The following is a 112,606-nucleotide window of genomic DNA, read 5'->3' on the forward strand; positions in this document are numbered from 1 at the left end:
GTTGCCACCGAAGTGGGCATTCTCCACCGGCTGCAAAAAGAGGCCCCCGATAAGACCTTTATCCCCGTCAAGGCGGACGCCGTCTGCGAGTATATGAAAAAAATTACCCTGGAGAAGATCTACCGCTCCCTAGTGGAGATGCGCTACGTGATCCAGGTGCCGGAGGCGGTGGCCGAAAAAGCCCGCAAGTCCATCCTGGCCATGCTGTCAGTGCCTGCTGGAGCCTAGAGGGAGCACCCTTGGCGAGGGTCTGTTTTGTCCAGTGTTGTCTACGTCTTTCCTAGCGGAAACAGACCTCTTGATCCTGGGGGCAGGGGTGGCAGGGATCTATGCAGCCCTGTGGGCGGAAGCAGAGGGAGCCAGAACCCTGGTGGTAAGCAAGGATCCCTTGCCTTCTGGATCCACTCCTTGGGCGCAGGGGGGGATAGCTTTTCCACTGGATGCAGCAGATGTGGAAGCCCACCTCCAGGACACCCTGCAGGCAGGCCGGGGCCTGGTGGAGACCGAAGTGGCCCGCTCCATTCTGTGGGAAGCGCCCTTTCATCTGGAGAAGCTTTTGTCCTGGGATCTGCCCTTCCACCCTGAGCCAGTGCGGGAAGGGGGCCATTCGCGGGCGCGGGTACGCCATCTGGGAGGGGATCGAAGTGGGCTATGGCTTCTCAGAGGCCTGCTGGCTCGCCTGAGCAAGCCGCCTTTGGAGGGCTACACAGCCCTCAGCCTTTTGATGGCAGGGGAGAGAGTGGGAGGAGCCCTGCTCCTCGGGCCGGAGGGCTTTCTTCAGGTAAGGGCGGGGGCGGTTCTCCTGGCTACAGGCGGGTTTGGCAGCCTCTTCCCCCTCTCTACGGCGCCGCCGGGAGCTAGCGGCGATGGCATGGCCTTGGCCTGGCGGGCAGGGGCCATCCTAAGGGATCTGGAGTTTGTGCAGTTTCACCCCACCGTCCTGCCCAATGGAGCCCTGGTCAGTGAAGCTGCCCGAGGGGCAGGGGCCGTGCTCCTCAATGCCTGGGGGGAGCGCTTTATGCCTCGTTATGCGGAGCTGGAAGAGCTGGCGCCGCGGGATGTGGTGGCCCAGGCGGTGTTCTGGGAGCGGCAGCGGACGGGGGGAGTTTACCTTGACCTCCGGGCTGTGCCCCATCTGGAAGAGCGCTTTCCCACCGTGGTTGCCTCTGCCCGCGCTTTGAGGCTGGATCCCGGCAAGGATCCCCTACCGGTTGCTCCTGCTGCTCACTACGTCATGGGGGGGGTGCGAACAGATGCTTTTGGCCGCACTGGCCTGCCGGGCCTCTATGCTGCCGGGGAGGTGGCCTCCACAGGGTTGCACGGGGCAAACCGTTTGGCTTCCAACAGCCTTTTGGAAGGGCTGGTCATGGGAAAGCGAGCTGCTCTGGCTGCCCTGCGGGACCTCCAGGAGCCCCCCCTTCAGGTGCAGGCTCTACCTGTGCTGACAGCGCCGCCCTCTCTACTTCCCCAGCTCAGGCAGCAAGCAGAAGAAGCCCTGGGGGTGGTGCGGGAGGGAGAGCGGCTGCGGGCTTTTCTGGCTTTTGCGGAAGCCCTGCCCCTGGAGGAGAAGCCGTGGGCCAGTCGGGAAGAGGTCGAGGCCGGGAGTTTGCTGTTGCTGGCTCGCTGGGTAGCCCAGGGGGCTTTGCTGCGGGAGGAAAGCCGGGGATGCCATTTCCGCAGGGATTTCCCCCAAGAAAGGGAGCCTTTCCACACCGAAGTCTGGGGCTCTACGTTTAAGCAAGCGCCGCTGGATCTGGCGGCTGCCCCAGGGCGGGGCCCTGCCTAGGCGTTCCAGGCGTGGTGGAAAACCCCCGGCCTGTCGATGCGCTCAAAGGTGTGGGCGCCGAAGAAATCCCGCTGGGCCTGGGTGAGGTTCTGGGGCAGCTCGGCGGTGCGGTAGCTGTCGTAGTAGGCCAGGGAGGCGCTGATGGCCGGGATCGGGATCCCCAAGGCTGCTGCAGTGGCCACCACTCGCCGCCAGGATCCCTGCCGTTCCTGGATGGCCCGCTTAAACTCCTCATCCAAAAGGAGGTTGACTAGCTCCGGATCCCTTTGGTAGGCCGACTGGATTTTGCCCAGGAGGCGGGCGCGGATGATACAGCCCCCCTTCCAAATGCGAGGGATCTCGCTGAAGGTGTACACATAGCCGTGGGCAACGGTGGCTTGCCTGAGCAGGGCCATCCCCTGGGCATAGGAGCAGATCTTGGAACAGTAGAGGGCGGCGCGCAGATCCTGAAGGAAGCTGTCGGGATCCCCTTCCAAGGTTGTTCCTGGCCCTGGCAACTGCTGGGAGGCGGCCACCCGTTCCTCTTTCATCGACGAGAGGATGCGAGCCTGCACTGCCGCCTCAATGGTGGGCACCGGCACCCCAAGATCCAGGGCGTCCTTGACCGTCCACAGGCCCGTGCCCTTCTGCCCCGCCTTGTCCAAAATGAGATCCACCAGCGGCTTGCCCGTCTCCGGATCCAGCGTCCCCAAGATCTTGGCGGTAATCTCAATCAAAAACGACTCCAGCTCCGTCTCGTTCCAGGCCTGGAAGATCTCCTGCATCTGGGGGGCTGACAGCTTCAGCCCCCTGCGCATGAGGTCGTAGGCCTCGGCAATCAGTTGCATGTCGCCGTATTCGATGCCGTTGTGCACCATCTTCACGTAGTGCCCACCCCCTTTAGGCCCCAGGTAGGTGACGCAGGGGCCATCGGGCACTTGAGCGGCAATTTTGGTGAGGATGGGCTCCAGTTGCCGATAGGCTTCCAAGCTGCCGCCGGGCATGAGGCTGGGGCCGTTGAGGGCACCTTCTTCCCCGCCGCTCACCCCCATGCCGACAAAGTGGATCCCGCTGGCTTCTAGGACCTCGGCGCGCCGGTCGGTGTCGCTGTAGAGGGAGTTGCCGCCATCGATGAGGATGTCGCCTGGCTCCAGCAGGGGCTTAAGCTCGTCGATGATGGCATCCACCGGCGGGCCTGCCTTAACCATGATCAAGATTTTGCGGGGCCGCTCCATCAGTTGCACCAATTCCGGCAAGCTGTAGGCGGGGGTAATCTGCTTGCCTTGGGCCCTCCCTTGGATAAACTGCTCGGTTTTGGCGCGAGTTCGGTTGTAGACGACAACCGGAAAGCCATTGCGCTCGACGTTGAGGGCCAGGTTTTCCCCCATTACCGCTAGGCCAATGACCGCGAAGCTGGGCTTGCTCATGGTGGGGCAGGGTAACACCTCCCCCAATCTAAGGGGCGATCCGGCCAAGAGGGTTCAGGGATCCTGTTTTCTTCACCTTTTTTTGCCGGCTTTCAAGGACAGCCCAGACTCGCGCGGGTGGAAACCCCGGTTATGGGATGGGATCCCTCTGCTCGCTGGCACAGTTGCCGCAGGGCTGCCCGATCCACGTAGGCGTCGCTAAAGTCGGCGCCGGCAATCTGCGCCCCATCCCAAACGGCCCGCGCGGCGATTGCCCCCCTGAGGTTGGCCCCCCTGAGATCGGCGCCCGCTAGGTTGGCCAGATCCAGCAGGCTGTTGCTGAGATCTGCCCCCGCCAGGTTGGCTCCTGCCAGGTTGGCCTTGGTGAAGGCCACGCCGGCCAGGTTGGCCCCCTGCAAGTCGGCGCCCTGCAGGTTGGCGCTGACAAAGCTACTGCCCCGCCAGTCCTGACCCGACAGATCCTGCCCCTGCAGATCGGCGTTGCTGAAGTTGAGACGGGTCTGGCCACCCGCCGGGGATCCCCACAGGCCCCACAGCAGCAGCGTTGCCCCCAGCAGGATCCCTAGAAGGATGCAAAGTGTTGACGGCATCTGGGATCCCCCCTTTAGTACCTCAGGACGCTTCAAAGGGCTCAACTCCTTCCGCAAGTTCTTATCATGCTTTGGTATGAAAGTAGCTTACTTTGACTGCGCGGCGGGCATTGCCGGCGACATGTGTCTGGGGGCGCTGCTGGATTGCGGGCTGCCCCTAGAGTATCTCAACCAGCAGCTCCAGGCGCTGGGCCTCGAAGGAGAATACAGCCTACAAGTATGCCGGGTGCAGCGGTGCGGCCAGCCGGCTCTGCAAGCGGTGGTGGAGGTGTTGGACGAGTCCCCGCCCGCCCGCCCCTGGAGGGAGATCCAGGCTTTGATTGCCGGATCCCGGCTGGCCCCCGCAGTCAAGGCCCGCAGCCTCAAGGTTTTCGAGAAGCTGGCCCAGGCAGAGGCAAAAGTTCATCAGGTGCCCCTGGAAACAGTGCATTTCCACGAGGTGGGGGCCGTCGATGCCCTGGTGGATATCGTCGGCACCTGTGTTGGTCTCGATTGGCTGCAGGTGGAGCGGGTGATCTCTTCTCCCCACCCCATTGGCGGCGGCTGGGTGGACACTGAGCACGGCAAGCTGGCCGTGCCCGTGCCGGCGGTGATTGAGCTGTGGGAAATGGGGCGTGTGCCAGTGTTCAGCAACGGCGTGGAAGCCGAGCTGGTTACCCCCACCGGGGCAGCCTTGGCGGTGGCGCTGGCAGAAGCGTTTGGGCCCTGTCCGCCGCTGCGGTTGGAAAAAGTGGGGCGTGGGGCCGGCAGCCGCGAGCTGCCCATTCCCAACATCTTTCGTCTCTGGATTGGCCAGTCCCAGGGGGAAGAGCCGACCGAGATCGTCTCGGTGTTGCAAACTCAGATTGACGACCTCAACCCTCAAGTGATTGCCTATACCTGCGAGCAGTTGCTGGCCCTAGGTGCCTGGGACGTGTTTACCCAGCCCATCACCATGAAGCAAGGGCGGCCGGGAGTGTTACTGACGGTGATCTGCCCGCCGGAGCGGGTGCCGGAGTGCCAAGATTTCATCTTCCGGGAAACCACCACCCTGGGCATCCGCCACTCCCAGCAGCAGCGCACCGTCCTGGAGCGAAGGATCGAGCGGGTGGAAACCCCCTACGGCCTGGTGGACATCAAGGTGGCCTGCCGCCACGGCCACATCGTCAACGCCCAGCCGGAGTTTCGCGACTGTGTGGCCCGCGCCCAAGAGTTCCGCGTGCCGGTCCAGACGGTGTGGCTGGCAGCCCAAGCGGCCTGGCAAAAGCGGCTGCAGGGGGATCCCGCCTAAGAAGGTTGGGCCTTGGACAAGCGCATGCTCGTGCATAAGATCTGGCTGGATATAAGGATTTATGGAGCCAGATCGGAAATGTTCCAGAGTAGGCAACGGGGCTCTTCCTCAGATTCCCGATGGATTGGCTCCTGTTGGACAGAGATGCGGATCCCTGACCTGCTAGCCTGAAAAATATCAATACCCCGCGCTCTTGCCGACAACCGCAACCATGGAATCCCAAGCCGCCCAATTTAACTTCGACCGCCAACTCTGGGATCGCTTTATCAGCGTAGCGCAACCCTACTTCTACCCGCGGGTGCGCTACGGGGGCTGGATCTTCTTCGGCTTGCTAGCAGCATCCATGGTGTTTGTGGTTGCCCTCATGTTTTTTGTCGAGATTGGGGTAACCCTGGTTGGACAGGCTCTTTTTCCAGAGTTCTTCCGCACCCTAGCAGCAGGCTTGGTCGAGCAAACAGAGAGGAATTTAGCCTCGCCGGTGCTATGGGTGGCCGCAGCCAGTTTGGCCCTGAGCAGCCTGGCCTTTGGGCTGGTGTGGCGCCAGATTTGCCGCCGTTGGCTGCAATGGGTGCTGCTGACCTTTTTGCTGTTCCTGTCGCTAACGGTAAACCGGCTGAACGTGATGATCAGCTTTATCTTCCGGTTTATCGACACGGCTCTGCAGCAAAAAGAAGAGAGCACCTTCTGGCAATTTTTGATCATCTATGGCGTGCTGATCATCTCCGCCATCCCCATTTTGGTTATTTACCGATATACACGGCTAAAGCTGGCCCTGTTTTGGCGGGAATGGCTGACCGACTACTTTCTGGATCGCTACTTTGATCGGCGGGCCTACTACGAGCTGGATTCCAACGCCGCTAACACAGAGATCGATAACCCTGACCAGCGCATCTCGGAAGATGTACGCTCCTTTACCGGCACCACTCTTTCTTTTTTGTTGGATATTCTTGACTCCATCCTCACCCTCTACGCCTTTACTGGGATTCTCTACAGCATTTCCCGCCCCCTAGCGGTGGGGCTGGTTATCTATGCTACCATCGGCACCGGGATCGCCATTTTGGCCGGCCGCAAGCTGATTAAAATTAACTTCGATCAACTGCGCTACGAGGCCGACTTCCGCTACAGCCTAGTCCACGTGCGGGACAACGCCGAGTCCATTGCTTTTTACCAAGGGGAAGACCTGGAGCTGAGACAGATCTTGAACCGCTTTGCTGCCGCCTTGCGCAACTTTAATTTGCTGATCATCTGGCAGGCCATTATCGACATTTTTCAGTACGCCTATAACTATTTCACTCGCATTGTGCCCTACGTAATTGTGGCCCCCCTTTACTTTAGCGGCGTGCGCGATTTCGGCACCATTACCCAGGCTACCATCGCCTTTAGCCAGGTGCTGAGCGCCCTTTCGATTGTGGCCAACCAGATCCAGAGCATCTCCAGCTTTGCCGCCGGGATCAACCGCCTGGGATCCTTTTACGAAGCTTTGGAGAATCCTGCCCTGCGCCAGCTGCGCCCTCGAGAAAGTACCATCCAAACCCGCATTGCTCCCCAACTGGCCCTGCAGCAGGTGACTTTGCTAACGCCTAATTCGGAACGAACCCTGGTGCGGGATTTGTCCTTGACTTTAGAGGCGGGCCAACGGCTGCTGATTGTGGGAGCCAGCGGCAGCGGCAAGAGCTCCCTCCTGCGGGCCATTGCCGGCCTGTGGAACAACGGCCAGGGATCCATTGCCCGCCCCGATACCACCGAGATGCTCTTCCTGCCGCAAAAGCCCTACATGCTGCTGGGATCCCTGCGGGATCAACTGCTCTACCCGGGCCGCCGCCGGGATCTTAGCGACGCAGATCTCCTCCGGGTTTTGGCCCAGGTGAACCTGGCCGATTTGCCGGAGCGGGTGGGCGGCTTCGACGTGGAGAAAGATTGGGCTAGCACCCTCTCTTTGGGCGAACAGCAGCGCTTGGCCTTTGCCCGCATTTTGATTACTCAGCCCCGCTACGCCATTTTGGACGAGGCCACCAGCGCCCTGGATGTGGCCAACGAAAAGCTGCTCTACCTGCAACTGCAGCACCTCAACACCACCTACGTCAGTGTCGGCCACCGACCCACTCTCCTGGCCTACCACGATCTGGTCTTGGAGCTGCAGGGCAACGCTGCTTGGAAGCTCTGGTCGGCGGCAGACTACGGCGCCCGCCTGGCGCTGGCCGGCTAGAGCTTTGGGGCCGGCTGCAAGCGCTACAGCAGGCTGTAAAGAAGCCAACTGGACGTTGCTGGCAAGAGGTGATACCCTATTTCACAGGTATTCCGACCGGATTACTGGGGAATTAGATGACCTCCTCTGCCACCTCCGAAGCCAGGCGCTCCAAAGTAGAGCACATCAAGGCTGAAAGCAACTTTCTGCGGGATCCCTTGCAGCAGGAGTTGGCCCAAGACACCACCCACTTCAGCGAAGCGGCGGTGCAGGTGCTCAAGTTCCACGGTGTCTACCAGCAGGACGACCGGGATCTGCGGCAGCAGCGAAAGCAGGAGGGACTGGAGCGGGCCTACCAGATGATGCTGCGCACCCGCATTCCGGGGGGGCATGTGCCGCCACAGTTCTATTTGACCCTGGATCGGCTGGCCGATGAGTACGGCAACGGCACCTTGCGCGCCACCACCCGACAAACCTTGCAATTACACGGGATCCTGAAGAAAAATCTCAAGGCCACAGTGGCCAGCATTATTCGGCAGATGGGATCCACCCTGGCTGCCTGTGGAGATGTCAACCGCAACATCACGGCGCCGGCTGCCCCCTACAAGAACCGGCCTGCCTACCGCTATGCCCAGGAGTATGCGCGCAAACTGGCAGATCTCCTGGCGCCGAAGACTTCTGCCTACTACGAGCTGTGGGTGGATGGGGAGGCGGTTCCCATCCCGCCGGTGGATGCGGAAGTCCGGGAAGCGGAGCAGTTTGTCGGCAACGGGGTGAGGCTGGAGGGGCCAGAACCTCTGTATGGCCCGGTCTATTTGCCCCGCAAGTTCAAGACGGCCATCGCCGTAGCTGGGGAGAACACCGTCGATGTGTACTCCCAAGACCTGGGTTTGATCGTGCTCACCGACCGCAAGGGCAACCTCAAGGGCTTCAACATCGTGGTGGGCGGCGGCATGGGGCGCACCCACGGCAAGGAGGAGACCCAACCCCTTTTGGCCCAGAAACTCTGCTTTGCCCCGCCGGAAGCGGTGTACCGGATTTGCCAGGCGGTTTTGGCGGTGCAGCGGGATCACGGCAACCGCTACGACCGCAAGCAGGCGCGGCTGAAGTATCTGGTGCGCGACTGGGGGATCCGCAAGTTTCGCCGCGTGGTCGAGCAGTACCTGGGGGAAAAGCTATTGCCCTTCCGACGGATGCCCAAGTTTGTCCCCAATAGCGACGACTACCTGGGCTGGCACGAGCAGGGGGATGGCCGTTGGTTTTTGGGCCTCTCCATTGAAAATGGCCGCATCCAGGATACGCCGGAGCGGCAGCTGAAAACGGCCCTGCGCAAGATTGTGGAGGAATTTTCCCTGCACCTGCGGCTTACCCCCACGCAGGACGTGATCTTCATCGACATCGAGGAGGGCCAGCGAGAGGCCATTAACCAGATCCTCAAGTCCCACGGGGTGCTCTCCAAAGAGGAGATCCCGGAGCTGGTGCGGCTTTCCATGGCCTGTCCGGCGCTGCCCACCTGTGGCTTGGCCATTACCGAGTCGGAGCGGGCCCTGCCCACCCTGATCCGCCAGTTGGATCAGGTGTTGCGGGAGCTAGATCTGCAGGATTCGCCCTTTTTGGTGCGCATGACCGGCTGTCCCAATGGCTGTGCCCGCCCCTACTTGGCAGAGCTGGGACTGGTGGGATCCGCTCCCGATCACTACCAGATTTGGCTGGGGGCCAGCCCGCAAGGGGATCGCCTGGCTCAGCCGTTTCAGGATCGGGTGCACATCAGCCAAATTGTGCCTTTGATGAGGATTCTCCTGCAGCTCTACAAACAGGAGCGCCACCCCCAAGAGCGCTTTGGCGACTACTGCCACCGGGTGGGGATCCCCTACCTACAGGCCCAGGTGCAGCGGCTCCAGCAGGTTCAAAGCTAAGGGGACTGCCCCTCCCTTCCTCACTGAGGGCAAAGTGGGTCACTGGTTCAGGAGGCTGCTAGGCTTCCAGGGGAGCGAATGATAGAGTACAAAGAGGTTTTGTGCGAGCCCCTTCATGCCTCAGTCCAAACCTGACGAACCTTTCGTCCGCAAGGTCTTCAAAGCGCTGGTGCTGGTGGTCGGCGCAGCGATGTTCCTAAGCTTCTCCTTTGGCCCCATCCTCCAGGCGCTGGGGCCTTCGGACTCGCAAGACACCGCCAACTTGGTTACTGAGCAACTGCGGGCCCAGGCGGACGGCTACCGGGCTGTGCTGGAACGGGAGCCGGATAACCCCATCGCCCTGCGGGGGTTGATCGACACGCAACTGCAGCTCAACGAGCCGCAAGGGGCCATCGAGCCGCTGAAGAAGCTGGTGGAACTGGAGCCGGAAAATCGGCAACTGCGAGCTTTTTTGGCCCAGATTCAGCAAGATACAGGGGATCTGGAAGGGGCATTAGAGCAGCTCCAGATCCTTCACGAGAAGGATCCCAAAGATAGCCAAGTCCTGCAGGAGCTGGCCGACGTTCAACTAGCGCTGGGCCGCCCTTCTCAAGCCATTGAACTACTGGAGAACTATCTGAAGGAAGTCCCGGAAGATAACGATGTCCGTCTGCGCTTGGCCTTTATCTACGTCCGCAATAACCAGACGGAAAAGGCTGTCGCCCTCTACGACGAGATGATTGCGGCAGATCCCAGCGACTTTGCGCCCGTGTTGGGCAAAGCAATAGCCCTTACCTCCGCCACCGATGAAAACCTACGGGCAAAAGCCCCGGAGCTATTTGAGCAAGCAGCCCGCCTGGCCCCACCCAAGGTGCGGGAGGAAATCCGGCAACAGGCCAAGCTGTATGCCCAAAGAAACCAGCCTTAGGCTGTAGAGAGTCAGGGGACTGCTGCCTGAGGATGTAGGTAGCAGAACTTGCAACTAGCCATCCCCCTCAGGCGTCAGAGAGATCCTTGAGGGCCGCTTCCACCGACGGATAAGTCTTGAAAAGAGAGTCCAGACGGGTAACCTTGAGAACTGTCTTGGCTTTCTCTCCTAAACCGCAGAGCTTGAGATGACAGTCGGCGGCGGCGCAGGCGCGTCTTGCCCACACCAAAGCCGAAACCCCCCTGCTGTCGATCTGCGTGACCTGGCTCAGATCCAGTAAGAGGTGCTTGGGTTTCTTGGCGAGAATCTGACTCAGCTCTTTCTGCACCAAAGCACGCTCCAGCTGTCCTGCAGGAAGCTTGACGAGGGCGACAAGGGATCCCTTGGGGCTGAGCCGGGTGGAAACATTCACAAAAGGCTGAGAAAGTCAAGGGCGGGAGCCACATTGATTCTGAACCAAAGCCACCGGGTTGGGTTCCGCCGGGCAACTTTTATTTGAGATGTGGGAAGGTAGCTCTAATGGATACGCACGGGATCCCGGATTGGTTGGGGGATGCGGCTGCCCTGGGTTTGTTGGCCCTGCAGATGCCGATGGCGGCGGTGTTGCTGGCGCGGCTGCTGCCCTCTTTGTGGCGCCCTTCCCCTCTGCCCCCTGGCCAAGCGGGGATCCCCTTCCCGACGGGCCTGGTCAGCGTCTTGCTGCCCACCCTCAACGAGGCCGAGCGCCTGGATCCCTGTCTGGAAGGGCTGCACCGCCAGGGAGCGGTTGTGCGCGAAGTTCTGGTGGTGGATAGCCGCTCCCAGGATGGCACCCGCGAAAAAGTGCTGCAAATGGCCGCGCGGGATCCCCGCTTTCGCCTCGTTACCGACGATCCCCTGCCCAGCGGCTGGGTCGGTCGCCCTTGGGCGTTGCACTATGGATTTCTCCAGTCGGATCCCGCCTCTGAGTGGATCTTGGGCATTGATGCCGACACCCGCCCCCAGCCGGGCCTGGTGGAGCGGCTGCTGGAAACTGCCCAGGCCAAAAAGCTGGATCTCATCACCCTGGCGCCGCAGTTTATCCTGCAGCACTGGGGGGAAGGCTGGCTGCAGCCAGCTCTTTTGACAACCCTGATCTACCGCTATGGGGCGGCAGGGGAGACTCCCCACTTGCCGGAGCGGACGATGGCCAATGGGCAGTGTATGTTGGTGCGCCGCTCGGTGCTGGAAGCCATGAACGGCTATACCCTGGCGCGGGCCTCCTTTTGCGACGATGTCACCTTGGTGCGGCAGATCGCGGCAGCCGGCTTTAAAGTAGCTTTTTGCGACGGTCGGCACCTGCTCAAGGTGCGCATGTACACCTCTTTGGCCGAAACTTGGCGGGAGTGGGGCCGATCCCTGGATTTGAAAGACGCCACCCCCAGGGCCCAACTGTGGGGGGATATGGCCCTGCTGGTGCTTACCCAAGGGATCCCACTCTTGGCAGTGGGGGGGCTGGGGATCAAGGCCGGGCTGGGGTTCCCCTTTTCCCTAACAGAGCAAGTGTTGTTGGGGCTCAACCTGGGCTTGCTGGCCCTGCGACTGGGGGTGCTGATGGGCATTCGCGGCTCTTATCAGGATCCCCCCTGGACGTTTTGGGCTTCGCCGCTGGCGGATCCCTTGGCTGTCCTGCGGGTGATCTTGTCAGCCCTCAGCCGCCCCCGCTCTTGGCGCGGGCGCACCTACTAGTCGACTGCCTCAGGATCTCACCTGCCCCGCGAAGCGCAGCGGAGTGACAGCAGGCGCAAGCGAGTGTTGGGTGGCCCTCAAATAAGGCAACCCCTGATCGAGTAAGCCTAGCTGCACCGCTCTTTCAACAGGGTAGTTTGTGATCACTAGCTCCGTGATTTTGCCTCGTTTTGTCCCCTTGCAGTTGATAGCCCGGTTTGCTTGAACTTCATCAATAGCAAAGAAGGGCATAGCGTACAAAGAGCGAATGATTGCGGTGTCAGAATTAGAAAGCATGATGTACACCTTATTCTTGCTTAAGTCAATGCAAATGTCTCGTAATCGCTCTTGATCCTCTAGGCCGAAGCCACTGGCATGATAGGAGGTAAAGTTTGATGTTTGCGAGACAGGAACGTAAGGCGGGTCGAAATACACCCAGTCGCCTGGCTTGGCCCTCTCAACAACCGTATCAAATGGCACGCACAAAATTTCAACATTTTGTAGAGCAAGGGATGCAGCTAAAAGATTGTCCTTGTCTAGATACTTTGGAGCTTTATATCGCCCAAAAGGAACATTGAACTTTCCTTGCCGATTGACGCGATACAAACCATTATAGCCTGTCTTGTTCAGGTAAATCATGCGCGCTGCTCGTCCTACAAGACCCATTGACCAAGGATCTTTCTCTCGAATCTGGTAATAAAAACTTTCATTGTGTGGAAATTCGGAGAGTAGTTGAATAACTTCCCAAACATGATCGCGAATAGCCAGGTAAGTATCTATCAGCTCAGCGTTGATATCGGAAAGGATCGCCTGTTTGATTTTGCATTCTCTATACAGGCGAAAGAAAAGCGCGCCACTCCCAACAAAAGGCTCGTGGTAAGTTCTGAAATAGACCGGCATCCGCTCTAATAGGGCGTCTGTCAGTTGTGTCTTGCCACCGGCCCATTTTAGAAAAGGTCGCGGAAGAAGCAAATCGCTCATGTTACAATCCAAAATACAAACGTAACCAATCTTCTAAATCGCTGAACCAAACCACTTTCTCAGTAGACATCGGTTATCCTTGCATGTTCTTTGAAAACCCTTCGCCGTCAATTACCTCGATCCCTGGAATAGGCCAGTGCTCCATATCTTGAATGGTTGCAGGGATCTTCTCTTCCGCTGTGCCTGACGTCGCCTGAAACTTACACTCCACTCCCAGTCGCTTGCCGCTTTTTTCATCGCTAATGACCACATCAATATACCGCTGTTGCCCCCACAGCCTTCGTGCTGGTCTTCAATCCAAGAGATTGTGCCAGAGCAACAACTCGCTGCTTTAATTCGTCACCACTTTTAGGCGCTGTTCTTTTTCCTGACATAGAGAAAACTCCTCACAGACAATCAGCTTCGTTTGTTTTCACCACCCCTGCGCTCTCCCATCGCCACCCAACTCCCGAAGCTTTGCGGCTAGGCGCTGCTGTTCCTGACGGACTTGGGCGAGGGCTGCTACTGCCGCTCCTGCCCTACTTGTTCAATTCCCCCAGAAGCAAATTCCCGTCGGCAGTCCACCACTGCAAGTAGGTGGCTGTGGTTTCTACTTTTTGTCGGTGCCACACCCTCAAGAACCAGCCGATCTCCGGAGTCCAGTAGCAGTGGTTTTCATCTGCTGTTGCAGAAGCACATAGCAACCTTAATACAGATTAGTGATCGGGGGCAAGATGGATTTAATGCAGGGGCTCGTGGATTTCGTAGACAGCAACCCCGATCTCCGAGAGCTGGGGCAAGCCTTAGCTGTCAAAACAACACTCCAAGGCCATACTCACCCCTAGGTCTGTGACGTGTTGCAAGTGTCATCAAGCTTTATCAGCAACCGGAACTTATACTCCCAAACCAAGGAGCTGCTGGACTTGCTCTAGCTTATCGAGGCTCAAAGCCCTATCTCTCTCCCGAATAAAAAGCTGCTGCTATTGCGATGAGCTGAAGGAAAGTTTAGAAGAGGCAGTCCCAGAAGAATGAGGAAGCAGTTGCTCAAAAAAAGAGATACGGCATAAGGCAAAAAAGTAGAAGCTCCTGATGGACAAGGGGGAGCTAACAGTGTTTATGGTAGATGAGCGTCACCCGCTATGAGGTTACCTTTGTGGATAGAGGTGGGGGGTAAAGGAGAACAGATTGCGGCCGATATTAAGAATATCAGGGGGAGGCGAAGTTACTTTGGGGCATTAGATTATGACAAGAGAGAGTTTCTGTTGCAAGTATATAATAAGGCAGATTCTCAAAGCATGAGAGCGTTTATAGAGTACTTAAGACTTGAGAAAAAAGAACAAAGGATAGCGATTTTTTGGGATGGGGCGGACTATCGTTGCTGTAAATAGGTTAGGGCGTATTTAGAAGAAGTGAGCCAGAGGTTAAGAGAAGAGGAGTGGCCAGTCAGGTGCATTCTTTTTGTTCCTTATACAACCGGAACAGAATTTTGATTTTCCTATCATGAATATCTTAGGAATGCTACGATCAGCAGGGAAGTTACAGGAGCTATGCTATGCTGGGGTGTTAGTCATCGAAATCAGCATGCGTGTCCATTACTTACAACATGTGCCCTTTGAAGGTCTGGGCTATATAGAGTCCTGGCTCAAAGCCAAGGAATACCCTGTAACGGGCACAAGGTTTTTTGAATCGACGAGATTGCCGAGCCTAGATGAATTTGACATGCTCATCGTCATGGGTGGCCCCATGAGTGCCAATGACGAAAGTGCATTTCCTTGGCTAGGTCAGGAGAAGGAGTTTATCCGCAATGCCATCGAGGCCGGCAAGTCCATTTTGGGCATCTGTCTGGGGGCGCAACTGATTGCCAGCGCAATGGGTAGCCGAGTGTTTCCAAATCGTGTTAAGGAAATAGGCTGGTGGCCGGTACGAGGGGTACAGCCCCCTGATGAGCTAACCTTTCGCTTCCCGCCCTCGATTGAGGTTTTTCACTGGCACGGGGAAACTTTCGAGCTGCCGCCCAGTGCAATTCACCTTGCCAAAAGCGAAGGCTGTGAGAATCAGGCCTTTCAGCTTGGACGCTCAGTGATCGGCCTCCAGTTTCACTTGGAAACCACGCCAGAATTGGTGCAAGGGCTTGTCTCCCACTGCCGCAACGAACTGTTGCCATCTACCTATGTGCAGTCGGAAGCAGAGATCCTCTCAGCCTCCCCTGAGAAGTACCAAGCCATAAACCGTCTAATGGGCGAGGTTCTCTCCTTTCTCTGTCGCTCCGATCCCTAGGCCCCGCGCTGCGCTCTAGAGAGCGGCCAAAGCCGTAAGATGCAGATCTGCAAGCCAAAGTTCCAAGAGGATAGACGTGGGCCATCAGGTTTTGGGACTGGGGATCGCGGGTTGGTCGGCTGCACGGCTGCTGCGGGCCCAGGGAAAAGAGGTGTGGGTCTGGGACGAGCAGGATTCGGAGCTCTTGCGGCAACGGCAGGCGGAGCTGGAACGGGAAGGGATCCCTGTCCACTTGGGCCAGCCTTTTCAACTGCTGCCGGGAGTGAAGCAGGTGGTGGTCAGCCCGGGCATTGCCTGGGATCACCCGCTGCTGCAAGAGGCGCGGCGGCAAGGGATCGAGGTGGTGGGAGAGGCGGAGCTGGCCTGGCCGTTTCTTGAGCACCTGCCTTGGGTGGGGATCACGGGCACCAACGGCAAAAGCACCACCACGGCCCTGGTGGCGGAGATGTTCAAGGTGGCAGGGCTCGAAGGGATCCCCTGCGGCAACATCGGCTTACCTCTGTCGCAAGTGGCTCTAGAAACCTGGCAAGGGCGGCGGCAGCCGGCTTGGATCGTGGCAGAGCTGAGCAGCTACCAACTAGAAGCCAGCCGCCACCTGATGCAGAGCTCCCCCGGCAGCCCGCCCCGCATTGGGGTGTGGACAACTTTCACCCCCGATCACCTAGAGCGGCACGGCACCCTGGAGCGCTACGCCGGCTTTAAGGCGCGGCTGCTGCAGCGGGCCCAGTGGCGGGTGGTCAACGGCGAGGATCCCTACCTCTTTCGCCGCCGGCAGGACTGGGAAAACACCTACTGGGTTTCGCTGCAAGATCCGCAAGCGGATGTTTTCCTGCGGGGGAGCACTCTTTACATCCAGGGAGAAGCGGTAGCCGAGCTGGAGGATTTTGCCGAGCGCTGCCCAGGCTCGCACAACTTGCAGAACCTGCTCCTAGCGGCAGCGGCTGCTCATCTGGCCGGGATCCCCAACACTGCCATTCAAGGAGCCATCCGCTCTTTTGCCGGCATGCCCCATCGCCTGGAGCGGGTAGCCCAAATCCAGGTGGGATCCACCCCCATCCGCTTTGTCAACGACAGCAAAGCCACCAACTACGAGGCCGGCTGGGTGGCCCTCAACGCCCTCTCCCCGCCCATCATCCTCATTGCCGGTGGAAGGGCCAAACAGGGGGACCCCTCAGCCTGGCTGCGGCTTATTCAGGCTAAGGTGGCCCGCGTGTTGCTCATTGGGGAGGCTGCCCCTGCCCTGGCCCAGGCCCTCCAGGAGATCCGCTATACTGACCTCGAGATCCTGCCAACGCTAGATGTGGCGGTGGAAAGGGCTTTTGTAGCTGCTTGCTCCCTAGCGCAAGCCCTGGACAATCCGGCCCAGCCCATCACCGTCTTGCTCTCGCCTGCTTGTGCCAGCTTTGACCAGTACTCCAGCTTTGAGCACCGTGGCCACCACTTCCGCGCCTGCTGCCAAGCCCTTGTGGGATCCCTGGAATGCTGAAGCCCGCTGGCTGCGCTGGCTGACGCTGGTCTGGTTGGGGATGGGACTAGCGATGCTGTTTTCCGCCTCCTACCCGGTGGCGCAGCAGACTACCGGCGATGGCCTCTACTTTTTTAAGCGCCAGGTGCTCTGGTCAGGGCTGGGGCTGGTCTGCTTCACCATCCTAGTGCGCATCCCCTTGCAGCGCTGGTTCCCCTGGGCGGGGATCCTCTGCCTGCTGGGCATTGGCTTGGTCTGGGCCACCCACGTGCCAGGTCTGGGGGTTTCCCGCCTGGATGCCAGCCGCTGGCTGGATCTAAAGGTGATCCCGATTATTCAGCCTGCGGAATTGCTCAAGCCCCTGTTGGTGCTGCAGGGATCCTGGGTGTTTGGCCGTTGGTTTTACCATCCCCTCTGGTTTCGCGGCGTCTGGGTCGGGCTCTTTGCTTTGGCGCTGCTGGGGATCCTCATCCAGCCCAACTTGGGTACCACCGCCATCTGCGGCCTTACCCTCTGGGTCATGGCCTGGACGGCTGGGCTCCCCCTTTTTACCCTCTTGGCTACCGCGGGACTGGGGATCTTGGCGGCTGGGGTGAGCATTCTCAGCAAAGACTACCAGCGGCGGCGCATCTTAGCCTTTTTGGATCCCTGGGGGAATGCTCAGGGGGACGGCTACCAGTTGGTGCAGAGCCTTTTGGCTATTGGCTCAGGTGGCTGGTGGGGCAAAGGCTATGGTCTTTCCCTACAAAAGCTGTTCTACCTGCCCATCCAGTACACGGACTTCATCTTTGCTGTGTATGCAGAAGAGTTTGGCCTGGTGGGATCCCTTTTCTTCCTGGGGCTATTGAGCGCCTACACCTGGGTCAGCTTGCGGGTTATGCGGCGCTGTCTCGACCTGCCTGCCCGGCTGGTGGTCTGCGGCTGTCTGATGTTTTTGGTAGGGCAGGCACTGCTGAATATCGGCGTGGTCAGCGGCCTACTTCCGACTACAGGGGTGCCCTTGCCCCTGTTTAGCTACGGCGGCAGCTCGATCCTGGCGGGGCTGATCATGGCGGGGCTGTTGGTCCGGGCCGCCCGCGAGGTGGGCTAAGGCCTGTAAGCTTCTCACTCGGTAGCCAGTAGATAAAGACTTGGGGGTTCAGAGGGGATCAATCGGTAGGGATCCGCCTGGTTAAGCTCTCGACAGAGGTGAGCAAAAGACTGGAGACCTTCGAGGCGCTCCGTGAGCTCGCTGAGGATATCCAAGTATTCGGCCAGGGCAGCTTGGGCAAGATACCAAGATTTGTCCAGCTCTTGGAAATAGGTCATCTGGAACTCGACGGAGAGGTTCTTTTCTCTGAGGAAGCGCTGCTCCGGCGTAAGGGCTCGGTCGAAGGGAGAAAGACGAGCAATGCGCTGGATGCGCTCGCTAGAGATGCGGCCAGCAAAGCCGGGAGCTTTGTACGTGTAGGCCGTCCGGAGCTGAGGCCGATCCGCTGGCAAGAGAGCTGCACACCACCTTTCGCTTAGCTCCCGGAAGCGAGGAACCTCGAAGTCCAGGACATCAACAGCATCTTGAAGGTACCCATGTTTAAGCAGAAGCTGGGATTCCGCCGCTAGGGAAACCGCCCAACCCTTGAGAGCAATATCGCTGAGCAATAGGCAGTGGACCTGGCGCTCAACAGGGATCTGATGGGCTTGGTCAGAGAAAAAAATTCGGATATTTCCTGTCCTTCCTCGATGCTGTTCTCGAGGTTAAGTAGCCACGACCTCAGCTCCTTATCACCTCTCGTAGAGGCTTTAATGAAGTTATAGCAGTCTTTAAAAAGAGAGCTGACCATCCACCGCCTGGTACTGGGATCTACATCCGACGCTTCAGAAGAGTTAGCTCCCCAGGCACATTGAGCATAAAAGAGTGCAATAGCAGAAAGAGGAACGATGCAAGGCGGCTCTGGAAGAGCCAGAATCTCCTGAATTTCCTCCCTCAGCTCCTCGATCCTTTGCTCTAGAGGGTTGTCGGTTTGATTCCGCATGTCAACCCTGTTGAGCAAGAAGACCATCAAACTGGTTTGACCTCTGAGAAACTCTACGACATCCTTTAGCTCTCTCAAGAGAGTTTCCCGTCCTTGCCAATCTGTCTGAGAGTAATCCAGTGCAACAAAGCTAAAGCACTTGCTGACATGCTCTTGGATAATCCTAAGGCTTGTTTATCTTGAATTGAGTTTAGGCCAGGCAAGTCATAAATCTCGACCTGTAAGCCCTCAGGCAGGCCTAACAGAAAAGGATTTCTGACCGGCAGCAGCGGACACTCAACGTCTACCTGAGGGATGCCCACCTCCGCTTCATCCCTCTTCTTCCTCTTCTTTCGCCGCTCTTGGTGGTAGGCCTCCATCGTCAGCTTGAGCCGGCTGTAGATTTCTTCGTCCCTCTGGTCTTCCCACGTGCCGCATTCCCAGGTAGCTCCTTCGGTATTGTGGATAACTAGCCTGCTCCGCTCGCTGTGCCTAATCCGCAGGATCCCGGCACTCATCTCCTGGGGCTCAATAGGCGCGATTTTCCGGCCAATGAGGGCGTTCACAATAGTGGATTTACCCGAAGAGGTGGTGCCAATGGTGGCGATCCGGAAGGAGGGCTTCTGTAGGCGGGCAACAGCCTCTTCGTAGACAACCCGAAAGGCCTGCAGCTTTTCCAGCAGCACAGAGCTGCTAATGACGTCGTGGTATTCGCTGAGGATCCCGGCAGTGAGGTTGCCAAGGGTGAACAGTGACTCTCCTGCGATCCGCAGGGCTACCGAGGGATCCGTAGAATCAAGCCTGTGATGCGCTCCTTCAGATAGAGTTAAGATGACATGCCGACAGCTCTCAAGCCGCTTCGCCGGCATCATAGTCCTTTCGCTAGTGCCGTGGTTCGTTTTCTTCGCATTTTTTCAGCGTCCTTCTTGCCAGCAATGCTGATTTAGTAGCATAAAGAAATGGCTCTAAAATGCACATAGCCGCCGGCAGTTCTGGGGTCAACAAGAGGTAGTTTGCGAATGATGGATGGCTCTTTGCAATCTTTCTTCGCCTCTGCCAGCCAGGTGGGGCTGGGAGTAGCGGTCTTCCTGGCGCTGCTCACTCTGCTGGCCTGGATCCGCAACTGGCCTTGGAAGTTTTCGCTGGTGGGCTACACGGCCTTTACGCTGGTTTTGACGGCGGGCTGTTTTGCCCTCAGTTTGGGGCCGATCTTTCGCTCCCGCATCCCCGGCGCTGCTCCCTACACCACGGTTTACGACCAAGGGGCGGAGCGGGCAGTCATCGCCGTCAGTCCGGACATCACCCCCGAACAGCTGATCCTCACGCTCAAGCAGGCGGCTAGCGATCTGGCATCCTCAGGCCGCTTCTCCACCGGTTCGCCGGTGTTTACCCTGCAGGCCCGCACCGTCATCCACCCTGAGCCGGGGGTTTCCGAGCCCTTGCTTTTGGGCACGCTGCAACAGCCGCTGGGAAAACGCCTGCGCACCCCGGAAGAACAACAGCAGCAGCAAATCCGGCTGGAGGAAGAGGCCTTTGCTCGGCTGCGCAAGCTGGCCCAGGTTCAGGCTGCGGCTTCTTCCGCTGAGGGTGGGTTGGGAGAGTCCCCCTTGTCCCAGTCTTGAGCGCTAAGCCAGCGCCGCAGATCCCGTCCTACCTGGTCGGGGATCTCCCAGGGGAAGAGGTGGGCCACATGGGGATAGACAATGCAGGTGCACTGGGGCAAGGCGCGGGCAGTGGCCAGGCTGCTGGCGGCAGTGATGTGGCGATCCCGCTCGCCAGCCATGAGCAACACAGGTATGTGCAGCTGCTGCAGCTCTCCCTCGCGGTTGTAGCCCTGTCGAAGGGCAGCGCGTAGGGCTTGGCGAGCCTGAGGAGAGGTATGCAGGTAAGCCGGCAAAGCTGCCTGGGCCAGGTAGCGATAGGTTCTCGGGGTATGTCTCTGGATTAGGTAGCGGTAGAGAGAGCGGCGGCCAAAGGTGTCGATGTTCCACTCCCAGCCGGGCCAGAGCCAGTTGAGCAGCGAGGCAATGCCAGTGTTGAGCTGATCCCAAAAATCGGTGGGGGGATGGTTGCTACGAGGACAGGCGGCGCTGGCCACCAAGACCAAGCCTTTGACCCGTCCCGGCAGCCGCAAGGCCAGCTCCAGGGCCAGGATCCCGCCCAGCGACCAGCCCAGCAGCAGGCACTCCCGCCAGCCCAGGCGATCCAGCAGCTCCTGCAAATCCTCCAGGTGGGCCGACATCTCAAAGGGATCCCGCACCTGCGAACGCCCGTAGCCGCGCAGATCCGGCGCCACACAGGGGTGCATCCCCGCCACCGCCTCGGCAAAAACTTCCATGCAGTCGGCATTGCCCGGATGGCCGTGGAGCAGCAGGATGGGCAGCGAAGGGATCCCTTCTCCCCAAACACGACAGTGGAGCTGTAGGCCCATCGGCTTACCAGAGCACTTTGAAATTGCACTGAAATCGCAGGGTCAGGCGCTGGCCGCCTTTTTTGGCGTCGGCTGCAGCTTCACCCCGTTGGGGATGCAGATTAAGTTTTGATCCAGCACCTGCACAAACCCCTTCGAGCGCAGGGATCCCAGCAGGCGAGTAACCGTCACGCGGGTGGCACCAATGGCATCCCCGATCTGGGCGTGGGTGAGGGGCCAGGGGAGGTACATCCCCTGCTCACAGGGCTGCCCATACTCGTCGATTAACAAGGTCAAAAAGCCCTTCAGGCGGTCGATGGCGCGACGCTGGCCCAAGTTGCCCAGCCAGAGCAACTTGCGTTGCAGTTGCTGGCGGAAGCTTTCTTGAATTTTCTGGTGCAGATAGGGCCACTGCTCCAAATCCTGCCAGTAAAACCACATCACCGTCGTGCGATCGACATGGGTGCAGGCTTTTAGCTCAAAGCGCTCCGGGTTGCTCAGCTCAAAGGGCACCCCGGGCGTGATAAACCCGACAAAAACCTCCCGCCGCTCCGGCGTTTGGCTGACCAGGCGCACCACGCCCTCTTGGGGGATGTACACCAATCCCGGACGAGTTGGAATGCGCACATCTTTAGGAAACGTACGAGAGCGGTAGTGCTCTTCGGCCCACTGGCGGAGTTCCCGCCATTCCTGAGCCTCTGCTGCCGATGTGATGGAAACAAGTGTCATGGGATCAACTTCCTGTCGCTCGAGCGACCTGATGGGTTTTACAGACTCCCCAGCTTTACCTGGCTACTGTTGCAACACAACGCTTTCGCCTTCGCGTCCGCGGAACGGAGTCGTGAGAGGATGGGGAAACCGCAAGGGGGCAAAACAAAGAGGAGAGAACCTACAGGCTTACTTTACCTTAGCTTCATAATGGCACTGAACCCTATGGGGCGACATCGGGTTTCTACTGATATTGTTCAAAAGGCTACGTCCAATAATAACCTCAAGAAGCCGTAAATTTTCAGAGCTTGTCGCCGAACTCAGCCAGCTAGGGGATGGCGCAGAATGGGGTCAGACTGGTGGATGTCTGAGTACAGGTGTGGGGTGGCTGCGATGAATATCCTTATCAGCAACGACGATGGCATCCAGGCGGCGGGGGTGCGATGTCTGGCCGCTGCGCTGGCTCAGGTGGGTGGACATCAGATCACGGTGGTCTGTCCGGATCGGGAGCGCTCGGCTACCGGCCACGCCTTGACGTTGCACAAGCCGCTGCGAGTGGATCCGGTGCGGGAGGGGTTTCCGCCAGAGGTGCAAGCTTGGGCCTGTTCGGGCACGCCCTCGGACTGCGTCAAGTTGGGCCTGGACGGTCTGCTGCAGCAGCCCCCTGACTGGGTCATTGCCGGCATCAACCAGGGAGCCAATCTGGGCACTGATGTGCTCTATTCCGGCACCGTCTCGGCAGCCATGGAAGGGCTGCTGGAAGGGATCCCCAGCCTAGCCGTGAGCCTGGCCAGCTTTACCCACCAGGATTTTCAGCCGGCGGCCCAGGTGGTGCTGATGCTGCTGGAGAAGCTGAGCCTGAAGCCTTTAGAGAAGCCGATGCTGTTGAACGTCAATGTCCCCCCGCTAGGGTTGGCTGAAATACGCGGCATGGTCTTGGCCCGCCTGGCCTGGCGCAAGTACACGGATCTCTACGAGAAACGGGTAGATCCCCGCGGCAAGGCCTACTACTGGCTGGCAGGAGAGGTGGTGGAAGAGGAGGTGGATCCCTGTTCCGATGTGCGGGCGGTTGCCGAGGGGTATGTGTCGATTACGCCCCTGCAGCCGGATTTAACGGCCTACGCCGCTTTCGAGAGCTTGCAGCGCTGGGGCCTCTCAGCCTTTGGCTTTTGAAAGCAAAAATGGCCTAGGGCAAGCAGGCTTGGCCGGGATCGCAGCCAGGGGAAACCCTAGAGGGGAACGGCTGCCAAGGCCAGCAGCCGTTCTGCCACAGCCTGGGGAACAGGCATCACCGACAGTCGCGTGCCTCGCCGCACCACTTCTAACTCCGCAGGGGTAAAAGTGGCCCTTAACTGGGCCAAAGGGATCAAGCGCCCAAAGGCGGCAACAAATTGCACCCGCACTGTCTGCCAGCGGGGCGCTGCAGGGGTTGACTTGGGATCGTAGTAGGGGCTGGTGGGATCAAACTGGCTGGGATCCACCACCTGGGTTTCCACGATCTCCATTAAGCCGGCTATGCCGGGAGGGTTGGCGTTGGAGTGGTAGAAAAAGGCGCGATCCCCAACCTGCATGGCCTTCAAGTAGTTGCGGGCTTGGTAGTTGCGCACGCCGTCCCAGAGAGTTTGGCCCTCCCGCTGCAGATCCCAGATGCTGTAGACGCTGGGCTCCGATTTCATCAGCCAGTAGTTCATGAAACGCTAGGCGCCGGCAGCAGGCAAGCGACGGGCAACAAACTCGACAAAGTTTTGCAATATCTTCAAGCCTACAGGGCCGGACTTTTCGGGGTGAAATTGGGTGGCAAACAAGGTGCCGCGGGCAATGGCGGCCACACAGGTTTGGCTGCCGTGCTGGGTGGTGGCGACCACCCAGCTTGGATCCTTGGGCACCGCGTGGTAGGAGTGGACAAAGTAAACCCAGCTTTGCTCGGGGATCCCTGCCCAAAGGGGAGAGTCGGGCTGGGTAAGGTGCAACTGGTTCCAGCCCATGTGGGGGATGCGCAGGCCCGGCTCCGGTCGAAAGCGCTGCACCCGCCCCGGCACGATGCCCAGCCCCGGCTCTGTCCCCTCTTCGCTGTCTTCGAACAAAACTTGCAAACCAATACAAATGCCCAAGAAAGGCTGCTGCCGCTCGATGGCTTGTCGGATTGCCTCCCCAAAGCCGCGCGCCCGCAACTGCTGCATGGCTGGGTCAAAGGCCCCATCGCCGGGCAGGACAAGGCCATCAAAAGCCGCTAGCCCAGCCGGCTCTGTGACTAGCTGCACCTCGGCCCCGGCCCGCTCCAGCCCTTTGCAAGCTGAATGCAGGTTGCCGGCATCATAGTCGATCACCGCCAGGCGCACGGCTTTCATGGCTTTTCCTGAAACCTTCAAGAGCCTATCAGTATAGTGGTTTTAGCTAATCCGCCGTTCGCGCTAGCGGGACGTAGTCCTGGAAGCCCCGCTCTGTACCCCCCTATATCCCAGCCCCCCAGTCCCCCAGTCCCCCCGTATACGGGGGGATATAGGGGGGCGGGCCGGCCAGAGTCAGGATGAGAGGCGGGAGCGTTCAACAGGTACAATGCATTCATCATGAGAACCGCTTACCAGTACCGCTTGCGTCCTACCACCAGCCAGATAGCTCTAATGGAGCAATGGCTGGAGCTGCTACGTAGGCAGTATAACTATCGCCTGGCAGAACGGTTCAACGGGTGGGAGCAAAATCGCTGCAATATCCATGCCTGCTCCTTGACGGTCTGTCATCTGCCTGTGTTGAAAGACAAGCCCACCTTCGACTCCCAGAAACGAGACTTGGTAAACACAAAGGCTCTCTTCCCCGAATACCAAGCGATTCATTCCCAGGTGCTCCAAGACTGCCTACAGCGGGTGCAAAGGGCCTTTGACCGATGGCTAAAAGGTGACCGCAACGGCAAAAGGGCAGGCAGGCCTAGGTTTAAGGGAGTAGGGCGGTATCGCTCCTTCACCTTCCCTCAGATGAAGCAGGACTGCATTCGAGGGCAGTTTATCCATCTGCCCAAGGTTGGGCCGGTCAAGCTGGTCCAACACCGCCCTTTGCCCGACGGTTTTACAAAGTAGCCAACCAGCGCAAAGATTTTCACTACAAGATGGCAAAGAAGTTGTTAAGTAAGGGGAAGCACATTGCTCATGAGGCGCTTACTATTAGGGGTCTGGCTAGAAGCAGACTAGCCAAATCTGTTGATGATGCTGGGTGGGGTGAGTTCCTGCAAATTTTGGCAGCCAAGGCTGAAAGAGCTGGGCTGTTGACGATTGCAGGGGATCCCCGCGGCAGCAGTCAAGGGTGCTCGGGGTGTGGTCGAGATGTGCCCAAAAAGCTGCATGAGCGGTGGCACGATTGTCCGCACTGTGGGTTGAGGATTGGCAGGGATCACAGCTCGGCGAGGGTCATCAAATCTAGAGCGGTGGGGCGTCCCGTTCTTCAAGCTCAGGAAATGTCCTGCCATTGGGCAGGAGTCACTGGGAAGCCCGCACTCTATGCGTCAGCATGAGTGCGGGAGTACGTCACGAATGTTGGGGGTTTTGGGGAGAGGCAGGCGTGCTTTCCGGCTCGGGTTTGGGGGTGGCTGGGTCTGAGGGAGACGGTTCAGAGGTTGGGCTGCCCGACGAGACAGCCACCATGGCGTGGCGAATCACCAAGTCCCCCAGCTTGTAGCCCGGTTGATATTCGACGGCCACCACATCTTCGGGGTACTCGCTGCTGGGCTGGCGGGCTATGGCCTCGTGCAGGTTAGGATCGAAGGGCTGGCCTACCGATTTCATGCGGGATACGCCCATCTTTTTCAAGCATTCCACCAGCAAGCGATAGACGCTTTGGTAGCTGTTGTGCACCTCCCGCTCGCGGTCGGTCTCCAGCTTTAACTGCTGCTGCGCCCGCTCAAAGCTATCCACCACAGGCAGGATCTCCAGCACAAATTTCTGCCGTTCTTTTTGGCTGAACTCCTCTTTTTCCCGCTGGGTACGCCGTCGGTAGTTCTCAAAATCGGCATAGAGGCGGATGTAGGACTCTTCCTTCTCTTTCAGTTGCTGGCGCGTTATTTCCAACTCCTGCTGGAGCTGCTTTAAGGTTTCGCTGAGATCCTGAGAAGCCTCAGCGCTGGCTTCGCCAGAGGAGGTGCTGGCTTCCGCTTCACGGTCTTCCAAAATCAGCTTCTCCAGCTCTGCTTCTACGTCGATTTCCTCTTCCTGGAGTTCAGGATAGGCATCTTCTGTGGGCATCGGTTGCTTTTCTTCAGCAGTCATGGGTTATGTCGACAAGCGTGATTAAGGAGCAGTAACGTCGGGTGCCGACAGTTTGGCAGTCTCAAAACCAGCGTCGCAATCAGCCAAACTGGGCTCTGTGCTGATCGTATTCTACCGACTCCTCTGCCAGCCAGTTGAGATCCCTAGTTGTTCTAGCCTACCAGCAGGCTGTCCTGGAGCTGGCCCAAGCTCTGGGGAAAGTAGATCTCGGCCAAGTTGGGAATGAGGTGCCAGTTGTGGCGGTAGATGGGCTGGATGGGGGAATGGGTGTGAATGTGGCGGGCGAGAAAGTCGCGGATGCTGTCGGCGGAGATCCAGAGGGTTTGGGCTTCTTGGAACATACTGTAGCCCCCCCCACCGCCGGCGCGGTAGTGGTTGATGGCCAGGCGAAAGGTCTGATCCGGCTGCACCGGCTGGCCGCGAAATTGTAGGGTCACCAAGCGCTCGCCTACAGGGCGGGTGAGATCGAAGCAGTAGTCGATGCCGTGGTAGAGGTCGAAGGTGTAGCCGCGGGCTTCGGGGGCGACGACAGAGGCGGGATCTGCCGGGAGATGCTCGGGATCCAACTGGCGAAAATAGCCAGCGGTTTGCTCGAGGGCGCGTCGCAAGATGTCGCCGGTGATCTCCAAGACGCAGAGGGTGTTGTCGTAAACGGTGAGGCTGTAGGCGTCTTGCAGAAAGATGGGGCCCGCTGCCAGGCCGGCACTGCTGCAGATGTTGACCAGGGAGAGCTCCGCCGAAAGGCCGGCCTCCCGTACCGCCTGCAGTTGGGCCTGATGGAGCAGCTCTGCTAGGGGGTTGGCCCCAAAACGGGCTGCCAGCCCGCCGCGATAGGCACAACGGGCCTGCCCAATGGGCTGGCGGATGTAGCGCAAGGTGGCCTGGTGGTAGGGCTCTGTCAGGGCCAGGAGTTCGGGATCGGCAGGGATCCCTTCCGCAGCCAGCAACTGGGCAGTTTTCCCGACAACTTGCCAGCGTCCGCCGTGGCGCTCCAGCTCCAAAGACACGTGGGAAAGGTGGCTGCCCCAGTAGCCGGGCTGCACCACCAGGGCCTTGGCCCCCCCCAGGCCGGCAATGGTCTGATGGGTGTGGCCGGAGAGGATGACGTCGATGCCCTCGAGCTCGGCCAGGGCCAGCAGCTCGTTTTCCCCCACCAAGCTTTTGTTGCTGGCCCAGCCGCGGCGATCCGGGCTGCGCCAGCCCTCAGGGCTGCGCAGGGGAGGCAGTTGGCTGGAACCGCTGTGCAGGATCAGCACCAACACGTCCACCTGGGGCCGTAGCAGCGACAGGTAGTGCTGGGCAGTTTCCAGCAGGGGGGCAAAGCGCAGCCCCGCAATGTAGTCGGGCCGCTCCCAGGTGTCGATGCGGGGGGTGGTCAGCCCCAGCAGGCCGACGCGGATCCCGGCCTCTTCTCGGATGAGGTAAGGGCGAAACAGCGGATCCCCGTTGTGGCGGAGAATATTGGCGCACAGGGTGGGACAGCGGAGATCGGCGGTGAAATCCTGCAGCACCTGCAGCCCAAAGTTAAAGTCGTGGTTGCCGGGGGTAAAGGCGTCGTAGCCGAGGGCGTTGAGGGCGTGGGCCATGGGATGGGGGGAGACCCGCTCCACCTGGGCATAGTAGGTGCCCAAGGGGGATCCCTGGATCGTGTCGCCGCTGTCGATGAGCAACACTGGATCCTCGCTGGCTGCTCGCACACGCTTGATCAGGGTGGCCAGCTTGGCCAAGCCATGTTCTGCAGGGATCCCGGCGAAGTAGTTCCAGGGATGCAGGTTGGCGTGGAGATCGGAAGTGTGGAGAATTGTTAACCGCATTCCAATATCGTAACTGAAGCAAAAGCCGCAATCCAAGCTCCCGTTTTCTGGGGAAGGGGGCCGTCACCTCAGCAAAAACAGCACCTGCACGCAGCCCACCAAAAAACCCAACAGCCCCCCCAAGTTGACGATGGCCTGCAGTTCCTGGCGCACAATTTGCTGAATGGCCTGCTCCAGCTCAGCAGGGGAGGTGGCGTTGACTTTGTCGGCAATCACCTGATCTAAGTTCAACACGGGGATCACCTGCATCATCAGCGATTCCAGATCCCGCTCTAGGTAGCGCTCCAGGATCAAAGCCAGGTCGGCGCTGATCTGATCGATGGAGGCGATCAGCGCCTTGGAGTTGCGCAGGCGACCCAACACCAGGCTGGCCACTTTTTCCCAATCGATGCTCTCCCCCAGCCCCTTGATAACCTCTGGCCCTTGGCTGCGCAGGTAATCTTGGATCCCATCGCGCAGGGCACGGCGCAACTGACGTACGGCGGAAACCGGCAGGTTTTGCAGGGAGAGGTTCTGCAGGATCTCGGTCAGGCGGCGGGGGGCGTTGATGTCTTTGAGCAGATCTTCCAAGATGGCCTCTGCCCCTTCCGGCTCCTCCAGGCAATAGGTGCGCAGGCGCAGCAGGGCGTTTTTGAGGCCAAACAAGTTGGCCACCAGCCAGTAGGAGCCGGTGGCCCGCTCGCGAAATTCTTCATCCAAAGCTTCGATGTTGCGATCGGTGAGAAAATCCACCAGGTTCTGCCGCAACACCTTGGGGGGCAGCGCCTGCTTCAGGATCCACTCCGAAAGCTGCCGGGCTTGCTCGGCGTTGAGGCGCAGCTCTAGCAGCACCTGGTCGAACAGTTGGTTAATCGGCCCCTCCAAAAAAGTCTCCTGGCGGGCGAGCACCTTCACCAGGCGGGGCAACGACTCGTTGAACAGATCGGCCAAGATGCGCGCCAGCACCTGAGCGGTTTGCTGCTGTTGCTCGGGGTTTTGCAGCCGATCCAGCGCCACCCCCAGCAGCCAGCGGATCCCTGCCTGCATGCGCTCAGTTCGCAGCAGCTTGCGGGCCAGATTGTGCAGCTCCTCTGGCGTGAGCAGGGATCCCATGATGGTCTTGGCAATCTGCTTGGCCAGGCGGGGCTGGTTCTGCGGGATCAGGCCGGGCGTGAAGGGGATGCGCCAGCCGAAAATCCGATAGGCCCGGTAGGGCCGGAAGAGCATCTTGATGGCGATGTCGTTGGTGAAATAGCCGATCACCAGCCCGGCCAGGGGGGGCACGACGTAGATCCAAAGGGCCATGGAGCAAACTTGGGGGGATCTTCTCTACTCTACCGACCCGCTCCTGCTCGCTTCTTGTCAAGGCTATTGGATGATCAGGCTCTCGCTCAGTTCCAGTTCCACCAGGGCGTTGGGCTGCAGCGTCACCACCCGGTCGATGTTGGTACTACCTGCAGCAGCACCCGCCAGGCCGCCGGCCAGGATGGGCAAAAAGCCCCATCCCCCTGTGAGCACCCCCAAGGCCAACCCGCCCGCCGCCCCATAGCCCGCCCCACGGGCGACGGTGGTGCCCACATCGGCGTTGCGATCCAACCCAACCGGGAGCAGTGCAGACTGGCCTCTAATGAGATAGGTAGAAGGGCCGATGGTGAGGCGGTTGGCCACAAAGCGGTTGCCGAGGATCTGTTTCCGCAGGTCGGCATTGTCTTCGCCACGACTGAGGGGATCCCTGGGCCTGTAAACCGGCTCAAAGGTGCCCCACACCACACTCCCTGGCGGGATCACCACCTGGCCAAAGCGATCCAGCACTGGCTCGGAGACTTCCAGGTTGGCGCTGATGGCCTGGTAGGGCTGGAAGGTGATGGGTCGGTAGACCGTAAGAGGAATACGGGTGCCGGCAGGCAGCTCGCCCCGCGCGGCCCCAGCCAGGTTCCCCCCTGGGCTGAGGTCGGGCCGCCGTTGATAGGAGTAGGCTTCGCCTGGCGGAGCTGGTCCACCTGGGGCCGCTTGAACGGGCACCACCGGAATTGGGGCCGGGCTCGGATCCCCCGGTGGGGGGAGGGGATCCCCCGTGAGGGGCATTTGCGGCACCTGAGGCACAGGCGGCAGGGCTTGCGGAGCCGTGGAGCCGGGCGGGTTGCTGAGCAGAGGCAGGGTAGGGACGGGATTTGGCTGAGGGGCTTGGGGCGTGAACTCGAACTGCTGGGCAGTGATGGGAGCGACCGCCGCAGCCCACAACACCCCACTCACCAGCCACCCAAAGCCAACCCTTTGCCACGACGGCAAAAACGGCTGCAACGCTGAGCTCATGGATCCCGTCCAGTCACAACTGGCAGTAGCTTAGCATCCTGACCAGCTCGTGCCCACTAGATGTAGTATCTAGGGGCAACCCATTGGCCTTTAAAACACCACTAAAGCCTGTTCATGGGATCCCTCTTGCCTAAGAAGGGCTGGGAGATGGAGAAGGCAAAGGCTCCACTACAGGCTCTGGGGTGGGGGTAGGCGTTGCTGTTGCGGTCGGAGTCGCTTCCGGTGTGGGCGTGGGTGTGGGAGTCGGCGTGGGTGTTGGAGTGGGTGTGGGTGTTGGAGTAGGGGTGGGCGTTGGAGTGGGTGTGGGCTGGGCGGCCTGCACCTGGAAAGACCACTGCTGGATGGCGGTGTTGCCGCTGGTATCGGCAATTTGGACGGCAATCAAGGTCGGTCGATCGGTGGGCAGCGGCTCGGCTGGGGTGTAGGCGAAGCCGGTGCGGCTGAGCTGAGCTTGGGCGGTAACGTCCACGTTGTTCACCAGCAGGGTAAAGCTATTGAGGTCGATTCCCTGGTCATCTTGAAAGCGAGCGGAGATGGATGGGCGCGGGTTGTCGGTCACCGCTCCGTTGGGCGGCGCCAGGTCGCTGATGGTGGGGAAGGTGGTGTCGGTCACCCGACCGATGCTGATGGTTTTGTCCGGCAATCGCACCAGGGTCACCAGCCCATTCCGCTCCAGACGGGCAAATACTGGCGCTTCCGAGGCCCGGTCTTGGCTGCGGAAGGTGTAGCTGCCCTCGTATTGGCCGGGGCGGGTTTCCTGCAGGGGCAGGTTGTAGGCAATGCCGGGAATGGAGAAAGACGCCTGCGCCCCTGGCGATCCCAGCAAATACACCGTCAAGGTATCTCCCGGCTTGACGGATCCCAGCTCCTCGCGGGCAAAGAAAGTTCTCACCTCTGGGGCGGCGGGCAGCGTTTCCACCAGCGGCTCCACGGGGATATCCGGCGTGGCCAGGGGCTCAGGCGTGGGGGGGACCTGAGCCAGAAGCTCGGTGCGGATCCCTGGCCCGGGGATGGCAGCTCCCACAGGCGGGTCTAGGCTGGGCACCCGGCCCACCTTGGCCAGCGCTTGGTAGGTGAGAGCCGCCACTTCCCCCCGCGTGGCCACCGCCTGGGCATTCAGTCGGGTGGGATCAGGGTAGAGCACCAACAGACCTTCTTGAACTGCTGTCGCGATGGGGGCGCGGGCAAAATTGGGAACCAAATTGGCATCGGTAAAGCCGGACAGAATGGCTTCAATTTGACCGGGATCCTCGAGGAGCCTGCCGTTGGTGGCGGCGCGGGTCAGAACGGTGATGGCCTGGGCGCGGGTGAGGACATCGTTGGGACGGAAGGTGCCGTCGGGAAAGCCGGAAACCAACCCCGCTGCTGCCGCCGCGCCGATGGAGGGAGCTGCCCAACTGGGAATGGGATCGGCAAAGGGGCGCACAGGGACGTTGGTATCTAGCCCAAAAGCTTTGGTGACGATAACGGCAAACTGGGCCCGCGTAATCGACTCGTTGGGGCGAAAGGTGCCGTCTGGGAAGCCGCCGATGATCTGCCGCTCATTGAGCCCGGCGATGTACTGGGCGCCCCAGTAGGTGCTGATATCGGAAAGTTGCGCCCAAACGGGATCCGCAACCAGCAACAAACTGCCCCAGCTCGCTATCACGGCTGCCGCCTTCCAACTTTGCCAAAGAGAAAACCCACGCATCCCCTACAACTCCTCGCTACCTGCTAGAAAGGCTCTAAGAAAAGACATCGGCCCAAACAATCAACAATCGAAGAAGAGCCGGATGGAGTTACCCACTCCGTAACCCTAAACGAAAAAATCTCCTGAAAAGTTCTATCGGTTTCCGAAGTTTCACGGGGCGGGATTGGGGTAGCGCTGGTGCACCGCCTCAATTTCTGCCAGGATCGCAGGCGACAGCTCCACCTCGAGGCAACTGAGGTTTTCCTTGAGCTGGGCCAGGTTGGTGGCCCCGATGATGGTGCTGGTGACAAACCAACGGCTGCGCACAAAGGCCAAAGCCAACTGGGCAGGGGTCAGGCCGTGCTGGCGGGCAATGCGCACGTAGGCAGCCACGGCCTCTTCCACATTGGGCTTGCGGTAGCGCTGGCCAAAGCCCTCGAACAGGGCCAAACGGGATCCCGGCGGCTTGGCGCCCCCCAGGTATTTGCCCGTCAGCAGCCCAAAGGCCAGGGGGCTGTAGGCCAGCAGCCCTACCTGTTCGTGGCGACAGACCTCCGCCAGCCCCATCTCAAAGGTGCGGTTGAGGAGGCTATAGGCGTTTTGAATCGAGACTACCCTGGGCAAGCCCAACTGCTCGGCCACGTGGCAGAACTCGCAGACTCCCCAAGGGGTTTCGTTGCTCAGGCCGATGTAGCGCACCAGGCCCTCCTGCACCAGTTCCGCCAGACCCTGCAGTTGCTCGGCAATGGGAACCGTGGGCCGCTCTTGAGAGGGATCGTAGGCCACACCCCCAAACAGGGGCACATAGCGATCCGGCCAGTGGATTTGGTAGAGGTCGATGTAGTCGGTTTTCAGGCGCTTGAGGCTGCCGGCCACCGCCTGTTTGAGGTTGTTGCGGCTAATCGAGAGAGACCCGCCGCGGATCCAGTGCCAGGGCCGCCCCGGGCCGGTGATCTTGGTGGCGATGACAAGGCGCTCCCGCGGCTGGTGCTGCAGCCACTCGCCGATGTAGCGTTCTGTGGCTCCCTGGGTTTCCGCCCGCGCCGGCACCGGGTACATCTCCGCCGTATCGATGAAGTTGATCCCGTGTTCTACTGCGTAATCGAGCTGTTCCCAAGCCTCAGTCTGGGTATTCTGCTCACCAAACGTCATGGTGCCGAGGCAGATCTCCGAAACCTGCAGAGGACTGTGGCCAAGCTGGCGGTAGCGCATGGGAACTTGCCGTCTCCAACCCTAAACAGCACACCAGTCCCCATTGTGCCCAAAACTTGCCAGCCCCTGGGATCCCTGCCCCTACTCTTGCTGCAGCACAGGCATGTACTCGCGGTAGATCTGGTTTAGGATTTCCAGGCCAATGCGGGTGCGACTGTCGGGGGGACGCAGCTCGATGGCTGCCCTTACTTGCAAGATGGTGCCCACCGGATAGGGCGAGCGCAGCTCCTCCCGCTTGCCCAAAAACACATCCGTGAAGTAGTCGATCAGCCGCCGTACCTGCGCCATGTCCTTGCGGGAGATCTCCATATCCAAAACGGTGGCCAATTTGGCTCGCATGGCTTGAAAGCTCTGTTGGCTGGTGTTGAGGGCCACCCGCTTGGCCAGGCTGTCTACCACAATTTGGCTGATCTTCTCCACATTTTGAGTCACGATCTCGCGGTGGCGGCCAGCAAAGCGCAGTTGCACTTCATCTAAAAATCGTTCGCGCTCCAGGATTTGGATGCCCTGCTGCTCTAGATCCACTCCGTAGCTTTGCAACTGCTTGTACTGATTCAAAACCCATTGGTTGTAGAACGAATCGGCCAAAACCCGCCAATAGCCAATGATCGTCGCCTCGGCAAAGGGGATGCTCAGCAAATAGGCCTCGCTGGTAATCTGGTGCAAATGTTCGGTCAGCTTGTCCCGCTCTTTTTCGTCCAAGTGGGAAGTGCGGGGCACCCAGACGGCTCCGTACTCGCTTTTCACCTCCACCGGCAGGGATGTGAGGAGAGTGTCGAAAAATTGATGGAGGCTGAAAAGGAGAAACTTATTGGGATCCTGCAGGCGGTTGAGCAGCTCTTGTTTTTTCTCTTCTTGATATTGGGCTACCAGCTGCTGGGCCTCGGCGGCCTGGCTGCGCGCTGCCTCCACATCTTGCCGCAGCTTTTCGATCTCTTCTGCGCTCGGCACCTCGCCAGCAGCAGGCTCCCCCTCTCCACTGAAATAGCTGCCGCGCGGCCCTGGATCCCCAAGGCTTGCCAGCGGTTCGTCGCTGTCGTTGTCCAGCGTCAGCAGGTGAGAAAGAGCCTGCAGCCGAGCCCGTCGATTGGAAGAGTAGAGGGATCCCACTTCCACCGGATCCCGACTTTTCCAACCGTCCAGTCCACCGATGCGATAGAGCGTGTAAAAATACTTGCTGAGCAGAATTGCCAACAGATGCTTGTTTTTGACCTCGTTGTACTCCAGGTAGGCCCGCAGACACAGTTGGAAAGCGATGTTGGGCAAGCTGCGACACACCCCTATGATGTGGGAGTACACCCTTTGCAGGTGCGGCCGAAAGCGGCGTGGGATCGCCTCGGGCCGCAGGCCGCGCAACAAGAACTCCGGCTGGCGTAGATCTTGAGGGGTGAAGTAAAAACTTTCTTGCCAAAGCAGCTCGTCCAGGTCGCGGGCAAAAATCGGCTTCAACTGATCGATGATCTGCTCGACAACCGCTTCGTTAAAAACCGGTATGATTTTTTCAATACGCAGTTCCTCGTAAATAGAATGCAGCCGCTTGCTGCGAAAGTCTTCGATCGAGATCAGCCCCTTCATGGTTCCAATCCGACCGTCGCTCAGCAGGAACTTATAGACAACTTCAGCAGTGGCGCCTGGGGAGAGAACGGGAGTTCCGGTCAAGTCGGGGCAAATTTGCAGGGGGCGCAGCAAGCGGCTGGTTTCACTGATGCTAAAGCAACTCCAAGCTGCCGGGTTGAGCACCACCGACGACAGGCCGGCCAGCAATTGCTTCTCGTCCAGATCCTCCAGCCGGATTTCTCCCCTGGGAGCTTGGCGGGGTGCCGCGGCTGAAGCCGCCTGCGAATCCCGAACGGACGGAGGAGATAACGGTAGAGGAGACGCGCTCATGCAGCCAAGGCCGTTTAACCTCAAAGTTCACTCTAGACCGGCAAAGGATGGATAAGATGTGATCCGTATCTCTTTGTCCAATGGAAGTCTCTAAAGCAGAATCTGCCCAAAAACCCCCCCGCTGTTATCTATTCCCACCAGTATCTTGAAACGGTCAGCTTTTGGGTAGCGTGCAACCACGGTTTTAGGGATCCACTAAGGGATACGCAACTTTAGCTCTGGGGGATGAGGTTGCTGAGGCTTTTCCGCTAACCGCCCTCCAAGCCGGTTTTTCTGCCGCAACTCCTGGGCTAGGATAAACGGTCTGCCTACCAGTACGGGCTAGAGTTGCGTTTTAATTCGGGTTGATTCGGGATTGAGGTGCAGTGGTCATGACGGCCATTTTGATTGTGGACGACGATCCCACGATTCGGCTGGTGTTGAAGCGATCCCTGGAGCGGCAGGGCTACACCGTCGAGATGGCCAGCGGTGGCTTGGAAGGGCTGGAGAAAGCTCATCTCCTAACCCCGGGGCTGATTATCTGTGACTGGATGATGCCGGATATGGATGGGCTGGAGGTCTGCCGGCGCATCAAGGCGGATCCCAAGTTTTCCACCACCTTCTTTATTTTGCTTACCGCTCGCACCGAAGTCGAAGACCGCATCCAGGGCCTGGATGCCGGGGCAGATGAGTTCCTCAGCAAGCCCATCGATCCCAATGAATTGCGGGCGCGGGTGCGGGCTGGGCTGCGCTTGCACCAGCTCAGCTATGACCTGCAGCAGCAAACGGCCCGACTGCGGGCGGAGTTGGCCGAAGCAGCCAGCTATGTGCGTTCGCTTTTGCCCAAGCCGGCCGACTTCCCACCTCACCAAATAGCGATTGAGTGGTGCTTTTTGCCCTCCCAGGAGCTGGGGGGGGATTCGTTTAACTACCACTGGCTAGACGAGGATCACCTGGCCATCTACCTGCTAGATGTGTCAGGGCACGGGGTGGGATCCGCGTTGTTGTCGGTGTCGGTGATGAACCAGTTGCGTTCCCAGAGCCTGCCCGATACAGACCTGCGGCAGCCGGATGCGGTGTTGCGCGCCCTCAACCAATCCTTCCCAATGGGATCCCACCATGAAATGTACTTCACCCTTTGGTATGGGGTCTATCAGCCGGGATCTCGCTTGCTTTCTTTTGCCAGCGCTGGCCACCCCCCCGCTCTGTTGGTTGCGCAATCAGACCCCATCCCCCTAGAGCTGAAGACCCCCAATTTGCCGATTGGCATTTTGCCCGATCAGGACTTTGCTAGGGACGAAGTCCGGATCCCGGCCAACAGTTGTCTCTACGTGTTCAGCGACGGGGTTTACGAAGTGTCCAGCTCGGAAGGGATCTGGGGGATAGAGAACTGGAAGTCCTTCCTAAGCAAGCATGCCTGCGTTGGCCTCGATCACGTTCTGCAGCACATTCAGTCTTTCCGCGGCAAGGCCGATCTTGAGGATGATTTTTCTCTGCTCCGTATTAGCTTTGGCTAGTGCAAGCCCGCTCAAGCTGAGCCGGGGGCTGCTCTCCGAAGCTCCTCCCACTGGCTAGGGGTAAAGGTACGGAGGGCTAGGGCGTGGAGACGGCCATCCTGAAGGTAGGGCTTCAAGGCCTCGTTCACCAGCCGGTGCTGTTTGATGAGGGGGAGGCCTTGGAATTGCTCAGCTACGACGACAGCCTGAAAATGGTTGCCATCGCCAACTGTATCTTCTACCTGCACCTTGGCTCCGGGCAGGGCAGCCTGTATCAACGCCTCGATTTCCCGCGGATCCATGCACCGTCTTCCTAGCTTCGGCTCAAGACAACTTAGAGAAGCTCTCCCAATGCCTGCAGATGTTGAGTTCCTATAGCGGGGACTGGATTTGAACCAGTGACCTTCGGGTTATGAGCCCGACGAGCTACCAGGCTGCTCTACCCCGCGGCGCTTTTCTAGCCTAGCTTGTCCTCCGGCTAACCGGCAAGCCTACACCTTGAGTTTCGCCGGGCATTCTCTTCGGGGATCCCCGTCGCACCTGGATGAGCTGGGCGGTGATGCTGATGGCAATCTCGGCGGGGGTTTCGGCGTGGATCTCCAGACCGATGGGGGCAAAGAGCCGAGTAAACTACCCGACTCCGACCGCTAAAGCGGTACGGAGCGGGCTTTCAGTAGCCCTGAGCCTGCTCTGCTCTACCAGAGAACAAAACAGGCCCGAACCTCTAGGCTGGTTTACGACAGCCCCCAAAAGCGCAATCACATTCGCACCATTCAAATCCGCATCCCCTTCCCATCCACAGTGTCCACACTTAAACTTCTTTCCACTGCGGTAGGATTGCGCAGGGTCGGGATGAATGTGCAAACACCGGTGGCAGGTCTGCGACGTGTAGGCAGGCGGAACAAGAATCAGAGCAACCCCCGCACGCAGAGCCTTGTACTCCAAAAATTGACGGAGTTGATAAAACGCCCAACTATTTGCCCGCCTACGCTCTGTCTTGCTGCGTGGCTGTTGATTGACTCTTTTCCGGATCCCTGTCAGGTCTTCCAGAGCAATAGCGCTGTTTGTCGCCTTTGCCCTAGAGACAATAGCTTTGGAGATGCGATGATTGACCCACGCCTGAAAGCGCCTCTCCTTGCCAGACAGCCGTTGCAACAGTTCTCTGCATCTGCGCCGCGAACTGCGGGTGCCCTTACTGGCTTTGCGTTGAAGTACCGCCCTCAACCGCGAGTGATGGTCTCGGACTTTGTTCAACTGCTGTCCATTCCAGTTATCTCCTTCCGATGTATGAGCAATATCCGTCCTGCCCAAATCCACCCCCAGCACTCTATCCGTGCGTTGCGGTGGGGATGGCTCCGCTTCCACACAGATTTGAATGGAGTAGGAACCGTCTTTGCGCTTGACCAGAGTGGCAGATTTGGGATTGGAGCCTGCCAACTGTTCTCTCTGGTAGCGGCCAATCGCCAGCTCAAAGCGCTCCCGACCCTCCACCGTGGTCAGCGACACCGTCCAGTCTTTCTCGCGCAACGAAAAGATACGGGCATCGTAGGTCGCAAAGCCTCTCTTGAACGCTTTGACGGGGCGGTTTTTCTGTTGGGCAACTTTACGGGCACCGGCCAGCCGTCTGCAGACTTGCTGAGCCAAGTTACTGGACAAGCCAAACCGAGCGCGAATCTGGTAATAGCAAAGGGACTGGAGTTTGACTGCGTTGACTACTTTTTCTGGTGTGTTTTGGTTGACCCAGTTCAACGCCTGCACAAAGGCATCCATTGTCGCATCCAACTTTGCGGCTTGCGACTGGGACACCTTGAGCTTGCAGGAGACGGTCAGGACTTGGGTCATGGTTCTATCATAACTTCCGCATTCCTCCCGACACTGACCCTACGGGTACAGTGCGGGGCTCCTGCGATTTCTAGCTGAAGGCGGTCTCCGGGATCCCTTCCTGGGCCAGGGACAGGCCGCAGTGGCCCGCTCCGACGATCAGCAGGGTGGGGGAAGGGAGGAGGGGCTCGACCCAGGATCCCGCGAGGAGCTGTGGGCGGGATGGCAGGGGGGCAAAGTGCTCCGCACCGCTGTCGCTAAGGCTGAGGTAGGGGAACCCCTGAGGATGGAGGGGAGTGATCAGCCAAGCCCTTTGCCCTTGGGTCAGAGCCTGGAGGATCTGGGCCACCAACGTTTGGGCAAGGGATCCCTGCCATCGCTGTAGCCAAATGTGCATCCGTCCCCCGCAAACGCCCAAGGGAGGGCTGTTGAGATCGAGGGAAACCGGCATCCCAGCCGGCGAGGACTCCCCATCGCCATCGCCAACGGGAACAGCGGTCTGCAAAAGGGTTTGCGCTCGGGCAATGACTTCCGCTTCGGCAGCCCCACCGCCAACAGTGCCCAACAGGGTGCCATCGGATCCCACAGCCAGTTTCGCCCCCGCCTGGCGAGGCACAGATCCCTGGGTGCGGATCACGGTGGCTACCACCAGCGGCCCGCGGGAGAGCATGACTCTAGTCAATAATAAGCTCAACTATACTGAAAATAATGTATAATATGTTCAGTACGGATTACTACCAGTTGATCTTTCTGTTTACTTTCGAGTCTGCCAACATGGTAGCCAAAGCAAAGCAGAAAATTGGTAGTAAGACGACACGGAAACTGCGCTTTGGGTATTCTACTCAAAGCTTTGCGGGATACCGCCATTCTGTTTGGACTCCGTCCCGCTAACGCGAATGGAAACAAACAGAATGCTATCGCTGCATAGTTGAACAGTGATGTTCAGCAGTGTTCAGCGTAAATGTATCAGCATGTCTGCCAACTGTCGGTAAAAGGTCTCGTCCACCTCAGCCTCGGTTATGCCTACGGCACCCTAGCGGGAACGGTCAGGGACTCAATGATCAAGAAAGCCCCTCTAGGATGGCCTGATGGAAGGCAACCCGGAAAGCCTGGAATCCGTTCTCCTGCCGACCGTGGTAGACGGCGTTGGTGAGCAGCGTCACCACCAGCTCCCGCTCTGGATCGATCCACAGGGAGGGTCCGGTGAAGCCGGTGTGGCCGAAGGCGCTGGGGCTGAACGGGTAGCTGCTGGCCAAGGGATCCGGGGAGCGCAAGGCAAACCCCAAACCCCGGCGCTCGTGACAGCGGTGGGCATCCCCTTGCTGAGGCAACTGCTCGCGGGTCATTTCCCTCACCGTCTGCGGCTGCAACAGGGATCCCGTCAAAAAACTCTCTCCGAAAGCGGCTACTTCCTCTGCCGTGGCGAATAGTCCGGCATGGCCGGCGATCCCGCCCAGGCGGGCGGCATTTTCGTCGTGAACCTGCCCCTGTAGGCGGCGCTTTCGCCAAGGACACAGCTCGGTGGGGGCACAAGAGACAGAGACAGGGGGTGGGTCGAAAGGATCCCCTGGATAAAACTGAGTTTGGCTCAGGCCCAGAGGCTGCAAGATCCGGGCATGCAAGATCTGATCCAGAGGGGTTCCGCTCAGACGTTCCAAAGCCAGCCCCAGCAGGATCAATCCAAGATCGCTGTAGACTCTGCGGGATCCCGGCCTGTAGGCCAAAAAGGTGTGCAGGGCCATGTGCCGGGCCGATTCGGCATCGGGCTGTCGAAACAGGGGCCGCCAGGCGGGCAAACCGGCGGTGTGGGCCAGCAACTGTCGCACCGTCACCTGTTCTGCTGCCATAAGCTGGCCCAAGGACTCCGGCTCCGCAGCTATCCATTCCCCTGGTTGCAGAGGATCTTCATAGGGGGCAATGGGGCGGGATCCCTGAAACTCCGGCAACAGGAGACTCACCGGTTGATCCAACAGCAACGCTCCGGCTTCCACCAGGGCCATGCAGGCGGTGGCGGTGTACAGCTTGGTCAGCGAGGCCAGGTCAAAACGGGTGGCCGAGGTTGTCGGTTGGCGCCGGGTCTCAGGGTCGAGATAACCTGCCGCCCTTGAGTAGATACACCTTCCCTTGTGGCGGATGACCACCTGGGCAGCAGGGAAAAGGTGGGGAATGGTGGAGTTGAGCAGCCCCTCCAGCAAGGTCGGATCCCAGCCCATCTGCCTCCTCTCCTCCCGGCTTGAGGATCCCCAGTCCAACAAACAACTTGTAACGGTGTTTACAAAAGCCTACCGCTTCCCCAGCTAGGATGCCACCACGGCAGGCTACATCATCACATCAAATCAAGGGATCCCGAGTGCGGCTGGAGTTGTTGCAAGCCTTTTTGAACGTGGTGGAAACGGGCAGCTTTTTGGCCGCTGCTCGCCTCAGCGGTCTGACCCAATCGGCCATTAGCCGCCAGATCCAGGCCCTGGAAGAAGCGGTGGGGGCTCCGCTGTTGCATCGCAAAAGCCCGGTGGCCCTAACTGTGGCCGGGGAACGGCTTTTGCCCCATGCCCGTCGCATCTGTCAAGAATGGCAGCGGGCTCAGGAAAGCATTCGAGAATGGCTGCAGGGCCAGCAAACCGAGCTCTGCATTGCTGGGATCCATTCCCTGATCGCCCATCAACTGCCGCCGGTGCTGCAACAGTTTTGCCGGGAGTACCCAGAGGTGCAGTTGCGGGTTACCGCTCTGGGCAGCGACCGCGCCTTGAAGGTGCTCAGGGATGGGCTGGTGGACGTGGCCCTGGTAATGGAGAACCCCCTGATGACGCGGGGGGCAGAGCTGGTGGTGGAGCCACTGTACTCCGAGCCGATTCAAGTGTTGATGCCCGCCAACCATCCCCTCAGCCGCTACGAGCGGATCCCCTGGAAGGTGCTGGCGGAGTATCCCCAGGCTGTGTTCAAAGATGGCTATGCCATGCGCTCCTTGGTGGGATCCCATCTGGCCCGGCAGGGGCTTCCCCTGAAAGCAGCCCTGGAACTGAACACCTTGGATGCCTTTCGGGGGGTGGTGCGACAGGGGCAGTTGATTGCCCTCCTGCCGGAGTCGGCCCTGGTGGACTGCTGCGCCGATCCGGATTTGCAGGTGCGACCCACCGAGCCCCCCCTATTGAGGCGACAGGTGGTTATGGTTACCACCAGCGATCGCTATCGGATCCCTCCCATTCGCCGGTTTTTGCAGTTGGCCGCCCAGCTTATCAGGCAGTCTGAGGTTGAGCCTGCTTCCGGCGCAGATCCCCATTGGCCCTCTGCTGGGCTGTTGTCGGTTTTGTAGAGACCTTTTGTAGAAATTTCTGGTCAAATAAAATACCCATATCGGTAGTTTCAAGTGTTCCGCCCTTATCTCCCCCTATCCTGAGTAGCCCAGCGCTCCCGACCGCCGATGCTATGAGCCAAGAGTTTCGCGAGCTGTTGAAAAAAATCGGCAGCGGCACCCACACCCACCAGGATCTCAGCCGGGCAGAGGCCGCCAGCGCTGCTCGAATGCTCCTGCGGGGGGAAGCCACTCCCGCCCAGATCGGGGCTTTTTTAATTGCCCACCGCATCAAGCGCCCCACTGCCGAGGAGCTGGCCGGTATGTTGGATGCCTACGCAGAAGACGGCCCTCTTCTGCCCCAACGGGATTTGCCCCATCCCTTGATCATCTTTGGCCATCCCTACGATGGCCGCTCGCGGACTGCACCGCTGGGGGTGCTGGTGGCTTTGCTGCTGGCGGCGGCAGGGTCAGCCGTTTTGCTGCATGGCTCTGGCTTCTGTCCCACCAAGTATGGGCTGCCCTTGGAAGCGGTGTGGCGGAGCTTGGGGGTGGATTGGCGGGGGCTATCCCTGGAGCGGGTGGGGCAACTGCTGGAACAAACCGGGCTGGGATTTTTGTATTTGCCCACCTGTTTTCCCCAGGCTCAGGCCCTGATGGACTACCGGGATCAAATCGGCAAGCGCCCCCCCTTGGCCACCTTGGAGCTGGTCTGGACACCCTACCAAGGCCCCTTTCACCTGGTGGCCGGCTATGTGCATCCTCCCACCGAGGCCACGATGCTGGAGCTGTTTGCCCTGCGGGAGATTCGGCAATTCACCACCGTCAAAGGTTTGGAAGGCAGTTGCGACCTGCCGCGGGAACGGGCGGCCATTCTCAACCAGGGCGGGAAACGGCTGCTCTTGAAGGCTCGCGATTGTCACTTGGCAGGCCCGGAGATTCCCCTCTCCGGTGAGAAAGAGCTGCTCCAACAGATGCAGCAGGTGCTCAGCGGGGATCCCTGTGAACTCACCCCAGCCGCTCTCTGGAATGGGGGTAGCTATCTGTGGCTCCTCGGCCACGCCCCATCCTTGCCAGAAGGGATCCAACAGGCGGAAGACCTGCTTCGCTCTGGACGGGTGATGGAGAAGCTGAAACAACTGATCCAGGTGATTGACCTGATACATTTACGCTGAACACTGCTGAACATCACTGTTCAACTATGCAGCGATAGCATTCTGTTTGTTTCCAACCAGAATGGCGGTATCCCGCAAAGCTTTGAGTAGAATACCCAAAGCGCAGTTTCCGTGTCGTCTTACTACCAATTTTCTGCTTTGCTTTGGCTACCATGTTGGCAGACTCGAAAGTAAACAGAAAGATCAACTGGTAGTAATCCGTACTGAACATATTATACATTATTTTCAGTATAGTTGAGCTTATTATTGACTAGAGTCATGCTCTCCTAGGGCTGGGATCCCCTGTTTCGATGACTAGAGTCAAGCTCTCCAGCCCAGGAAAGAAAGCCCCCCGGCCAGCTCCAGGGGGCAAGAAGGGAAAGGTTGGATCCTTCAGGGCAACAGTTCTTCGATAGCCTCTTCCTTGGTGTTGGTGCGGCGGGAGAGGGTGCGGCGGTCGAAGGTCATGTGGATCTCCCGGTTTTGCTCGCCGTCGGCAGCCACAGCAAAGATGGGGAAGTCGATGTTGCCATCCGGGAAAGCCATGTGGAAGCGGAAGGTGCCATCGGGGTTGAGCTGGATCTTGCGCCCGCCGATGGTGACGGTGGCATCGGGCTCCGTGGCCCCATAGACAATCAGCTCGGCATCGGCCACCAGCCAGAACTTGCGGGAGCGCCGCGGCAGGACTTCGGAAGCGCCGGAGAACAGCCCTAGTCCCGACCCGGAAGCCATCCAGGGAGCAGCAGGCACTTCGGCCATGGCCATAGCCATTCCCATCATGCCCACGCCCGACGGGATAATAAACGAGCTGATGGCCTGCTCGGGCACCAGTTGACGGCTGCCCATCTGGTGGCTGCCAAACAGGGATCCCGCCACCCGCATCGCCTCGAAGCCGCCCACCATCTCCAGGAAGGGATCCGCCGTCCTCTGCCGCTGCGGCTCGTCGCCTTTGTAGGCCACCACGCCCATGCCGGTGGCGCTGCGCTTGTAGGGCTCGGTGAGCTGGTAGAGGGTGCGGCCCTGGAGGGGCATGTCAAAGGGCACCGTCAGGAAGTGCTCTTCAAACCAGTCGGAGGGAAAGACTGGCGGCACCATCACCGCCGCCGAGCGGGCCAACATCAGCCAGCGGCCATCTGCCGTCCGGTAGCCAATTTCCACAATGTAGGAACGATCGCTCACCGGGATCGGCAAATACCACTCCCGCGCCAACTCATCACAGGGGTACTCCTGCATGCTGTGGGCCGGCTGGTAGCTGAAATCGATATCCGTCACATCGTAGAGGCGCAGCGCCAACTGTTGGCCGCCCTCGCGGCGCTTGCTTTCTTTAGCCTCGTTGGGCACATCCCAATAGGCGTAGGCCCACTGGGGATCCCGCGGCAGCAAAACGATGCGGCTTTCCCCATAGCCCTCCGGCAGATCCCCCAGCCCTTTGTCCACATCGGCCAGATCCGTCTTGCCGGCAACCTCTTGACCCCTAAACTTCGTTTGGGTGACCGATTCTTGCCCCTTGGGCTCCGGCATGGCATCGACAGGGCAGCCAGCTTTGACTTGGGCCTCTCGAATGGCCTCAATCAGCTGGTCTTTGGTCATGCGGCTGTACTTGGGGATCTGATAGCGGGCAGCTTCTTCCCGCAACTGCCGGATGGTCATCTCTTCCAACGGGATCCGCTCTTGTGGCATGGTCGGGGTCTCCTGTCCTCAACAGATCGGGCTTGTGCGCACACTCCACTGGCTAACCCAAAGGCCGATCCCAGCTTGTGGCTAAGGGCAACCCCTGGCCCACTGGGGTAACAGCCTGCTTGGCGTTTTCCAACCGCTGATGACCATAGGTCGGGATCAACGGGGATCAAAGGAATGATGAACTTATGTTCACGTATTTTTGCCTATTGGTCAAGAGCTTGGGGATCGCTGGGGATCAAAGCCTCGTTTTCCCCGCCATCTCGAGTCAGGGATCCCCAAAATGGGCTTGCGGCCCGCCCTTGCCGGCGGATGGGCGGCCAAGCATCAGCCGCTGCTCTCCAGTCCAAAAGAGGACTGCGCGGGATCCCCTGCCGCACCGGCCTTGCCTGGGTAGCATGGGGGAAGGGTGAGCCGCAGGTTATCAGGCCAAGAGGTGTGGGCATGAGGTGGTGGAAAGATAGGACTCACGGTGCAGGGATGCGAGCGATCTGGGCAGCGCTGGGGATCCTGGTCTGGCCGGGGGAAGCTGTTGAAGCGCAAACCCTGTTTCCTCCCCTCTACCGCCTCCAGGGGGGATCCCCTGCCCCAGCGGTTGAGAAACAACCCCTCCCGGAAGAAACGCCTTGGCGTCCGGTCACTCCCGACCAGGTAGAAAACGTAGAGTCGGCGTTTCCTGTCGAGGACGCAGGGTCGGAAGGGCCGATTTTCGATCTGGACTTGTTGCGGCAGTTGGGCACCAGCCCCGGCGGCGGCTCTGGCTCTGGACAGGGAGACGTGATCGGGCCCGGCAGCGGCCAGAGCGGGGTGCGCGGCTCCAGCCCTGGCTCAGGGATGGGCCCAGGGGGTGGAACTGGCCTAGAGGCGGGATCCCGGCGGCGAGAGCCCCAGGTAACTGGGTTAATTGTCGATGCGCGGGGCCTGGACTTTTTGCCCAGCCAGTCGATGCGCCTTTTGGATCCCGACGGCAACCCAGTTTACCCGCCTATCAACCTTGGCCAAGACCTCAACGCCGCCTTTGTGGGCAGCGAGGGCACCGCCGCCTACACCACCTCGGAAGAGCAGGCCCGCTCGCTGGTCAACCGGATTGGAGAACGGCCCCACCGCCTTCGCGCCATGCGCACGCTGGGTTACGACCTGGTGATCTCCGCCGAAGACGCCTTCAACCTGCGCCAGATGAACGCCAGCAGCGGCTTTCTGGATCGCTTTGCCGTGGTGGTCATCTGGGATGGCAGCCAAGCCAGCCGGCCTTAAAGTCTGGCCCAGGGATCCCGGCGCTGGCCGCGAAGGGGATCTGGGGATGCTAGCCTAGCAAACGTGCTCCGCACCGCCGACGCAAACGGCTTTTTTTGGGGATCCCAACCCTATGCAACGGTTTGCCAACCAGCCTCTGCGGGAACGGCCCCACCTAGCGGTATTTTCTTCCAGCAAGGTGGGCAACTTCGTGGTCACCGTCCCCCTCTTGCGCGGCCTCAAGGAGAAATACCCCGGCTGTGTCCTGGATTTTTTCGGCAGCGAGACCACCCGCGACTTTGAGCTCCACTGTCCCTATATCGACTTCAGCTTCCCCCTCTACAGCCGCCGCCCCGATTACCTCGAGGCCCTGACGGCGGCAGTGCGGGATCGGGTGGCCCAGGCCGGGCCCTACGATCTGGCCATCAACTGCGACGAGTTCAGCGAGCTCAACCTGGTGGCGGTGACGGCCCTGCGACCCCGGTACATTGCCGGGGCCGGCTTGACCCTGGATTTTCGCCGCAAGTTGGATCCCGGCTCCGACCCGGTGCAGCGCATGCTCCAGGACGACGACTGGAACAGCCTGGCGTTTTTGCAGCGCTACAAAGATATCCTCACTAGCAACTACATCGCCGAGATCTTCTGCCGCCTGGCTTACGTAGAGACCGACTTTTTCCGCCTGGAGCTGCCCAGCCGGGATCCCGACTTTGCAGTACCGGAAGTCTTGGTGCACATCACCACCACCCGCCGTGCCAAGATGTGGCCCTTGCAGTACTGGCGCCAGGTGATCGAATGGTGCCAGGGGCAGGGCTTGCAGGTGGGGCTCATTGGCAGCGCCCCCGAGCTACAGCGATCCCTCTACCACGGCGACGGCGAAGACCAACTCCTGATCCAGACGGGGATGATCGACCTGCGGGGCAAGACCGGCCTCCTCGAGTTGGCCGGGGCCCTGAAGCGGGCGCGGGTTTGTATTTCCGTGGACGCGGGGCCGATGCACATTGCGGCGGCCGTGGGCTGCCCCACCATTGCCCTGTTTGGCAACGACGCCGATGGCGATGGAGCTAGCCCCGTGCGGCTGTGGGCTCCACGCCTGCCCCATGTTTACGTTACCCAGACTTCCTATAAATGCCGGATCTGCGCAGAAAACAAGTTCAAAAACGAAGCCTGCCTGGTGGAAGGCCACCCCTGCATGGCCCACCTCAAGCCAGAGACAGTGATTGCCTACCTCCGACAGATCCTGAAGAAGACCTAGACCTTCCAGCCCGTCTCTCCCCTCACCCCCAGCCCCTCTCCCTCTGGGAGAGGGGAGCTGTGGAGCGAGGGAACAACTTGTTCATGGCTATTTGAGATGGCCATAGCTCCCAGGGATCCCCGCCCCGCCGATCAGATGGGCCAGTGGACGGCAGGGAGTGCCCAGAAGCGCAGCCGGATCCCTAGGAGCCTGGTTAAGCTGAGAGCCCGAGGCTGAAAACTCTGTGCCTAAACCATTTGGGTGTGAGCTGTGACTTTGGGGACGGGGTATCGCCACCAGGTGGATCACCTTGCCGAGCGGAGAAACAAGAGGGCTTGGCAAGGGGTTGCCCTGAAGCTGCTGGCCACCTTCTGCTTTGCCTGCCTGGGGGCGATCATCCGCCTCAACACGCCTGCCCTGCACCCTTTTGAGATTGTGTTTTTGCGCAACCTATTCGGGTTTCTTGCCCTGGTACCGCTGCTTTTGCGAGCAGGGATCCACTCGCTGCGCACCGCCAAGATGAGCTTCTACCTCCTGCGCTCGGCAATCAGCACGGTGGGGATGCTGCTTTCCTTCTGGGCGGCCAGCCTGTTGCCTTTGGCAGAGGCCACGGCCCTGAGCTTTGTCCAGCTTTTGTTTGCTGGCATGATGGCGGTTTGGGTGCTGGGAGAACAGATGCGCCCCTCGCGCTGGCTGGGTTTGGGCTTAGGAGTTGTCGGGACTTGGGTGATGCTGAGGCCGGGCTTTCGCGAATTCTCTTTGGGCACAGGGCTAGCCTTAGCGGCGGCGCTTCTTTTTGGCTGGGTGATCATCGTGCTTAAGATCCTCGCCCGCACCGAGTCCAGCCTCACGATCACGGCCTACATGGGCCTGTTGCAGACTCCCCTTTCCTTCTTGGCTGCCGTTTGGGTTTGGACCTGGCCTTCGCCGGAGCAGTGGCTGTGGATGGCAGCGATGGGGCTGTTGGGCAGCCTGGGCCAGGTGGCCCTCACCCAAGCCTACAAGCTGGCTGAGGTGACGATGCTGCTGCCTCTGGATTTTTCCCGCTTGCTCTGGGCCAGTCTAATCGGTTTCTGGGCATTTGCCGAGCTCCCAGATGGGTGGACCTGGCTGGGCGGAGCCCTGATCTTGGCAGGCGCCACCTCCGGGGCCTACGGCGAGGCGCGGCGGCGGGTGAGGAAAACTCAGGCCCGTACCGGCAAAGTTTAAGGTGGCAGAGGCTGGCGGGCCTAAAGCCGCAGCAAGGCGGGGCTGGAGCTGGTCAGGTCGGTGGTGGTAAGAGCCACCAGCAGGGCTTCCGGGCTGACGGGGAAGGGCAGGTGGTGGATATCGGAGCCTGGCTGGCAGGCCACCTGGGCTGCTTGCAGCAGCTCGGCGGATCCCAGGTGGTCGAGGTGGAGATCCCGCAAGTTGAGGGGCAGCCCCACCTGGCGGTAGAACGCCAGCAACTGGGTGCGGGCGGCCAGCGCCAACTGGCTTCCCTGCAGGATCTCCTCTAGGCGGAGCTGGGCCAAAATGCCAAAGGCCACTTTCTCCCCGTGCAGGGTGGCCCGGTGTCCCGGCAAATGGGTTAGGCCGTTGTGAACGGCGTGGGCGGCCACGGTGCGACACTTAGCCCCTCCCATGCCGCCGACGATCCCCGCCAGGCAAATGCAGGCATCCACCACCTGCTTCCAAGCCGTGCCACCCGGCTCCCGCAGGGCCGCCACCGATTGTTGCAAGAGCAAATCCCGCAAAACGCGGGCCTGCTGCACAGCTCCGATCACCAGGGCATCTTCCGAGGCGCCGCTGCTGACAGAAGACTCGTACCACTTGGCCAAGGCATCTCCAATCCCGGCCACCAGGGTGCGCGCCGGGGCCTGCAGGATGAGCTCATAGTCCAGAATCAAAGCGGCAGGTGCCCGATCCAAAGCCACATCCCGCTGAAAGGCACCTGTGTCAGAGTAGATGTTGGACAGGGCGCTCCAGGCGGCACAGGTGGCGGCGGAGGTGGGCACCGTCGCCACCGGGATCCCCAAGCGATGGGCCACCAACTTGGCCGTGTCTAGGGCCTTGCCGCCCCCCACCCCTACAATGCCGGTTACGGACTCTGCCGTGGCCAGGGCCTGTAGGCGAGCCAGCTCCGACTCGCTGCAGTCGACACCATAGGTGCTCCAGTAAACCTGAACGGCGGGATCCCGCCCCAGATTGCGCTTCAGGGGCAGCTCGGCCACGGCCAGGGAGCGCTCCCCCCCGATCACCAACACGCGGGATCCCAGAGCTGTCAGGGGGACAGCCTCGAGGATGCTGCTGCCGCGGTATAGCCGGCCTGGGGCCGGAATGGCCAGGTCGAATTCACAAGTTCTCAGCATTTCAAAGAGGGGCGATAGGGTCAGCCCAGTGTCCATATATATAGATACAGACTACGATTCTAGCCGCAAGTTCTGCCTTTCCCATCTAGGGTGTAGCTACAGGCAAGCCTCGCTTGCTTAGAACGGGTTGGGATCCCTGGCAGGGGAGGGTCAGCCAGCACAAATCTTTGCCAGCAGTCAACTGCAAATGGTGGTAACCCCCAGACAAATTGGGTAGTATGCGTCTAGCAGTGGCGCAGAGGGCAGGGCGTGTTCGGCTTTCTTGGTGGCTCCAAAACTCAAACCATGCTTGGGGTAGATATCAATCCCGAGTGCCTTGCTGTTGCCCAAGTCAAGAAGCAGGGCAATGGTCGCTATCGTCTGGTTCACTACCACAGCGTGGAAATGCCAGAGGGGGCAGTGATCGAGGGGCGCATTCTTGATCCGAGCACAGTTGGCTTGACATTGGCCAACTTACTAAACGAATACAAGGTGCCCACCAGCTTGCCAGTGGCGACCGCGGTGCCGGTGCGAGAGGCGATCGTCCGTCTCATTCGCCTGCCTGCTGACCTGCCTGCCGATGAGTTGCGGCGGGTGGTTCTAGAACAGGAGGCGGAGCTCTACATCCCCTACCCCCGGGATCAGGCGGATGTGGACTACCAGCCCCTGGGCCTAGACCTTTCCCAGGATGGCATTGAGCGCATCGAGGTGCTGCTAGCAGCCATCCCCAAAGAGGTGGTGGACAATTACCTGGCCGTGCTGCAGGCGGCCAACTTGAAGGCGCGCTGTGTGGAGCTGGCCAGCTTCTCCCTCATTCGCACCATCCGTGACCAACTCATCCAGTACAGCCCCCAAGAGGCGGTGTTGCTCAGCTCCATCGGCTACGACAGCAGCGAGATCAGCATCTTGGTCAACGGCATCCCGCAGTTTACCCGCACCGTCAACATCGGCACCATTCACATGCGGCAGGTGCTAGCCCAGGCCCTGAATTTGCCGGTTAGCCGCACCGGCGACCTGTTGCGAACTCTAAGGTTACCCTTGATCAACCCCGCCGATGTTTTGGCCACGGGAGAGCAACCGGTTCCCAGTAACCCGGGCGTGGCAGCCGTGGCGCGGGTCGTTTCCGATTTGGCGGACGAGCTGAGGCGCTCCATTGATTTCTTTACCAGCGCAGAGAGTAACTCCCCTGTGGTGAAGGTATTGTTGGCTGGGCCGGGGGCGGCTATTGGCCAAATGGATGGTTTCTTGTCGCAGTCGCTGAGCCTGGCCGTAGAGTTAGCGGATCCCTTCGGCAGCATCCTGATACCGGATTCAATCGAGGTGCCCTTGGAGGAGCGACCGGCGATGGGAGTGGCCCTGGGGCTGGCCATGCGGGAAGCCAGCAAGTAGTCTTCGGGATCCGCCCAAGAGGATCCCCTAAGCGCAATACCCAACCATGAGCGAGGCGGTGAGATGTACACACCAGAGATCAACTTTCTGAAAGAAAGACCGGAGGTTCCCACCACAGTTCAGACAGGGGGAGTGGTGGCTGGCCCGGAAACTGCCGCCGGAGCTGAGAGCTGGGCTTTGGCCATTGGTCTGGGGGTTGCCGTGGCTGCTGTGGCCATGGGGGCTTTCTTGTATTTCCAAGACAGCTTTTCCCGTCAGCGGAATACTCTGAGGGCAGAGCGAACCCGCCTCGACGGTGAACTCAGCACAGCCAATGCCGAGTTGACCCGACTCCAGGGCCTCAGCCAAGAACTGCAAACCATTCGCACCCAGACGGAAGGGTTTCGCTCTTTTCTCGGATCCGTCCAGCCCTGGTCGGCCATTCTAGAAGAACTGCGGCGCAGGATCCCTGGGCAAGGGGTATGGATAACCAACATCAGCGCCTCTGGCGATACTGTGAACATCCAAGGCGGGGCGCTGGATTTTCCCTTGGTGAACGACTTTTTGCTCACTCTGCTGGATTCCAACTTCGTAACCAGTGCCGTTCTCAACAGTGCCTCTCGAGTGGAGGGCACCCCTGAAACTGAACCCAGCGTCACCTACGGCCTAACGGTTACTATTCGAACCATAGGGGATCCCGACCCGGAGTTGACCCGCGAGCTGGAGCAGCGGGGAGCGATAGGCTTGGTGGAAAAGATCCGCATTTTGCGTCAAGTGGAGGGGAACTGATGACCGGCTCGGTGGAAAGTTTTCACGACGAACAACTGGTGGCACCTCCGGCAGGGCCGCCGGTATTGTTGGGGGTCGAGCTGACCCCTATTCGCATTGGCCTGTTGATCGGGATCCTGGGCCTGGGCGCGGCGAGCTTTTTGGCCTTCACCCAACTCCGTCCTCTGATTAGAGAGGTGCAAGCCTTAGAAAGAGAGGTAGCCCAAAAAACCAGCCAGTTGCAGGAGGTACAGGGCCAGATTGCCGGCTTACAGGATCTGCCCAACCAAATCGAGAGGGCTCGCGTGCAGCAGCAACAGATCAGCGCCTTGCTCGCCACCCCCGAGAATGCCGACACGCAACTGATCGATCTCAACCGACTGGTGCGGGGACAACCCAATGCTCAGTTGCTCAGTTTCAGCCCTTCCCCTCTGACGCCAGCTTCCTCGAACAACCCAGAAGTGCCTGCCATCATCGCCCCAGCCATCCAACTGCAGACAACCCGCGTCACCCTGCGGGGTCCCTACACCGACATCATCAACCTCATGAGAGACATCGAGCGTTTTCGCGCTCTGTTCCGGGTGAGCAACATCTCTCTCAACCCTGGCCAAGGCACAGAGAACCTAGACGCCGCTTTCGATCTGGTTGCTTACTACTACAACAAAGGCGTTCCTCTCGGCACTGCTCCTGCACCTGAAGGGCAAACACCTCCTGAGGGAGGACAGCCAACACCCAGCCAGTAGCCCGGCTTGGCAAGGCCAATCTGTAGCCAATCTATACACTGCGTTTGAGTGTCGCTTCCCCACGGGATCCCACCTGAAGAGACTCGCTACTGGGATTGGAGGGGACGGGCGGGAAATGGGAACCATTGGGGAAAAGCACAGATAGTGTTGCCTATCGAAAAATTTCCCCTAAAGCGGCTGCAGGTAGTGGCAAAGCCGAAAATTTCGGCTTTGATTAGGGAAGCACTGGGTGAACCCGTGCTGAAGTAAAGCAGAAACACGCTTGGCTAACGGAGTGAGGTGTGAGGATGATGAACCGTCGAGTCGCCTGGGGATGTGCATTGAGCTTGATCCTTTCACTGCCCCTGTTGGCTGTGGAAAGCCAGCTCGATGAAGCCGCCGCCCAGCAGTTGACCTCCGCCAATCCACAAAGCCTCAGCCGCATTACCGATATCCGCCTGGTGCCCCACGGCAACCGCATGAAGCTGGAGATCAACACCGCAGGGGGCGCCCGTCCACAGGTGTTCTTTACCCAGCAGGGCCAATCTTGGATTGGGGATATCACCAATGCCCAACTGGATGGAGGTCAAGGTCGCTATCGTCAGGAGTCTCCCCTGCCGGGAGTGCGCTTCATCGAGGCCAAGCAAATGGGCAATGACAGCGTGCGGATAGAAATTGCCGGCGTTGCGGCAGCTCCCCAGGGCTTGCTGGCCCAGCGCAGCCCAACGCAGTTGGTCTTCGAGTTTGAGGGCTTGCCCTCTGCTCCACCGGCTCCTGTAGCGGCATCGCCTAGCCAAGTAGCGCCCAATCAACCGGCCTCGCCGGCTCGACCCCAGCCCGTGGCCCCGCCGCCAGCTCCTGCCTCCCCTCCGGCTGCTCAAAACCCTCCTTCTCCCCAGGGGACAGCCCCTAATCCTCAGCCGCTTGCCCAAACCCCTCCCTCTTCCCCGCCAGCTCAGGCAGCTCCTACCCCTCAGCCAGCTTCTCCTGGGCCGGTTATTTCTCAGGTGCCCTCTGTAGGACAGCTCAACCAACCCCAACTGCCACCGGGATCTGTTGAACTCAGCACTTCTCCGTTCCAGGGTCGAGCAGTAGCTCCTCCGGCAGGGGATCTTGCAGTCGGCAGCATCATTCCTGCTCCCCCTCCAGTTGACTTGGGCTCAAATGCCAAGATCACCTTAACCCTGAGGGATGCTCCCGTAGGTGACGTGTTGAGTCTCTTGGTGCGTCGAGCTGGACTAAATGTAGTCCTTAATGATGTTCCTCCAGACTTAACGATTTCCTTGGATGTAGCTGACTCACCTTTGCAAGAGACATTTAACTTTATCTTGCGCCTGAAGGAACTGCAAGCAACCCGTGTAGGGCAAACAGTTTTTATTGGTACTACACTCCCTGGAGTCGGCCAGCAGATTGTCAAAACCTATAGACTCAATCAACTGAGAATCGAAGAAACAGAGCAAACTTTTGTCTTTAACGCTTCGGGAACTGCAGGGGGAGGAGGAACAGTTGAAATCGATGCTAGGCAACTAAGTATTACTCCGAGTGAAATCAGAAGTAGAATTTTGGCCATTCTGGAAGCATCAAATATCCCTTTAGCTCAAGAGTCAGCCATTCAAGCGGATCCAAGAACAAATTCACTGACTATTGTTGCCACACCTACCCAGCATGATGTAATTGCAGCATATCTTGCCCAAATTGACTTGAGAAGTCGACAGGTTTTAATTAGTGCTAGGTTTATTGAGATCAACCTAGATAATAATTCTAGTCTAGGAGTTGCACTGGGTAGTGCATCTGGCAACTTTGCTCTGGGGTCTGGAGATAACACTGTCTTCGGTGGAACTCCTCTTGACCAACCTGCAGGATCCTCAGTTCCTAATGTTGGTTCTTTTCCTGCTGCAGGGACTGGAGGCTCACTTGTGTTTAACACCTTAAATCGATTACAGCAATCTCTAGCAGCTCGTATAGATGCAGCCATTGCTTCAGGAACAGCTAAGATATTGGCCGATCCAAAAGTAGTAGTCGCGAATAACACTGGCGCAGCTATTGTGGTTGGCCAAGAAGTTATCACCAATAGGAGATTGCAAACAGATCCTGCGACTGGCATATCAACTGTCGTTTTTGAGAAAGGAAATGCGGGAGTCAATTTACTCATTCAGAATGTCAGGATCGATGATAACGGCTACATTACGCTGAACCTTCTTCCACAGATCTCATCTATTGGCAGTCAAATTACACTTTCTGATGGCACTGTTATTAGTTTGCTCAATCAGCGTTCTGTCGGAACATTGCAAACCAGACTTAAAGATCGAGAAACACTATTTCTTGGAGGATTGATACAAGAGGAAGATCGAGTATCTGTTGATAAAGTCCCACTTCTTTCTGAAATTCCTTTACTTGGCTCCCTCTTCCGCAGACAAAACACAACAAATACTAGAAGTGAGGTTGTCGTCTTGATTACTCCAGTTATATTGGAAGATTAAGGCGAAATACAGAATTTCATCGTTTTTGGCCATCCACTTTTATGAGATGAATTGTGCATCAATGCTGAGTTCGAACTCTCGCTATCGACCTTGGGTCAGGCTGGGATCCCTATTGCTCAGCTTGGTTCTGGCTTGGGTGCTGGCTTCGATTGACGCAGGGTGGTCACAAACCTATCGCCTTTCTCTACCGGTACAGGGTCAGAGCTATTCGCAGCTAGTCGAGCAATCACGTCCTCTGGTTTGGCGAGCTTTGGCGCAACAATTTCAAGCTCAACCGCAGCCGGAGCAGATCACCTTGGAGGTACTGGGACAAGCCGGGGATCGGCAAGCCCCTCTATTTACCGTGCGAATGCCTCGCAGCGTTTGGCAGCAAAACCCCTCCCCCGCTCAATTGGAGCAGCATACCATTTTCTATCCTGATGCGTTGGCTCTTTTACAGCCGCGAGCACCGCTGCAGCAAGCCCAGGTAGAATCTACTGCTCCCTTTGCAAATGGAATTACATTGGTCTCCAGCAATCCTTCCAATGGCCAAAGAGGGATCCCAATTGACCAAAATATCCATCTGCGTTTTGATCGACAGCTTCCAGCCGGAATAACAGGTCTAGCCTTCGGGATCCAGCCCCCTGTGGAGGTGGCCTTTGACATTCAGGGAAACGAGCTGATCTTTCAGCCTTTACAGCTACTCAGCTACAGCACAGATTACAGAATACTCTTGCCTGCAGCCAAAGAGCTGGATTTACAAAAGCCCATAGAATTGACTTTCCGCACCGAGCCTCAGTACAGTTACCAGCGAGATATTACAGCCTGTTAAGGGCTCAAGGGGTACAATAGCAGCACTTAGCAAACCAACTTCGGAAGGAGGATGGATTGATCAGTAGTAAAGAAGTCTTCACTATCTGCTCCATGCTATATTTCCCAATTCTGCAAAGCTGCCGAATAAAATGCTTCAACACCGACCACATCATCTCAATGGGATTCAACTCCGGCGCATACACAGGCAGGTATAGGATTCGTGCTCCTGTCCCCCTAATCAATTCCTCAACTTCCCGACTCTTGTGGATATTTAAATTGTCCATAATCACAACCTTCCTCGCATCTAGCTTCGGACATAGCTCGCTTCTCAAAAACTCCAAAAAATCTCCTTTCTTCATCCCACCCTTGATGACACGACAGCCAACTACACCTCTCAAGGAAATAGCTCCAATAACCGTATACTTTTCACCCTTGTATCTCTGACGATAATGATAAGCCCTTTGACCACGTAAACTCCGAGATACTCTCCGCTCCATTCCCTCCCAGACTCCCGTCTGGTCGATGGCAATCAAATCCTCCGCTGGAATATTCCTGACTTCTTGACTATAAGCTAGTCGTTCCCTTTGCACCTCCTCTTCTTTGACTTTTGCACTGCGGTAGGTCTTTTTTTTAGAGTCATTCCTTGCTTTTTCAAGAAATTATGTATCGTGACGATGCTTACATTGATTCCTAAGCGCTCGCGCAACAGTTCTTGATACTGCCACAGGTAGAAGTCTGGGTGTTCTGTAATAATTGCCATCACTTCCTGCCGATGTTGTTCCAAAATGCCCACTCGCTTGGTGCCTGCTTTCTTAGGGGCTAAATCTTGAGTTTGTTGGTACTGACGCACCCAGCGGTGTACTGTTCTTTTGGTCACCATGAAGCGTTTAGCTACCTGGCGGATGGAGGTGTTACCTGCCTGGTAGGCTGCTACAACTCTTTGCCGCAAATCCAAAGAATGAGTCGGCATTCCTTTCTCTCCTTCCTCTTGAATACCTGTACCCTATTTTAAATTAAAAGGCTGTAAGCCCTTGCTAGAAGCCAGTTGTGTAGGTTGTCATCAGCAGGCCGGTCGGATGCGGCGCAGCCCTTTGGATAGCTATGCCGCGGTGATGCGTTACGTAACGCCCGGATCAGAAAATAGCGAGTTGCTGAAACCGCGCTGGTTAGCTCGCCATGCTGTTATTCAGCGGGCGGCAGGGATCCCCTTGAATGGGGAAGGAAAAGAGGCCGACGCCCCCGGTTCCTTGTTGGAGCTTGGGACAGGAGCCATGCCGACGCCGAGACCCCCCGTGAGTGATCCCCAAGGAGAATTTCCCGGCTCTTTTATTGGACGCAGCGGATCTCCCGAATTGGCCTATATTCGCCGCAACGGCACCGGCACCGATCGCTTGGGCCACTTGAGCCCTGAGGAAATCCAGATCTTGCGTACCTGGATTATTCAGGATTGGGCTGCTGAGACCCACAAAAGTTAACCCGATGGCTCGGGGAGTCTTTATTGAGTTAAGATGAGTTGACCTAGATGTTAAGTTTCTTGACCAACTGCTTATCTTGGAACCAAAACCCTACGAGACCAACTGGTGACAACTGCTGCCAGGGATCCCTTGGATTGCATGAGGTGGGTTGTAGAAGCTTTTGGCAAGCGACTGGCAACCAGCTTGAGGACGAGAGCTTAGCGTCATTGCTGGCGCTGTTTTCGTGTCGCTCAGAGAGGAATCCTGCTAACTTTTTACCATTCAAAAAATAGGGATCCCCAAGTCTCCTTCCTCTAGTGTTTCAGTTCTGAACACACCTGTGTGAGTCGTTCTAATCTTAAGAACAAAACTGTGAAATCAAAGGACCTAAGCCCCGCCGTCTTGCTCAGGTGGCCTGGGATCCGGGACGGGCGATGAGCGCCAGCTCCACCTGATGTTCTCGGGGCTGCTCCAGTTGCACCTCCACGTCGCGGCCAAAGAAGCCCTGCATTTTTTTTTGGTAGCTTTCCTGCCATTGCTGGAAGGAAACGGCTGGCGAATCAAACAGGAGCACCAGGGTGTAGCGGCCATCCCGCAATTCTTCTCTGTAGCCTTTGATTTTGGGTAGGTCTGCTTCCAGAGGGCCGCGCAGGCCGAGAAACTCCAGGGCCTCTTCCAGGTGGGCGTTGGCCCCATAGCTATATTTGGTGATGTCGGCGCGGACTTGTTTTTGAATTTCCGTGGCCTGCTGAGCGCGGGCTTGGAGCACTTCTGGCGAAGGGGACGTCAGGGCAGGCACTGGCTTGAGCTCCACCACCTTCATGGTCACCCCCCCCAGCAGCAGAGGGATCCCGACAAACAGGCCGATGAGATTGAGGGTGGGATCGCTGTACTGGGCAAAGCCCCAAGCTGTGGCGGCAACGCCCGCCAGCAACACGAGCGTGCTCAGGGGAAGAGGCAGTTTTTCAAACATACAGGAAGAAAAGGCAACCTGAAACCCAGGCTAGCAGGAAAGACACTTCCTGAGGCGACCTTGAGGGTGGACTTGGCTAGGCTGGGGATGGATAATGGCTGGACGCTGGTGTGTTGGGGAGTGGTCCATGGTTCTGTCGCATCTGTCCAAAGCGTCCCGTCGTCTGCGCCTGCTGGACCGCAAAGCCCAAGAGCGGGCCCCTCTATTTGAGGCCATCCGCCACTATTGCAGCTTGGATAAGGCTCCTTTTCACACGCCAGGCCACAAACAGGGACGTGGGATCCCTGCCGATCTGCGAGCCTTTCTGGGAGAAAACGTCTTCCGAGCGGATCTGACGGAGCTGCCGGAGGTGGACAACCTCCACGATCCCGACGGCGTGATCCGAGAGGCCCAGGAGCTAGCCGCAGCGGCCTACGGCGCCGATCGCAGTTGGTTTTTGGTGAACGGCTCCACCTGCGGTGTGGAAACCCTGGTGATGGCGGTGTGCGACCCAGGGGACAAGATTCTGCTGCCGCGCAACTGTCACAAGTCGGCCATCGCCGGCGTAATCCTCTCTGGGGCCGTGCCCGTCTACATTGAGCCAGATTTTGACTTGGAGCTGGGCATTGCCCACGGCATCACCCCAGCTGGCTTGGAGCGGGCCCTAGCAGAACACCCCGACGCCAAGGGCGTGTTGGTGGTCAGCCCCACCTACTATGGGGTTTGCTGCGACTTAGAAGCGCTGGCAGCCATCGCCCACGCCCACGGCCTGCCCCTCCTGGTGGACGAGGCCCACGGGCCCCACTTGGGCTTTCATCCAGAACTGCCCCTCTCCGCCTTGGAAGCCGGGGCTGACCTGGTGGTGCAGTCCACCCATAAAGTCATCTCCGGCATGACCCAGGCGTCGATGCTGCACCTCAAGGGATCCCGCATCGATCCCAACCGGGTGCGCAACATCTTGCAACTGCTGCAATCGACCAGCCCCAACTACGTGCTGATGATGTCGCTGGATGTCGCGCGGCGGCAGATGGCCCTGGAAGGGGAAGTTCTGCTAGGCCAAACCTTGACCCTGGCGGATCAAGCCCGCGCCCGCCTCAACCGCATCCCCGGTATCTTCTGTTTTGGCCCAGAGCGCATCGGCTCCACGCCTGGCTTTTTCGATTTGGATCGCACCCGCCTGACGGTGACGGTGTCGGGGCTGGGCCTTTTTGGCTTCGACGCCCATGACTGGGTCAACGATCACTTCCACGTGCAGCCGGAGATGTCCACCTTGCACAACGTGGTCTTCATTATTAGCCTGGGCAATACCCAGCGGGATATTGACCGGCTGGTGGAGAGCGTGGCCGCCTTGTCGGAGCAGGCGCAGGGATCCCAGCCCTCGCTGGCGCTGGCCGAGAAACTGCGGCGCCTGGCCCAGTTAAAACGCCCTCCCCTGCCGCCGCAACGGCTCTCGCCGCGACAGGCCTTCTTCGCCCCCATCGAGCGGATCCCCTTCCAGGAGGCTGTGGGCCATATCTGTGCCGAGATCATCTCCCCCTACCCCCCTGGGATCCCAATCCTGGTGCCCGGCGAAGAAGTGACCCAGGAAGCGGTGGACTATCTGCTGTTGGTGCACGAGGCAGGCGGCTTTATCAACGGCCCCGAAGACGTGCGGCTGCAGACCCTCAAGGTCGTCAAAACCTAGCTCCTCAAGTGCCCGGCTGCGCCGTCTGAGCAGGGGGCAGGGAAGGCAGGGGGTTGGGAGAGCTGCGGCGGTGGCGGACGACCTTCACCCGATCCACCCGCGGCCCTTCCATGCGCACCACCTGGAACTCCATGTCTTGGTAGGTAAACTTTTCCCCCACGCGCGGGATCTTCTGCAGGTGGTAGATCAAAAAGCCCCCCAGGGTCTGGTAGTCCTCGTGGAGGGGCAAGTTGAGGTGGCAGCGCTCGTTGACCTCTTCAATGTCCAACTGGGCCTGGATGAGGAGGGTATTTTCGTCCAGCTCCTGAATATCCGCCTCCTTCGCCTTGGGATCCGGCCCATCGGAGAGCTTGCCGACGATCTCCTCCACCAAGTCTTGAATGGTAATCAGGCCTGCCGTGCCGCCAAACTCATCCACTAGCACCACCATCGGCCAGTGGTGCTGCCTCATTTCGGGCAACAGTTCCGCAATTGGCTTGTTCTCCGGCTCAAAGTGGGCCTCGCGGATGAAGTTGGTGATGGGGCTGTGCAAATCTATGGATCCCTTGGCCAACTGGCCGATCAACTCCTTAACGTGGATCAGCCCGCGGATGTCATCCAAAGACTCGCCGTAGACCGGATAGCGGGAGTGCCCCGATTCCGCCACCTCGGCCAGCACCTCTTGCACCGTGGCCGTCTCCGGCACCGCATCGATGCTGGTGCGCGGGATCATCACCTCGCTGGCCACCGTCTCGCCGAACTCGAAAATATTGCTCAACAGCTCCCGCTCCTCCGCCTCGATGTTGCCCGACTCCACCGACGAGGCAATCAGCAGTTGCAGCTCCTCCACCGTCATGGTGCTGTAAAAAGAAGTGGCCTCCGGGATGCGGACGCCAAAAAGCTGCAACAAGCAGCGGGAGGAGAACCGGAGCAGCTCCACGAAAGGGTGCAAAAAGCGGCTCACCAAGCGGTTAAGCCAGGCCAGTTGCAGCGCAATCGGCTCCGAGTAGAGAATGGCCAGAGTTTTCGGGATCAGCTCTCCCACCACAATTTGGAAATAGGTGAGCAGCGAAAACACCACCACCACTGCCACTCCCCGGATAAGGGCGGGATCCACATTCTGAAGCCAAGCCAACTGCCTCAAGGCCAAAAACAGCGTCGGCGCAACCTGGGTGGCCCCAATCCAGCCCAGCAGCACGCTGGCTAGGGTAATGCCCAACTGGGTGGTGGAGAGGGCATACTCCAACTGTTCCTGGGCCTTTTGCACAATCCCCGCCTGGCGGTTCCCTTCGCTGGCCAGCTGCACCATGCGGGAGCGCCGCGCCGACACCAAGGAAAACTCCACCGCCACAAAAAAAGCGTTGATGAGGAGAAGGGCGATAACCCAGAGGAGACTGAGAGACGCCTCTCCCCAAGAGAACTCAGGGCTGGGGGCCGAGGCTAAAGGAGGGTCGTCCATCAGGGGGAGCAGCAAGACGGATAGAGAGCATTTTAGCCCAGACCGACTCGACCACCTGCCCCTGGCCAGCAGTTAAACTGGCCTCAGCCATCGGGCGGCTATTATGCGAACACCTTCCCCCTGCCCAAATGAACGGGATCCCCAGCTTTTGCAGTTCTCAAGATTGCTACTTTTTCATCAAGCATTCATCAAGCAGTGGCAACTACCGCTTTTTCCGGCAACGCTTACCCCAGTTCGTGCAGTCATCGATATCGACAACATCGCCGCTAGTGGCGTCGATCTGGACTTCAACATCGTTGGTGAATTTTACTTCCCAAACTAAGCGCCCATCTTCGCGCTCCAACTCAACTTCTTTGATCACAGCATTGGGAACAGCAGATCGAGCAATCTGAATCGCTTCTTCAATGCGGACGGCTGGAGCAGGAGATTGAGCAAAAGCTGCCTCTGTGCTTTCGCCTACCCCTAGCATCGGGCTGCTGAGGGGCAAAACGCCCAGCAAAAGCAAGGAAGCAACAGAAGGTTTTGAAAGCTTCACTTCCAACTGTTTGAGTAACCACATTCTTACCCTACCACCCTCGGGGTGAAAGAAGCCTTGCCAAAAAGAGCATTGTTGCCTTCGCAAGGGGAGTGGGCTCCTTGCGTCATAGGGTGTAGTTCGTCAGCCCCTCGTAGATTAGAAGCTATTTGCCGCCGCAGCCCTCGCAGAAATGGACTGGCTAAAAAACCCTGCGGTGCATATATCTTCCCGAGTGCTGCCGGCGCTGCCTCCATCGGTGATAATATTCCTACTCTTACATCTTTTCCCACCGCAGTAGGTGCCGACCATGCCCGATTTTCTGCCCTACGCCTACTTTCAGGGCCAGATCGTCCCCTTTGCCGAGGCGAAGATCTCCATTGCCACCCATGCTCTGCACTACGGGACGGCAGCCTTCGGCGGCCTACGCGGGATCCCCGATCCGCAAAACCCAGATCAGGTGCTGGTGTTTCGCCTGGATCGCCACTGCCGACGGCTGAGTCAGAGTGCTCGCCTGCTCTGCTTCGATCTGCCCGCCGAGAAGATCGAGCAGGTCATTGTGGAGCTGATCCGGAAAAATCGCCCTTCCACCTCTTTCTATATCCGCCCCCTGGTGTACACCTCCGACCTGGGCATTTCGCCGCGGCTGCACAATATCGAGAAAGACTTTTTCGTGTACGGCTTGGAATTGGGAGACTACCTCTCGCCGGAGGGAGTCACCTGCCGCATCAGCTCCTGGGCCCGCCAAGAGGATCGCAGCCTGCCGTTGCGGGGCAAGATCACTGGCGCCTACATTACCTCCTCCCTGGCCAAGACCGAGGCAGTACAGTCTGGCTTCGACGAAGCTATCTTAATCAGCTCCCAGGGTAAAGTGAGCGAAGCCTCGGGCATGAACATCTTCATCGTGCGCAACGGCGTGCTGATTACCCCCAGCTTCGACCAAGACATCCTGGAAGGGATCACCCGCGACAGCGTCCTCACCCTGGCCCGCGACCTGGGGATCCCCACCCAAGAGCGGCCCGTCGACAAGTCGGAGCTGTTCATTGCCGAGGAAGCCTTCCTGACCGGCACCGCGGCCAAGATCACGCCCATCCGCCAGATCGAACAGTACGTCTTGCCCACCTCTCGCCCCATCACTGAGCAACTGCGGCAGAAGCTGACGGCCATCACCGAAAATCGGGATCCCGCCTATTCCCACTGGGTGAAGGTGATCCCGCTAAAAGAAAGCTAGACCCTCAGCTTGCCATCGGCAGGCTGCCGAAGGGGAGAATTAGAATTGACCAATCCAGACTGCGGGAGAGGGATCCCTTGCACGAGATTTCCATTACCTGGGCCGACTACCACCGCAAAATCGAGGAGCTGGCCGTCAAAGTTTACGAAAGCGGCTGGGAGTTTAACCAAATTGTCTGCATCGCCAAAGGGGGGCTGCGCATCGGCGATACCCTGGCCCGTCTGTTCGATCTTCCCCTGGCCATTCTCGCCGCTTCCTCCTACTCCGGCCCTGGCAAGCGGGGGCAACTGATCTTCTCGCGGGATCTGGCTATGACCACTGCCAACCTGGGCAGCCATGTGTTGTTGGTGGACGACTTAGTCGACTCCGGCATGACCCTGAAGCGGGCCGTCCACTGGCTCAAACACCACTACGGCTTCTACATCGAGGAAATCCGCACCGGCGTACTTTGGTACAAAGCGGCCTCTGTCTACCAGCCCGACTACTACGTGGACTACCTGCCGGATAATCCCTGGATCCATCAGCCCTTCGAGCCCTACGAGCAGATGACGCCCCAGCAGTTGATGCAAGCGCTGCGCTCTTCAGGTTAGTTAATTTTGCTCAGGGCTTGCTTCATCAAGGAATTTGGTAAGTCTAAGCCGATATCATATCTGCAACTTTTTCCAAGTTTGAGGGGTGGATTGCGATGATATTTAGGGCAGAAACGGGATATTGCTGCGGCTTGACCTTGGTGAGTTTATTCAGGAAACGGTTGTAGGTGTAAAACCCATATCCCAACGGCTCCAATACCTTCGCGGTAGCGGATCCCGTAACTTTAGAACCGCTTATATTCTCAAAGATAACAATAGACTGGGTGGCAGCGAGCAATTCTAGCGCGCCGGATATGACCTGCTCTTCGGCACCTTCTGCATCGATCTTGATGAGATCGATTTGCGGCTTTCCCTTCGAGCGCCAGATAGAATCCAAAGTGGTAAGATTCACTACTTTCTCATCTCTCGATTTCTGTTCTGGCACCGGCCCTGGATCACTGATGGAGTTAAATACGGTAGCCCTTTCTTCCTGAAACTGCACGGTGCCCTCATGGTCTCCAGCGGCAGACTCGACAGGGGAAACAACATTTTCTAGGGAGCTAGCACTGATTGTCTTTTGCAGGTGTTGAATACAGGAAGTTGTCGGCTCAACTGCGATCACACTGCCTGTAGGGCCAACTCGGCGGGCAGCAAGGAAAGTGTACACCCCAACGTTAGCTCCCACATCGATAACATTCATGCCTGCCTTGAGGAAGTGACGGCAGAAATCCATTTCTTCCTCAAACCACTCCCCTTGAGTCAGCAAGACGCGGGTCACGATACTTGAGAAGGAAGGTTCCAGTGAAAGTCTACAACCTTCGTAGTCGAGATAGAGCTCCGGTTGGCCAGGCAGAGAAGCTGTACGCACTTGGGGCACAACTTCCCACATCGCAATTTGTTTGGCCAGACTTGCTAGTTGATGATCTGGGTCAAGAGTAAGTACACGGTTAATAGGTATCAGCCCTTCTATCTTTCTCTGCGAGAGGAGCTCAACTCCTACTGCCAAGGCAGCTTGGATATCATCTGGGTTTATAGAATAAGTCAGGTTCCAAAATCTCATGGCTTCGGGGCTATATACAACCCCAATGTGGGTGGCCATCCACTTGGCTAGATAGTATAGGTAAGTGTGTTTTGCAAAACCTTTGCTTTGAACCCAAATGGGAACATCTGTCAACCGGGAAGGTTGTAGATCCTGCGCTTCGGTGCACAAAAACTCCAGGAGAGCGTAGGCATCTTCAAAAGCGCGAGAACGATCGCCCAATACCAATAGGGCATGGATTCGGTTTAGCCAACAGGGGACATGATAGGGATCCCTTGCCAGGCCCCTTCGCCAGAGAGACACCGCTTCTTCCCAGGTGGATTGGCGCGTTGCAACGGAAGCATCGGCGCCTAGGCAACGAATGAGCTGGATCCCCGCTTGATTCCATTCGTCTGGGCTGGAGTACAAGTCGTTAGGATGAAAGACGTAGGTCTCATGAGGTTTGCCTTCCAGAATGTGGAAGAAGGCAGCTTCCATGCTGCGGGCATGCTCACGCGGATCCCAAATTATCGACCAACGGCGAGAATCTTTAATTTGCTTTTTAATTCGGTTAATTCGCTCTGGGTCATTGCCCAGCTGGATCCCGCGCTGGATAAACTCTTCTACCGACCAGGTGATGCACTCTTCGAGACCGATATTTTTCAGCAAACTGTAGCTCATGCGGCCGTAGTAATGGCGGCCTACCAGAGTAAGAACCGGCACGCCCATATAAAGGGCTTCCATGGTGTGGGTTGCACCAGTATAAGGAAAGGTATCTAGAATGAGATCAACGCAACCCAGTTGCCCACGGTGCTCTTCCACACTCCCAGCTTTCGCCAGAAAGCGGACACGGTCTAAGACGCCTAGCTCTTTAGATTTTTCTTGGTAGCGTCTAATCACTGTGGCAATTTCCCCTAAGCCTTTGACAATAAGAATTCCGTTGGGGATGGCTTTTAGAATCTGCAAATGAGCGCTGATACATTCGTCAGTTCGCTTGTAGGCATTGGCCGCAGTAAGGAAAACAACATCTGTTGGGCCTATTCTCAACTTGGTTTTGAAATTCACCTCATCGGCTGCAATAACGTCCAGATAGTCAACTGCACAATAGCTGGGCAAGCGGATAATTTCTTCATGGTAATCGGCCTGGGCATTTTCGGGAAGAATATAAGGATCGGCAAAGAAGTAATCAAACTCGGGTAAGCCAACAGCATCTCCCCCTAACCAACCAATTTGGACAGGGGCAGCCCGCAGAGCTGCTACGATATTGGCATCGTGGCTGGTGATAGAGTCCATGAAGACCATGATATCGATGCGATCCTCGCGAGCTTGAGCAGCCACTTGAGGAGCGCTAACCCCTTCGGAGAAGAAGCGAAAATAAAGGCTCTCCTGGGATCGAAACTTTCGATACATGTTGTCGCAGCTGGCGATTTCCTCAGTTTTCCAGCCCTGGTAGTAGTAGTAACAAATGTCTAATACACTGCGGGATAAGTTTCTCAAAGTAGCTTCGCTGAGAAATCCCACTGAATGTCGCTGAAAACAGCTACCTAAGAAACCGACTCGAAGTTTACGGCTTTCTCCATTGACTGTTTGATAATCTTGCTGATTTTTCTTCCAATACTCTGACCATAGGAAATCACGTTGAGAGGCCATGAGGCTGAGGCAATCGTTAAAAATCCTGCCAGCAAGTTGCTGGTAACGACGAATTAGAGACCGATCATCTGTCAGATAGCTCCAACAAAAGCAGACTCGAAAGAGAATAGCTTTAGCAACGGTCAGGCTCTCGAGAAGATTTTCATCGTTTACTTTCAGGGAGCTTAAATCAATTGATCTGGATGAGATTAAGTCAATGATTTTTTGGATTGCAAGCTCTACCCTGTCTGGCCGGGCAGCGTGGATCAGCTTTTCCAAAGATTCTGAGAGAAGGGATAGGCGCAGGGAGAAGTTCTCCCCTGCCTGGGGGCCTTCGGCTGCCGCAAGAAGGGCTTCTCCCAAGATGGAATAAGCGTCGCTGGTCGAGTCTCCGAAGAGGGCACGAGCTGCCCTCTGAAAGAAGTCGCCGATGAGATCCTCGATTGTCCACAAACCTTCATAGCGCTCAGCCTGCTCGGGAGCCGCCGCCTGGGCTAGCTGAGCTAGTAGAGCGGCAAAGCCAGGCTTCTGGCTCTCCAGCAGATGAGCTTGTAAAGCTGTAGCCACCTCGAAAAACAAGTCTAAGTAGCCGTCATCCCATAGCTGAGTGAGAAGTTGAGTCAGGAGCGGCTCCTGGGTGATATCTAGGGTCTCCTCATCTCCCAGCCCGGCCAATTGTTCCGCCAAGGCCTGGCCGTAGAAGCCGACGGCCAGCTCGTTTTGAGCTTGCAAGGCCCGGGACAGCAAAACCTGGGTGTTATCCCGCCGGCCTGGATCCAGCTCAAAAGCCATTTCCCGCAGCTTCAGGCACACCTGAAGGCGCTCCTGCGGATCTTGGTCGGGTGTATTTTCCAGACGGCCTGCCAAAGACACCAATAGCTCTATCACCTTCTCTGGGGGCAGGATCCCAGCCTTGATCAAGGATGTGTAGACCTGGTAGGCGAAGTTTAGGCGGCCCGAAATCAAGGCTTGCTCCAGCGCTGCGAGGGCGATCGCCACCTGGTCAGCCAGGGGAGTCGTCTCTTCAGAAGGAGAAGGCGCCTCAAGGTCAAAAAGGCCCCATAAGAATTCTCGCCATACCTCCGGATCTTGCTGTGGGTAGAAGGCCGCCAGCCATTCTGCGAAGGCCTCTGGCGATTCCTGTAACAGTTGTTTGGCTTCCAGAATCCGAGCTTGCAAGGCGGGGTTCATGGCCGGAACAAGGAGCACTGGTCTTAATCTGCCATGCCGAGGCCCGCTCGGCCAAACTACGGAAGACCCACCCGACAAAGATCCGCAAATTTGCGGGGAGGCAGGCTGTTATGAATTGCCCTCAGGCTGGGTAAGTTAGGACTGGCAGGTAACCTGCGCAGTTAACTTTCTAGTTTGTAATAAGGATCGAGTATCATGAGCGCGAAGTCTCGTCAGTCTCTGTTGCGGGCCAAGCTGGCTCAGCAACTTCTCTCCCAAGCCAAAGGCTTCACCCTGATCGAACTGCTGGTGGTGATCGTGATTGTCGGCGTGCTGTCGGCGGTGGCGATCCCTCAATTCTTGAACCAAGTGCGCCGCTCCCGCACGGCCGAAGCCCAGGCAGCTCTCACGGCAGTGGGTCGTGGTTCTGAAGTCTATCGCCTAGATGTTGGCGTGTACCCGGACAACTACACCAGAATTCAGTTCGGATGTCCTACCACTAGTGGGGCTGATTCCTGCGGCGCTAGGGGCGATAAGTTTATGAATGATCCCTGGAGCGCCCCCAATTACCAAACACCAGTGGCCAGCGATATTATTAGTACTGCGCCTCAGGGGATGCGCTGGGACACCACTGCTGTCACGGGTGCAAGCCGCTACGTTAACGCTTCTGGTCAATCTATTCAGTGCACCATTGGGCTGGGATCAAGGGAGACAGTTGTGGCTACTCTGCCTACCTTTGTTGGTAAGAGCTGCAACGTCTTTGACTAGTTTCTATCTCTACTTTATGTACTCCGTGGCTCCCTGTGGGGAGCTTTTTTATTTCAGTTGCTCCAGTCTCCCTCAAGAGTAGGCAAGGGCTCTAGGCTAAACCAGTGAACTAGAGCGAGGACAGTAACTGTGATGGGTAGGAGATGCGAGTAAGAATACCCTTTTCGATGAGGTTCTGGTTGGTTTCAGGACTGCTGTAAAGTATGAACTCTTGATAAAGAGCTGCCATGGAAGTTCTATCTCCTGAGCAATAAGCGTCCCGTGAGGCCAAGTGAAAGGGAACCCGAATAGGATTAGACTTGGAGCGCCACCAGTAGTCGGGAAAGTTTCCCAGTTGGGCGTATTTTTTATAGTAGTTCTGGAATCCGCAGTTCAAGTAGTGCAAAATAGAGGGAGACGACGTTACTAGAGTATGATCCCCTGGAATATCAAAGCTATGTACGCTGTTAGGCAGAAGAGAGGGATGGATCCGAGCTGCTGACTTTCCATTCTGGTAAGCCAAAAAGTATTGACTCTTGCCGGAAACTCTCTGAAACTCAGTACAGAGTCCTGGCTCCAAGGCAGCAGGGTTTTTCTTAAATAGAGTGACATCGCGAAAATAGTCCTCGACTTCAAATACTTCAGGAGCTGCTTCGTGGTTTAGGAACGTAACCTGGAATATATCGTCGCTTACTTGATCAAACCAATCCAAAGCCATCATCTGGCCAGGATAAAAAAGCTCATCTCCATCAATATGAAGAATCCAGTCCATGCCCTGATCCAGGGCAAGTTGTATAGCAGTTTCTACGTTAAGGATCTGACGAGCCATGACCTCATAGCCAACATGAGGGCCATATTTTGGGTAGAGAACATTCCCCAATGCTTGTTGAACTTGCAAAGCTTCATCGTTGGGAATAGCCGTTACATCGGAAAACTGAAGTGCCACCTGAATAGCGGGATCCTCTGGATCGTCGAAGAAGATATAAATATGGGCAATTCCAAGGGCAAGGTGATAGCGAATGAACGACTCCAAGCACACGCCTGGATCCCGAACCGTAGTAGCAATACAGACTCTGGCCATGTTGAATTCGAGCCTTTAGGCAAGTCGCTTGGTTCCTAACCAAGTGTTGATGGTAAAGCGGCTGTCGGCAAAGGCTTGGCTGGGGCCGAACACCGGCAGGATCTCGTGTAGACAACTGCTGGAGAAGAAGACAATGCTGTTGTTGGTCGGGATCACTTCGTCGTAGGTTCCATACAGGATTGGTGGATGCGGCTTTTGCCTCTGCGTGTCATAGATGCGCAGCTCGCCTCCTCGGTAGAGCTTGGGCTCCTTGTGGAAGTAGTACACACAACTTACCTGGCGAAAGGCAGTTTGGGGATAAGAATTATCAGTGTGGGGAGCGAAATAGCAGCCATCATAGCTGGCGATCATCTCCATCTCAAAGATCTGGATATCAAAGTTTTCAATTCCAAGTTCAGCAAAGATTGTGGGAGCCACTGCTGCAATTTTTTCCCTCAACAGGGATCCATACTCTTGAAAGTACGCATAATCTAGACGCAAAGAGCGGCGAAACTTGAGAGACTCAGCTTCAGTGTTGCTTGGGCTGTAGCTTCTGGAAGGGATAAACTTATCTTGATGGGCGATGGCATGCTGAAGGATAGCTTGGTTGATCTCAGCAGGCAGGAAATTATCCAGCTTAACGTACTTGCACGGATAAAATCGTGTCGGCTCTCGTGGATCCGGCTGCGAAAAGGTCAGGGATACCGGGTTGGCATTCAGCAACAAGCCTGGGCCTAGTTCTCGAATATAAGCCAAATCTTGCTCGGTTAGGGCTCTGTTTTGAGGATCCCACCTCAAGAGATGGATCCCTTGGCTGAGATTGGGAAAAGCTTTCTGCAGGTGAAAAGCGGGATCCACACCCATCAAGTCTAAGGTCGATTGGGCAAGGGATCCGTAGCGGCAGTGATCGACCAAGTACAGAGCCGGCTCAGCCAGATAATCCCGCAGTAGCAGGGACTGGAGCAAATGGGTACGATAGTCCACAAGCTCAGCCCAGAAGCAAACGCCAATCTGGGTATCGGGAAACCCTTCCCCCAAATCTGCCAAAAGAGCAGGGATCGATCCTTCTAGCAGTAGAACCTGTCCTTCCAGTCCTAGCCGAACAATTTGCGCTTGGAGATCCTCCGTGCTGGCCAATTTTTTGGACGGATTCTGGAGCGGATCCCGTAGAATCATCGTCAATTTTCCAGGATGGCGAAGCATTGCTTCTAGCACGGCCCCTGAGTCTTCCCAGCCAATTTGACAGAAGATCTGCTGCTCAGGCAGGCACTCCAGAGCCCAATCCAATAGCTGAGCAAGACTCTGGACTTGCTCCAGTTCCGAGGCAAAATCTCCTTGAAGGTTTTGGCACTGCATGGAAGGGATCCCTGGTGTTCTCTCTAGCTTAATGTACCCGGAGCCACCCCTAGTTCCCGCAGCTTTTGGGCCAGGCGCTCCGCTCGCCGTTGCTCCTGCTCAACCTCGGCAGCTAGGAAGGTAGGCGGGATCCGACTATCAACGGCAGGGCTGCCTACGGCCTGTTCTAGATATAGGGTCAAAGGATCCCTTCTCATTTGGCCTGACTTCCAGGGCAAGCTGAGATTGCTGGCTACCGATCAAGGCCTAGAAAGCTGCAGGGGCAGGCTAAACAAGGGTTTTGACGGATCCCGGAGGAGTAGAGTTGGTCTTATAACCGTTTCATAACCTAAGACTGCTAAGCTCCTACGGAGGTTGCCAGAGCTGACTGCCCAGGCAGAGGGTTAAAAAATGAAGGATACCAAGACCACAGCTCCGCGCGTTCTTCTCAACTGGCCAGCTCCGCCAGACTACATCCCGCCCCCTCTGCTTTCAGACCAGCAGGTTACTCTTTGTCCAAGAGCTAAAGGTTTTGGCCTTGGCTTTGCCAACCTCCCCGAAGACTTGGTGGAATGCCCCGAAGGAGACTATGACCTGTTTGACTTTGTCGGCAACTCTGAGAAGATTCCTGATAAGGAGTTTGATCTAGTAATCATTTGGACTTCTAGCTTTGACCAGAGTACTCCCTTAAACAGTAAGAAGTTTGGCTGCCCAACTGTTTTACTGGCGGGTGATACCCATCATTGGAAGTTTCCCGTCAATCACCTGCTAGCCTACTGGGCTACCGAAGGCTTTGATTATGTGGCCACTGCCTACAACCGCCAGCACCTGCACTGGTTTGCCACAGCGGGTGCGGAAAACCTGGCCTGGCTGCCCCTTATATCCATGCGCCCTATTGCCCACGAGTGGGTAGAAGTGAGAGAAAACCAAATCGTCTTCATTGGCCAGCAAGGTTCTCGACACCCCAGACGCTCTCGCCTTGTTCAGGCTTTGAAGGAAGCTGATTTCCCTATCCTTATCAAAACTGCCAATCGCATAGAAGCAGCCGACCGCTTTGCCAGCTCGCTGATTTCGTTTAACTGTAGCCAAAATGGAGATCTGAATCTTCGGAATTTGGAAGTGATTTCGGTAGGCGGCTTTTTGCTGACAGACCGTCTTTCTTTTGCCTCCGGCTTCGACGAGCTGCTGGTACCAGGAGTTTACTGCGACACCTACGACTCGGAAGGGGAACTTTTGGAAAAGGTTCGCTACTACCTCGACCATCCGCAAGAGGCCATCGAAATTGCCCGCCGCGCCTACCACGCCTTCGATGAACAGTGGCACCCCCGCCACCGCATCCAGAATCTGCTGGACTGGGTATTTGGCGGAGAGCTGCCGGAGCCCTTTTGCTACTCGCCCCGTTCCGAGGTGCGCCATTTTGTCAGCACCTCCAGCGCCGAGCTGCTGGACAGTCGCCTGGGGATTTACGAGCCGATTCAGGAGCTGCATCGGGTGCAAGAGCGGCTGAAGGTGTTTCTCAGCCGGAACTGCCCTGGGGTGATTGCTGCTGACTTGCTGGACTTGCCGCGGCTGGAGCTGTATGTGGAAGGGGGCTTTGCGGATCCCTGTGCTTTGCTGCAGCAGCGGGGTGTGGCCGAGCGGGTGCACGAGCTAACAGGGGAGCCAGCAAGCTGGCCTGTGTTTGATGCAGCTGTGTGCATGGTTGAAGACCTGCAGAGGCTGGGGCAACCTGTGAAGGCCAACTTTGCCTTCGTCTTGGGAGAAGATCATCAGCTTCTCTTTACCGAGGCAAGTCGGGTGATGGAAACGCGGCTGCAGCGTTTTACCATAAATCAGTTTATGTGTGTGATACGCCTCTACGAGGAGACGTTTTTTTATGAGGCGACTTATCTTAACTTTCCTTCATTTATTTCCGATATTTCCGAAGTGAAGACTGTCATTGACGTTGGATCTGGCATAGGACTTGCCAGTGTCTGTTTTCGCGGATTTTGCCCGGATGCAGTTATTCACTGTTTTGAGGCGGATCCCTTGGCTTTGCACCTGCTGCAGCAGAATGCTCTTAGTTTGGGCAACTGCCATGTGCATCCAGTGGGCCTAGCGGGGCAGAATAGCTCCAAGACTCGTCGTCTGTGGCCGGAAGACTCTCAGACAGAGTGGGGAGTGGAGCGGGTGCTGGTTTTCCGGGAAGCCAGGACAGCCCTACGGGATCTAGGTCTAGAGCGCATCGATGTGCTCCGGGTGGCAACAGGTGGGCAGGAGGTGGAGGTGTTGGCCAGTTTGGAGCCATGGCTCAAAGACATCAAGGTCATCTATGTGGAGTTTTGCTCGGAGCAAGACCGCAAGCAGATTGACCAGATGTTGGATCCCTCTCACATGATCTGGCAGGGGGAGATCATAGCTGGTCAAAAAGGATCCCTCTGCTATCTGCGCAGAGCTTAGAAGTAGAATCTTGAAAAGAGAGGAGATGCGAAAGTCATGAACTCAACTATCATCGTTACGGGTGCTGACAGCAAGTTTTTTGAATTAGTCCAAGGGACTATCCTCTCTATCCGAGAGAAGCCGCAGGGATACTATCTGGACATTGGATTCCTCGATACAGGCTGCACACCAGAGCAGTTGCAGTGGATAAGTCAGTACGTTGACCATATCGTTGAGCCAAGTTGGAATTATAACGTTCCAAATAGTAGTAGCCAACCCAGTTATCTTAAAGCTCTGGTATCTAGACCATTTCTACCTAAGTATTTTCCGGGCTATGAGGTTTATATTTGGATTGATGCAGACGCTTGGCTCCAAGATTGGTTTGCAATTGAACTGCTCACTCTAGGAGCAAGAAGAAAAGGGTTTTCAATAGTTCCCGAGTTAGTAGCTAAGCATGTTAACAGATTCTGGATGCAAACCTGGATAACTTGGCACTACCACAAATATTTCCATCACACCGAGTTTAATCGCCTAGAAATAGAGCCTTTGTTGAACGCTGGTGTATTCTCCGGGGCTAGACAGTCTATTCACTGGTCAACATGGGCAAGAAGGATAGAGCAAGCTATGTCCAGACACCTTGATTTATGGACAGATCAGTTCGCTTTAAATGTTTCTATCTATAAAGATTTAGGTCTGGATAGAGTTGAGCTTCTGCCATTGAGTTGCAACTGGTTAGCTCACTACCAGCTACCTTTGTGGGATCCTCAAAGGAAGCTCTGGGTAGATCCTTTTCCACCTCATGATCCAATAGGAGTTATACATCTTACGGCTGATGTTAAGACAAGGCTAACTCATATTGTACTTACGACTGAAGGTTTCAAGGTTGAAGCTAGCTTGCGATATCCAGACAAGAACTCTCTCCCGATCAAAAGATACGATTATGTATCGCCTTACCAGAGGAGAATACATCTTGACTATAGCTTCCCTTTAATGACTGCAGTGGATCCCAACTGTCACCCCTGGCCCTACTTGCGGAAAGAGGTTCCCCATCTTTGGCACACAGACTTACGTCAGCCAACTATTGGTTTTGTTAGCCGAGATGAAGCACACATCTTGTACAATACTGCGCTTAAGTTTCAAGGAAAACCTGCTTTAGAGATTGGGTGTTGGCTAGGCTGGTCAACTGCTCACCTTGCTGCAGGAGGAGTTGTTCTTGATGTGGTGGATCCTGCTTTAACTAATCCTCAAATTTATGAAAGTGTGGATCAGTCTCTTCGCTCAGCGGGAGTTCGCTCCAATGTCAACCTATATCCCGGCTACAGTCCAGAGAAAGTAGAAGAGATTGCTCAGGAAAATGACCGCCGCTGGTCTTTGATCTACATCGATGGAAATCATGACGCGCCAGCTCCTCTTCGCGATGCTCAGGTGGCAGAGCGTTACGCTGCTGAAGATGCTCTAGTTCTCTTTCACGACCTTGCCTCACCAGATGTAGCTGAGGGCTTAAACTACCTAAGGGATCGAGGCTGGAACACGATGATCTACCAAACCATGCAGATTATGGGCGTGGCTTGGCGAGGCAACGTCCAGCCTGTGGAGCATATTCCGGATCCCAATATGGATTGGACTCTGCCAGAGCATTTGAAGGAGTACCCGGTATGCAACCTCGAGCTATCGAGAGTCTTGGAAAAGGTTAAGGCTTTTACCTTGCTGGGCTTTGAGCGTCTTTGGAATCTCTACCTTTTGGCCAAGCGAGTCTGCCAAGAGGACATCCCTGGAAACTTTGTTGAGTGTGGTGTTTACAAAGGAGGCAGCTCTACACTGCTGGCTTGGGTGATCAAAAACTACAGCCGCCGACCGCGGAAAGTTTACGCTTTTGACACTTTCGCCGGGATGCCTCAGCCAACAGAAGTAGACCGAGATTATCGAGGAGTTTTCGCCAATAATACTCCCTACGGAGCTGGAGCTTTGGGTGCTCCTATCTCGGAGAACTTGGAGGTAATCAGTAAGGAACTAGGAGTTTGGGATCTCATTGTTCCTGTGCAGGGATTGTTTGCTGACACATTGCCAGCTTACCGCGACCAGGTAGGCGAAATTGCTTTGCTACATGCAGATGCAGACTGGTATCAGTCCACAGTCGATATCTTTCATCATCTCTACAGTCAGGTTAACTCTCAAGGATTTATCCAAATTGACGACTATGGACATTGGCAGGGATGCCGAGACGCTGTTCACGACTTTGAGCAAGAAATTCAGGCTTTCTTTCGGTTACACAGCATTGACTACTCAGGGGTCTGGGTAAGCCTGTCTGAGAACCTGCCAATAGTGAGAGATAGCTCAACAGTGACTTTGCCCCAAGCCGGGATCCGCCTGAGCAAGTTTAACGTCGTTCTTTTCCCTTACTGGGAGATGGAGACAGAGCAACTTATTCAAGAGTTGGAGCAGCTACTGCAGCAAATCCTGATTAGCCCCAATCCAAAAGATTATGCTCTTATTTTGCTAGGGGATCCAAGCCCACAGCTAGCTAATGAGACACTGGAAATTGCGGCGGGGAACGTAACTCTCAAGTTGATGGAAGAGGGGCGCGAGATATCTGAGGAGCCATTCTGTTCTCTGGTCTCCGGTTTAAACGCCTGGCAGTGGGAGAGGCTGATTCAGCACATGAACTATCGCTATCCGCTGAAGCGGGAGCGTTTTCCTCAAGGACTGCGGCCTGCTGTGCAGAAGCTGCCCGTTTTGTTAATTGCCCAGTGAGAGCCCCATTCTCTGCCTTTGCCTGCCCTTTATCCCCAACCTAATTGGGGGGAAAGGTCTCTACTTTTAAAGGGCATCGGGATCCACCCCTAGTTCTCGTAGCTTTTGGGCCAGGCGCTCGGCGCGTTGCCGTTCCTGCTCAGCCCTTTGCCGCTCCAGCTCAGCCTCGGTGGGCACTAGTTCACCAGAAGAAGTGGCCCACCGAATCCATGTGGTCTCGATGTCCCGAAACCTGCCCTTCCATTTCACCAGGTACAGTCCCAAAACCTCGCTCGGCAGGCGACCTTCTGCATCGAATTCAATTGGCTCATAGTGGTCGCCCCTCAGCCGAAACCCTGCCCAGTCTTCTGGCTCAAACGGGCTAAACCAAAAGTACTCCGGCACCCGGATGATTTGCTCGTAAAGCTGCTTTTTGCTTGTCTTGTCATCCTGGGCAGTGCTGGGAGAAAGAAGCTCAATCACCACGTCTGGCCCTTTGCCCCGCTCCCAAATCACCCAGCTTTTGCGCTCCCCCTTGGGCACTCCCAGCACCACGAAATAGTCGGGCCCTGGGAAATTGCGGCTGCGGGCCTGCTCCAAGCTGTAGTAGAGGAACATGTTGCCGCTGACAAAGCCATCGGGGCGCTGCTGCAGCCAGGTTTGGGTGACGGAGATGAGCAAGTCCATCTGGCATTTATGTCGCCAGCTTTCCATAGGTACGCCGTCGTCGTAGGGGAGCTCGTCTTGGGTAGGGGGCCATTCGGTTAGATAAATCGGATCCGGCACCTCAATAATCGGATTGGGGTTGGTCATTGCCTGTTCTCCTCTCTTTTCTTCACAAGGTATCGGGATCCACCCCTAGTTCTCGTAGCTTTTGGGCCAGGCACTCGGCGCGTTGCCGTTCCTGCTCAGCTCGCTGACGCTCGATCTTCTCGGCTTCCTCTGGTGTGGGTACCATCTCACCATGGGGGAAAAAATACCGGAGCTGCCGGTTGTGAACACCTAGATACAGCCCCAACACTTCGCTCCAGCGCCACCCCTGCTCCGTTGGCCCAATCTCTTCATACTGTTCCCCCCTCAGTCGCCAACCCATAAACTCCTGCGTTTCGGGAGAAAAGTAGAAGTACTCCGGTGTCCTAAAAATCCTTTCGTAAAGCTCCCGCTTCTCACCTCGATCCACTTTGGCTGTTGATTCCGAAAGCAGCTCGACGATCAAATCCGGGTACTTGCCCCCTTTTTCCCACACCACCCAAGAGGGGCGGGGGCGGTTTTCTACCCCTTTGACCAAAAACAGATCTGGGCCGCGGAAGTCTTTGCTTTTGAGTTACTCTCGGCTGTAGTCAACGGTGAGGTTCCAGGCAAGGAAGTAGTCGTTGCGGTCTTGCCAGAGACAATTGAGGTAGCTCAGCAGGATCAAAAGCTGCAGAGCGCGGAGGGAGTGTTCCATTTCGGCTTCATCGCTAGCTTCTGGGCCGAGGGCATGAGCTCCGCCAGTTGCCGGCGGGTGAGGGGAGTGTTTTCTTGGGTTAGGCGTTGGGAGCAAGCAAGTGAATTGGCTATCGGCAGGTTAACCCCTGATCCCTTACCTCCCACCGTTTTGCTCCAACTTGGCTACCCGCGCTTCCAGCTTGCGCAGGGCCCGCTGCAGCTCGGGCAGATGCCGTTGGACTGCCATGCTCCTACGCCATTCGGCAATGGGTTGGTGGGGGTAGCCGGCCACGGTTTGACCAGCGGGGACGTCGCTGGTTACTCCTGTCTGGGCAGCCACGCGTACGCCATCGCCAATGTGCAGGTGCCCAGCCAGGCCACATTGCCCAGCCAAGATGACGTGGTGGCCCAATTGGGTGCTGCCGGCAATGCCCACCTGAGCCACGATCAAGCAGTGGGATCCCGTCTTCACGCCGTGGCCAATCTGCACTAGGTTGTCAATCTTGGTGCCCCGGCCAATGCGGGTCTCGCCAACAGCGGCCCGGTCGATAGTGGTGTTGCTGCCCACCTCTACGCCGTCTTCCAGCACCACCCGGCCTGCCTGCAGCATGCGCCGCCAGGAGCCGTCGGGAAGAGGAATGTGGCCAAAGCCGTCGTCGCCAATGACCGCGCCGCTGTGGATGAGGCAGTCGTCGCCAATTTCGGTGCGCTCGTGAATAACGCAGTTGGCGAAAAGCTGACACCGGGATCCAACCCGCACGTGGGGGTAGATGGTTACGTTGGGGTGGATTTGGGTGTAGTCGCCAATTTTCACCCCTTCCATCACCACCACATGGGGCCCAATGGCTACCCCCTCCCCCAACTCCACGCTGGGATCGATCACAGCGGTGGGATGGATCCCAACAGGCAAGCGATAGGGCTGGTAAAACAGCTCGATGGCCTGGGCAAAGAGCAGACGGGGATCCTTCCCTCGCAGGCAAGCAATGGGGCGGGGTAGAACCAGCGATTCCTCCACAATGACGGCGCTGGCTTGGGTCTGCTCCAGCAAGGGTAGGTAGCGGGCTTCACTGAGAAAACTCAGCTCTCCTGGGCGCGCCTCTGCTAGGCTAGCCACGCCGTGAATTTCTAGGGTGGGATCTCCCTCGTAGGGGCATCCCAATTTTTGGGCGATCTCCTGTAGCTGCATCAGGCTCGAGATCCTCTACGATTGCAGCAGCCGCACATCCATCACGGTTCCACGCAAGTTGTAGCTAAAGGTCTCGAGCTCCAGGGGAACGCCGACTTTGACGCGGTTGTTGCCTAGGACAATGCCATTTTCTGTCTGCTGGCCCCGTCCCCGCAAGGTAAACACCAGATCAAAGCGGTAGGGCTCGGGGTCAGGCAAGTTTTCGACCCGTCCATCGGGAAAAACCACCGGCACAGTGCGGCTGACGTTTTCCACCCGCACCACCTCCACCTGGCCGTAGGGTTGGTTGCGGATGATCAAGTCGGCCTTCTGACCTGCTTGAAAAGGTTCCAGGGATCGGCTGCTGACTCCCCGCACAATCATATCCACTTCCACCGGCAGCGTGGGGCCACCCCCCACCTGGACGACGCTGCCCGCCTGCCGCCCTGGCAAAAACAGGACAGCCACAATCGCCGCCACCACAATTGCCAGCGCCCCCAGATCCAGGAGACTGACTTTGCCCAGGAGACGCCCCTGTTGGTCGACGAGCCGCATGGCCCTCTTTTCTCCAACCCACTGTCCCTGATTGTAGGGCACAGCCATGGCAGCTTCCCCGCCCGTAAAGCCGCTTGAGGAACTCACCTCTAGAGGGACTCAAAGGCCCCGTCTCCCTCCTGACCGAGGATGGTCTGGGCCAATAACCTCAGGTTGACCTGGAGATGGAGCTGACGGGAGTCGAACCCGTGTCCGAGATGGGTACTGGGGGTTCACTCCTTCACAGGCTTAGCCTCTCTGACCCTCGAGGCGGGGATCGCCGTTTAGATCCCGGCGATGGGAATTCTCCGCCTAGCCTTAGGCTCTCCCTCGACGGAGCCAAAGAAGAGAGCTGCACCCGTTGGGGTTGTGATCCGCCCACTTAACGGGGTCGTGAGAGGATCCTCGAGCTCAGAGTAAGTTCTTGGTTACTGAGCCTTAGGCAGCCAGAGCGGCCGCTTTACGAGCAAAAGGTACGACGTTGTTCGCACGTACTGTGTTGAGCCTGGTGGTAACGGGATAAGCTCAATCCCGACCTGCATCATGAACCCTTGTTCGCCACCCCGTCGAAACCGTTACAGCCCCAGGGTTTGGCTAAACCTAGAATAGCAAAATCCTTGGGGATCTGGCTAGAGCTTCCTTCTGCTAATATGACAGAAGTTGTGCTATTCTGTCAGAGCTGCAAACTTGGGTCGGTAGCTCAGCGGTAGAGCACTCGGCTTTTAACCGATTGGCCCAGGGTTCGAATCCCTGCCGACCCAGCTTTCAATGCCCTCTCTCCCCTGCCCCAGCCTAAGCTAGGATTCCAGGAGGCAGGTGGGAAAGGCGAGGTGGCCGTTCTTTCGTGGCAAGACCTAGGCAAAGAGGGGGAGGTCAAGCTATTACTGGCGCCGTGCGTGGAGGAGGCGCTAGCGAGCCTGGCGGAGGAGGCTGAAACTCGAGAGACGGTCTTTGTCTCCAAGCTTTGGCACCGAATTCCTGCCCAGGATGCCATCCTCGATGAGTGTCTGCAAGTGCTGGCGAGGGTAGCCCTATCCCTCTGGCCTTATTGGTATGGGGAAAAGTTTGAGCCGGGCACAACGGCAGAGGTTCAAGCTCACAATCGTCTCCGCGCCCAAGAGCTACCAGCAAAACAGGATCCCACCATTGCCAACGCCTGGCTCAGGGCGGCCATGCACTTGTGCCAACAGCAACGCCTGCCTCTGCTGCCAGGGATCCAGCGGGCGATCCAGGTGCAGCAACTGGCCAAGGCCATTGCCCCTCGCGAGCTGACCTTGGCTTTGGCAACCGACGAGACAGAGCCGGCGCCCAGCTACTTACTCGGCTTGGCCAAGGCAGCTATCTGGTTGGCCGACAACAGTCAGGCACGGCTGGTGCTGGTGGTGCCGAGCGCTTTGACTGATCACCCCGAATTGGCCTCCGTGAGCTACGGTGCCATTCGACTGCCGCTTCCTGAGAGGCTAAAGGAGTTCGACAGCTCGGTGCAGGTGGTGGTGGGTTACAAGGGATCCCCTCACCCCTTCAGTCCCGCCGAGAGAAAGCTGGCCGACCGGGTGGCAGCAGATGTGCAGTTAAAGAATTTGCTGGAATTCAACCAAACTGTACAGAGTGTTAACGGACGCGCTTTCCGAGCGGATCTTCTTTGGCGGGAGGGTAAGGTGGTGGTGGAAGTGGATGGGCCAGAGCACCGCGAGCCAAACCACTACTACCAGGATCGCCTGCGGGACTACGAGTTGCTCATCTCCGGCTACTTGGTGTTGCGGATTCCCAATGAGCTGGTGATGTCCGACTGCGAGCGGGCGGTGGAGATGATCCGCAAGGTGGTTCAATTGCAACAGAGCCGGCTTTGAGGCAGGGCTGGAGGTTGGGGAAATGAGCGATTTGTTGCCCAAAAGTGAAATTTTGCTCTGGAAGCTCCTGCTAACAGGGGAAGAACCGACCAAGTCGCAAGTGAAGCCAAAGCATAGGACCAAAGAGCTCAAGCTGTTGGAGGAAAAGGGCCTCATTGAATGCAAGACTGTAGTCGAAAAGGGAAGGAGGATAACCCGGCTTGTGCTGACTGACAAGGCCTGGGACTGGGCTTCTACCACACCTCCAACGGCCATCGCCCGCTCCAAGTCGCCAGAGGCAGCAGTTGTTTTGCAAAAGGCGTTGGCAACCCTAGTGGATTACGCACAGCGGGAGAACGTTCCCTTGGCGCGGATTCTAGGCCTACGGCCGAGGATCGCGAACAGACCCTCTCTCGGTGGAGCAGCCCCTGTTCCTACTGGGCAAACGCAGCCCTGGGAAGTTAGCGAAGGGGAGGTTGATCCTAACTTCCTCGAGAAGGTCTTTCGCACCTGCGAGGAGATGGGAGGACGCTACTACCTAGTCTACTTATCCGACTTGCGCAAAAGATTTCCCGATGTTCCCTCCTGGCTATTGGATCAGGCGCTCCTGACTTTGCACCGCCAAGCCAAGATAGTGCTGATGGACCTGGACGATCCTCTGTCCATTACTCCTGAAATCAAAGCCGCCGCTATTAACCTGTACGGCTACGACAAGCACGTTCTTCGTGTTAGGAACTAGCCATGACTTCCAAGGAAAGTACCTCTTTCTCAATCAACCAACAAAAAGCTCTAGAAGCCCTCAAGGAGGTTGATTTTGATTGGACAGTTCATCTTAGAAAAATCTGGCAACCTCCGGATTTTGACGTTCCTGAGCTTAACCAGGATGTCAGGGAGCCGCTATTCAGCCGGCTGGAGAAGTTAATCCAATCTCCCCAGATGGAGACACCCTTTGGAATCCCTGTGCTTGGCGATGGTGGCTCTGGCAAAACCCACCTTCTCAGGGTCTTAAGACAGCGCTGCTTTAAAAAAGGGGTGGGATTTGTCCTAGTGGACATGACCGATGTGAAAGACTTTTGGGAAACCGTAATCCAGGGCTACCTCACCTCTCTGCTTCAGGAAGAGCCTGATGGCACTAGCCAGCTCCAAAAAATTCTCGATCTGGTCTTTCTGAGAGCTCTCTCTACTCCCAAGCAGGCGAAGGAGATCGCCAGTTTTTCCCACGAATCTTTGCTCGACGTCATTAGACAAACTCTGCAATGGCTATTCACTCAAGATCGCAAGCACACCATCAAGTACCAAGATTGTGTACGAGCTGCCATTCTAGCTAATTCGAATGATTTTTCACTGGCGTCAATAGGTACTAGCTGGATACAGGGCCTAGGTGTGGAATCAGAGGTTGCCCGACAATTCGGTTTTACCAACGCCAGCTTAAATCCTAGTCAAGTTGTTGCAGGGCTTTCTTGGCTGATGAGCCTAAGGGGACCCACTGTAGTTGCTTTGGATCAGTTGGATCCCATTGTTGTGCAATCTCAAACAAGTCCTAGTCCTTCGTCATCCTTGCAGGAGCTCTCGCCAGAGACAGAAAGAGAAGCTTCCCAAAACATCATTCATAACATCGCAGGTGGCCTCATTGGGCTACGGGACTGCCTCTCCCGATCCCTTGTCATCATCTCGTGCCTAAACCAGTCTTGGGAAATTCTAACGAAAACAGCTGTTGAAACCTTTACAGGACGCTTTGAGCAGCCTTTAACTTTGACGCCTCTTCTTTCGGCCAGTGTCGCTGAGGGAGTTGTTGTTCCTCGCCTGCAGGCTGCCTACCACAAGGTGGGCTTTATCCCTCCCTATCCTTCCTACCCGTTTAAGCCGGAGTTCTTCCAGCAGGGTATCTATCCTCGGCAGCTCCTCCAGAAATGTCATGAGCACAGGGAGCAATGCCTACGGGAAGGGAGAGTTACCGAGTTAGGTGTCCCAAGTTCTGCTCCTATCACTCCAAGTCCCCCTCCACTGAAGGAACTAGATCGAATCTTTGAGGAGGCCAAGCAAAAGGTTGATATTTCCCCGTATTTACAGGAAAACGAGAGCGAGATATGGAAAGAGCCCCTAGCTTCTCTGTGCAACTTTCTCGTCTGGCAGGAAAAGTTGCCGGCTAGTATTGGCAGCCAAGTGGAAACTGACTTCCCTGGATCCAGAGGTTTCTCGCCTCTGCATTCTCGCTTGCGGCTAATCTTCTACGAGGCAAACGAGCGGGAAAGGCACCTTTGTTTTACAGCTATTCAATCAACTAATCCTAGATCTTTCCAAACTCGCTTAGTAGCTGCTAGGACGGCAGCCGGGATCGACGCGGCCCTGCGATTTCGCAAGTTGGTAGTGGTGCGCACTACCTCCCTACCAGGAGGCGAACGTACTCAGAAACTGTGGCAAAAGTTCCTTGAGGAGGGTGGGATCCACTGGCGGCCCAGTGAAAGGGAAATCAGGGTTCTGCTGGCCCTGGAGCAGCTCCGATCCAGGCCCGGTTTTACGGACTGGCTGGCCGAGCGGCAGCCCCTTGCCCAACTGGCAGCCGCCGAGCCGGATTCGGGTCTGGCCAAGCTCCTCGCCTGGCTGAGGGAAGGGATCCCTGCGCAGGAAACTCCAAAAGTTGAGCCTGCCAAAAAAGGGGATTTCTCACTTTCTAGGGTAGAGAACGGCAAGGCCCCTCAAGCCAAGCAGGATCTGCACCTAACGGGTTTGTTGGTCGGGCGGCGTTGGGTGGCCAATCGAGAAGGGGATCCGGTCTTTCTGCCCGTCCCAGAGCTGGTGCGGCACACCGTGATCCTGGCCGGCAGCGGCTCCGGGAAAACGGTGCTTTTGCGACGCATCGTGGAGGAGGCGGCCTTGCAAGGGATCCCTTCCATCGTCATCGATGCAGCCAACGACTTGGCCCGGCTGGGGGATCCCTGGCCTGCCGCTCCCGAAGGCTGGACAGAGGAGGATCGAGCCAAGGCAGAGCGCTACTTTGCCCAAACCGAGGTGGTGGTTTGGACCCCTGGGCTGGCGGCGGGCAACCCCCTCACCCTCGCCCCCCTGCCGGACTTTGCTGCGCTGGCCGGTGATCCCGAAGAGCTGGAGCAAGCCGTCGACATGGCCTGGGGCGCCCTCCAGGAGATCGTGGCCCCCGGCAAGACCGTCAGCGACGAGCTGAAGCGGGGGGTTCTTAAGGCAGCTTTGAAATACTTTGCCACCCACCAGCCGGGATCTCTAGCTGACTTTGCCGAGTTCCTTGCGGACCTGCCTCCGGAAGCAGGAGCCGGTATCAGCAAGGCGCCGCAACTGGCGCTGCAGATGGCTAATCTCCTCAAGGCTGCCATGGTTAACAACAAGCTGCTCAGTCAAAGCGGCACGGCGTTAGATCCGGCCATCTTGTTGGGGCTGGGCTCAGACTACGGCAAAACCCGGGTGTCGGTTGTCAACTTGGTGGGCCTTCCCACCCTGGGCGAACAGCAGCAATTTCTCAATCAACTGGCCATGGCGCTGTTTACCTGGATCAAGAAAAACCCCGCCCCGCCGGAAGCGCCAGTGCGCGGGCTGCTGGTCATCGACGAGGCCAAAGACTTTGTGCCCTCCCAGGGGACTACCCCCTGCAAGCAGAGCCTCCTGCGCCTGGCCGCCCAAGCGCGCAAATACGGCTTGGGTCTCATTTTTGCTACCCAAGCACCCAAGAGCATCGACCACAACATCATCGCCAACTGCTCCACCCAGTTTTTTGGCCGAGTCACGTCTCCGGCAGCCATCGAGGTAGTGCGCGAGCAAATTGCCCAGCGGGGAGGAAGCGGAGAAGATGTGGCTGTCTTAAAGGTGGGACAGTTTTATCTCTCCTCGCAGCAGCTTCACCCGCCCTGCAAAATCCAAACTCCCTGGTGCCTGTCTTTTCACGCCCCCACCCCTCTAAGCGAAGCTGAGGTGATCCAGCGCTCCCAGGCGGTCAAGCTCTAGGCCCTTATCTCAGCAGTTTTGCCGCTGTTGGCTGTCGCGGCAATCTTCCCATTGCTCGTCTATTCTCACTTGCTGCTGCCAATTCCTGAGGCTGCCTGGCAGGTGGGAGGCCTCTGGAGCTATGCTCCCTTAAGGCAACGTCGGGCAAGCTCGAGCAGGGATCCTCGGGAGCAGGGCAATGGGGCAGGGGCTAGGAAAAGCTCAGCAGCGGTGGTGGGTGTTGGGTCTAGTGGTGATTTGGGCTTGGCTGAGCTGGGGGAGGATGGCCTGGCCTGCTGCCTCCTGCCAGGATCCTCTCTTCCTCCGGCAAATCTTGGCCGCAATGGGCCGGCCTGAGGTGGTGGTGGAGGAAGTAGCTCTGTTTGATAGAGATCAGTGCCTTGTCCAGTTGGTGTTGGATCGCCGCGGGCTAAGGGGATCCCTGCCACCGGAGATCGGCCAGTTTCGCCGGCTGCGGGCTCTGTCCCTAAGCTACAACCAACTTTCCGGCCCTATCCCCGCCGAGCTGGGGCAGTTGAGGGAGTTGGAACAGCTTTTTCTCGACTACAACCAGTTCTCTGGCCCCATTCCACCGGAGCTGGGACAACTGGGCAACCTGCGGGGCCTGTTTTTGGATCACAACCAGCTCTCCGGCCCCATCCCCCCAGAGCTAGGCCGGCTCAGCCGCCTAGAAAACCTCAGCTTGCAAAACAACCAGCTCAGCGGCGCCATTCCCGCCCAACTGGGCCAGATGCGCTCCCTCAAGGGGCTGTTTTTGGATCGCAACCAGCTCTCTGGGCCCATTCCGCCCCAACTGGGGCAACTGCACAACCTGGAAAACCTCTACTTGTCAGACAACCGCCTCAGCGGATCCCTGCCTCCGGAGCTGGCCCAACTCAAGCAATTGCGGGATCTGCGCTTGGCCCGTAACCGGCTCACGGGCGAGCTGCCCGGCTTTTTGGCAGAACTGCCGCGGCTAGAACGGCTCCACATCGAGGGCAACCCTGGCCTCTGCCTGCCGGCGGCCCTGTCGAGCTGGTTTGCCGGTCTCAATCCAGGGGATCCCACCTCCGCCCGCCCCTGCCCCTAGCGCTGGGATCTGGGTTTGCCGGCCTCCAGGTCTTCCGCCGACCTGCGATACTGGGATCAGGTGTCCACAGCCCACTACGCGAACGGTCAGCCATGTATATCCTAGAATTGCTTTTGAAAGGGAATCCCGCCCCCATCGTCGTCCACCAAAAAGAGGAGGAAGCGGCCAACCGCGCCTACCAAAGCGTGGTCAACGCTCTCCAGAGCGGATCCCCCCAAAGCTTGGAGCTGACCTGTGACCGCACCGGCAAAAAGGTGTTCCTGCTCACCGGCGAGCTGTGTGGCGTGCAAATGACCACCAAGTCGGGTGGCCCTGGTGCCCCAGGAACTCGTCCCGGCTTTTTGGCGCAGTTGCAGGGTTGAGAGCAGCTCTTCGGGTCTTCGCGAGGGATTCTCATGTCGGAGAGGGGGACAGAGTCCTTGCGCGGCGGCAAGAGGGAGTCCCCGCCGGCCATTCGGGTGGAGGGCCTGACCTTTGCCTGGCCGGAGCGTCCCCCAGTTCTGCGGGAGTGCAGCTTTGTCATTCCCAAAGGCCAGTTGTGGATGCTGCTGGGGCCTAACGGCAGCGGCAAGTCTACCCTATTGCAACTGTTGTCCGGATCCCTCACCCATCCTCAGCCCCTAGCGGGCCACCTGGAGGTGCGCGGGCGGCTGGGCCACGTGTTTCAAAACCCGGATCACCAACTGTTCATGCCGACGGTAGGGGCAGACGTCGCCTTTGGTTTGGGGGCAGAACCCCTCACGTTGGAAGAGATTGCCGAGCGGGTGGAAATGGCCTTGGAGCAGGTGGGCTTGCGGCACTTGATCCGCCGGCCCATCCACGGCCTCAGCGGTGGACAGAAGCAACGGGTGGCAGTCGCCGGGGCGCTGGCCCGGCGCAGCGAGGTTCTGCTTTTGGACGAGCCAACAGCCCTGCTGGATCCCGAGAGCCAGGCGGAGTTGCTGCGGTGCATCCGCCGCCTGGTGGATCAAGAGGGGATCACCGCTCTCTGGGTAACCCATCGGCTGGCAGAGCTGGAATGGGCGGATGGAGCAATTTTCCTCTCCGAAGGACAGGTGCGCCATCAGGGATCCCCGGAACAGGTGCGGCAGCAGATTAGCCAACTGTTTGGCGGCTTGAGGTGATCCCAAAGAGATGGCAAAAGGATGGCAACACCCTCCGGCGGGGGCTACATAGAATAGTAGGTAGTAGATTCACTGCGATTGGTTGGCCAACGGTATCATCTTCAACCTATCCGTGGACGATCTGCGTCAACCAACCCAGGGGTGAAGAGCCCTGCCGGTCGAAAGGAGCTTGAGAATATGGGACTGTCTGAAGTCATTGCCAAAGAGCTGGAGAACGCGCGCAAAGTCTGCTCTGAGTACGGCGAAGGGGATCCCCACTGCCGTGCAGCCTGGGATGCGGTAGAGGAGGTGCTGGCAGCCCGCAGCCACCAGCCAAAGGCCCCCAGCAGCCTCGAGCAGCACTGTGCTGAAAACCCCGACGCCGTCGAGTGCCGCGTTTACGACACCTGATTTCTGGGTTAAAACGCAGCAGCCTGCCAGCTCCCTAGGGGCGGGCTCTGTTTTTCTCTCACGGAGAGAGCTTTTGAGCAGAATCAGCCCGCAGCCATTGCCTCATCCACAAGACAAAGGCTATTCCCAGCAGCACCGTTTGCGGGATCAGCGTCTGCCAAGTGGGATAGATCCCCAACCAGCGCAGCTTCGGGATCCCGGATAAGGGGGTGATCGGAAGCCAGCCCGCCACTTGCAAAGCATGGAGGCCGCTGCCCAGGAACTTAAAGCCCAAGTAAAAAATCAGCAGGCTTAAACCCCGGAAAAAAGCCCCCAAGGGCAGCTTCAGCCCCACCTGCAGCAGCAAGACCGCCATCCCCACCAGCAGCAGGGATCCCAGACCGATCCCCAGCCAGAGATCTTTTGCCGCCAGGGAAGGGGCCAATCCCACGTAAAACAACACCGTTTCTGCCCCCTCGCGAAACACCGCTGCAAAGGCCAGGAAAGCTAGGGAAAAAACCTGGCCTGTGGCGAGCGCTGCCTGGGCTTGTTCTTGCACAAAGGTCTGCCAGGAAGCAAGGGCGGCCCGCCGGTGCAGCCAGAGGCTGACCGAAAACAGCAAACCTGCTGCCACCAGCCCAGTCATCCCCTCCAGTACCTCTTGGCGGGTGTGGGTCAGCAACTGCTGGAAAAACAACTTCACCAGCAAGGCGAGCATCACCGCTGCCAGCAGACCCATGGATCCCCCCAGCCACACCCAGCGCTGCGGGGCCGACTGCCCACTTTTGCGCAGAAGGGCCAGCAAAGCCACCAGCACCAAAAGCGCCTCCAGACCCTCCCGCAGCAAAATCGAGGCAGCATCCAAAAAGGTGTAGTCCGACATAGGTTCACCCAGGCAGGTGGCTCAATTCTAGCGTTGCCTGAGGAGAGGCTCAGGTGGTGGCGGGGATGAACTTCAGAGCAGCAGAGTTGATGCAGTAGCGCAGACCCGTTGGTGGGGGACCGTCCCGAAACACGTGCCCTAAGTGACCACCACAGTTGGAGCAGTGAACCTCGGTGCGAGGCACAAGCAACTTCCAATCCGTCTTGGTGCCGATCACATGAGGAGCAATCGGCTCCCAAAAACTGGGCCAACCAGTGCCACTGTCGTATTTGGCTGCCGAGGAAAAGAGCTCCTGCCCACAGCCAGCGCAGACATAGATCCCTGGAGCCTTGTTGTCGTAGTAGGCGTTGCGGAAGGGGGGCTCGGTTCCCTCTTGGCGCAGCACATAGTACTGCTCTTCGGTGAGCAGTTGTCGCCACTCAGCGTCGGTTTTGGTAACGGGATAGATTTCTTGAGCCATCGCCTGTTGCTCTCCTGTCAAGCTGAGGGGTGCCGTAACGAACCCGGCCACTGTCAAGTCAAAAGCTTGCCTCGTCGCATAAGCGGTTTGTCCGTCCTGACATGGGTGAAGCCATCGCCGCCGGACTCTCCAGTTGCCCTGTCCGGCTGTTTCTGAGACTTGCAAGCAGATGCTTGTATGTATCTTAACTCTTCTTCACGTCTTCTTCCCCACAAAGGCGAAGGTACGGGTATCTTCACCATTGGTCGGCTACCCCTCAGCCAAAGCCGGCAGTTTCCGCGCGGCAAAGAGTCGGCGAGCTTCTCTATGAGTTCTATCTGTAGCTTCTATCCCTGGCTGGGGACATACTCCCGCTACAATGAGCACAGGCAAGGGATCCGTTCGGCCTAGGCGGGCTGGCCTGGGGATTCTTTTGCTAACCCTGAAAACGACGGAGTTATTGCCATGTTGCTGGTCGGCTCAGGCGCCAAGTTTGTGCAGCAGCTCGAGCAGTGTGGGGCTCTGGCCATCTTTGTTACCCCAGAAGGGGGATCGGAAGGGCACTACCTGCGGCGGCTGCGCGGAGCTGGCTACGAGGTAGTCACCCTTTCCAGCAAGGGGATTGGGGATCTGGCCAGTTATCTGACGTCCAGCCATGGGGTGCGGCCTGCCACGCTGGGCAAATCGCAGCGGCGCACCTATTTCTACCCCTCGTTGATCGAGCAGTACCGCGCCACCTTGCCCCCAAAGGCCAAGGGATTGGTGTTTTGGTTTTACGAGGGGCATGTGCTCAGCCGGCAAGAGCTCTCCTACCTGGTGAAGCTGAGCCAAGAAGATAAGGGCGTGAAATTTGTGGTGGAGCTGGGTCGAGAGCGGTCAATTCGGTGGCAACCTCTGCAGAGTGCCTGAGGATCTGTTCAGATTCCTCGAAAATTCTTTGCTACCATCTCAAGTAGGCGGCCTGCAGCCCAGACTCTCATCTTGCCGGTGGCCTTCCGTGCCTGTGACCTTGCCGAACGTCTCGCTGCAACAGGGTACTTGGTTTAAGCTGATCTGCGGCGCAAGTTTCCACCACTTGCCGTCGATTCGAGAGTTAGCTTTCCTCTACACGCTTGCCGGTGCCGATTGCATTGACGTCGCCGCTGACCCAGCCATTGTGCAAGCTGCCCAAGAAGGGATCCGGCGGGCCCAGGCAGAAGATCCCCAGGTGGGGTCCCCCTGGTTGATGGTCAGCGTCAACGACGGCGAAGATGTGCATTTTCGCAAGGCGGTGCTGACGGATCCCGTCTGTCCTGCCGACTGTCCGCAGCCCTGCCTAGCCGTTTGTCCGCCCCACGCCCTGATCCGGGCAGGCACTTCCACCCAGGTTCACATCCGGGCAGAGCTCTGTTACGGCTGTGGCCGCTGTGAGCCGGTGTGTCCCCACCAACGCATCGCCACCCAAGGCTATCAGGTTGCGGCGGCGGAGATCCTGCCGTCCTTGCTAGAGCTGGGGGTTGAGGCGGTGGAAATCCACACCCGTATCGGTCGACAGAGCCAATTCGCGCAATTGTGGGGATCCCTAAAGCCCTGGCTGCGGTGGCTGCGGGCCGTCTCGATCAGCTTTAACGATGGTCCCGGCCTCGAGGTCTATTTGCGGGATTTGCTGGCCTTGATGGATCCCTTGCCGGAGGTGTTGATCTGGCAGGTGGACGGTCGGCCTATGAGCGGGGATCTTGGAGCTGGCGCCGGCAAGGCCACTCTGAAGTTGGCCCGAAAGGTGTTGAGCATGGGGTTGCCCGGCTATGTGCAGTTGGCAGGAGGAACCAATGGGCAAACGGTGTCGCTGCTGGATCCCCGTTGGCCGGTGGCGGGGGTGGCCTTCGGCAGCTATGCGCGACAGTTGGTGGCCACCTACTTGGAGGGGGGGCCTGGATTGGCAGGTGGGATCCCAGTGGCCAAGCAGTTGGTGCAGCAAGTGAAGCAACGAGCGGTGGCCCCCAGACAAACCTGTTTTTCCAGTGTTTAACAACGTTGCCCGACCATGAGTTTCTTAGTACAGCCCTTCAACCCGTCGGCGGATCGGGAAGGTGCTCCGCACCGCTCCAGCGAACGCACCTCTTTTCCCGGGCAAGTCCTCTACAACGACGATTTGGGCAAGCTGCTGGACGTTCTGCCCGCCTCCATCCGCCAGCGCCTGGAGCAGCATCCCCAGTTGGATCGGCTGGTAGAGGTGGTGCTGGATTTGGGCCGCCGCCCGGAAGCCCGCTTCCCCGGCTTTGCCGATTACCTCTCGGAGGAGGTGGTCACCCGCGCCGACCTGGATCTGGTCATCAGCCAAGTGGGAGAGTTTAGCGGCGACAACCGCGCCGGCATTGCCTCAACTCTGCACCGGATCAGCGCCATTCGCAACCGCCAGGGCACGATCATCGGCCTCACCTGTCGGGTAGGGCGTTGCGTTATCGGCGTCATCAGCATGATCCGCGATTTGGTGGAGCAGGGCCGCTCGATGCTGTTGCTGGGCCGCCCAGGGGTGGGCAAAACCACCGCCCTACGGGAAATTGCCCGCGTGCTGGCGGACGAGCTGCACAAACGGGTCATCATCATCGATACCTCCAACGAAATTGCCGGCGATGGCGACGTGCCCCACCCAGGGATTGGCCGGGCCAGGCGCATGCAGGTGGCCAGCCCGGAGCTGCAGCACAAGGTGATGATCGAGGCGGTGGAAAATCACATGCCGGAAGTGGTGGTGATCGACGAGATCGGCACCGAGTTGGAGGCTCTGGCCTCCCGCACCATCGCCGAACGGGGGGTGCAACTGGTGGCCACTGCCCACGGCAACCGCATCGACAACCTGATCAAAAACCCCACCCTCTCCGACCTAATTGGCGGGATCCAGTCGGTCACGCTCGGAGACGAAGAGGCGCGGCGGCGGGGCTGCCAGAAGAGCGTCTTGGAGCGGAAGGCCCCCCCCACGTTTGAGATTGCGGTGGAGATGCTGGAGCGGGATCGCTGGGTCATCCACGAAGATGTGGCGGCCACTGTGGATCGCCTCCTGCGCAACCGCGAGCCGCTGGTGCAACTGCGCAGCCTGGACGAACGCGGCCAAGTGGTGATCGAGCGCCCCACCCTGTCTGGGCCCCAGTGGCCCCCCCCTGCCGGCAGCACCCTGTCCCCAACACGGGAGCGGGGGGGATGGCGCCGTTCTGGGCGGATGGAAGCTCTGCCCCTAGAACCAAGTGAAACTCGTCTGCGCCAGCCCGGCGAATCTGGCTCGCCTTCGGCCAAGGGGGAGGAATCTGTCCCGCCAGCAGCAGCGGGATCCCGTGCTGAGCCTCAAGTTATGGCCAGCCCCAAGGCAGAGTCCAGGGCTGAGGCGGAAGAGGATGCCGACTGGGAGGAACCTGCTGCGGCTGCCCTGGCAGAACGGCAACGGGATCTGGATGGGCCGCTGAGGATCTATCCCTACGGGGTTAGCCGCTTCCATCTGGAGCAGGTGATCCAGACTTTGAAGCTGTCGGCGGATGTCACCAAAGATCTGGATGAGGCAGATATTGTTTTGGCTTTGCGATCCCAGGTGCGCAGCCGCTCCAAGATCCAGCAACTGGCCCACGCCCGCCAAATCCCGATTCACACCGTCAAGGCCAATACCCTGATCGCCCTTGCCCGCGCCCTGCGTCACATCCTCAACATCGAAAGCGAGGACGGCTCCGATTCCGACCTAGAGCTGTTCATTCGGGCCAGCTCGGGCGACGAAACGGAAGCCTTGGAGGAGGCCCGGCTGGCGGTAGAGCAGATCGTCATTCCCAAGTCCCAGCCGGTGGAATTGCTGCCCCGCTCCCCTCTGATCCGCAAGCTGCAGCACCAGCTAGTGGAGCACTATCACCTGCGGGCCCAGAGCTTCGGCGAAGAGCCCAACCGCCGCCTGCGCATCTATCCCAACTAGCTCCAGCCAGGGTTCCTCAGGCCAGCAGGGATCCGGCGATCATCCCTGCCAAGAGAATGAAGCCCTGGAGGACGTTTTGGCCGAAGATGGCCATGTAGAGAGTGGGAGGGGGATTGACCTGGTGAAGCTGCCAGGTTTGCCGGCCCCAGAGAGCGGCGGCAACTGCCAGGCTAAGGAAATAGACCGCGTGCAACTGCAGGCTGATCCCCACCCCCAAGAGGGCAAGGGCGGCGCCCAAGAAAAACAGCCCCACCGCCGTTGGGGTTTGTCTCCCAAAAAAGCGGGCGCTGGAGTGGATCCCGGCCCGTTCGTCGTCCTCTCGATCCGATAGAGCATAGACCGTATCGAACCCCAACGTCCACAACACCGTGGCCAGCCACAGCCAGCCCAGCCCCTCCTCCCACAGGGGTGTGTGGGGATCTTGGCCGCTCACCGCTGTCCAACTGATGAGCACGGCAAATCCCCAGGCCAGGGCTAGCACCAGTTGGGGCACGGGAAACACCCGCTTAGCCCCCGGATAGAGCAGGATCACCGGCACTGCCGCCACGCAGAGGGCAAAGCTGACCGGGTTGAGAAAAAGCGCCAGCCCCGCCGCACAGGCCAAGGTCAGCAGCGCCATCACGATGCCGACGGCAACGGTCAGTTCGCGGCTGGCCAAGGGGCGGTTGCGGGTGCGCTCCACCAAGGGATCCAAATCCCGATCCCAGAGGTCGTTGATCACACAGCCCGCCCCGCTGGTGGCCAAGCTGCCCAAAATCAGGATCCCCACCAGCGGCCAAGGCGGCGTTCCCCGTCCGGCCAGAAAAGCCCCCCACAAAGCCGGGATCATCAGGATCAGCCGCCCTGCCGGCTTATGCCAGCGCAACAGCCGTAAAATCGCTCCGCCAGTGGCCCAGAGTGCAGAAGGAGAGGCAGACATAGCCAGGTCGAAAGAGGGCCAGTTGCCGAGAGGAATGGAGCTCCGCACCGATCTTAAATCATCCTAAACTGGCCCGCCCTGGAACCCTTGTCGTCCCCCTCGCCGTCTCTACTTTTTGGCCAGCATTTGGCTCCTCTTTTCCCACTATTGGCCAGCCTGAGAAGTTTGATATCCTAGCGGGGGGCTGCTGTTGAGGGTGATGAACTTTGCTGCTTTTCCCCTGTGAGGCCGTTCGCGCAAGCGAGACGGAGTCTGCCATGCAAGCAACCCTTTCCATGACCAGTCAACTTCCCGAAGTTCAAGTCAAGGAAGCTCCTCCCCTTCTGGAGACTCTGCTGGTGGTGGACGATGAGGATGCAATCCGAGAAACCGTTGCCGTTGCTCTCGAAGAACAGGGATACCAAGTTTTGCAGGCCGCCGATGGTCGACAAGCGCTGGAGCTGGTTCACACGGCCGAACGGCTGGATTTGATGATCTTGGATTTGATGCTGCCCGGCTTGAACGGCTTGGATCTGTGCCGGCTGTTGCGCCGGGAGGGCAACACCATCCCCATCCTGATGCTGACGGCCAAAAGCAGCGAGACCGACCGGGTGGTGGGCCTGGAGCTGGGAGCCGACGACTACCTGACCAAGCCCTTCGGCATGCGGGAGCTGATCGCCCGCTGTCGCTCCGTGTTGCGCCGTCGGCAGCAGTCCCACGCCAGCGAGGCCACGGTGCTCCGCTACGGGGATATTTGCATGTTTACCCAAGAGTGTCGCGTCTTGGTGCGGGGAGTGGAGGTGAGTTTCTCGCCTAAGGAGTTCCGCCTGCTGGAGCTGTTTATGTCCAACCCTCGCCGCGTCTGGACGCGGGAACAGCTCTTGGAGCGCATCTGGGGATCCGACTTCATGGGCGACAGCAAAACGGTGGACGTCCACATCCGCTGGCTGCGGGAAAAGTTGGAGCTGGATCCCAGCAACCCAGAGTATTTGGTGACGGTGCGCGGCTTCGGCTATCGCTTTGGCTAGGGTTGGGAACTCCTCTCACGCCAGCGGCGGGCAAAAGAGAGGGCTTCGGCGCGGGTTTGGATCTGCCCCGCGGCCTGCGCCTCCTGTAGAGCCTGCAGCAACTGGCCCACCCAGGGTCCGGGTTTAGCACCCAAGCTGTGCAGCAGGTCGTTCCCATCCAGCAGGGGCACCAAATGGGCCAGGGGATCCTGGGGATCTTCGTAGCGCCGGAGCCAGGATTCTATCTCTCGGGGGCTGCTGCCGGTGGCTGCTGCCAGCAGGGCCAGGCCGCCGAAGAGGGATCCCGCCTGGTGATAGAGCCGCCACTGTTGTCCGGGAGTGGGGGAATGGGTCAGAAGCGTTTGCAACAGGGGTAGAAGCTGGTGCAGCTTCTGGATGGCCCGCATCTCGGCGCGGCTAAAGCGCAGCCGTTCCAGCTCGGCTTCCACCGTCTCGGCAGGGGTGCCCGCCGGATCCCACAGCAGGGCTGCCAACACCGTTGCCAACAGGCCGCCGCGCCGATCCGCCAAAGGCTGGGCCAGCTCCGCCAGAGTGCGGGGATACTGAAGCTGCCAGATCTCGGCCCATTGCCACACCGCTTGGGCCTGGGCAAAGCCGGGGCTCTGGGGCGCTAGGCGGGGCAGCCAAGCCGCTAGCAGACCTGCCGCCACCGCTGCCTGCAGGTGGGCCAAGCCGGGGATCCCCGTCTCCAACAAGGTCACCACCTCGGCCCGCACCCGCTCTGCCGCCACCCTGGCCAAAAGGGGGGCCCGCTGACGAATCGCCTCTGCCGTGGCCGGATCCAGCGCAAACCCCAGTTGAGCTGCCTGGCGATAGGCCCGCAACAGCCGCACCGGATCGGCACTGAGGTTGTCGGGGTGAACCATGCGCAGACACCTCTGCTCAATGTCTGCCCGCCCCCCCGTGGGATCCAACAGGTGCCCCTCCTGCAGTTCCAGAGCCAGGGCATTGCAGGTGAAGTCCCGCTGCCGCAGATCTGCCTCCGGGGTGGGGCCCACCTGCAGGGCCGCGTCCACCGTCGCCGCTGTGGGGGTGGAAGCCCCTCCTTGGCCCAGCACGATGCGGGCAATCTGTCGCTCCGCATCCAGCACCACAAAGCCGGCCTTCAGCCGCCGCGCCACCCCCGCCGCCCACCCCACGGGATCCGCCGGACACATTAAATCCAGATCCACCGGCCCCTTGGAGTCTCCAGCCTGGCCCCGCAGCCAAGCCAGATAGGCATCCCGCAGGGATCCCCCCACCCAGTAGCTCCCCTGGGGCAGCCACTCTTTGGGAAAGGGCAGCCGTTGGCGGAAATAGGTCAGCAGCCACTTGCTCAGCAGGGCTTCGCTCATCGATGTGCACAGGGGGGAGACTTCGATGATCTAAAAGGCTAGGATCCCCAGAGCGCAAGCAACCAGACAGGCCGTACCCTCACCTGACCGCTGCGCAAAAACAAGCGATTGCTTTTGGGGATTTGACCCTCGCTTGCCCAGGCCCGCTCGCGGCCTGGATCCCTTTTAGCTATCGCTCCAGCAGCGAGCCGCCCACCGCCGCCGGTACAAAAGCAGGTGCTGAAGTGAGCAGATGGGGCCGCACCAACGCCACCAGCCCGGCAATAAACAGCGGGTCGGCATTCAACGCGGGCACGCGGCGAAACTCGCGGATCCCAGCCTGGTGGGCCAGCTCCCGATACTCGATGTCGATCTCCTGCAGGGTTTCGATGTGCTCCGACACAAAGCTAATCGGCACCACCAGCAGTTGCCTGACCCCGCACGCTCCCAGCTCTGGGATCACCGTCTCGGTATAGGGCTGCAGCCAGCGCACCGAGCCCACCCGGCTCTGATAGGAGAGGGTGTGGCGATTGGGGCGCCCAACTTCCCGCCAGATGAGCTGGACGCAGGCCTCCATCTCCTGCTGGTAGGGATCCCCGGCCTGGGTGACATAGCTTTCGGGAATGCCGTGGGCGCTAAAGAGCACATGCACCCCTGCCGGATCCTCGAAGGCATCCAACTGCTCCCGGATGGCCCTAGCCATGGCCTGGACATACTGGGGCTGGTCGTACCAAGAGCAGATCTGGCGGCGCTCGATGCGGGCCAGCTCCGGGTCTTCGGCCCAGAGGCGATCCAGGAGTTTGAAGCTGGAGCCGGTGGTGCTGATGGAGTACTGCGGGTAGAGCGGCAGCACCACCAGGCGGGTGATCCCATCCGACTTGATCTGCTGCACCACCGACTCGATCAGCGGGTGCCAATAGCGCATGGCCACATACACCGGCACGTCGTAGCCCGCCGCCACCAGTTGAGCCTGCAACGCTTGTGCCTGGGCGGCGGTGATGCGCCGCAAAGGGGATCCCCCCCCGATGGCCGCGTAGTTGCGCCGGGATTTGGGCGCCCGCAGCGTGGAGATGGCCCAGGCAAAAGCCCTCTGCAAAAAGGGAAAGGGCAGGCGGATCAGCTCGGGATCGGCAAAGAGGTTGTAGAGAAAGGGCTGCACATCAGCCTGGGTCTCTGGCCCCCCCAAGTTCAGCAGGAGCACGCCGCTTTTGGACATGACAAACCCAATGACCTTCCTTATCCACTGTAGGAGGTCTTGCCCCCCAGCGGGGAAGGGGCATTAAGTTTTCTTGCAACCTTTCTCAGCTTTCTCTCGGCCCCCATCCTTAGCCAGGGATCCCCCCTCCTCCCCTACTGCTCCGCCCGGTGTCAGCTAGAAACCGCAGGAGCCCCGCGCTCTGGCGCAGCCAAGCGTCGGGAGGAATGCGGTCTGTTGATGTATAGTGACAGCATGACCCAAGTCTTGACTATTTCCTGCGAACTGTTCGCGCTAGCGGGACGGAGTCCTATCGGAGTCGCAAGCCGCCAAGTTAGATGCGACGCTGGACGCCTTTGTGCAGGCCTTGAACTGGGTCAACCAAAACACGCCGGAGAAGATCCTCAACGCCCTTAAGCTCCAATCTCTGGGTTACCGCGACATCCGTGCCCGCTTTGGCCTATCCAGCAACCTGGCACAACAGGTATGCAGACGGGTGGTATCTGCCCGCAAGACTGCCAGCCAGAAAAAACCGTCCGGTCAAAGCCTTCAAGGCGGGCTTCGTGACCTACGCTGCCCGCATCTTCTCCTTCCGAGCGAAAGACTGGACAGTATCGCTCACCACCGTTGAGGGGCGGGAACGGTTGGAGCTGTCCATCGGCAACTATCAACGAGGGATGCTGGCCGGCACCAATCCCCAATCGGCCACCTTGTCAAACGCAAAGAGGGTTCTTACTACGATTTGTGTGGAAACGCAACCGCCGGAGCTGCAAACCGCAGCTAAGGCGATTGGGGTGGACTTGGGGAGGAGAGATATTGCCCATACCTCAGAGGGAGATCCCTGGAATGGACAGCCGTTGATCCTGGTTGCGAGCGGTGCTCCCATGCAAAGCCAGTCAGGGCACAAGGTCTAGTCGGCGTAGATGCCGCCAACTCTTGCAACAGCTGTCTGGTCAGGAGAGACGCTTGCAAACCTGGGTCAATCCCTGCATCTGCAAGGCTATTGTTTCCAGGGCAAAGGCGACCAATAGCACGATTGCCTTGGAAGACCTAACTGGAATCGGAGAGCGTGTCAACCAACCGCCACGGAGCAAAACGGAGCGTCGGCGGTCGAATAGTTGGGCGTTCTACCAGCTGAGGCAGTTTGTGCACTACAAGGCGCTGCGGGCCGGGGTCACGGTTGTGGTGGTGCCGCCTGCCTATACCTCGCAGATTTGCCACCAGTGCCTGTGGATCGGGCAACGGGAAGGGAAACGCTTCCGTTGTGTCAACCCGGCTTGCAGTTGGGAAGGGGATGCAGACTACAACGCAGCATTAGCGTCAGCGAAGCGTAGCGCCTATGTCATTGCATTATTGGGGGCTGCTGTAAACCGGCCACCCTACATCCCCCTGCCCCCCGTATACGGGGGGCAGTCGGAGCCGGGTAGTTTACAACTCTTGGCCGCGGTAAACCCGCTGTAGGGCCGGCGTGACCGAATAGCTATCGACATCGGCCAGGCTCAACTTCAAGCGCAGCGTATTGAGCAGCCGCTGGTAGGGGGGCACAAAAGGGGTTTTGCCAAAGGGTTGGACGGCATCCCGGGCAACTGTCTCCAGAGGGCAGCCACGGTAGCGGAGCGGGCCAGCCCCAATAAGGTGAGCTGAGGATCCCTCTTGGCCGGGATCCACCGTTAAGCCGCGAAACTGAATCGCTCCCGGACGAGAGGCTTTGCGATAGCGCAGATAGCCGGCCCACACCTGAGCCATCCACTCCGGCAGAGCTTCGGGCCGAACGTGGCAGCGCTCCGGCAACAGGCGGTCGTTGAAAAAGCCGACAAGCACAGACCAAGCTTGCCAGAGAACAGCTCCCAAGAGGCGGGCAGCGAGAGATGGCGAAATCTTCATGGCGGAGGCCAAAAATCACTGTGGGTGGGAGTTGCCGTCGATTATATCAACCCCAATCCTGCAAGATGCTCATCTTGAACAGTTTCCCCCTCACTCGAAAGCGGAGGCCAGCTTGGGGCTAGGCGCGTTGAGCCGGCCAACTTCATCGACTACAATAAGCGCAAAGCTTAGGTGCCGTTTAAAGAAATTCTGAAAGCGCACCAACAAGCAGACTCCAGCACTACTGCACTGAACTGAGGGGCTCGAGACATGACCTGGCGCGGCGACATCACTCCCATCAATCGGCTGTGGGGATCCCTTCCCTACCTTCTGCCTTTGGTATCGGCCCTGCCCTTCGGCTTTGTGCCCTCGGGTTTGTTTCAATCTCTGCCAGGTTTGATCCCCATTTTTAGTCCACTGCTGCGCTTGCTGCCCCTGGCCACAGGCTGGTTGGGGGTGGGGATATTTCTCGCCCTGCTATTTTTAGTCCGCAACAGCCGTGTCGCCCACTTTGTTCGCTTCAACACCATGCAGGCGCTGTTGCTCAACATTGCCCTGTTCTTGGTGCAAGTGTTGATGCAGGTGTTTGCTATGCTCTTTGGCAACCTCGGCCTGGCAGCACTTGTCAGCATTTTGGCCACCACCGCACTTCTGGGCGTGATCGCCATCACCGTCTACGCTTGGGTGCAGAACGTTCGCGGCCACTATGCCGAGGTGCCGGTGCTCTCCGATGCCGCCTATGCCTGGATTCGCTATTAATTCCTGGCAAAGAGGGAGGTAGGCAACGCCTAGTCCAGAAGTGAGGATGAAAGCGTTACGCCAACCGAAGCTGCTGGTCGGGCTTGCGCTGCTAACTGGAGTGCTGGCCCTGCTCTGGCCGATGCTGCAGCGGGGCTACCCCATCACTCATTCCACCCACTTCAACCTCAGTTGGGCCTTTCAGTATCAGCGGCAGTTTTTCGGCGGGCAGTTTTACCCCCGCTGGCTGGAGTATTCCAACTTCGGCTACGGCAACCCCACCTTTGCCTTCTATCCACCTCTATGCATGGTGGCCCCTTTGCCGTTTCGCCTGCTGGGGCTGGATATGCCTGGATCCTTGGTGGCCAGCATGGGCCTGGCGATGGCGGTCTTTGGCGCAGGGCTGTATGCCCTTCTCCGGCAACTCATCCCCTGGGCTTGGGCTCTGGTTTTGGCTCTGGCGGGTATGGCCGGCCCCTATTGGCTGGTGGATATTTACCAACGGGGGGCAATGGGGGAAGTGTGGGCCATTGCTGTCTCTCCCTGGATTTTCTGGGCCTCAGTCCAGGTGATCTGCCGGCCCCAGTCCCTTTGGCCGATTGTGGCCTTGGCCATTAGCTATGGCCTGTTGGCCCTATCTCACTTGCCCACTTTGCTGGTCTTTACGCTAACTTGGCTGCCTCTGCCTTGGGTGCTGGGCCGCTGGGATCCCCTCTGGACCAGGGTGGGGCGCTGCTACTTGGGGTTTGGGCTGGGGCTGGGGTGGACGGCGTTTTATCTGCTGCCCGCCTTTTGGGATCAGCGCTTTGTCCAGGTGGACTTCGTCAATTTCGTCGAAGAGTACATGCCCCAACATCGTTTGATGGTGAGTGGGTTGACCCGGCTCCAGCCGCAACTGACGCAGCACTGGTTTGAAAGCGGCCTGGTAGGGTGCTGGATCTGGATGGTGGCCGTTGTCTTGGGTGCTGGGATCCTGGTTTTCTGGGAATGGCTGGCCCGCAGGACAAGGGGGCTGACCCCGATCCATTCCGTTCGCGCTAACGAGACGGAGTCCTTTGATGCCTTAGAATCCTCTGCTCCCCTGGCCAAAGCCATCCTGCTCTACAGCTTGGGGGCCAGCTTGGTGGCCTTGCTGATGATGACGGATCTGCTGGGTTGGCTCTACGAGTGGATTTTGCCCCTGCGGCGCATTCAGTTTTCTTGGCGCTGGATGGCGGTGACGGCGGTAACCGTGCCCTGGCTTTTGGGATCCCTGGCCGCCTGGGGGTGGGGACAAAAGGGCTGGAGGATCCTCTTGATTGTGGGGATAGGTCTGGCCATGGGGATACAAAGCTGGCAGGGCTGGCAGGTCTTGTCCAGAGCCTGGTTTGACCCGCAAACCATCCAGACTTTTCAAGAGCTGTCTGCAGCCAAGCCATTTCCCAATGAGCCCCAGCAGCGACCGGGCATCGCTTTTCTTCACTGGCACTGGATCTTTCCCGACGGGCTGGCGCTGGTGGATGTGCCGGAGTACCGACCTCGCCAAGCAACCCTGCCCATGCCGCCCCCAGAGGTGGATCCGCTGCTGCGGTGGCAAGGCGACATGGTGAACTTTGGACGAGAACAAAGCAATCTGGAGCCACTGTTGGCAGTGGAGCAGTGGCGCTATGGCTACCGTCGTTTTCGGGCCGTTAACCCCACTGCTCAGGATCGATGGGTAGTCCTGCGCACGTTTTACTACCCTGCTTGGCGGGTACAGGTGGATGGTCGCCTCACATCTGCCGAGCACAATGGACTGGGGCTGTTGCAGGTGCGGATCCCGCCGGGGGATCATCGCGTGCAGGTGCGCTATCTGGGTACTGCAGCCGAGTGGATGGGGTGGATCTTGACCGGCCTGACGGGGGTGCTGCTGGTGAAGGTGCGGCGGCTGCTTCGTTTGTTGAATTTGAACGGAGCGCAGAGACAAGACACTCCAGAGGAGGCAACAGCATGCTGAGTCGGGTGGCCGATTCCATCTACTGGCTCAACCGCTACGTGGAGCGCGCCGAGAACATCGCCCGCTTCATCGATGTCAATCTCAACCTCATCCTAGACTTGCCCAGCGGTCCCGCCCAGCAGTGGGATCCCATCGTCTACACCACCGGGGATCAGGAGCTGTTTTACCAACGCTATGGCCAGGCAACCCAAGAAACAGTCATCCAGTTCCTGGCTTTTGATAGGGATTACCCCAACTCCATCCTTTCCTGTTTGCGGCTGGCGCGAGAAAATGCCCGTTCTGTGCGGGAGGTCATTTCTTCAGAAATGTGGGAGCGGGTCAACCGCTTTTATTTGATGGTCAAAGAAGCAGCTCAGCAAGGCCCCCACCTGAGTCAGCTCCACGATTTCTTCACGGAAGTGAAACTGGCCAGCCACCTATTCGCCGGGGTGATGGATGCCACCATGACCCACGGGGAAGGTTGGCACTTTGGCCAGATTGGCCGTCTTTTGGAGCGGGCGGACAAAACGGCGCGCATTTTGGATGTTAAGTATTTTATTTTGCTGCCCTCTCTGCAGTATGTGGGCACGGCTTTGGATGAGTTGCAGTGGATTGCTTTGCTGAAGTCGGCCAGTGCTTATGAAATGTACCGGAAATACAGCCGCCAGCACCGCATCAATCCCAGAGAGGTGGCCTCTTTCCTGATTTTGGATCGGCAATTTCCCCGCTCCATTCAGTTTTGTCTTATTCATGCGGATCGATCCCTGCACCAGATCACCGGCACCCCAGCCGATACTTGGCGGGATCCCAGCGAGCGAGCTTTGGGCCGCCTGCGTTCTGAGCTGGACTACCTAACCATCGACGACATTATGGAGCAGGGCTTACATGAGTTTCTCGACAAATTGCAGCTACAAATGAACCACGTTGGCGATTGCATCTACGAAACTTTCTTTGCCATTCGCCCCTTGCAACCGTCTGAATCCTCTCCCCTGCTGCAACGGCAGGCTTAGCTAAAATCCCTCACCCCTAGCCCCTCTCCTACAAGAGTTAGAAATTAATCTAACGAACGCTTCCACAGCTATCGACAATGAGCCAAATGTGTTGCTTATATCTCATTGCTATTGTGCAATGGATTGACAATGGTGAAACAGGAGCAAAGGGACAGGTTGATTTTCTGGATCCCTGGCTCCTCTCTTTTTCTGGGACTGGAGGCGGCGCGGAGCGCTGGGGCAGGTCTGGAATTGCCGAACCCCCGGTAGCAGTAGGATTGGGGAAATGGAAGCCGTTGCCAAGGGCGTTTGGAAAGTGGGGTTAGAGCAGCAGCCGAGAGGGATCGACCAGGCAGCCTTTATTGCCGCCAATGCCACACTGATCGGCGATGTCCAACTTGCGGAAGCGGTGAGCATCTGGTACGGGGCCATCTTGCGGGGGGATCTCTCGCCCATTGTCATTGGCCACCGCAGCAACATCCAAGATGGAGCCATTCTGCACGGGGATCCCGGACAGCCGACCCTGATTGGCGAGGAAGTGACCATAGGCCATCGAGCGGTCATCCACAGTGCCCACATCGAGGGGGGATGTCTGATCGGGATTGGGGCCATTATCTTGAGCGGGGTCACCATCGGGGCGGGCAGCATGGTGGGAGCTGGAGCGGTGGTCACCCGGTCTGTGCCACCCCACTCTTTGGCGGCGGGGATCCCGGCCAAGGTTATCCGCACCCTCACCGAGGAAGAGCATGCCTCTAACCCCCAAAACCCTGAACTTTGCTGAATTTACTGAGCTTTAGGCGGTTTGGCAAAAGTCATTGAGAGGGATATAGTAGACCAAGTTTCCCCCTGATCCTTGAGTCCACCGCAACGGTTGCCGGGAAGTGAAGGGGGAAAGCGCTCGGGGGGTATTCCTCAGGGCTTTGCGGGATACCGCCTTCCTGCTCAGAGATAGGCAGGATGCGATCGCTTCTTTCCTGAACCATGTTCAGGAGAGTCCAGCGTGAATGTATCAGGTCGAGCAACTGCGCCTTCACGCCCAGCACTACGTGGATTTGGCGCTTCAGCATGCCAGCCGCTTTGGCCGGTGGAGCAGAGGTTCGGGCGAGCGGCTCTGAACCTATTTTGCAAGCCGTCTCTCAACAGCCGGGATCCGCGCAGAGCACCCAGGTATCTTTGCTGCCGCCCCCCTGGGAGGAGTTCACCACCAGAGATCCCTTCTTGAGGGCGACGCGGGTCAGCCCCCCTGGGTGAACGTAGATCTCTTTGCCGTAGAGGATATAGGGCCGCAAGTCCACATGACAGGGTTCTAGACGGAGGCCTTCTCCCCGATCCACCAAGGTGGGCACGCGAGAAAGGCACAGGGTGGGTTGGGCGATGTAGTTGCGCGGCTGGGCGCGGATTTTCTCGGCAAAAGCAGCCCGCTCTTCCGGTGTGGCCTGGGATCCCATCAGCATGCCATAGCCACCCGACTCGTTGGCTGCCTTCACCACCAGCTTGTCGAGGTTCTCCAGCACATACGCCTGATCCTTGGGATCCCAGCAGAGGTAGGTGGGCACGTTGGGCAAAATGGCTTCCTCTCCCAGATAGTAGCGGATCATCTGGGGCACATAGGCGTAGATCACCTTGTCGTCCGCCACCCCCGTTCCCAAAGCGTTGGCAATCGCCAGCCGCCCCGACCGGTAGACCTCAAACAGGCCGGGTACCCCCAAGAGGGAATCAGGGCGAAAAGCAAGGGGATCGATGAAGTCATCGTCGATGCGGCGGTAGATCACATCCACCCGCTGCAGCCCCTTGGTGGTGCGCATTTGCAAATAGCCATCGGCCACCACCAGATCCCGCCCTTCCACCAGCTCCACCCCCATTTGCTGGGCGAGGAAAGAATGCTCGAAGTAGGCGGAGTTGTAGATGCCGGGGGTGAGCACCACCACCGTTGGGTTGGCTAGGTGCGGCACCAGGTTAAGCAGAGTATCCAACAAATGGCTAGGGTAGTCGTCCACCGGGCGGATCCCCATGGTGTTGAACAGGGAGGGAAAGGTGCTTTTCATCACCCGCCGATTTTCCAGCACGTAGGAGATTCCCGACGGACAGCGCAGGTTATCTTCCAACACGTACCAAGTCCCGTCCCGATCCCGCACCAGGTCGGTGCCGGTGACGTGGCACCAAATTCTCCCCGGCAGGTTGAGCCCCACACAGGGCCGCAGAAATCCCTTGGCCGTTTCGATCAGCTCGGCAGGGATCACCCCATCCTTAAGGATCTTCTGGTCGTGATAAACATCGTCGATGAACAGGTTGAGGGCGTGGATGCGCTGCTTAAGGCCCTTCTCCAGCCGCTGCCACTCGGAAGCCGAGACGATGCGGGGAATGATGTCAAAGGGGAAAATTCGCTCCGTGCCCTGGCTATCGCCATAGACGTTGAAGGTCACCCCCATTTGAAAGAGGGCCGCCTGTGCTGCCGCTTGCCGCTGCTGCAGTTCCCCTTCTTCCAGAGAATGAATGCGCTCAATCAACGGGATCGCCTCAGGACGGGGCTGGTTACGCCCCAAAAACAGCTCGTCGTAAAACCCCTCGCCCGGGTCGTAGGCATCAAAACGCACGTCTGGGATCCCTGGAACGCTATCTTCTTCTACTGTTGGGGGCTCTGGATCTGCATAATGTGCTTTCAGCTACTTTTAGCCTGGTAAAAAGAAAGGACTCCGTCGCGCTGACGCGAAAGGACTCCGTCCCGCGAACAGTGGGTTGGCCAAACCAGGGGGGGAGCTCTAGGGATCCCCCACCTCAAAAGCCCACAGCCCCCGCTCAGCCGGGATGCGGTGCAACTGCCCCTGGGGAAAGCGCCGCTGCAGCGCCGCCCCCTGTTGATCCCATACCCCCTCGTTCAGGAACAGGGTAAACGGCGGCTGTAGGTCTTGGGTCGGCAAGGCCTCCGGGGAAAAAACCTGCACCTCCTGCTCCGGCCCGGCAAAAAACTGGATCCAACTCTGCCAGTAGGGGGGTTCTCCCCAACTGAAATAGGGGTAGGCGGTGCTGGCCGCCAGGTAGAAGCGGTGGTCGGGATCCATTTGGCGAGCTGCCACATAGCGCCCGGTGGCCCCCACATCGTTGCCCTGCGTCCAGCCTTTGTGGACAAAGTCTCCAAAAATGGCCAGGTTCCACCCCCCAATCAGCAGGATTGCCCCCGCCATCGCCGCCGCCGGCAGCCAACTCCCGGCCCGGGATCCCCAGCGTTCCAGGAGACCTGCCAGCACTTGGATCCCTTCCAGGGTTAGGTAGGCTACAAAGGGCAGGATCACCAGCAGGCGAGTGTAGTTGGGGGCTTTGGTGATGGCCAAGCTAAAGAGCAGGTAGAGAAACAGGAAGCTGCCCAGGCAGAGCCAGTCGTGGGGTTGGCTGCGCCCTTTGAGAAGGCGGTAGAGCCCGGATCCCAGCCCCAGCCAGATCAAGACCCCTGTCAGGGGATCTACAAAGGCATGGCCGTAGTTGGGATAGATATAGCCCCGGTCGTGCTGGCTGGGGTCGTTGAACATACTTAGGCCGTTGCGGATGTTGCGCCACACCGCCTCGGCTGGCGTAGCGGCATTCACCCACATCTGCTGCAGCGCCCGCCCTTCTGGGAAAAAGAGAAATTGCTGGCGGGCATACTCGGCGCTCACTGGCGGAGCAGTGGCAGTGGCCACCAGAATGGGCGCAGCCACCAGGAAAAACCCCAGCGCCGCCGGCACCGTCAGCTTGGCCAAAGTCCAGAAGGGGTTGGCCTGCTTGTTTTCTCCTTGCAGATCCTCCCGGCCCAGGAGCAGGTAGAGGCCGCCAAACAGCAACCCCAGCAAGATCACCACCCGCCCCGGCAGATAGCCGTAGAGGGAGAAACCCGCTGCCCCTCCCCCCAAATACAAAAGCAGGGGATTCTTTTCCCGCACGCCCTTTAAGATCAAGGCCAGGGCCGCACACTCCACCAGCACAATCAGGTTCTCCCGCATCGCCATGCGGCTGATGCCCAGCAGAGCGTGGTTGGATCCCAGGAGGGCCGCCGCCGCCAAGGCCAGCCGGGGGTTCCAGAACGACCGAAAAAACCCGTAGGCCACCAGAATGGTGACAACCCCGAAGGTGGCATGCACCGTGCGCACATTCACCAGCGTGACTCCCCCCATCAGCCGCGTCAGGCCGCCAAAGAGGCTGAACATAAAGCGGGGAAAATAGAAGTACTCTGGCATCAGCCCAAAGATATCGGGGTAGCGTACCGCTGAAGCCCGCCGGGCCATGGAGGTGATGACAATCTCGTCGGTGTTGATCTGAAAGGGGATGTTGGCCAGGTCGTAGAGGTAGATGGGAGCAAAAACCAACGCCAATAGCCCCAGGTGCAGCAACTCCTGGCGCCAGCGCAGCCGCGTCGGATCCCAAGGGGGCTGAGCTGGGGGAAACTGGGCCACGTACAACCCCACCAACAGGATGCTCAACAACCAGATGCCAACCTGCAAGACGTGGTAGCCGAACAGCCCATACCCAAGGGTCAAGGCTATCCCCAAGCCCAAGCCGGATCCCAGCAGGGCCGGACGCCGAGAAGTTGCCAGCGTATCCCAAACCGCCATAGGACTGGAGTGAGGAACAGCACTGACCCCAGCCTACCAGGCCTCTGCCGGTGTTCGATCCCTCACCCCCGGCCCCTCTCTATGCAATATCAATAAGCAATATCAATAGCCCCGCATCGCCTCGGTCTCCCGCTCCAGTTCCGGCTCCACGAAGTTGGAGGGGTCGTAGAGGAAGCGGTTGACCTCGTCTTCAAGGCGGTAGATCTCAAAAGGCTGCAATTGCTTGCCAGTTCGCAGGGCCAGCAGGTAGCCATCCACCAGCAGGCGCAGCTCGTCAGTGCGCCGATAGCCGCGATGCCAACTGTCCACCAGCGCGTCGGTCAAAGCCTGATAGTGCCGGATCAACTTCGGGTCTTGCAACATGGGGTTCCCTTGCCCTGCTTGCTTCTATCCTAACGTTTGATGTCTGTTTGTGAGGAGGAGTTGCGAAGGGATGAGAAGCTGTGTTGTCTTAAACTGTCACTCCCCCTAACTCCCCTCGACAATGGGCAGATGCAGCCGCGAGGGGGTGTCGCTGCCGCTGTGAAGAGCGAGGGTGAGAATGCGGGCCTCGATGAGCCGCTCTTCTCGCATCCCCGTGCCTGTGTTAACGGGGTAGGCCGGGAAACAGGCCGCGCTAAGGCTGAGGCGCAGGGCGTGGCCGCGGGGAATGCGGATGCAGGTGGGCTGGCAACGGATCCCAATGGGGGCCTTGGGCTGGGGATCCCGCAGCCGGCGGTAGCCCTGGGAAAAGTTATACACCTGGCCCTCCGGCCTCACCACCGAGAGCACGGCGCAGAGATCGAAACTGGGGCTGTCGGCTTCCACATACACTTCCACGAGAATGTCCCCTGCCAGGACGAGGTCGGTTGCCAGGGGAGAGGTGGTGTAGGTGAGAACATCGGCGCGGCAGTCGAGGGCAGAGCGCTCCTGCGGCCCGGCGGGATGGATGAGGTGGCCTCCTAGGGCCGGCACGGGTCGCCAGGGATCGTGAACAAAAGTATCCGACTGCTGCTTTGGTGGGGGCTCTGGGCGAAGGGATCCCTCTGCTTCAGAAAGGGCGGCCAGGCCGCTGCTGTGCAGGTAGAAAACCTTCGGCTCCGGCGTGGGCCAGGCCTCAAAGCTGCGCCAGCGGTTGGATCCCATCTCGAACAGGCGTACCGGCGGCTCTTGGAGGATCCCTGTGTCTTTGCCTTTGAGGAACTGGTCGAACCAGCGCACCTGCAGCCGATCGATGGGGCTGACGGCCTCGGGGCCAAAGTCCAGCGCCCCCACTTTGCGCCCCCAAGGCAGGTGGGCCCAGGGCCCGACAACCAGGTACTGAGGGTTTTGGCTGCGGGCGCTTATTTCCTTGTAAAGGCGCAGGCTGCCGGTTAGGTAGCTGTCGAACCAGCCGCCAATGTGCAACATCGGCAGATCCACCGCTTCCAGACGGGGGGAGAGCTGGCGCCAGTAGTCGTCGGGCTCGCTGTGCTCCAGCCAGTCAAAGTAATAGGACTGGGGCGCATATTGCTGCAGCACGCCTGGCTTGAGGGGGATGGGATCGTAAAGGGGCAGGTTGCGGGAGGCCTTGAAAAGGGCCTGGTAAGCGTTGGCATCGCCGCGCAGGCGCGCCCCCTCAGCTTCCAGTTGCAGGGCCCAACTGAGGTTGTTGTAGAAAGCGAAGGCTCCCCCCGGATAGGCGGCATCGGCGTAGAGATCGTAGGGCAGCATGGCTGGGCAGATGGCCTTCAGGGCGCTGGGACGGGTGGAGGCGGCATACAGTTGGGTCATGCCTTGGTAAGAAAAGCCGTACATACCCACCACACCGTTGCTCCCCGGCAAAGCGGCCGCCCAGTTGACGGCGTCGAACCCGTCCTCGGCTTCGTGGCGGAAAGGGTAGAAGGATCCCTTGGACGTGCCCCGCCCCCGCACATCCTGAACGACCACGATGTACCCGTGGGCCGCATACCAGCGCGGATGGGCGTATACTACCGTCGAGGCAATGGCCCGCCCGTAGGGTTGCCGCATCAGCAAGACCGGGTAGCTCCCCTCCCCTTCGGGGCGATAGACATCCGCGTCCAGTTGGATCCCGTCGCGGGTGAACATGGAAACGGTTTCTCGGGGGCGCACAGGCAGCATGGTCGGGTCAGTGGGGTCCATTGAAGAAGCCAAGGATCTCCACAGCAGGGGATAGGCGTATTTTAGGCTCAAGACCTGTAGCTCTTCCCTGCCCTGAAAGAGAAACCCGCAGCCAGGTGGATTGAGCTGTTGCTGGAGTTAGGCCAGCTCAGGAGGGCTTGTCGGAAGACCAGACCGAACCATCGGGCAGGATCGCCTCTTTCTAAAGAGGCAACACTTCATAGGCTCTTGCCCGCACTTTCCACTCCGGGTCGGCTTGAGCAACCCGCAGCAGGAGCCGGATCCCTTTCTCGCCAAGGCCAGGCAGGGTTGCCAGAGCGCGCAGCTTGGCCTGTACCTTCTGCCCCAAGACAGGCAAGTTTTCCGGATTGGGCTCAGAGGGTGCGGAGGACATCGGACGGAGGAGTTGCCCGCAAAAGCTATGGCTACACCAGTCTAACAGCGGCTGGCCTGGAGAAGCCTCTTCGCGCTCGCATCCCGACTTGCACTATACTGTAGGAGCTAAGGTGTAGAAATATGAACATCCTACGGCAGTATATCTTTCCCGCCTTCATCCTGCTGGTGTTTCTATTCACTCTGGTGGTGGTGAGCATTCGCTCGTTTCTGCCAGAAGATATGGCTCAGCCGGCCCCGATCGAGGAGGCAGCAGCGGTGGGCCTTGCCGCTCTTTTTTCCGCGAATGGCTGAGGATGGCTGAACCGGAGATCCCTTTGCCTGCTGGCTACCGCTGGCGCCTTGGCTCCGCCTGGGATCGGCCCTGGGTGCGGCGGGGATTGCAGGCCACCTTGCAGGAATCTTTCCCCGAGCAAAGGCACTGGGATCATCTGGAAGCGACGTTGGATCGCCTCTTCGACCCTCCCCGTACCCCCTGCTGGTGGATCCTCAAGGAAGCAACAGGGGAGCCGGTGGGCGGTGTCTGGGCCGGCGTTTCCACCGATCAAGCCACCCATCGGCGAGTGGCCTATATCTTTTTGCTCTGGGTGGATCCTGCCCACCGGCGGCGCGGACTGGGCAAAGCTTTGATGCAACAGGTGGAACGCTGGGGATCCCAGCAGCAGTTAGCGGCCATTACCTTGCAGGTTTACCGCCACAACCAAGCTGCCCTCAACTTTTACAGGCAGGCCCACTTTACTGTGCAAGGCTACTGGCTGTACAAACCCCTTGGCCCTGCTGCTGCCTCGCAGGAACCGGAAGACTACGAAGTTTTGTAAAGAAGCCGGGATCCGCCCTCAGGTGATTTTTTGATGAAAGCGGTGGCAACGACTGGAGGGAACGCCCATGTCCAGACCTGTCAAACTCAGCGAGGCTGAGATCCAGACCAAGCTGGAAAGCCTGCCGGGTTGGTCCTTGCAGGATGGGAAGCTGCATCGCCAATTTCAATTTCGCTCTTTTGTGGAAGCTTTTGGCTGGATGAGCAGTGTGGCTTTGGTAGCCGAGAGCATGGGGCACCACCCCGAGTGGACCAATGTGTACAACCGCGTGCGGGTGGATCTCACCACCCACGATGCCGGGGGCATTACGGAACTGGACTTCACTTTGGCGCAACGCATGAACGAGCTGGCTGGCTAGACACTCTCTCGGCGGCAGACTGAGCCATAACCAGGGATCCCTGCGGCGCCGCGGGGATCCCTATTTGTTTGCCACTGCTCAGGTCAAGTTTTGACACTCCCACCCAGGGGATTCTTACGCAGCCCAAAATGGACTCGCGAAGGCGCTGTCAAGAAGCAACTAAAGTGGCTCAAGGGCTTTTCCGCTCCGCACTAAAGTACGGGGCTACCAAGCTATCCTCTTGTGTTAGGAGCTGCATCCGTCTGATAGACTAAGCCTAAGGTTAAGAAATGATAATTTTATGAACGTGCTGGTTGTGGGGGCAACGGGAACGCTGGGCCGTCAGGTGGTGCGGCGGGCCATCGAAGAGGGGCATCAGGTTACCTGTCTGGTGCGGAACCCAGCCAAGGCTGCTTTCTTGAGCGAGTGGGGGGCTCACCTCAAGGTGGGGAACCTACTGCAGCCCAGCACGCTCCGAGCGGCGATGGAAGGCGTCGAGGCGGTGATCGACTGTGCCACGGTGCGAGTAACCGACACCCTCAGCGCCCGCCAGGTGGATTGGGATGGCAAAGTTGCTCTGATCAATGCGGCACGGGCTGCCCAAGTGGGGCATTTTATCTTTTTCTCCATCATGGGTGCTCAGCACGAGTACCCTAATGTGCCCCTGATGAATTTCAAGCACCACATCGAGAAATACTTGATCGGATCCCAGATGCCCTACACCATCTTTCGTCCGGCGGGCTTTATGCAGGGATTGATCGGCCAGTACGCCATCCCGATTTTGGAAGAGCAAATTGTTTGGGTAGCCAGCGAGAGCATCCCCACGGCCTACCTCGACACCCTAGATGCAGCTCGATTTGCCGTGCGAGCCCTCAGCGTCGAAGCCGCCAAGCAGCAGGTCTTTCCCTTGGTGGGACCCAAGGCCTGGACTTCCCAAGAGGTCATCGCTCTCTGTGAGCAGCTTTCCGGCAAAAAGGCCAAGGTTCGAACCATACCACTGGGGGTCTTGCGGGGAGCGCGCAGGGTGGCCCAGTTTTTTCAGTGGAGCTGGAACATTGCCGACCGGCTGGCGTTTGTGGAGGTAATTGCCGCCAAAGAGCCGATGTATGCCGACATGACGCCTGTGTGCGAAGCCTTGGGCATTGAACTGGCTTCCCTGACCTCCCTTGAAGACTACCTGGCTGAGTATTTCCAAAAGATGTTGAAACGGATTCGCGAGCTGAAGGTTAAACAACCCAAGGTCAAGAGGCCCTTCTAGGAAACTGCAACCAAACCAGTAGCTGGGACAGGGTAAACTGGATAGCGGCCCAGCATCCCCCAGGGTTCGCCCTGGTTCTTTTCTCAGCCCCGGCTTTCTCTCTATGAGCGAGACGGTTGCCCCCTCCCCTGAAGCGACTGACCTCCATCCCGAACCGGCCATTGCCATCTCCGGCCTGACCAAAACCTATCGCACCGGCTTTTGGCTAAACAAGGTGGTCAGCCCCCTGAAGGATTTTTCTCTAACGGTAGCCCGCGGCGAAACTTTTGGGCTGTTGGGGCCGAATGGGGCCGGCAAAACCACCACGATCAAATGCCTGCTAGGGATTGTGGAGCCCACCAGCGGCAGGGGCACGCTCCTGGGCAAGCCTCTGGGGGATCGCTCCATTAAGCAGCGGGTGGGATATCTGCCGGAGAACCCCTATTTTTACGATTACCTGACGGCATGGGAGTTTCTCTATTTTGCCGGCAAGGTCTTTCGCCTGTCCGATAGCCTCCTCAAGGAGCGGATCCCGCAACTGCTGGAGCTGGTGGGGCTTTCTATCGATACGGCCCGCAAAAAGCAACTGCGCACCTACTCCAAGGGCATGCTGCAGCGCACCGGCATGGCCCAAGCCCTGATCAACGACCCGGAGCTGGTGTTCCTAGACGAGCCGATGTCGGGGCTGGATCCCATGGGCCGCTACCAGATGCGCGAGATCATCTTGTCCCTCAAGCAACAGGGCAAAACGGTGTTCTTCAACAGCCACATCTTGGGAGATGTGGAGGTGATCTGCAACCGCGTCGGCCTCATGGTCGGCGGCAAATTGGTGCAGCAGGGGACGTTGGACGAGCTGCTGGGCCAAAGCAAAAGCTACCACGTGCAAGGGCACGGCGGCGCCATCGACCAGTTCCGCGACCGCCTCGAGCACTTCTCCATCCAGGGATCCCACTGGTCGGGGGAATGGGGCGGATCCCTGCCGGAGCTGCTAACGCTTCTAAGCCAGGCGGGGGCGGTGGTGACCGATTTGCATCTGCAGCGGCAATCTTTGGAAGAATTCTTCGTCGACCAGGTGCGGGCTATTGAAGGGGATCGGCCCGTCTCTGCCTAAGTGGACTCCACCCTAGGTGTCCTGGAACGTCATTTCCGCAGCCTGGATCCCGACTCGGCGATGACGGCGCGGTAGTACTCCTCCAACTGCTGCGTGGCTGCCGACCAACTCCAGCGCTCAGCCTCTTGGCGGGCCTGCTGCCGGAAGAGCTGCCGCTGCCCGGCGCTGTCCAACAGCTGCCGCGTGGCCCGAACAAAGTCGCTGTCGGAGTCCGGCTCGAAGAGAAAGCCGTTGCGGCCGCTGTCCACCACATCGGTAATGCCGCCGCAGCGGGGGGCGATCACCGGACAGCCGGCAGCCATGGCCTCCAACAAGACCAGCCCCAGCGTCTCGGTACGG

At 58.4% G+C, this 112,606-nt stretch carries 104 protein-coding genes, 2 tRNA genes, 1 other RNA gene and 3 pseudogenes (2 of these 110 only partly in view); 55 read left to right on the plus strand and 55 right to left on the minus strand.

Annotated elements, in window-relative coordinates:
* Window positions 1-228, plus strand: the 3' portion of a protein-coding gene (nadA, locus tag CYA_RS04420; RefSeq protein WP_011429831.1) for a quinolinate synthase NadA. 705 nt of this gene lie to the left of the window's left edge; the window shows 228 of its 933 coding nt (coding positions 706-933); its start codon lies off the left edge, out of view; it ends in the stop codon at window positions 226-228.
* 34 nt (window positions 229-262) lie between these two features.
* Window positions 263-1,786: an L-aspartate oxidase gene (locus CYA_RS04425; protein ID WP_369781489.1), complete on the plus strand. Its 1,524-nt coding sequence runs from the start codon at window positions 263-265 to the stop codon at window positions 1,784-1,786.
* Here the strand turns inward: CYA_RS04425 and gndA are convergent.
* Both gndA and CYA_RS04435 read right to left on the minus strand, forming a co-directional pair.
* Entirely contained in the window at window positions 1,783-3,192 is a 1,410-nt protein-coding gene (gene gndA, locus CYA_RS04430; RefSeq protein WP_011429833.1) for an NADP-dependent phosphogluconate dehydrogenase, read from the minus strand. The two genes, CYA_RS04425 and gndA, sit on opposite strands and share 4 nt — an antisense overlap.
* Window positions 3,193-3,284: 92 nt before the next feature.
* Window positions 3,285-3,782, minus strand: a complete 498-nt coding sequence (locus CYA_RS04435; protein ID WP_011429834.1) for a pentapeptide repeat-containing protein — start codon at window positions 3,780-3,782, stop codon at window positions 3,285-3,287.
* 76 nt (window positions 3,783-3,858) lie between these two features.
* Here CYA_RS04435 and larC point away from each other — a divergent pair, with 76 nt between their 5' ends.
* The 4 genes from larC to CYA_RS04455 all read left to right on the plus strand — a co-directional run bounded on the left by larC (window position 3,859) and on the right by CYA_RS04455 (window position 10,060).
* On the plus strand, window positions 3,859-5,052 hold the full coding sequence (gene larC, locus CYA_RS04440; protein WP_011429835.1) for a nickel pincer cofactor biosynthesis protein LarC: 1,194 nt from the start codon (window positions 3,859-3,861) through the stop codon (window positions 5,050-5,052).
* A 211-nt stretch (window positions 5,053-5,263) separates the two neighbouring features.
* Entirely contained in the window at window positions 5,264-7,258 is a 1,995-nt protein-coding gene (locus CYA_RS04445) for an ABC transporter ATP-binding protein/permease (protein ID WP_011429836.1), read from the plus strand.
* A gap of 116 nt (window positions 7,259-7,374) precedes the next feature.
* Window positions 7,375-9,153: an NADPH-dependent assimilatory sulfite reductase hemoprotein subunit gene (locus CYA_RS04450; RefSeq protein WP_011429837.1), complete on the plus strand. Its 1,779-nt coding sequence runs from the start codon at window positions 7,375-7,377 to the stop codon at window positions 9,151-9,153.
* Between the two features lie 115 nt (window positions 9,154-9,268).
* Window positions 9,269-10,060, plus strand: a complete 792-nt coding sequence (locus CYA_RS04455; protein WP_011429838.1) for a tetratricopeptide repeat protein — start codon at window positions 9,269-9,271, stop codon at window positions 10,058-10,060.
* 67 nt (window positions 10,061-10,127) lie between these two features.
* Here the strand turns inward: CYA_RS04455 and CYA_RS04460 are convergent, their stop codons facing one another.
* Window positions 10,128-10,472, minus strand: a complete 345-nt coding sequence (locus CYA_RS04460) for an STAS domain-containing protein (RefSeq protein ID WP_011429839.1) — start codon at window positions 10,470-10,472, stop codon at window positions 10,128-10,130.
* 107 nt (window positions 10,473-10,579) lie between these two features.
* Between CYA_RS04460 and CYA_RS04465 the strand changes: the two genes are divergently transcribed.
* Entirely contained in the window at window positions 10,580-11,767 is a 1,188-nt protein-coding gene (locus tag CYA_RS04465) for a glycosyltransferase family 2 protein (RefSeq protein ID WP_049749723.1), read from the plus strand.
* 9 nt (window positions 11,768-11,776) lie between these two features.
* On the opposite strand, the gene CYA_RS04470 is transcribed toward CYA_RS04465, so the two are convergent.
* Entirely contained in the window at window positions 11,777-12,727 is a 951-nt protein-coding gene (locus CYA_RS04470) for a DNA adenine methylase (protein WP_011429841.1), read from the minus strand.
* Window positions 12,728-12,800: 73 nt separating this feature from the next.
* Window positions 12,801-13,004: a PD-(D/E)XK nuclease superfamily protein gene (locus CYA_RS15705; RefSeq protein ID WP_346426103.1), complete on the minus strand. Its 204-nt coding sequence runs from the start codon at window positions 13,002-13,004 to the stop codon at window positions 12,801-12,803.
* A 1,160-nt stretch (window positions 13,005-14,164) separates the two neighbouring features.
* On the opposite strand from CYA_RS15705, the gene CYA_RS04480 reads away from it, so the two are divergent.
* The 3 genes from CYA_RS04480 to CYA_RS04490 all read left to right on the plus strand — a co-directional run bounded on the left by CYA_RS04480 (window position 14,165) and on the right by CYA_RS04490 (window position 17,538).
* Window positions 14,165-14,983 (plus strand): type 1 glutamine amidotransferase, encoded by an 819-nt coding sequence (locus CYA_RS04480; protein ID WP_228375443.1) that lies wholly within the window; start codon window positions 14,165-14,167, stop codon window positions 14,981-14,983.
* A gap of 76 nt (window positions 14,984-15,059) precedes the next feature.
* Complete coding sequence (gene murD / locus CYA_RS04485; protein WP_011429845.1) at window positions 15,060-16,469, plus strand: UDP-N-acetylmuramoyl-L-alanine--D-glutamate ligase; 1,410 nt, start codon at window positions 15,060-15,062, stop codon at window positions 16,467-16,469.
* Window positions 16,414-17,538 carry an FtsW/RodA/SpoVE family cell cycle protein gene (locus CYA_RS04490; RefSeq protein ID WP_049749724.1) on the plus strand — a complete coding sequence of 375 codons (1,125 nt, stop codon included), beginning with the start codon at window positions 16,414-16,416 and terminating at the stop codon, window positions 17,536-17,538. Before murD ends, CYA_RS04490 begins: the two co-directional genes overlap by 56 nt.
* 14 nt (window positions 17,539-17,552) lie before the next feature.
* On the opposite strand, the gene CYA_RS13700 is transcribed toward CYA_RS04490, so the two are convergent.
* From CYA_RS13700 to CYA_RS13710, 3 genes are all read right to left on the minus strand, one after another.
* The gene (locus CYA_RS13700) at window positions 17,553-17,930 is read right to left on the minus strand and encodes a hypothetical protein (protein WP_049749725.1); all 378 of its coding nucleotides are present in this window, start codon (window positions 17,928-17,930) and stop codon (window positions 17,553-17,555) included.
* 113 nt (window positions 17,931-18,043) lie between these two features.
* A complete protein-coding gene (locus tag CYA_RS13705) occupies window positions 18,044-18,538 on the minus strand; it encodes a hypothetical protein (protein WP_049749726.1) in 495 nt (164 codons plus the stop codon).
* Entirely contained in the window at window positions 18,535-19,311 is a 777-nt protein-coding gene (locus CYA_RS13710) for a dynamin family protein (protein WP_049749727.1), read from the minus strand. Before CYA_RS13710 ends, CYA_RS13705 begins: the two co-directional genes overlap by 4 nt.
* A 147-nt stretch (window positions 19,312-19,458) precedes the next feature.
* Here CYA_RS13710 and CYA_RS04505 point away from each other — a divergent pair, with 147 nt between their 5' ends.
* Window positions 19,459-20,061: a Ycf51 family protein gene (locus CYA_RS04505; RefSeq protein ID WP_228375444.1), complete on the plus strand. Its 603-nt coding sequence runs from the start codon at window positions 19,459-19,461 to the stop codon at window positions 20,059-20,061.
* Here CYA_RS04505 and CYA_RS04510 read toward each other — a convergent pair.
* Both CYA_RS04510 and CYA_RS04515 read right to left on the minus strand, forming a co-directional pair.
* Complete coding sequence (locus CYA_RS04510; protein WP_011429849.1) at window positions 20,001-20,870, minus strand: alpha/beta fold hydrolase; 870 nt, start codon at window positions 20,868-20,870, stop codon at window positions 20,001-20,003. The genes CYA_RS04505 and CYA_RS04510 overlap by 61 nt on opposite strands.
* Window positions 20,871-20,912: 42 nt before the next feature.
* A complete protein-coding gene (locus CYA_RS04515) occupies window positions 20,913-21,578 on the minus strand; it encodes a Crp/Fnr family transcriptional regulator (protein WP_011429850.1) in 666 nt (221 codons plus the stop codon).
* Window positions 21,579-21,950: 372 nt separating this feature from the next.
* On the opposite strand from CYA_RS04515, the gene surE reads away from it, so the two are divergent.
* Window positions 21,951-22,730 (plus strand): 5'/3'-nucleotidase SurE, encoded by a 780-nt coding sequence (gene surE, locus CYA_RS04520; protein ID WP_011429851.1) that lies wholly within the window; start codon window positions 21,951-21,953, stop codon window positions 22,728-22,730.
* A 56-nt stretch (window positions 22,731-22,786) separates the two neighbouring features.
* Here the strand turns inward: surE and CYA_RS04525 are convergent, their stop codons facing one another.
* Window positions 22,787-23,248 (minus strand): EVE domain-containing protein, encoded by a 462-nt coding sequence (locus CYA_RS04525; RefSeq protein WP_011429852.1) that lies wholly within the window; start codon window positions 23,246-23,248, stop codon window positions 22,787-22,789.
* A gap of 6 nt (window positions 23,249-23,254) precedes the next feature.
* Complete coding sequence (gene hisH, locus CYA_RS04530; protein ID WP_011429853.1) at window positions 23,255-23,905, minus strand: imidazole glycerol phosphate synthase subunit HisH; 651 nt, start codon at window positions 23,903-23,905, stop codon at window positions 23,255-23,257.
* 219 nt (window positions 23,906-24,124) lie between these two features.
* Between hisH and CYA_RS15270 the strand changes: the two genes are divergently transcribed.
* On the plus strand, window positions 24,125-24,628 hold the full coding sequence (locus tag CYA_RS15270) for an RNA-guided endonuclease InsQ/TnpB family protein (RefSeq protein WP_228375445.1): 504 nt from the start codon (window positions 24,125-24,127) through the stop codon (window positions 24,626-24,628).
* 29 nt (window positions 24,629-24,657) lie between these two features.
* Window positions 24,658-25,059, plus strand: a complete 402-nt coding sequence (locus tag CYA_RS15275; RefSeq protein WP_228375446.1) for a transposase — start codon at window positions 24,658-24,660, stop codon at window positions 25,057-25,059.
* A gap of 13 nt (window positions 25,060-25,072) precedes the next feature.
* Here the strand turns inward: CYA_RS15275 and grpE are convergent, their stop codons facing one another.
* The 7 genes from grpE to CYA_RS04570 form a co-directional block, all read right to left on the minus strand.
* Window positions 25,073-25,810 carry a nucleotide exchange factor GrpE gene (grpE, locus tag CYA_RS04540; protein WP_228375447.1) on the minus strand — a complete coding sequence of 246 codons (738 nt, stop codon included), beginning with the start codon at window positions 25,808-25,810 and terminating at the stop codon, window positions 25,073-25,075.
* Between the two features lie 152 nt (window positions 25,811-25,962).
* Window positions 25,963-27,624 carry a bifunctional metallophosphatase/5'-nucleotidase gene (locus tag CYA_RS04545; protein ID WP_011429855.1) on the minus strand — a complete coding sequence of 554 codons (1,662 nt, stop codon included), beginning with the start codon at window positions 27,622-27,624 and terminating at the stop codon, window positions 25,963-25,965.
* 63 nt (window positions 27,625-27,687) lie between these two features.
* Window positions 27,688-28,908, minus strand: a complete 1,221-nt coding sequence (locus tag CYA_RS04550) for a DUF445 domain-containing protein (RefSeq protein WP_011429856.1) — start codon at window positions 28,906-28,908, stop codon at window positions 27,688-27,690.
* Window positions 28,909-28,971: 63 nt separating this feature from the next.
* A complete protein-coding gene (locus tag CYA_RS04555; RefSeq protein WP_041438197.1) occupies window positions 28,972-29,916 on the minus strand; it encodes a hypothetical protein in 945 nt (314 codons plus the stop codon).
* Window positions 29,917-30,046: 130 nt separating this feature from the next.
* On the minus strand, window positions 30,047-31,606 hold the full coding sequence (locus CYA_RS04560; RefSeq protein WP_041438931.1) for an S-layer homology domain-containing protein: 1,560 nt from the start codon (window positions 31,604-31,606) through the stop codon (window positions 30,047-30,049).
* Between the two features lie 150 nt (window positions 31,607-31,756).
* Window positions 31,757-32,797, minus strand: coding sequence for an NADP(H)-dependent aldo-keto reductase (locus CYA_RS04565; RefSeq protein ID WP_011429859.1), 1,041 nt, complete (start codon window positions 32,795-32,797; stop codon window positions 31,757-31,759).
* Between the two features lie 81 nt (window positions 32,798-32,878).
* Window positions 32,879-34,684, minus strand: coding sequence for a hypothetical protein (locus tag CYA_RS04570; protein WP_228375448.1), 1,806 nt, complete (start codon window positions 34,682-34,684; stop codon window positions 32,879-32,881).
* 371 nt (window positions 34,685-35,055) lie between these two features.
* Here CYA_RS04570 and CYA_RS04575 point away from each other — a divergent pair, with 371 nt between their 5' ends.
* Window positions 35,056-36,180: a PP2C family protein-serine/threonine phosphatase gene (locus CYA_RS04575; protein ID WP_011429861.1), complete on the plus strand. Its 1,125-nt coding sequence runs from the start codon at window positions 35,056-35,058 to the stop codon at window positions 36,178-36,180.
* Between the two features lie 11 nt (window positions 36,181-36,191).
* Here CYA_RS04575 and CYA_RS15570 read toward each other — a convergent pair whose 3' ends face one another.
* On the minus strand, window positions 36,192-36,326 hold the full coding sequence (locus CYA_RS15570; RefSeq protein ID WP_240527421.1) for a BolA/IbaG family iron-sulfur metabolism protein: 135 nt from the start codon (window positions 36,324-36,326) through the stop codon (window positions 36,192-36,194).
* Between CYA_RS15570 and CYA_RS15575 the strand changes: the two genes are divergently transcribed.
* Window positions 36,264-36,476 carry a hypothetical protein gene (locus CYA_RS15575; protein ID WP_240527422.1) on the plus strand — a complete coding sequence of 71 codons (213 nt, stop codon included), beginning with the start codon at window positions 36,264-36,266 and terminating at the stop codon, window positions 36,474-36,476. The two genes, CYA_RS15570 and CYA_RS15575, sit on opposite strands and share 63 nt — an antisense overlap.
* A gap of 58 nt (window positions 36,477-36,534) precedes the next feature.
* Here CYA_RS15575 and CYA_RS04585 read toward each other — a convergent pair.
* The 5 genes and pseudogenes from CYA_RS04585 to CYA_RS04600 form a co-directional block, all read right to left on the minus strand.
* Window positions 36,535-36,608: transfer RNA gene (locus tag CYA_RS04585), tRNA-Met, on the minus strand.
* 13 nt (window positions 36,609-36,621) lie between these two features.
* Window positions 36,622-36,774: pseudogene (locus tag CYA_RS15710) on the minus strand (hypothetical protein); the annotation flags it as partial.
* Window positions 36,775-36,789: 15 nt separating this feature from the next.
* Window positions 36,790-38,001, minus strand: coding sequence for an RNA-guided endonuclease InsQ/TnpB family protein (locus CYA_RS04590; protein ID WP_011429863.1), 1,212 nt, complete (start codon window positions 37,999-38,001; stop codon window positions 36,790-36,792).
* Window positions 38,002-38,071: 70 nt separating this feature from the next.
* The gene (locus CYA_RS04595; RefSeq protein WP_049749728.1) at window positions 38,072-38,650 is read right to left on the minus strand and encodes an XdhC family protein; all 579 of its coding nucleotides are present in this window, start codon (window positions 38,648-38,650) and stop codon (window positions 38,072-38,074) included.
* A gap of 391 nt (window positions 38,651-39,041) precedes the next feature.
* Window positions 39,042-40,193 (minus strand): serine hydrolase domain-containing protein, encoded by a 1,152-nt coding sequence (locus CYA_RS04600; protein ID WP_011429865.1) that lies wholly within the window; start codon window positions 40,191-40,193, stop codon window positions 39,042-39,044.
* Window positions 40,194-40,330: 137 nt separating this feature from the next.
* Between CYA_RS04600 and CYA_RS04605 the strand changes: the two genes are divergently transcribed.
* Together CYA_RS04605 and CYA_RS04610 are read left to right on the plus strand one after the other, a co-directional pair.
* Window positions 40,331-41,290 (plus strand): LysR family transcriptional regulator, encoded by a 960-nt coding sequence (locus tag CYA_RS04605; RefSeq protein ID WP_011429866.1) that lies wholly within the window; start codon window positions 40,331-40,333, stop codon window positions 41,288-41,290.
* 113 nt (window positions 41,291-41,403) lie between these two features.
* Complete coding sequence (locus CYA_RS04610) at window positions 41,404-42,444, plus strand: anthranilate phosphoribosyltransferase family protein (RefSeq protein ID WP_011429867.1); 1,041 nt, start codon at window positions 41,404-41,406, stop codon at window positions 42,442-42,444.
* A 24-nt stretch (window positions 42,445-42,468) separates the two neighbouring features.
* Here the strand turns inward: CYA_RS04610 and CYA_RS15715 are convergent.
* The 3 genes and pseudogenes from CYA_RS15715 to CYA_RS14655 form a co-directional block, all read right to left on the minus strand.
* Window positions 42,469-42,652, minus strand: a pseudogene (locus tag CYA_RS15715) (hypothetical protein); the annotation flags it as partial.
* Between the two features lie 164 nt (window positions 42,653-42,816).
* Window positions 42,817-44,103 (minus strand): DUF4912 domain-containing protein, encoded by a 1,287-nt coding sequence (locus CYA_RS04615; protein WP_011429868.1) that lies wholly within the window; start codon window positions 44,101-44,103, stop codon window positions 42,817-42,819.
* A gap of 203 nt (window positions 44,104-44,306) precedes the next feature.
* Entirely contained in the window at window positions 44,307-44,546 is a 240-nt protein-coding gene (locus CYA_RS14655) for a hypothetical protein (protein WP_011429871.1), read from the minus strand.
* A gap of 34 nt (window positions 44,547-44,580) precedes the next feature.
* Between CYA_RS14655 and CYA_RS04620 the strand changes: the two genes are divergently transcribed.
* The 3 genes from CYA_RS04620 to CYA_RS04630 all read left to right on the plus strand — a co-directional run bounded on the left by CYA_RS04620 (window position 44,581) and on the right by CYA_RS04630 (window position 47,773).
* On the plus strand, window positions 44,581-45,354 hold the full coding sequence (locus CYA_RS04620) for a hypothetical protein (protein WP_228375449.1): 774 nt from the start codon (window positions 44,581-44,583) through the stop codon (window positions 45,352-45,354).
* Between the two features lie 112 nt (window positions 45,355-45,466).
* Window positions 45,467-46,585: a glycosyltransferase family 9 protein gene (locus tag CYA_RS04625; RefSeq protein ID WP_011429872.1), complete on the plus strand. Its 1,119-nt coding sequence runs from the start codon at window positions 45,467-45,469 to the stop codon at window positions 46,583-46,585.
* 249 nt (window positions 46,586-46,834) lie between these two features.
* Entirely contained in the window at window positions 46,835-47,773 is a 939-nt protein-coding gene (locus tag CYA_RS04630; protein WP_228375450.1) for a DMT family transporter, read from the plus strand.
* Between the two features lie 20 nt (window positions 47,774-47,793).
* Here CYA_RS04630 and CYA_RS04635 read toward each other — a convergent pair whose 3' ends face one another.
* Complete coding sequence (locus tag CYA_RS04635; protein ID WP_011429874.1) at window positions 47,794-48,915, minus strand: iron-containing alcohol dehydrogenase family protein; 1,122 nt, start codon at window positions 48,913-48,915, stop codon at window positions 47,794-47,796.
* A 285-nt stretch (window positions 48,916-49,200) separates the two neighbouring features.
* On the opposite strand from CYA_RS04635, the gene pilM reads away from it, so the two are divergent.
* The 5 genes from pilM (at window position 49,201) to CYA_RS04660 (ending at window position 55,043) form a co-directional block, all read left to right on the plus strand.
* Window positions 49,201-50,283 carry a type IV pilus biogenesis protein PilM gene (gene pilM / locus CYA_RS04640; protein WP_228375451.1) on the plus strand — a complete coding sequence of 361 codons (1,083 nt, stop codon included), beginning with the start codon at window positions 49,201-49,203 and terminating at the stop codon, window positions 50,281-50,283.
* Between the two features lie 63 nt (window positions 50,284-50,346).
* The gene (locus CYA_RS04645; RefSeq protein ID WP_011429876.1) at window positions 50,347-51,051 is read left to right on the plus strand and encodes a PilN domain-containing protein; all 705 of its coding nucleotides are present in this window, start codon (window positions 50,347-50,349) and stop codon (window positions 51,049-51,051) included.
* Complete coding sequence (locus CYA_RS04650; protein WP_011429877.1) at window positions 51,051-51,773, plus strand: hypothetical protein; 723 nt, start codon at window positions 51,051-51,053, stop codon at window positions 51,771-51,773. Before CYA_RS04645 ends, CYA_RS04650 begins: the two co-directional genes overlap by 1 nt.
* 287 nt (window positions 51,774-52,060) lie before the next feature.
* The gene (locus CYA_RS14010; protein WP_011429878.1) at window positions 52,061-54,232 is read left to right on the plus strand and encodes an AMIN domain-containing protein; all 2,172 of its coding nucleotides are present in this window, start codon (window positions 52,061-52,063) and stop codon (window positions 54,230-54,232) included.
* A 61-nt stretch (window positions 54,233-54,293) separates the two neighbouring features.
* Entirely contained in the window at window positions 54,294-55,043 is a 750-nt protein-coding gene (locus CYA_RS04660) for an Ig-like domain-containing protein (RefSeq protein ID WP_187147166.1), read from the plus strand.
* A 4-nt stretch (window positions 55,044-55,047) separates the two neighbouring features.
* Here the strand turns inward: CYA_RS04660 and CYA_RS14380 are convergent.
* Window positions 55,048-55,994 (minus strand): IS630-like element ISSoc15 family transposase gene (locus CYA_RS14380; RefSeq protein WP_148203181.1). Its coding sequence is split into 2 segments (ribosomal slippage): window positions 55,048-55,658 and window positions 55,658-55,994, totalling 948 coding nucleotides; the frame shifts between segments, so codons are not numbered across the junction.
* 106 nt (window positions 55,995-56,100) lie between these two features.
* Between CYA_RS14380 and CYA_RS04675 the strand changes: the two genes are divergently transcribed.
* A complete protein-coding gene (locus CYA_RS04675; protein ID WP_011429882.1) occupies window positions 56,101-56,499 on the plus strand; it encodes a hypothetical protein in 399 nt (132 codons plus the stop codon).
* A gap of 385 nt (window positions 56,500-56,884) precedes the next feature.
* On the opposite strand, the gene CYA_RS04680 is transcribed toward CYA_RS04675, so the two are convergent.
* Window positions 56,885-57,451: a DUF2854 domain-containing protein gene (locus CYA_RS04680; RefSeq protein ID WP_011429883.1), complete on the minus strand. Its 567-nt coding sequence runs from the start codon at window positions 57,449-57,451 to the stop codon at window positions 56,885-56,887.
* 127 nt (window positions 57,452-57,578) lie between these two features.
* Here CYA_RS04680 and CYA_RS04685 point away from each other — a divergent pair, with 127 nt between their 5' ends.
* Window positions 57,579-59,114 carry an aminotransferase class I/II-fold pyridoxal phosphate-dependent enzyme gene (locus CYA_RS04685; RefSeq protein WP_011429884.1) on the plus strand — a complete coding sequence of 512 codons (1,536 nt, stop codon included), beginning with the start codon at window positions 57,579-57,581 and terminating at the stop codon, window positions 59,112-59,114.
* Between the two features lie 4 nt (window positions 59,115-59,118).
* Here the strand turns inward: CYA_RS04685 and CYA_RS04690 are convergent, their stop codons facing one another.
* The gene (locus CYA_RS04690; RefSeq protein ID WP_011429885.1) at window positions 59,119-60,552 is read right to left on the minus strand and encodes a hemolysin family protein; all 1,434 of its coding nucleotides are present in this window, start codon (window positions 60,550-60,552) and stop codon (window positions 59,119-59,121) included.
* A gap of 202 nt (window positions 60,553-60,754) precedes the next feature.
* Window positions 60,755-61,087 (minus strand): PepSY domain-containing protein, encoded by a 333-nt coding sequence (locus tag CYA_RS04695; RefSeq protein ID WP_228375503.1) that lies wholly within the window; start codon window positions 61,085-61,087, stop codon window positions 60,755-60,757.
* Window positions 61,088-61,376: 289 nt separating this feature from the next.
* Here CYA_RS04695 and CYA_RS04700 point away from each other — a divergent pair, with 289 nt between their 5' ends.
* A complete protein-coding gene (locus tag CYA_RS04700) occupies window positions 61,377-62,297 on the plus strand; it encodes a branched-chain amino acid transaminase (protein ID WP_011429887.1) in 921 nt (306 codons plus the stop codon).
* Between the two features lie 77 nt (window positions 62,298-62,374).
* Window positions 62,375-62,887 carry a phosphoribosyltransferase gene (locus CYA_RS04705; RefSeq protein WP_011429888.1) on the plus strand — a complete coding sequence of 171 codons (513 nt, stop codon included), beginning with the start codon at window positions 62,375-62,377 and terminating at the stop codon, window positions 62,885-62,887.
* 43 nt (window positions 62,888-62,930) lie between these two features.
* Here CYA_RS04705 and CYA_RS04710 read toward each other — a convergent pair whose 3' ends face one another.
* Window positions 62,931-66,704, minus strand: coding sequence for an FkbM family methyltransferase (locus tag CYA_RS04710; RefSeq protein ID WP_148203182.1), 3,774 nt, complete (start codon window positions 66,702-66,704; stop codon window positions 62,931-62,933).
* Window positions 66,705-66,899: 195 nt separating this feature from the next.
* Here CYA_RS04710 and CYA_RS13720 point away from each other — a divergent pair, with 195 nt between their 5' ends.
* The gene (locus CYA_RS13720; RefSeq protein WP_049749729.1) at window positions 66,900-67,451 is read left to right on the plus strand and encodes a type IV pilin protein; all 552 of its coding nucleotides are present in this window, start codon (window positions 66,900-66,902) and stop codon (window positions 67,449-67,451) included.
* 109 nt (window positions 67,452-67,560) lie between these two features.
* Here the strand turns inward: CYA_RS13720 and CYA_RS04720 are convergent, their stop codons facing one another.
* From CYA_RS04720 to CYA_RS15020, 3 genes are read right to left on the minus strand one after another with little or no spacing between them, the layout of a single operon-like run.
* Window positions 67,561-68,469, minus strand: coding sequence for a glycosyltransferase family 2 protein (locus CYA_RS04720; RefSeq protein ID WP_369781490.1), 909 nt, complete (start codon window positions 68,467-68,469; stop codon window positions 67,561-67,563).
* A gap of 57 nt (window positions 68,470-68,526) precedes the next feature.
* A complete protein-coding gene (locus CYA_RS04725; RefSeq protein WP_228375452.1) occupies window positions 68,527-69,846 on the minus strand; it encodes a 2OG-Fe(II) oxygenase in 1,320 nt (439 codons plus the stop codon).
* Window positions 69,847-69,869: 23 nt separating this feature from the next.
* The gene (locus tag CYA_RS15020) at window positions 69,870-70,028 is read right to left on the minus strand and encodes a hypothetical protein (protein ID WP_187147181.1); all 159 of its coding nucleotides are present in this window, start codon (window positions 70,026-70,028) and stop codon (window positions 69,870-69,872) included.
* Window positions 70,029-70,236: 208 nt separating this feature from the next.
* Here CYA_RS15020 and CYA_RS04730 point away from each other — a divergent pair, with 208 nt between their 5' ends.
* Window positions 70,237-72,264 carry a glycosyltransferase family protein gene (locus CYA_RS04730; RefSeq protein WP_011429893.1) on the plus strand — a complete coding sequence of 676 codons (2,028 nt, stop codon included), beginning with the start codon at window positions 70,237-70,239 and terminating at the stop codon, window positions 72,262-72,264.
* A gap of 36 nt (window positions 72,265-72,300) precedes the next feature.
* Window positions 72,301-74,994 (plus strand): class I SAM-dependent methyltransferase, encoded by a 2,694-nt coding sequence (locus tag CYA_RS04735; RefSeq protein WP_011429894.1) that lies wholly within the window; start codon window positions 72,301-72,303, stop codon window positions 74,992-74,994.
* Between the two features lie 66 nt (window positions 74,995-75,060).
* Here CYA_RS04735 and CYA_RS04740 read toward each other — a convergent pair whose 3' ends face one another.
* The 6 genes from CYA_RS04740 to ssrA all read right to left on the minus strand — a co-directional run bounded on the left by CYA_RS04740 (window position 75,061) and on the right by ssrA (window position 78,685).
* A complete protein-coding gene (locus CYA_RS04740; protein ID WP_011429895.1) occupies window positions 75,061-75,786 on the minus strand; it encodes a Uma2 family endonuclease in 726 nt (241 codons plus the stop codon).
* 22 nt (window positions 75,787-75,808) lie between these two features.
* Window positions 75,809-76,261, minus strand: coding sequence for a Uma2 family endonuclease (locus CYA_RS04745; protein ID WP_255322539.1), 453 nt, complete (start codon window positions 76,259-76,261; stop codon window positions 75,809-75,811).
* A 36-nt stretch (window positions 76,262-76,297) separates the two neighbouring features.
* Complete coding sequence (locus CYA_RS15580; protein WP_255322540.1) at window positions 76,298-76,420, minus strand: hypothetical protein; 123 nt, start codon at window positions 76,418-76,420, stop codon at window positions 76,298-76,300.
* 135 nt (window positions 76,421-76,555) lie between these two features.
* Complete coding sequence (gene lpxD / locus CYA_RS04750; protein ID WP_011429896.1) at window positions 76,556-77,587, minus strand: UDP-3-O-(3-hydroxymyristoyl)glucosamine N-acyltransferase; 1,032 nt, start codon at window positions 77,585-77,587, stop codon at window positions 76,556-76,558.
* A gap of 15 nt (window positions 77,588-77,602) precedes the next feature.
* Complete coding sequence (locus CYA_RS04755; protein ID WP_011429897.1) at window positions 77,603-78,121, minus strand: DUF4330 domain-containing protein; 519 nt, start codon at window positions 78,119-78,121, stop codon at window positions 77,603-77,605.
* Between the two features lie 162 nt (window positions 78,122-78,283).
* Window positions 78,284-78,685, minus strand: a transfer-messenger RNA (tmRNA) gene (ssrA, locus tag CYA_RS13620).
* Between the two features lie 104 nt (window positions 78,686-78,789).
* On the opposite strand from ssrA, the gene CYA_RS04760 reads away from it, so the two are divergent.
* From CYA_RS04760 to CYA_RS04795, 8 genes are all read left to right on the plus strand, one after another.
* Window positions 78,790-78,861: transfer RNA gene (locus CYA_RS04760), tRNA-Lys, on the plus strand.
* Window positions 78,862-78,996: 135 nt separating this feature from the next.
* Entirely contained in the window at window positions 78,997-79,950 is a 954-nt protein-coding gene (locus CYA_RS14015) for an endonuclease domain-containing protein (protein WP_083759156.1), read from the plus strand.
* A gap of 22 nt (window positions 79,951-79,972) precedes the next feature.
* Entirely contained in the window at window positions 79,973-80,668 is a 696-nt protein-coding gene (locus tag CYA_RS04770) for a MarR family transcriptional regulator (protein WP_011429899.1), read from the plus strand.
* Between the two features lie 1,631 nt (window positions 80,669-82,299).
* A complete protein-coding gene (locus CYA_RS15280; RefSeq protein ID WP_228375453.1) occupies window positions 82,300-83,901 on the plus strand; it encodes an ATP-binding protein in 1,602 nt (533 codons plus the stop codon).
* A gap of 178 nt (window positions 83,902-84,079) precedes the next feature.
* The gene (locus CYA_RS04780) at window positions 84,080-84,970 is read left to right on the plus strand and encodes a leucine-rich repeat domain-containing protein (RefSeq protein WP_011429901.1); all 891 of its coding nucleotides are present in this window, start codon (window positions 84,080-84,082) and stop codon (window positions 84,968-84,970) included.
* A gap of 92 nt (window positions 84,971-85,062) precedes the next feature.
* Window positions 85,063-85,332 carry a hypothetical protein gene (locus CYA_RS04785; protein ID WP_011429902.1) on the plus strand — a complete coding sequence of 90 codons (270 nt, stop codon included), beginning with the start codon at window positions 85,063-85,065 and terminating at the stop codon, window positions 85,330-85,332.
* A 33-nt stretch (window positions 85,333-85,365) separates the two neighbouring features.
* A complete protein-coding gene (locus CYA_RS04790) occupies window positions 85,366-86,094 on the plus strand; it encodes an energy-coupling factor ABC transporter ATP-binding protein (RefSeq protein ID WP_011429903.1) in 729 nt (242 codons plus the stop codon).
* 177 nt (window positions 86,095-86,271) lie between these two features.
* Window positions 86,272-86,484 (plus strand): CP12 domain-containing protein, encoded by a 213-nt coding sequence (locus tag CYA_RS04795; protein WP_011429904.1) that lies wholly within the window; start codon window positions 86,272-86,274, stop codon window positions 86,482-86,484.
* A 58-nt stretch (window positions 86,485-86,542) separates the two neighbouring features.
* On the opposite strand, the gene CYA_RS04800 is transcribed toward CYA_RS04795, so the two are convergent.
* Window positions 86,543-87,346 carry an FTR1 family iron permease gene (locus CYA_RS04800; RefSeq protein ID WP_011429905.1) on the minus strand — a complete coding sequence of 268 codons (804 nt, stop codon included), beginning with the start codon at window positions 87,344-87,346 and terminating at the stop codon, window positions 86,543-86,545.
* 49 nt (window positions 87,347-87,395) lie between these two features.
* Entirely contained in the window at window positions 87,396-87,806 is a 411-nt protein-coding gene (gene msrB / locus CYA_RS04805) for a peptide-methionine (R)-S-oxide reductase MsrB (RefSeq protein WP_011429906.1), read from the minus strand.
* Window positions 87,807-88,250: 444 nt separating this feature from the next.
* Between msrB and ndhN the strand changes: the two genes are divergently transcribed.
* The 3 genes from ndhN (at window position 88,251) to CYA_RS04820 (ending at window position 91,710) form a co-directional block, all read left to right on the plus strand.
* Window positions 88,251-88,694, plus strand: coding sequence for an NAD(P)H-quinone oxidoreductase subunit N (gene ndhN / locus CYA_RS04810; protein WP_011429907.1), 444 nt, complete (start codon window positions 88,251-88,253; stop codon window positions 88,692-88,694).
* Window positions 88,695-88,788: 94 nt separating this feature from the next.
* Entirely contained in the window at window positions 88,789-89,793 is a 1,005-nt protein-coding gene (locus CYA_RS04815) for an LdpA C-terminal domain-containing domain (protein WP_228375454.1), read from the plus strand.
* Window positions 89,794-89,808: 15 nt separating this feature from the next.
* Window positions 89,809-91,710 carry a R3H domain-containing nucleic acid-binding protein gene (locus CYA_RS04820; RefSeq protein WP_011429909.1) on the plus strand — a complete coding sequence of 634 codons (1,902 nt, stop codon included), beginning with the start codon at window positions 89,809-89,811 and terminating at the stop codon, window positions 91,708-91,710.
* 16 nt (window positions 91,711-91,726) lie between these two features.
* Here CYA_RS04820 and CYA_RS04825 read toward each other — a convergent pair whose 3' ends face one another.
* The gene (locus CYA_RS04825) at window positions 91,727-92,629 is read right to left on the minus strand and encodes a 4-hydroxybenzoate solanesyltransferase (protein WP_011429910.1); all 903 of its coding nucleotides are present in this window, start codon (window positions 92,627-92,629) and stop codon (window positions 91,727-91,729) included.
* Between the two features lie 275 nt (window positions 92,630-92,904).
* On the opposite strand from CYA_RS04825, the gene CYA_RS04830 reads away from it, so the two are divergent.
* Complete coding sequence (locus tag CYA_RS04830) at window positions 92,905-93,636, plus strand: response regulator (RefSeq protein ID WP_049749731.1); 732 nt, start codon at window positions 92,905-92,907, stop codon at window positions 93,634-93,636.
* Here the strand turns inward: CYA_RS04830 and CYA_RS04835 are convergent.
* Both CYA_RS04835 and hemH read right to left on the minus strand, forming a co-directional pair.
* Entirely contained in the window at window positions 93,633-94,970 is a 1,338-nt protein-coding gene (locus CYA_RS04835) for a CCA tRNA nucleotidyltransferase (protein WP_011429912.1), read from the minus strand. The genes CYA_RS04830 and CYA_RS04835 overlap by 4 nt on opposite strands.
* Window positions 94,971-95,139: 169 nt before the next feature.
* Complete coding sequence (gene hemH / locus CYA_RS04840) at window positions 95,140-96,165, minus strand: ferrochelatase (protein WP_011429913.1); 1,026 nt, start codon at window positions 96,163-96,165, stop codon at window positions 95,140-95,142.
* 234 nt (window positions 96,166-96,399) lie between these two features.
* On the opposite strand from hemH, the pseudogene CYA_RS14385 reads away from it, so the two are divergent.
* Window positions 96,400-97,605 (plus strand): annotated as a pseudogene (locus CYA_RS14385) (RNA-guided endonuclease InsQ/TnpB family protein).
* On the opposite strand, the gene CYA_RS04850 reads toward CYA_RS14385, so the two are convergent.
* Window positions 97,573-98,028 (minus strand): hypothetical protein, encoded by a 456-nt coding sequence (locus CYA_RS04850; RefSeq protein WP_071813507.1) that lies wholly within the window; start codon window positions 98,026-98,028, stop codon window positions 97,573-97,575. The pseudogene CYA_RS14385 and the gene CYA_RS04850 overlap by 33 nt on opposite strands.
* Window positions 98,029-98,277: 249 nt before the next feature.
* On the opposite strand from CYA_RS04850, the gene CYA_RS04855 reads away from it, so the two are divergent.
* The 4 genes from CYA_RS04855 to CYA_RS04870 all read left to right on the plus strand — a co-directional run bounded on the left by CYA_RS04855 (window position 98,278) and on the right by CYA_RS04870 (window position 102,469).
* Window positions 98,278-98,766, plus strand: a complete 489-nt coding sequence (locus tag CYA_RS04855) for a Tic20 family protein (RefSeq protein WP_011429915.1) — start codon at window positions 98,278-98,280, stop codon at window positions 98,764-98,766.
* 46 nt (window positions 98,767-98,812) lie between these two features.
* Window positions 98,813-100,720 (plus strand): hypothetical protein, encoded by a 1,908-nt coding sequence (locus CYA_RS04860; protein WP_011429916.1) that lies wholly within the window; start codon window positions 98,813-98,815, stop codon window positions 100,718-100,720.
* Window positions 100,714-101,709 carry an alpha-E domain-containing protein gene (locus CYA_RS04865; RefSeq protein ID WP_011429917.1) on the plus strand — a complete coding sequence of 332 codons (996 nt, stop codon included), beginning with the start codon at window positions 100,714-100,716 and terminating at the stop codon, window positions 101,707-101,709. The genes CYA_RS04860 and CYA_RS04865 overlap by 7 nt, the downstream gene beginning before the upstream one ends.
* 265 nt (window positions 101,710-101,974) lie before the next feature.
* Window positions 101,975-102,469 carry a gamma carbonic anhydrase family protein gene (locus CYA_RS04870; RefSeq protein WP_011429918.1) on the plus strand — a complete coding sequence of 165 codons (495 nt, stop codon included), beginning with the start codon at window positions 101,975-101,977 and terminating at the stop codon, window positions 102,467-102,469.
* A 355-nt stretch (window positions 102,470-102,824) separates the two neighbouring features.
* Here CYA_RS04870 and CYA_RS04880 read toward each other — a convergent pair whose 3' ends face one another.
* The 5 genes from CYA_RS04880 to CYA_RS04900 all read right to left on the minus strand — a co-directional run bounded on the left by CYA_RS04880 (window position 102,825) and on the right by CYA_RS04900 (window position 108,765).
* Window positions 102,825-104,282 (minus strand): circularly permuted type 2 ATP-grasp protein, encoded by a 1,458-nt coding sequence (locus tag CYA_RS04880; protein ID WP_011429919.1) that lies wholly within the window; start codon window positions 104,280-104,282, stop codon window positions 102,825-102,827.
* Window positions 104,283-104,447: 165 nt separating this feature from the next.
* On the minus strand, window positions 104,448-106,271 hold the full coding sequence (locus CYA_RS04885) for a glycosyltransferase family 39 protein (RefSeq protein WP_011429920.1): 1,824 nt from the start codon (window positions 106,269-106,271) through the stop codon (window positions 104,448-104,450).
* A gap of 102 nt (window positions 106,272-106,373) precedes the next feature.
* Window positions 106,374-106,634, minus strand: coding sequence for a DUF6761 family protein (locus CYA_RS04890; RefSeq protein WP_011429921.1), 261 nt, complete (start codon window positions 106,632-106,634; stop codon window positions 106,374-106,376).
* 105 nt (window positions 106,635-106,739) lie between these two features.
* Entirely contained in the window at window positions 106,740-108,371 is a 1,632-nt protein-coding gene (locus tag CYA_RS04895; RefSeq protein WP_187147167.1) for a CocE/NonD family hydrolase, read from the minus strand.
* A gap of 202 nt (window positions 108,372-108,573) precedes the next feature.
* The gene (locus CYA_RS04900) at window positions 108,574-108,765 is read right to left on the minus strand and encodes a hypothetical protein (RefSeq protein ID WP_011429923.1); all 192 of its coding nucleotides are present in this window, start codon (window positions 108,763-108,765) and stop codon (window positions 108,574-108,576) included.
* 122 nt (window positions 108,766-108,887) lie between these two features.
* Between CYA_RS04900 and CYA_RS15025 the strand changes: the two genes are divergently transcribed.
* From CYA_RS15025 to CYA_RS04920, 5 genes are all read left to right on the plus strand, one after another.
* A complete protein-coding gene (locus CYA_RS15025) occupies window positions 108,888-109,058 on the plus strand; it encodes a hypothetical protein (protein ID WP_011429924.1) in 171 nt (56 codons plus the stop codon).
* 2 nt (window positions 109,059-109,060) lie between these two features.
* Window positions 109,061-109,582: a GNAT family N-acetyltransferase gene (locus CYA_RS04905; RefSeq protein WP_011429925.1), complete on the plus strand. Its 522-nt coding sequence runs from the start codon at window positions 109,061-109,063 to the stop codon at window positions 109,580-109,582.
* Window positions 109,583-109,649: 67 nt separating this feature from the next.
* The gene (locus CYA_RS04910; RefSeq protein WP_011429926.1) at window positions 109,650-109,940 is read left to right on the plus strand and encodes a 4a-hydroxytetrahydrobiopterin dehydratase; all 291 of its coding nucleotides are present in this window, start codon (window positions 109,650-109,652) and stop codon (window positions 109,938-109,940) included.
* Window positions 109,941-110,220: 280 nt separating this feature from the next.
* Window positions 110,221-111,177 (plus strand): NAD(P)H-binding protein, encoded by a 957-nt coding sequence (locus CYA_RS04915; protein WP_011429927.1) that lies wholly within the window; start codon window positions 110,221-110,223, stop codon window positions 111,175-111,177.
* Window positions 111,178-111,280: 103 nt separating this feature from the next.
* On the plus strand, window positions 111,281-112,267 hold the full coding sequence (locus tag CYA_RS04920; protein ID WP_011429928.1) for an ABC transporter ATP-binding protein: 987 nt from the start codon (window positions 111,281-111,283) through the stop codon (window positions 112,265-112,267).
* Between the two features lie 29 nt (window positions 112,268-112,296).
* Here CYA_RS04920 and CYA_RS04925 read toward each other — a convergent pair whose 3' ends face one another.
* On the minus strand, window positions 112,297-112,606 hold the 3' portion of the coding sequence (locus CYA_RS04925) for a glycosyltransferase family 4 protein (RefSeq protein WP_011429929.1). 824 nt of this gene lie beyond the right edge of the window; 310 of the gene's 1,134 nt are visible here — the last part of the coding sequence; its start codon lies off the right edge, out of view — the gene reads right to left on this strand; its stop codon occupies window positions 112,297-112,299.

Source organism: Synechococcus sp. JA-3-3Ab, from assembly GCF_000013205.1.
In the GTDB taxonomy this organism is placed as follows: Bacteria; Cyanobacteriota; Cyanobacteriia; order Thermostichales; family Thermostichaceae; genus Thermostichus.

Bases quoted from the DNA above. Each gene is read 5' to 3' on its own strand.
- CYA_RS04890 (WP_011429921.1), bottom strand. From the start codon at position 106,634: ATGTTGCAAGACCCGAAGTTGATCCGGCACTATCAGGCTTTGACCGAC.
- CYA_RS15580 (WP_255322540.1), bottom strand. From the start codon at position 76,420: ATGGAACACTCCCTCCGCGCTCTGCAGCTTTTGATCCTGCTGAGCTAC.
- CYA_RS04730 (WP_011429893.1), top strand. From the start codon at position 70,237: ATGAAGGATACCAAGACCACAGCTCCGCGCGTTCTTCTCAACTGGCCA.
- CYA_RS04590 (WP_011429863.1), bottom strand. From the start codon at position 38,001: ATGACCCAAGTCCTGACCGTCTCCTGCAAGCTCAAGGTGTCCCAGTCG.
- CYA_RS04915 (WP_011429927.1), top strand. From the start codon at position 110,221: ATGAACGTGCTGGTTGTGGGGGCAACGGGAACGCTGGGCCGTCAGGTG.
- CYA_RS04910 (WP_011429926.1), top strand. From the start codon at position 109,650: ATGTCCAGACCTGTCAAACTCAGCGAGGCTGAGATCCAGACCAAGCTG.
- CYA_RS04800 (WP_011429905.1), bottom strand. From the start codon at position 87,346: ATGTCGGACTACACCTTTTTGGATGCTGCCTCGATTTTGCTGCGGGAG.
- CYA_RS04620 (WP_228375449.1), top strand. From the start codon at position 44,581: ATGCGAGCGATCTGGGCAGCGCTGGGGATCCTGGTCTGGCCGGGGGAA.
- CYA_RS04870 (WP_011429918.1), top strand. From the start codon at position 101,975: ATGGAAGCCGTTGCCAAGGGCGTTTGGAAAGTGGGGTTAGAGCAGCAG.
- CYA_RS04785 (WP_011429902.1), top strand. From the start codon at position 85,063: ATGTATATCCTAGAATTGCTTTTGAAAGGGAATCCCGCCCCCATCGTC.
- CYA_RS04830 (WP_049749731.1), top strand. From the start codon at position 92,905: ATGACCAGTCAACTTCCCGAAGTTCAAGTCAAGGAAGCTCCTCCCCTT.
- CYA_RS04755 (WP_011429897.1), bottom strand. From the start codon at position 78,121: ATGCGGCTCGTCGACCAACAGGGGCGTCTCCTGGGCAAAGTCAGTCTC.
- CYA_RS04615 (WP_011429868.1), bottom strand. From the start codon at position 44,103: ATGCCACAAGAGCGGATCCCGTTGGAAGAGATGACCATCCGGCAGTTG.
- CYA_RS15275 (WP_228375446.1), top strand. From the start codon at position 24,658: ATGGCAAAGAAGTTGTTAAGTAAGGGGAAGCACATTGCTCATGAGGCG.
- CYA_RS04740 (WP_011429895.1), bottom strand. From the start codon at position 75,786: ATGACCAACCCCAATCCGATTATTGAGGTGCCGGATCCGATTTATCTA.
- CYA_RS04625 (WP_011429872.1), top strand. From the start codon at position 45,467: ATGCAACGGTTTGCCAACCAGCCTCTGCGGGAACGGCCCCACCTAGCG.
- CYA_RS04650 (WP_011429877.1), top strand. From the start codon at position 51,051: ATGACCGGCTCGGTGGAAAGTTTTCACGACGAACAACTGGTGGCACCT.
- CYA_RS14655 (WP_011429871.1), bottom strand. From the start codon at position 44,546: ATGCCCACACCTCTTGGCCTGATAACCTGCGGCTCACCCTTCCCCCAT.
- CYA_RS04595 (WP_049749728.1), bottom strand. From the start codon at position 38,650: ATGCTCTCCCGCGGGCCGCTGGTGGTAGCCACCGTGATCCGCACCCAG.
- lpxD (WP_011429896.1), bottom strand. From the start codon at position 77,587: ATGCAGCTACAGGAGATCGCCCAAAAATTGGGATGCCCCTACGAGGGA.
- gndA (WP_011429833.1), bottom strand. From the start codon at position 3,192: ATGAGCAAGCCCAGCTTCGCGGTCATTGGCCTAGCGGTAATGGGGGAA.
- CYA_RS15270 (WP_228375445.1), top strand. From the start codon at position 24,125: ATGAGAACCGCTTACCAGTACCGCTTGCGTCCTACCACCAGCCAGATA.
- CYA_RS04600 (WP_011429865.1), bottom strand. From the start codon at position 40,193: ATGGGCTGGGATCCGACCTTGCTGGAGGGGCTGCTCAACTCCACCATT.
- CYA_RS04795 (WP_011429904.1), top strand. From the start codon at position 86,272: ATGGGACTGTCTGAAGTCATTGCCAAAGAGCTGGAGAACGCGCGCAAA.
- CYA_RS04525 (WP_011429852.1), bottom strand. From the start codon at position 23,248: ATGAACTACTGGCTGATGAAATCGGAGCCCAGCGTCTACAGCATCTGG.
- CYA_RS04515 (WP_011429850.1), bottom strand. From the start codon at position 21,578: ATGACACTTGTTTCCATCACATCGGCAGCAGAGGCTCAGGAATGGCGG.
- CYA_RS04865 (WP_011429917.1), top strand. From the start codon at position 100,714: ATGCTGAGTCGGGTGGCCGATTCCATCTACTGGCTCAACCGCTACGTG.
- CYA_RS04610 (WP_011429867.1), top strand. From the start codon at position 41,404: ATGAGCCAAGAGTTTCGCGAGCTGTTGAAAAAAATCGGCAGCGGCACC.
- CYA_RS04780 (WP_011429901.1), top strand. From the start codon at position 84,080: ATGGGGCAGGGGCTAGGAAAAGCTCAGCAGCGGTGGTGGGTGTTGGGT.
- CYA_RS04680 (WP_011429883.1), bottom strand. From the start codon at position 57,451: ATGTTTGAAAAACTGCCTCTTCCCCTGAGCACGCTCGTGTTGCTGGCG.
- CYA_RS04835 (WP_011429912.1), bottom strand. From the start codon at position 94,970: ATGAGCGAAGCCCTGCTGAGCAAGTGGCTGCTGACCTATTTCCGCCAA.
- CYA_RS04660 (WP_187147166.1), top strand. From the start codon at position 54,294: ATGCTGAGTTCGAACTCTCGCTATCGACCTTGGGTCAGGCTGGGATCC.
- CYA_RS04465 (WP_049749723.1), top strand. From the start codon at position 10,580: ATGGATACGCACGGGATCCCGGATTGGTTGGGGGATGCGGCTGCCCTG.
- CYA_RS04860 (WP_011429916.1), top strand. From the start codon at position 98,813: ATGAAAGCGTTACGCCAACCGAAGCTGCTGGTCGGGCTTGCGCTGCTA.
- CYA_RS04470 (WP_011429841.1), bottom strand. From the start codon at position 12,727: ATGAGCGATTTGCTTCTTCCGCGACCTTTTCTAAAATGGGCCGGTGGC.
- CYA_RS04570 (WP_228375448.1), bottom strand. From the start codon at position 34,684: ATGAGCGCGTCTCCTCTACCGTTATCTCCTCCGTCCGTTCGGGATTCG.
- CYA_RS04645 (WP_011429876.1), top strand. From the start codon at position 50,347: ATGTACACACCAGAGATCAACTTTCTGAAAGAAAGACCGGAGGTTCCC.
- CYA_RS04545 (WP_011429855.1), bottom strand. From the start codon at position 27,624: ATGCGGTTAACAATTCTCCACACTTCCGATCTCCACGCCAACCTGCAT.
- CYA_RS04675 (WP_011429882.1), top strand. From the start codon at position 56,101: ATGCGGCGCAGCCCTTTGGATAGCTATGCCGCGGTGATGCGTTACGTA.
- CYA_RS04685 (WP_011429884.1), top strand. From the start codon at position 57,579: ATGGTTCTGTCGCATCTGTCCAAAGCGTCCCGTCGTCTGCGCCTGCTG.
- CYA_RS04510 (WP_011429849.1), bottom strand. From the start codon at position 20,870: ATGGGCCTACAGCTCCACTGTCGTGTTTGGGGAGAAGGGATCCCTTCG.
- CYA_RS04820 (WP_011429909.1), top strand. From the start codon at position 89,809: ATGAGTTTCTTAGTACAGCCCTTCAACCCGTCGGCGGATCGGGAAGGT.
- CYA_RS13720 (WP_049749729.1), top strand. From the start codon at position 66,900: ATGAGCGCGAAGTCTCGTCAGTCTCTGTTGCGGGCCAAGCTGGCTCAG.
- CYA_RS04725 (WP_228375452.1), bottom strand. From the start codon at position 69,846: ATGCAGTGCCAAAACCTTCAAGGAGATTTTGCCTCGGAACTGGAGCAA.
- CYA_RS04825 (WP_011429910.1), bottom strand. From the start codon at position 92,629: ATGTCTGCCTCTCCTTCTGCACTCTGGGCCACTGGCGGAGCGATTTTA.
- CYA_RS04905 (WP_011429925.1), top strand. From the start codon at position 109,061: ATGGCTGAACCGGAGATCCCTTTGCCTGCTGGCTACCGCTGGCGCCTT.
- CYA_RS04710 (WP_148203182.1), bottom strand. From the start codon at position 66,704: ATGAACCCCGCCTTGCAAGCTCGGATTCTGGAAGCCAAACAACTGTTA.
- CYA_RS04850 (WP_071813507.1), bottom strand. From the start codon at position 98,028: ATGAAGATTTCGCCATCTCTCGCTGCCCGCCTCTTGGGAGCTGTTCTC.
- CYA_RS04790 (WP_011429903.1), top strand. From the start codon at position 85,366: ATGTCGGAGAGGGGGACAGAGTCCTTGCGCGGCGGCAAGAGGGAGTCC.
- CYA_RS04560 (WP_041438931.1), bottom strand. From the start codon at position 31,606: ATGCGTGGGTTTTCTCTTTGGCAAAGTTGGAAGGCGGCAGCCGTGATA.
- msrB (WP_011429906.1), bottom strand. From the start codon at position 87,806: ATGGCTCAAGAAATCTATCCCGTTACCAAAACCGACGCTGAGTGGCGA.
- surE (WP_011429851.1), top strand. From the start codon at position 21,951: ATGAATATCCTTATCAGCAACGACGATGGCATCCAGGCGGCGGGGGTG.
- CYA_RS04885 (WP_011429920.1), bottom strand. From the start codon at position 106,271: ATGGCGGTTTGGGATACGCTGGCAACTTCTCGGCGTCCGGCCCTGCTG.
- CYA_RS04855 (WP_011429915.1), top strand. From the start codon at position 98,278: ATGACCTGGCGCGGCGACATCACTCCCATCAATCGGCTGTGGGGATCC.
- CYA_RS04505 (WP_228375444.1), top strand. From the start codon at position 19,459: ATGATGGATGGCTCTTTGCAATCTTTCTTCGCCTCTGCCAGCCAGGTG.
- CYA_RS15025 (WP_011429924.1), top strand. From the start codon at position 108,888: ATGAACATCCTACGGCAGTATATCTTTCCCGCCTTCATCCTGCTGGTG.
- ndhN (WP_011429907.1), top strand. From the start codon at position 88,251: ATGTTGCTGGTCGGCTCAGGCGCCAAGTTTGTGCAGCAGCTCGAGCAG.
- CYA_RS04900 (WP_011429923.1), bottom strand. From the start codon at position 108,765: ATGTCCTCCGCACCCTCTGAGCCCAATCCGGAAAACTTGCCTGTCTTG.
- CYA_RS04700 (WP_011429887.1), top strand. From the start codon at position 61,377: ATGCCCGATTTTCTGCCCTACGCCTACTTTCAGGGCCAGATCGTCCCC.
- larC (WP_011429835.1), top strand. From the start codon at position 3,859: ATGAAAGTAGCTTACTTTGACTGCGCGGCGGGCATTGCCGGCGACATG.
- CYA_RS04770 (WP_011429899.1), top strand. From the start codon at position 79,973: ATGAGCGATTTGTTGCCCAAAAGTGAAATTTTGCTCTGGAAGCTCCTG.
- hisH (WP_011429853.1), bottom strand. From the start codon at position 23,905: ATGAAAGCCGTGCGCCTGGCGGTGATCGACTATGATGCCGGCAACCTG.
- CYA_RS04575 (WP_011429861.1), top strand. From the start codon at position 35,056: ATGACGGCCATTTTGATTGTGGACGACGATCCCACGATTCGGCTGGTG.
- CYA_RS04450 (WP_011429837.1), top strand. From the start codon at position 7,375: ATGACCTCCTCTGCCACCTCCGAAGCCAGGCGCTCCAAAGTAGAGCAC.
- pilM (WP_228375451.1), top strand. From the start codon at position 49,201: ATGCTTGGGGTAGATATCAATCCCGAGTGCCTTGCTGTTGCCCAAGTC.
- CYA_RS04690 (WP_011429885.1), bottom strand. From the start codon at position 60,552: ATGGACGACCCTCCTTTAGCCTCGGCCCCCAGCCCTGAGTTCTCTTGG.
- CYA_RS04635 (WP_011429874.1), bottom strand. From the start codon at position 48,915: ATGCTGAGAACTTGTGAATTCGACCTGGCCATTCCGGCCCCAGGCCGG.
- CYA_RS04550 (WP_011429856.1), bottom strand. From the start codon at position 28,908: ATGGCCCTTTGGATCTACGTCGTGCCCCCCCTGGCCGGGCTGGTGATC.
- CYA_RS13710 (WP_049749727.1), bottom strand. From the start codon at position 19,311: ATGATGCCGGCGAAGCGGCTTGAGAGCTGTCGGCATGTCATCTTAACT.
- grpE (WP_228375447.1), bottom strand. From the start codon at position 25,810: ATGACTGCTGAAGAAAAGCAACCGATGCCCACAGAAGATGCCTATCCT.
- CYA_RS04445 (WP_011429836.1), top strand. From the start codon at position 5,264: ATGGAATCCCAAGCCGCCCAATTTAACTTCGACCGCCAACTCTGGGAT.
- CYA_RS14010 (WP_011429878.1), top strand. From the start codon at position 52,061: ATGATGAACCGTCGAGTCGCCTGGGGATGTGCATTGAGCTTGATCCTT.
- CYA_RS04555 (WP_041438197.1), bottom strand. From the start codon at position 29,916: ATGAGCTCAGCGTTGCAGCCGTTTTTGCCGTCGTGGCAAAGGGTTGGC.
- hemH (WP_011429913.1), bottom strand. From the start codon at position 96,165: ATGTCCAAAAGCGGCGTGCTCCTGCTGAACTTGGGGGGGCCAGAGACC.
- CYA_RS04895 (WP_187147167.1), bottom strand. From the start codon at position 108,371: ATGCTGCCTGTGCGCCCCCGAGAAACCGTTTCCATGTTCACCCGCGAC.
- CYA_RS04435 (WP_011429834.1), bottom strand. From the start codon at position 3,782: ATGCCGTCAACACTTTGCATCCTTCTAGGGATCCTGCTGGGGGCAACG.
- CYA_RS04565 (WP_011429859.1), bottom strand. From the start codon at position 32,797: ATGCGCTACCGCCAGCTTGGCCACAGTCCTCTGCAGGTTTCGGAGATC.
- CYA_RS04920 (WP_011429928.1), top strand. From the start codon at position 111,281: ATGAGCGAGACGGTTGCCCCCTCCCCTGAAGCGACTGACCTCCATCCC.
- CYA_RS04735 (WP_011429894.1), top strand. From the start codon at position 72,301: ATGAACTCAACTATCATCGTTACGGGTGCTGACAGCAAGTTTTTTGAA.
- CYA_RS04455 (WP_011429838.1), top strand. From the start codon at position 9,269: ATGCCTCAGTCCAAACCTGACGAACCTTTCGTCCGCAAGGTCTTCAAA.